We start from the raw sequence: 114,341 nt of genomic DNA, 5'->3' as shown, positions 1-114,341 counted from the left end.
GCGACCTACCTCGAGGTGGCCTGGCTCCTCATCTACGGCGAGCTGCCGACGGCCGACGAGCTCGCGGGCTTCGACGAGCGCATCCGCCGCCACACGCTCCTCCACGAGGACCTCAAGCGCTTCTTCGACGCGCTCCCGCACAGCGCGCACCCCATGTCGGTGCTCTCGGCCGGGGTCTCGGCCCTGTCGACGTACTACGAGGACAGCTCCAACCCGAAGGATCCGGAGGCGGTGGAGCTCACCACGATCCGCCTCCTGGCGAAGCTGCCCGTGATGGCGGCGTACGCCCACAAGAAGGCGATCGGCCAGGCGTTCCTCTACCCGGACAACTCGCTGAGCTTCGTCGACAACTTCCTCCGCCTCAACTTCGGCACGATGGCCGAGCAGTACCAGGTCGACCCGGTGCTCTCGAAGGCGCTCGACCGCCTCCTGATCCTCCACGAGGACCACGAGCAGAACGCGTCGACGTCGACCGTCCGCCTCGTCGGCTCGACCGAGGCGAACCTCTACGCCTCGGTGTCTGCCGGCATCAACGCCCTGTTCGGCCCTCTGCACGGCGGAGCGAACGAGGCGGTGCTCACCATGCTCGGCCGGATCCGCGAGTCGGGCGAGAGCGTGTCGACGTTCGTCGAGCGGGTGAAGAACAAGGAGGAGGGCGTGCGCCTGATGGGCTTCGGCCACCGGGTGTACAAGAACTACGACCCGCGCGCGAAGCTGGTCAAGGAGAGCGCCTCCGAGGTCCTGCAGGCCCTCGGCGTGAAGGACCCGCTGCTCGACATCGCGATGGAGCTCGAGGCCCTCGCGCTCGAGGACGACTACTTCAAGGAGCGGCGCCTCTACCCGAACGTCGACTTCTACACGGGCGTCATCTACAAGGCGATGGGCTTCCCGACCCGGATGTTCACCGTCCTCTTCGCGATCGGCCGCCTGCCCGGCTGGATCGCCCACTGGCGCGAGATGAACACCGACAAGCAGACCAAGATCGGCCGCCCGCAGCAGCTCTACATGGGCGCGCCCGAGCGCCACTGGCCGACCGACCGCTGACCGGTCCCCGAGAGCCCGTCCCCGCCGGGGGCGGGCTCTCGCCGTGCGGCGCACCCGCCTCTCGTCGGCCGTCCGAGGCTCGAACCGCTTCTTCGAGGCGGGACGCAGAGCGGCGTGGTCGCCGCGGACTCGATCAGCTCGGATCGTTCCGGGGCGCCGCATGCGGGACCAGCGGCGCCGGACGCCCGCCCTCAGGCGTGCAGGGCGGCGTTCAGCTCGATGCCGGCGCCGGTGCGGGGGAGGACCTCGACGGCCCCGGTGAGGGAGTTGCGGCGGAAGAGCAGGTTCGGCACGCCCGAGAGCTGCACGGCCTTCACCGTCTGCGGGGCGCCGTCGGCGCGCGGCGCTCCGCCGACCACGACGACCTTGGTGCCGGCGGTCACGTAGAGGCCGGCCTCGACGACGGTGTCGTCGCCGAGGGAGATGCCGATGCCCGAGTTCGCACCCAGCAGGGCCCGCGCGCCGATCGAGACGCGCTGCACTCCTCCGCCCGAGAGGGTGCCCATGATGGAGGCGCCGCCGCCGATGTCCGAGCCGTCGCCGACCACGACGCCCTGCGAGATGCGCCCCTCGACCATCGAGCTGCCGAGGGTCCCGGCGTTGAAGTTGACGAAGCCCTCGTGCATCACCGTCGTGCCGGGTGCCAGATGCGCCCCGAGGCGGACGCGCGAGGTGTCCGCGATGCGCACCTTCGCGGGGGTGACGTAGTCGGTCAGCCGCGGGAACTTGTCGATCCCGGTGGCCTGGATGCCGTGGCGCCGGAGCGAGGGGCGCAGGCGGGTGAACGACTCCGGCGAGACCGGACCGGCGTTCGTCCACACCACGTTCGGCAGGTGCGCGAAGACGCCGTCGAGGTTCACCTCGTTGGGGCGGACCAGGAGGTGAGAGAGCAGGTGCAGCCGCAGGTAGGCGTCGGACGTGGAGGCGGGCGGCGCCTGCACGTCGATCTGCAGCGTGACCACGTCGATGCGGACCTCGCGGCGCGGATCCTCGCCGGCCTGCTCCTCGAACTCCGCCGGCACGATCCAGGGGTCGCGGCCGGCCGGGATGGTGCCGAGGCGCGGCTCCGGGAACCAGGTGTCGAGGACGGTGCCGTCGGCGGCCACGGTGGCGAGCCCGTATCCCCAGGCGGAGACGGGCGCGGAGGAGTCTGCGGAGTGCTCGAGGGTCATGCCGATCAGGGTAGCGCGGAGCGTCCGGCCGCTACCCTGGGGCGCATGGCCGATCCGACCACCGCCCCTCCGCTCGATCTGCGCACCGATCCGGTCGCCCTGACGCGGATCCTCTGCGACATCCCGTCCGTCTCGGGCGACGAGCTCGAGATCGCGGACGCGGTGCAGTGGGCGCTCGAGCAGTACGACCACCTCGAGGTCATCCGCGACGGCCACACCGTCGTGGCGCGGACGAACCTCGGCCTCGCCCAGCGCGTCGTGATCGCCGGGCACCTCGACACGGTGCCGGTCAACGGCAACCTGCCCGTCGTCGCCGAGACGATCGACGGCGTCGAGCACCTGGTCGGCCGCGGGACCGTCGACATGAAGGCCGGAGTGGCGGTGCAGCTCGTTCTCGCCGCCGAGCTCTCCGATCCGGCCGTCGACATCACCTGGATGTGGTACGACAACGAGGAGATCGCAGCGGACCTCAACGGCCTCGGCCGTCTCTCCCGGCACCGCCCCGACCTCTTCTCCGCCGACTTCGCCGTGCTCGGCGAGCCGACCAGCGGAGCAGTGGAGGGCGGCTGCAACGGGACGCTCCGGGTCGACGTGGTCACCCGCGGCGTCCGCGCCCACTCCGCCCGCAGCTGGGTCGGCGAGAACGCGATCCACGCGGCGGCGCCGATCCTCGACCGCCTCGCCGCCTACGTACCGCGCGAGGTCGAGGTCGAGGGCCTCGTGTACCGCGAGGGCGTCAACGCCGTGCGCGTCACCGGCGGGGTCGCGGGCAACGTGATCCCGGACCTCTGCACGGTGCAGGTCAACTACCGCTTCGCCCCCGACCGGTCCGGGGAGGAGGCGCTCGCCCACCTCGAGGAGCTCTTCGAGGGGTTCGAGGTGACGGTGGACGATCTGGCCGAGGGCGCCCGCCCGGGGCTGGACGCACCTCTGGCCCAGGCCTTCCTCGCGGCCGTCGGAGCCGAGGCGAAGCCCAAGTACGGCTGGACCGACGTCGCGCGGTTCTCCGCCATGGGCATCCCGGCTGTCAACTACGGACCGGGCGACCCGCTCCGGGCCCACGCCGACGACGAGCGCGTGGCGGTGCGCGAGATCACCGAGTGCGCCGAGGGCCTCCGCCGCTGGCTGACCGCGTCCTCGTGAGCGCGAGCGCCACGGCCGTCCCCGTCCGACTCCGCCTCCGCCTGCGCCTGGTCCCGTGGTGGGCGCGGGTCCTCCTGGTGTACATCGCGACCCGCGTGGTCACGACGGTGATCCTGTTGCAGTTCGCCGCGCACCAGCTCGCGAACCCGTGGACCGGACCCTCCCCGTCCTACTCGGCCTTCGCGTCGATGTGGGACGGCCGCTGGTACGAGATCATCGCGGCCACCGGGTACCCCGGCTTCCTGCCGATCACGCAGGACGGCCACGTGGGGGAGAACGCCTGGGCCTTCATGCCGCTCTACCCGGGCGTCGTGAAGGCGCTGATGGCGCTCACCGGCCTCACCTGGGCTCCGGCCGCCGTGACCGTCTCCGTCCTGTGCGGAGCCGGAGCCTGCCTCGTCCTGTACCGCCTCTTCCGGCACTCACTCGGCGAGTCGCCGTCGCTGACGGCGGTGCTGCTGTTCTGCGTGGCGCCGACCTCGCCGCTGATGCAGCTCGCCTACGCGGAGTCGATGGCGATGCTGCTGACCGCGGTCACGCTCCTCCTCCTGGTGCGGCGGCGCTGGCTCGCGGTCGTGCCCGTCGTGCTGCTGCTGGGCCTGACGCGGCCGAGCGGGCTCGCCTTCGCCGCCGCGCTCGGCCTGTACGTCGTCTACCGGTTCGTCCGGCGCCGCACGGAGCCGTTCCCGCGGTCGGAGTGGCTGCCGGCCGTGGGCCTGACGGCGTGGGGGCTCGTGGTCGGCTTCCTCTGGCCCGCCGTGGCGTGGGCCGTCACCGGGTCGATGACCGCGTACACCGACACCGAGCTGGCGTGGCGTGCGGTCTACATCGGCTACCAGGAGCTGCTCCCGCTGACCCCGTGGTTCCAGGGCGGCGCCTGGTGGGGCTCGTGGTGGTTCGGTGCTCCGGCCGTCGGCGTCGTGCTGGTGGTGCTCCTGCTGGCGGCGTTCGTCGGGATCCTCGCCGCACCGTGGACACGGCGGCTCGATCTCTTCAGCCGGGCCTGGGTCGCCGGGTACGGCGTCTACCTGCTGGCGTTCTTCTTCCCGCAGTCGAGCACCTTCCGGCTGCTGGGCCCGATGTTCCCGCTCGTCGGAGCGCTGGCGGTGCCGCGCTCGCCGGTCTTCCGCGTCGCGCTGGTCCTGCTCGGGATCGGCGGCCAGATCGTCTGGATCTCGATCTGCTGGGCCGTCGCCGGATCGGACTGGACCCCGCCGTGATCGTGCCGCGCGCCCGCCCGGCGCGGTGCTCCTCCGGGGACTCCCGACTCCCGCACGGGTATGCTCGTCGGAATGTCTCCCCTCACGCCAGCCGGTGAGCCGCGACACGCGTCGCCCCTCCTCCGGCCGACCCGCCGGCGAGCCGCGGCGACACCCGCCCGCTCCCCGCTGACGACCGCCTCCGCCTCCTCGACGGACCGCGGGCCTCTCGCGTGAGCGCCACCGCGATCGCGCCGGAGACGGAGGACGCCTCTCCGTCCCGCTCCCGCTGGGGTCTGCTCCGGAGGATCCCGTGGTGGATCCAGGTGCTCCTGGTCTTCGCCGTGTCCCGCGTCGTCACGACCGTGATCATGCTCCGTGTCGGCGCCGTGCGTCAGGGCGTCGAGTGGACGGGACTCCGCGACACCTACGTCCGATTCGCGACGACGTGGGACGGCGGCTGGTACGAGCGGATCGGGATGACGGGGTACCCGTCGGTCCTGCCGCTCTCGCCGTCCGGAGCCGTGGAGCAGAACCCCTGGGCGTTCATGCCCGTCTACCCGTTCACCGTCCGCGGCCTGATGAACATCACCGGGCTCGACTGGGCGAACGCGGCGGTGCTCGTCGCCCTGGTCTGCAGTGCAGCGGCGTGCCTGGTGATCTACCGGCTGTTCCGCGTCTCGCTCAGCGAGGGCCAGGCGCTGATGGGGATCGTCTTCTTCTGCGTCGCTCCGACGTCCCCGATCCTGCAGATCGGCTACGCGGAGTCCGGCGGCATCCTCCTGACGGCCGTGCTGCTCCTCCTGCTGGTGCGCCGCAAGTGGATCTGGACGTTCCCCGTCGTGCTGGTCGTGGGGCTCCTGCGCCCGAGCGGTCTCGCGATCGCGGCGATGACGGGCCTCTACTTCCTCTACCGCGTCTGGCGGCACGTGCGCGGCACCGAGCCGTTCGCCCGCCGGGAGTTCGCCTTCACGGTCTCCCTCACGGTCTGGTCCCTCGCGGTGGGGTTCGCCTGGCTGCTCATCGCCTGGGCCGTGACCGGCTCCTTCACCGCCTACACCGACACCGAGCTCGCCTGGCGCAGCGTCTTCATCGGCGAGGGCGAGCTCATCCCCTTCACCTCCTGGTTCGCCGGTGGAGGCTGGTGGGGAGGCCTCTGGTTCGGCTCGCCGATCACGGGCATGGGCATCACCGTCGTGGTGGTGCTCGGATTCCTGGCGATCCTGTTCTCGCGGGCCACGCGCAGCCTCGACGTCTTCTCGCGGCTCTGGGTCGGCGGCTACGCGATCTACCTCTTCGCGTTCTTCTACCCGCAGTCGAGCACGTTCCGCATCCTGATGCCGATGTTCCCGCTGGCCGGGGCGCTCGCGGTGCCGCGGTCGACTCTCCTGAGGGTGTTCGTGGTGGCCGCATCGATCGTCGGGCAGATCGTCTGGGTGCTGCTGTGCTGGGTGTTCACCCCGGGCGACTGGTCCCCGCCGTGATCGGCTGACGCCCGACTTCCGGGCGCGGTTCGGAACACCCCCGCGGATGCACGATAATAGGGGGATACGTCACGAAAGGGGAACTCTATGGCGGCCATGAAGCCGAGGACCGGAGACGGACCGATGGAGGCTGTTAAGGAGGGCCGACTCATCGTCGTGCGCGTTCCGCTCGAAGGAGGCGGACGCCTCGTCGTCTCGGTCAACGATGCAGAGGCGAAAGAGCTGCACGACGCGCTCGCGTCGGTGGTGTCTCCCGCCTGATCCGCACCGTCGTGAACGCCCGTCGCACACCGTGCGGCGGGCGTTCCGTCTTTCCTCGGTCGGCCGCGCTCGTCAGGCGCGGCGCTTGTTGGCCTGCAGCAGGCCGTCGCCGATCGGCGAGAGCACGCTGACCACGGCGGGGGAGGCGCAGACCTCGGCCACCAGCGTGCGGAACGCCGTCGCGATCTCGTCGCGCTGCGCGGGGTTGGCCACGCGTCCGCGCCAGAGCGCGTGGGGGACGAGGACCGTCCCGCCCGGACGGACGAGCCGCAGCGCGTGCTCGACGTTCTCGATGACCTGCAGCGGATCGCCGTCGACGAAGACGATGTCGTAGGAGTTCTCGTTCATCCGGGGCAGCACCTCGAGGGCGCGGCCCGGGATGAGCCGCAGCCGGTTGGGCGAGATGCCCGCCTCGTGGAACTGGGCGCGCGCGTGCTGCTGGTGCACGGCCTCGGAGTCGATCGAGGTGAGCATCGCCTCGGGGGCGCCGTCGAGCAGCCACAGGCCGCTCACTCCGGTGCCGGTGCCGATCTCGATGATGGAGGTCGCGCGCGCCGCGGCGGCGACCAGCGCGGCCTGCGCTCCGATCGAGGGGGAGACGGCGTCGATGCCCAGCTCGACCGAGAGCCGGCGGGCCGAGGCGATGGCCTCCGACTCGACGACCGCGTCCTCGGCGTACTTCCAGTTGGCATCCTTGTCGGACACGGGGGCGCTCCTCTGATCGGTGCACCGAGCGGATCGCGCCCGGGCATCGTCAGGGTACGGTGGCGCGCGGGCTCCGCGAGGGAGGCGCGGCGGGTTAGTGTTGTCCTCGTGTTCGGTCTGACGTTCGACAAGCTCCTCATCATCGGGGTCATCGCTGTCTTCGTGCTGGGTCCCGACCGCCTCCCGCACTACGCCGCCCAGCTCGGGCAGCTCGTGCGCAAGGTGCGCGGATTCGCCACGCAGGCCCGGGAGCGCGTCAAGGACGAGATGGGCGACGAGTTCAACGACGTCGACTGGAAGAAGCTCGACCCGCGCCAGTACGATCCCCGCCGCATCATCCGCGACGCCCTGCTCGAGGACGATCCGGCCCCCACCGTGAAGCCGCCCACCGCTGTCGCCGCTCCGGTCGTGCCGGGCGGCACCGGCTCCGCGCAGGACAGCTACTACACGACGATGCAGCGCTCCGTCTCGTCCGGCACGCTCTCGAGCGTCGCGCCGCCGCCGATCGACTCCGAGGCCACCTGAGCCCTGCTCCGCGAGGAGCGTCGGGCGGGCGTCTCGACCGACGCCGCCCGCACGAAGCCGCGCGGAGGCGTCAGCCGACGGCGAGCGGAAGCCGACGGCCGGTCAGTCCCCGCGGCCGCGCGGCGAGCGTCGCCGCCAGGGCGTCGATCGCCCGGGCGGCAGGATCCTCCGGATCGCCGACGACGACGGGCACGCCCTCGTCGCCCCCTGCCCGCAGCGCCACGGAGATCGGCAGCGACGCGAGCAGCGGCACCTCGTCGCCCGTCGCAGTGAGCCGACGCGCGACCTCGGCCCCGCCTCCGCTGCCGAAGAGCTCCAGCACCGAGCCGTCGGGCTGCGGAAGCCCCGACATGTTCTCGACCACTCCGACGATGCGCTGACCCGATTGGCGGGCGAGCGCGCCGCTGCGCTCGGCCACGTCGGCGGCCGCCGGCTGCGGGGTGGTGACGATGAGGACCTCCGCATGCGGGAGCAGCTGCCCGATGGAGATCGCCACATCCCCCGTGCCGGGAGGCAGGTCGAGCAGGAGCACGTCGAGGTCGCCGAAGTACACGTCGGTGAGGAACTGGGAGATGGTGCGGTGCAGCATGGGTCCGCGCCAGGAGACGGCCGCCCCCCGGGTGTCGCCCTCGAGGAACATCCCGATCGAGATGACCTTCACGCCGTGCGCCACCGGCGGCAGCATCAGCTCGCCGACGCGGGTGGGCCCCGCGACGCGCCCGTCGTGCATCAGGCCGAGCAGGCCGGGGATGGAGAAGCCGTGCACGTCGGCGTCCACGAGGCCGACCGCGAGCCCCCGCTGAGCGAGGGCGACCGCGAGGTTGGCGGTGACGGTCGACTTGCCGACGCCGCCCTTGCCGCTGGTGACCGCGTACACGCGGGTGAGCGAGTCCGGGCCGAAGGGCATGCTCCGGCGGCCGCCCTGGAGGCGCTCGGTGAGGGCGGTGCGCTGCGCCGGAGTCATGACTCCGACCACGACATCGACCGCCGTGACTCCGGGAGCCGAGGCCGCGGCCTCGCGCACGTCGCGCTCGATCGCGGAGGCGGCCGGGCAGCCGACGATGGTCAGCCGGATCGCGACGCGGACGGCTCCGTCGGCCCCCGCCTCGACCGACTCGAGCATGTCGAGCTCGGTGATGGGCTTCCGGATCTCCGGATCGACGACGCGGGCCAGCGCCGTCCTGACGGCGGTCTCGATGGCGGCGACGTCAGGCATCGCGCCGCTCGGGCTCCTGCGCCCGATCCTTCTCGAGCTCCTCGAGCAGGCCGCGCAGCTCCGAGCGGATGAAGTCCTTGCTCGCCATGTCGCGGATCGCCAGGCGCAGGGCCACGACCTCGCGCGCGAGGTACTCGGTGTCCGCGAGGTTGCGCTCGGCCCGCTGACGGTCCTGCTCGATCTGCACGCGGTCGCGGTCGTCCTGTCGGTTCTGCGCGAGCAGCAGGAGCGGCGCGGCGTAGGAGGCCTGCAGCGAGAGGATCAGCGTCAGCACCGTGAAGCCGAGGGCCTGAGAGTCGAAGCGAGCGTCCGCGGGCCCGTAGGTGTTGAACATCAGCCAGAAGACGCAGAAGATCGTCATCCCGACCAGGAACCACGGCGTGCCCATGCCGCGGGCGAACGACTCGGTCAGGCGGCCGAAGCGGTCGCTGCTCGGGCGGTTCCGCCGCGAGAGGACGCGGGTGCGCAAGCCCTTGGGAGCGTCCAGGCGCCGGTCCTGCTTGGTGTCCCTAGCCACGCGCGCCCCTCCGTCCCCGTCGTGTCCTGCCTGTCGCCGCGGGTGCCGGCGGCACGAGCGGGACGCCCTGCGTCGCCGTCGTCACCGGCTTCCTCGGTTCGTCGTCGTCGCCGTGGCTGCGCCAGTCGTCGGGGAGGAGGTAGTCGAGGACGTCGTCGATGGTCACGACGCCGACGAGGCGGTGGGACGCGTCGACGACGGGCACCGAGACGAGGTTGTAGCTGGCCAGGATCCGGGCGACCTCGGCCGCCGAGGTCTCGGGCGTGATCGGGTCCATGCTCTGGTCGAGCAGGGTGCCGAGGCGCTCGTGCGGCGGGTAGCGGAGCATCCGCTGGAAGTGCACCATGCCGAGGAAGCGGCCGGTCGGCGGCTCGTAGGGCGGCAGTGTGACGCAGACGGCGGCGCCGAGGGCCGGGGCGAGCTCGTGGCGGCGGATGAGGGCGAGACCCTCGGCGACGGTCGCCTCGGAGGAGACGATGATCGGCTCCGTGGTCATCAGACCGCCGGCGGACTCCGGGGCGTAGGTGAGGAGCATGCGGACGTCGTCGGCCTCCTCCGGCTCCATCAGCTCCAGGAGCGCCTCGCCGCGCTCCTCCGAGAGCTGGGCGATCAGGTCGGCCGCGTCGTCCGGCTGCATCTGGTCGAGGACGTCGGCTGCGCGGTCGTCGTCGAGCCGGCCGAGGATCTCGACCTGCTCGCTCTCGGGCATCTCCTCGAGCACGTCCGCGAGGCGGTCGTCCGAGAGCTCGCCGGCGACCTCGAGCATCCGCTGCTGCGGCAGATCGAGGAGCGTGCTGGCGAGGTCGGCGGGCTTGAGCTCGGAGAGGCTGGCGACGTACTGCTCGGCGGACTGCGCCTCGGTCGAGACGCTCTCGCGGACCTCGCGCCAGCCGGCGAAGGCGGTCGCGCCCTTGGCGAAGGGGGAGGGGCTGGTCTTGGGCCGGCGGACGAAGAGCTGCGCGAGCTCCCACTCGCCGGGAGCGGCCTCCTCGATCGCGACGTCCTCGACGACCGCGTCACCGGAGCCGTCCACGAAGGTCACCCGGCGGCCGAGGAGCTCGGCGATGACGCGGACCTCGCCGCCCCGCTGCTCGAAGCGGCGCACGTTGATGAGCCCGGTGGTGATGATCTGGCCGCTGCCGATGCTGGTGACCCGGCCGATCGACACGAAGACGCGACGGCGCCCGGGGATCTCGACCACCAGGCCGACCACCCGCGGGGCGTCGTTCTGCCGGTAGACCAGGAGCACGTCGCGGACCTTGCCGACGCGATCGCCGGCCGGGTCGAAGACACTGCATCCGGCCAAGCGCGCGACGAAGACTCTGGCGGAACTCACGGCTACAAACCTAGTCCCGTGCAGCCGGGCGGACGCCGAGCGTTCCCGGCTCGCCCTCGGCCGGTTCTCCGAATCCGTTCAGAGACCTTCAAGTGGCCTGTGCGATTCTGTCCGGGTGACTCAGCAGACGCCGTTCAGCGGCCGAGGGCCGGCCTTCCCCACGATCCCGCGCGGGGAGATCCTCGCCACGTTCGACACCTACCAGGAGGCGCAGGCCGCCGTCGACGTGCTCGCCCGCGCCGACTTCCCGGTGCGCCAGCTCGCCATCATCGGCAACGAGCTCAAGAGCGTCGAGCGGGTGACCGGCAAGCTCACCTGGGGCCGCGTCGCCCTCGCCGGAGCGGCCTCCGGCGCCTGGCTCGGTGTGTTCCTGGGCCTCCTGCTCATCATCTTCTCGCCGACGACGGAGCTCTCCTTCCTCATCGCGGCGGTCCTCCTCGGCGCCGGCTTCGGGATGCTCTTCGGGCTCGCCTCCTACGCCGTGAACCGCCGCCGTCGCGACTTCACCTCGACCATGCAGGTGATCGCGACCAGCTACTCCGTGCTCGTGGACCCCGAGGTGGTCAACCGCGCGCGCAACCTGCTCGACGGCGGCACCTCCCCGGCGGAGGCGCCGCAGACGGCCTGGGCTCCGCCGCCCGCTGCGATCGGCGACCCGCAGCCGCAGCCCGTCCGCCCCGAGGACGACCCTCGCTGACGATCCTCCACGAAGGCCCCCGGTCCGCCGGGGGCCTTCGTCATTCCCGGGGCGGGGCGGCTCAGGCGGAGCCGACGGGCGGGAGGACGATGTCGACCGCGAGACCCCGGGGGGAGCGGTTGACCAGGGCGACCGTCCCGCCGGCCGAGAGCACGGTGGTGTGCACCAGTGCCAGTCCGAGACCGCTGCCGCCGGAGGCGAGGGTCCGGGAGTCGTCCGGGCGGGAGAAGCGGTCGAAGGCGACCGGGATGAAGGCGTCGGGCATCCCCGGTCCGTCGTCCGAGACGCTGAGCATCAGGCGCCCGTCCGACTGCGAGAGGGAGGCGACGATCATGCCGCCGCCGTTCATCGCCTGGATCGCGTTCCTCACGAGGTTGTCGATCACCCGGCCGAAGTCCTGGGACGCGACCGCGTAGAGCCGCGCAGGCTCGCGCTCGTCGATCTCGTAGTCGATCTCCACCCCCGACTCCGAGGCGAGCAGGCGGGTGCGGTCGACGGCGCCCACCAGCTCGTCGACGAGCTCGGCGAAGGGAGCGGTCGGGCGGACGGTGCGGCTCTCGATGCGCGAGATGTCGAGCAGGGCGGACGCGAGGCGCACGAGCCGGTCGACGCTCTTCTGCGCATCGAGGATGACCCGGTCGACCGCGACCGGATCGTCGACGCGGTGGTGGGCGATCTCGAGCTGCGCGGAGAGCGCGGCGAGGGGAGTGCGGAGCTCGTGGCTCGCATCCGACACCATCTGCTTCTCCCGGGCCAGCGACGCGGTCTGCTTGGTCAGGAACGCGTTCAGCGTCACCGCGAGCTCGTCGATCTCGTCGCGCGTGCCGACGACCGGGAGCTGGTCGCCCTGCCCGGGCTCGGCGGCGATCTGATCCGCGCGCGCCCGCATCCGGCGCACCGGGGCGAGGGCCGCGCCCGTCAGGATCCACGAGGCGAGCCCGAACGTGACGACGAGGAAGATCGCGGCGTAGACGAGCACGTGGGCGAAGTCGTCGAGGACGAGCTGCGACGCGGCCTGATCGCGGGCGGAGGCGACCTGCCAGACGCCGCGATCGCTCTCGATGGCCGTGAAGCGGACCAGGTAGCTGCCGTTCGCCGTCGTCACGTCGGCGTACCGGGGCGAGGTGTCGGCCGGCTCCTCCGCCAGAGCGCTGAGCACCTCGCCGCTCAGGCGCGAGGGCATGGTCGAGGTGCTGACGCTCCCGTCGGGAGCGAGGGCGAGGAACAGCTGGCCCGTCGACGAGCCCTGCGTGCGCGGGACGTTGCCCGCCGAGATGTCGCGGCGCACCTCGTCCTCGATCGACATCAGGATCGTCCGCTCGCTGCGGTCGACGATGCCGGTGACCACCTGGTAGAAGAGCAGCGCCGCGAGCGCGAAGAGGGCGGTCGCCACAGCGACCGTTCCCACGGTGATCCTCGCGCGGATCGAGAGCGCGCCGACCCGGCGGCGTGCCGTGCTCATCCGCGACACGGGCTACTCGACCGGGCGGAGGAAGTAGCCCTTGCCGCGGACGGTCACGATGCTGACGCCCGTGTCCTCGGTCGGGAGCTTCTTGCGCAGGTAGCTGACGTACTGGTCGACGATGTTGTTGTCGACGATCTCGCCGCCGCCCCAGATCTCGGAGAGGATCCGCTGGCGGGTCACGACGGAGCCGACGGGAGTGATGAGGAGCTTGAGGAGCTCGAGCTCCTTCGGGCTGACGTGGATGCGCGAGCCGTCGGCGGTGCGCCGGATGCTCGATCCGTCCACGGTGATGCGTCCGACGTCGATCGAGGTGGACATCAGCGACGGGCTGCGGCGCAGGAGGGCCCGGAGGCGCGCGTTGAGCTCGGTGAACGCGAACGGCTTGGTGAGGTAGTCGTCCGCTCCGGCGTCGAGCCCGAAGACGCGGTCCTCGATCGCGTCCCGCGCGGTCAGCAGCATGATCGGCGTGGGCCGGCCGAGCTCGCGGATCCGGCGGCAGATCTCGAAGCCCGACATCGCCGGGAGCATGACGTCCACGATGGCGGCCGAGAACTCGGCGTTGCTGAACGCGACGAGCGCGTCGATGCCGTTCGTGGTCAGCACGGCCTCGTAGCCGGCGTCTTCGAGGCCGCCGACGAGGGCCTCACCCATGGCTGGATCGTCTTCGACGACAAGGATCTTCACGCGCTCACCCTACGGCCCGGCTCCCAGGAGGACGCACTGGGCGGGCCGTGTGTCGATCGGATGCGGGATCGACCCATCCGATCGGCGCTGGGCGACGAATGAGGAGCAACAGACCGCTCGGGGGCGTGGCGGGAGAGGCGCGATCAGTGGCGCATTTCTACTCTTCTCTCCCCGTCGGCCCGATGATCCTGTTCGCGAAGTTCACCTCTACCGTCACCCGAAGGCGGCACAAAATGCTCAATATTCTTTCCATCTGGGCGCGTCTCGCGCTGTCGGTCCTCCTGTGGATCGTCCTTCTTCCCGTCATGCTCGTCCTGCTGCCGTTCCGCACGGGCAGGAGCGCCTCGCTCCCCGCCCTGCGACCGGTGCCGGTTCCCGCACCGACGGTGGCGATCGACACCCGGAGCACCAGCGGCGCGTACTAGGCCCACTTCCCGGTCGTTCCGGGCTCGACGCCCCGCTCCCATGAGCTCCGGCGTCGTCCGCCCACCGATCCCCGACGCCCGAACAGCCTGCCCCTCTCCGCCAGGAGGGGGCGCGGCTGTTCGTCGTTCCCCGGGTCGATCCCGACTGACCGACAGATGTCGATTTCGGCTCCTCTCGATCGCGAGCCGCGTCAAGCCCTTCGCAGAATCTCAGGGACTGGCAATACAGTGCTCGCACATGGTTCACCGATCGGAAGGAACGCGGATGCTCCGCGCCACGCTCGACACCGCTGGGATCCAGCTCGATTCGACCACGGGATCCCCCGTGCGCCCCGACACCCCGGTCTCGGTGGTCGCGTCGGCGCCTCAGAGCCTGATCTCGCGGATGCTCGGACGCCGCCGCTGCGAAGCCTGCGGAGCGGCCTCGGCCCGTCGCCGCGACGGCTTCTGCTCGGCCGACTGCGCCGGCACCTTCCACCTCTACGAGTGAGCCCGACCGGCCGAGTGCCGGTGGTGAACGTCCCGAAGGCCCGTGATCGACGATCGCGGGCCTTCGTGCTGTCTCGGGAGTGTCGGAGCGCCGGCTGAGGAGCGCCACGGTCGGACTCGGTCGCCCACCGGGTGACGCCGCTCGGTCCGTGATGGAGGGGTGCGCCTCGAGGGGCGTCGAGCACCGGAGCTGAGCGCCCATGTGCGAGGAAGGAGAGCGGAGGACCGCGGATGTGCCCCCAGTAGGATTCGAACCTACGCCCCTGCCTCCGGAGGGCAGTGCTCTATCCCCTGAGCTATGGGGGCCAGGAGTGCCTGACCACATTAGCACCCGGGCGGGGCGGGCCCGACGCCGGGAGCGGTCCTCCCGCATGCCACGATGGAGCCATGCTGCGCACCGTCTCCGCCTCGCTGGATCTGCGTCTCAACGGCCCGACCGACCTGATCTTCCTGGTGGCGGCGACGCCCACGGGCGACTCGTTCGAGGACTCCTTCACCGTCCGGCTCGACGGTCAGGACGTGCCGGTGCGGGAGTTCCCGGCGCGGCACGGCGCCCGCGTGCACCGCGTCGCGGGGAACGAGGGCGACCTGCGGGTCGAGTACCGGGCGCGGGTCGCCGGGCACGGCGCTCCGGACGAGCCGAGCGAGCTCGAGCTCGTCGAGTACCTGCGGCCGAGCCGGTACGCCGAGGCGGACGTGCTCGGCGGGATAGCCCGGCGCGAATTCGGGCGGGCCCGGGGCCTCGAGGCGCTGACGGCCGTCGAGGAATGGGTGCACGGCCACCTGTCGTACGTCTACGGGTCGACGGTCGGCACCGGGGGAGCGGCGCAGGTCATCGAGAGCGGCCAGGGCGTGTGCCGGGACTTCGCGCACACGGTCGCCGGGCTGCTCCGCGCCCTCGACATCCCCGCCCGGGTGACGGCGGTCTACGCGCCGGGCCTCGAGCCGCGGGACTTCCACGCGGTCACGGAGGCCTGGGTGGGCGGCGCCTGGCACGTCGTGGACGCGACCCGGCTGGCTCCGCGCGGGTCGATGCTGCGCATCTCGTCCGGCCGGGACACGGCCGACACCGCGTTCCTCAGCAGCTACCTGACGGACCTGCGCCTGACCGGGATGAGCGTGGAGGCCGACTGCGACGCGGCGCTCGTCGACGACCACGTCTCGCCGGTGCGCCTGGGCTGACGCCGGGGCTCAGTCGGCGAGGACGCCGATCGCCGACCGCACGAGCGGCTCGGGGTCGCCCGGCTCGACGAAGGAGGCGCTGGACGCCTCGATCCAGTACTCGCCGACGAAGGCGTCCGCGACGCCCCGCCCCTCGGCCACCTGGTAGTAGCCCTCGATCTCCGGCGGCTTGCCGTAGGTGGGGACGGCCTTGCTGGTGGTGAAGAACTCGTTCTTGAGCGCCTCGATCACCGCGGGGTCGAGGTGGGCCACGGCCAGCTGCAGCTCGGCGCCCGAATCGTCGGACCATCCGCAGACCAGGCCGTCGTACTGGGCGATCTCCTCGGAGACGGCGGTGGTCCCGATGCCGTCGTCCGGGGAGAATCCGCCCCACAGGCCCGCGAGCGCCGAGGCCGGGACCAGCTGCTCGCAGGCGAGGGGGATCGGCGTGCCGCTGACGGCGCCGCTCGCGCTCGGCTCCGGGTCGGCCGCGGCGGAGCAGCCGGAGAGGGCCGCCGCGGCGAGGGCGACGAGGAGGAGGGCGGCGGGACGGCGCATGCGTCGCACCCTAGCAACGCCGCCCTGCCGAGCGGCCTCACGGTGCAGGAGGGACGGGGGGCGCGGGCGCGGCGGCCGGTAGAATCGCTCCCCGTGACTCCCGAACAGCTCGCCGCCTCCCTGCACGCCCTCGTCCTCGACGCCGTGCAGCGACGGGGGAGCGATGCGGGCGTCGAGCTCTCGGACGTCGTGCTGGAGCGCCCGAAGAACCGCGACCACGGCGACTGGGCCTCGAACATCGCGATGAAGCTCGCGAAGCGGGTCGGCGCGAACCCGCGCGAGCTCGCCGCCGAGCTGGCCGAGGGGCTGGGCGCGGTCGAGGGCGTCGCCACGGTCGAGGTCGCCGGTCCCGGCTTCCTCAACGTCCGGCTCGAGGCCGCGGCCGCGGGTGCCCTTGCCGGCGCGATCGTCGAGGCGGGCGAGGCCTACGGCACCGGGTCCGCCTACGCCGGCGTCCGGATGAACCTCGAGTTCGTCTCCGCCAACCCCACCGGCCCCATCCACATCGGCGGGACGCGCTGGGCGGCGGTCGGCGACAGCCTGGCCCGGATGCTCCTCTCGCAGGGCGCCGAGGTGACCCGCGAGTACTACTTCAACGACCACGGCGCGCAGATCGACCGCTTCACGCGGAGCCTCCTCGCCGCCCACCGCGGCGAGCCGACCCCGGAGGACGGCTACGGCGGCGCCTACATCGGCGACATCGCCGAGCGCGTCGCGGCCGCCTACCCGGGCGACCTCGCCGTCCTGCCCGAGGAGGAGCTCGCCGAGACCTTCCGCTCGATCGGCGTCGAGCTGATGTTCGGCGAGATCAAGCAGAGCCTGCACGAGTTCGGCGTCGACTTCGACGTGTACTTCCACGAGAACTCCCTGCACGAGTCGCGTGCCGTCGACCGCGCGATCGAGCGCCTCCGCGAGCTCGGGCACATCTTCGAGGCGGACGGCGCCACCTGGCTGCGGACCACCTCGTTCGGCGACGACCGCGACCGCGTCATCATCAAGAGCGACGGGGAGGCGGCCTACATCGCGGGCGACCTCGCCTACTACCTCGACAAGCGCGAGCGCGGCTTCGATCGGGCGATCATCATGCTCGGCGCCGACCACCACGGCTACATCGGCCGGATGATGGCGATGTGCGCGGCGTTCGGCGACACCCCGGGCGTGAACCTCGAGATCCTGATCGGCCAGCTGGTCAACCTGCTCCGCGACGGCGAGGCGGTCCGGATGTCCAAGCGGGCGGGGACCGTCGTCACGATGGAGGACCTCACGGAGGCCGTCGGCGTGGACGCCGCGCGCTATTCGCTGGTGCGCTCCTCGGCCGACTCGACCCTCGACATCGACCTCGACCTGCTGACCAAGCGGAGCAACGACAACCCCGTCTACTACGTGCAGTACGCCCACGCGCGCACCCGCCAGGTCGCGGCGAAGGCCGCGGCGTCGGGCGTCCCCGTCGAGCCGTTCGCGCCCGAGACGCTGGTGCATCCGACCGAGTCGGCGCTGCTCGGCGGCCTGCAGGAGTTCCCGCGCATCGTGGCGCACGCCGCGGAGCTGCGCGAGCCGCACCGCGTCGCGCGGTACCTCGAGGAGGTCGCCGGCCTCTACCACCGCTGGTACGACAACTGCCGGGTCGTGCCGCAGGGCGAGGACCCGGTCGAGGCCGTGCACTCGACCCGGCTGCGCCTGAACGAGGCGACCGGGCAGGTGCTCCGCAACGGGCTCTCCCTGCTGGGCGTCACGGCCCCGGACCGGATGTGAGCGCGTCGGGGGCGGCGCCGCGGCGCCGGCGCGGGGGACGCGCGGCCGTGGTGGTCGTCGTGGTGCTGGTGCTGCTCGTGGTCGCGGCGGTGGTGGGCGACTCGCTCGCCCGCCGCGCCGTCGCGGACCGCGCCGCCGCGAGCCTCCGCGAGGCGCTCGCACTGCCCGCGGACCGGGCGGTGGACGTCGACGTCGCCGGCTGGGCCGTTCTCCCGCAGCTCGTCTCGGGGCGACTGGACCGGCTCGACCTGCGCAGCTCGGACGTGACGTTCGGCGAGCTCGACGGCGACGTCGCTGCGACCCTGATCGGGGTGCCGGTGAGCGGCGTCGGAGCGGTCGAGTCCGGCAGCACCACGGTCGCGATCGACGCGGCCTCGGTCTCGCGGCTCGTCACCGAGCGCAGCACCGTTCCCGTCGACGAGGTGACCCTGGACGCTCCGCTCGTGCGCGTGACCGCCTCCGTCGAGGTGCTGGGCCTCCGGCTCGGCGCGGGCGTGGGGATGGAGCTCGCGGCCGTGGACGGCGCCATCCGGCTGACCCCGGCCGAGGTCTCCGCCGCCGGTGCGACCTTCTCGGCGACCGACTTCCGCGACCGCTTCGGCGCCGTCTCCGGCGACCTGCTCGCTCCGTCCTCCGTGTGCATCGCGGACTCGGTGCCGCGCGGACTGACGCTGACCGGAGTCGAGGTCGCCGACGAGTCGCTGAACGCGAGCTTCGCGCTCTCTCCGACGTTCCTCAGCGACCCCGCGGAGCAGGAACCGGGCACGTGCGCCTGAGCCCGCGCGGCGCCGCCGCCCCGGACCGGTAGGATCGGAGCCCTGTGCCGGCGTCTTCCGCGGGCCGAACACTGACATCGCTGGCTTCAGGGGTCAATCCGGACCCGCTCGCCCCGCAGTGACGCTCCCACTCTCTCCTGTGAGGTCTCACCCGTGGACACCGTCGACGCCCGCGCCCCCCGGCATCCGCTCGCGCCTGAGTGGCTGCACACGCCCGCCGACCCGAACGCCCTGGCCGACGGCGTGTGGCCGGACAGCGCCGAGCGCGGCGAGGACGGCGGGATCCGGATCGCCGGAGTGCCCGTCGCCGAGCTGGTGCGCGAGCACGGCACTCCTCTCTACGTGGTGGACGAGGCCGACGCCCGCCGCAGGGCCGTCGAGATGCGCGAGGTCTTCGCCCGCGAGCTCGGCCGGATCGGCACCGGCGTCACGGTCTACTACGCGGGCAAGGCGTTCCTCTCGACCGAGGTCGCCCGCTGGATGCGCGACGAGGGCCTGAACCTCGACCTCTCCAGCGGCGGCGAGATGGCAGTGGCCCTCGCCGCCGGGATCGAGCCCGAGCGCTTCGGCCTCCACGGCAACAACAAGTCGCTCCGCGAGATCGACAGGGCCGTCGAGGTGGGCGCGGGCACGATCGTGCTCGACAGCCTCGTCGAGATCGAGCGCGTCGCAGCCGCGGCCGAGCGGCACGGCCGCGTGCAGGCGGTGCGCCTCCGGGTCAACAGCGGAGTGCACGCGCACACCCACGAGTTCCTCGCCACGGCGCACGAGGACCAGAAGTTCGGCCTCGCACTCGCCGACTGCCCGGCCGCGGTCGCCCGCATCCGCTCCTTCTCCTCCCTGCGGTTCCTCGGGCTGCACTGCCACATCGGATCCCAGATCTTCGGCTCCGCCGGGTTCGCGGAGTCGGCGTCGCGCCTGCTCGACGTCCACGCGGCACTGCTCGCGGACGGGCCCGTGCCGGAGCTCAACCTCGGCGGCGGCTTCGGCATCGCGTACACCAGTGCCGACGACCCGACCCCGATCGCCGAGATCGCGGCCGCCGTCGCCGACGCGGTCGCCGAGCAGTGCTCCGCCCGCGGCGTCCCGGTGCCGCACATCGCGATCGAGCCCGGCCGCTCGCTGATCGGGCCCGCCGGCGTCACCCTCTACGAGGTGGGCACCGTGAAGGATGTGACGGTCGGCTCCGAGGGCTCGACCGCGGTCCGCCGCTACGTCAGCGTCGACGGCGGCATGAGCGACAACGCCCGTCCGGCGCTCTACGGCGCCGACTACACGGCGCGGATCGCCGACCGCTCCTCCTCGGCCGAGCCCGCCCTCGTGCGGGTGGCCGGGAAGCACTGCGAGTCGGGCGACATCGTCGTCCACGACGACTTCCTGCCCGCGGACGTGCGGCCGGGCGACCTGCTCGCCGTCGCCGCGACCGGCGCCTACTGCTGGTCGCTCGCCAGCAACTACAACTACCTCGGGCGCCCCCCGGTGGTCGCCGTCCGCGACGGGCGCTCGCGCGTCCTCGTGCGCGGCGAGACCGAGGAGGACCTCCTCCGCCGCGACGCCGGCATCGAACGAAAGGCCACCTCCCGATGATCGAGTACCGCAGCCTCCGCGTCGCCCTGCTGGGCGCCGGGTCCGTCGGTGCCCAGGTGGCGCGCCTCCTGCTCGACCACGGCGACGAGCTCGCCCAGCGCGTGGGGGCGCCGCTGGAGCTCGTGGGCGTGGCCGTCAGGGACGTGGACGCGCCCCGCACCGCCGACATCCCGAAGCACCTGCTCACCACCGACGCCGAGTCGCTGATCCTGGGCGCCGACATCGTGGTCGAGCTGATCGGCGGGCTCGAGCCCGCCCGCAGCCACATCCTCACGGCGATCTCGTCGGGCGCGGACGTGATCACGGCCAACAAGGCGCTGCTCGCCGCCCACGGCAACGAGCTCTTCGAGGCCGCCGACCAGGTGGGCGCCCAGCTCAACTACGAGGCGGCCGTCGCCGGCGCGATCCCGATCATCCGGCCGCTGCGCGACAGCCTCGCCGGCGACCGGGTCCACCGCATCCTCGGCATCGTCAACGGCACGACCAACTACATCCTCGACCGGATGGACACCGAGCACGCGAGCCTCGAGGACGCGCTCGCCCGCGCGACCGAGCTCGGCTACGCCGAGTCCGACCCGACCGCCGACATCGAGGGCTACGACGCGGCGCAGAAGGCGGCGATCCTCGCCCGCCTCGCTTTCCACACCGACGTCCCGGTCACCCTGGTGCACCGCGAGGGCATCACCGGCATCACGAAGGCGCAGGTCGACCAGGCCCGCGACTCCGGCTACGTGATCAAGCTGCTCGCGATCTGCGAGCGGCTGACCGACGCCAAGACCGGCGTGGAGGGCGTGTCCGCGCGGGTCTACCCCGCGCTCGTGCACCGCTCCCACCCGCTCGCGGCCGTGCACGGGGCCAACAACGCGGTCTTCGTCGAGGCGGAGGCGGCCGGCGACCTGATGTTCTACGGCGCCGGCGCCGGCGGGATCGAGACGGCCTCCGCCGTCCTCGGCGACGTCGTGTCGGCCGCCCGCCGCCACGTCGTCGGCGGCCCCGGCCTGGTGACCAGCGCGAGCTCCGGGCTCGCGGTCCTCCCGATCGGCCACGTCACCACCCGGTACCAGGTCACCCTCGAGGTGCTCGACCGCCCCGGCGTGCTCGCGCAGATCGCGGGCGTCTTCGCCGACCACGGCGTCTCGGTCGAGACCCTGGTGCAGACCCCGCCCGGCGCCGACCCGCTGGAGGAGCAGGGCGGTGCGGAGCGGCGCGAGCCTACCGCTACCCTGGTCATCGGCACGCACGCCGCGGCGGAATCCGATCTGGCGGCCACCGTCACCGCCCTCCATTCCCATGGTTTCGTCGGCGCCGTGACGTCCGTTCTACGAGTTGAAGGAGCCTGAGATGGCCAAGCAGTGGCGCGGAGTCCTGCACGAGTACGCGGACCGCCTCGATGTCACCGAGGCGACCCCGGTCATCACTCTCGGCGAGGGCGGCACGCCGCTCATCCCCGCGGCGGCCCTCTCGGCGCGCACGGGCGCGAAGGTGTGGGTCAAGTACGAGGGCATGAACCCGACCGGCTCCTTCAAGGACCGCGGCATGACCATGGCGATCTCGAAGGCCGTCGAGCACGGCGCGAAGGCCGTCATCTGCGCTTCGACCGGCAACACCTCCGCGTCGGCCGCCGCCTACGCGACGCACGCCGGCATCACCGCGGCCGTCCTGGTGCCGGAGGGCAAGATCGCCCTGGGCAAGCTCAGCCAGGCGATCGCGCACAACGCGCAGCTGCTGCAGGTGCAGGGCAACTTCGACGACTGCCTCGACATCGCCCGCGACCTCGCGAAGAACTACCCGGTCCACCTGGTCAACTCGGTGAACCCGGACCGCATCGCCGGCCAGAAGACCGCGGCCTTCGAGGTCGTCGAGGTGCTGGGCGACGCGCCGGACTTCCACATCGTCCCGGTCGGCAACGCGGGCAACTACACCGCCTACTTCCGCGGCTACTCGGAGGAGCTGGAGCGCGGCGAGTCGACCCGCCTCCCGCGCATGTTCGGCTTCCAGGCCGAGGGCTCCGCTCCGATCGTGCACGGCGCCCCGGTCCGCCACCCCGAGACGATCGCCAGCGCGATCCGGATCGGCAACCCGGCCTCGTGGGAGCTCGCCCTCAACGCGCGCACCGTCAGCGACGGCTACTTCGGCGCGATCAGCGACGAGAAGATCCTCGAGGCGTACCGCATCCTCGCGGGCGAGGTCGGCGTCTTCGTCGAGCCGGCGTCGGCGATCAGCGTCGCGGGGCTCCTCGAGCGCGCCGAGGCCGGAGCGATCCCGAAGGACGCGACCGTCGTCCTGACGGTCACCGGCCACGGGCTCAAGGACCCGCAGTGGGCGCTCCGCACGGCCGACGGCGCGGACATCACGCCGACCGTCGTCCCGGTCGACACCGCCGCGATCGCGGACGTGCTGGGGCTGGCCGGCGCATGACCTCGGCGGTTCCCGTCGGCCGCACCGTCCACGTCAAGGTCCCCGCCACCTCGGCGAACCTGGGCCCCGGCTTCGACACGCTCGGCCTGGCGCTCTCGTTCTACGACGAGCTCGACGTGACGGCCGTCGCGGCCACGGGTGCGCGGGTCACCGTGCACGGGGTCGGCGAGGGAGAGGTGGCGACCGACGAGACGAACCTCGTCGTGCAGGCCATCGCGTACACGTTCGCCGACCAGCGGCAGGAGATGCCCGGCATCGAGGTGATCGCGCGCAACATCATCCCGCACGGCCGCGGGATGGGCTCGTCCGGCGCCGCGATCGTCTCCGGCATCATGGCCGCGAAGGGCCTGCTCGAGGGCGTCGTCGAGCTCGACTCGGACGACCTCCTCCGCATCGCCACCGAGATGGAGGGGCACCCCGACAACGTGGCGCCCGCACTGTTCGGCGGCCTCACCATCGCCTGGGTCGAGCCGCACGCCTCCGGCGCCGACGACTCGCCGCTGCGACCGCGCTCCAAGAAGCTCATGGTCCACCGCGGCGTGTCCCCGGTCGTCTTCGTGCCCGAGCACACCATGTCGACGCGGCTGGCACGCTCGCTGCAGCCGCAGAGCGTGCCGCACGAGGACGCGGTGTTCAACGTCTCGCGCTCCTCGCTCCTGATCGCCGCCCTCATCCAGAGCCCGGAGCTGCTGTTCGCGGCGACCGAGGACAAGCTGCACCAGAACTACCGCGCGGCCGCCATGCCCGAGACCTCAGCGCTGATCGCGCTGCTGCGCTCGCACGGCTACGCGGCCGTCGTCTCGGGTGCCGGACCGAGCGTCCTGGTGCTCTGCAGCGACCCCGCCCAGCGCCTCGCCGCCGCGGATCTGGTGGAGCGGGAGGCCCCCACGCCGTGGCGCGCGCACATGCTGGCCGTCGACTTCAAGGGTGCTACAGTGGGGACCGCATCCCGAGGAACCGCGTAACGAGCGGAATCTGTCCGACGGATCGTCCCGACAACCACGGCCATCACATCGTGTGAAGGGCGCCCCTGCTCCTCTTGCAGACCGGCGCCTGGTCTCCGGGCCCTCTCCTCGCTCTCTGCGGCAGTCGGTCCCGGCGGCCGAGAGCATCGCGTGGATCAGAACACGCGATGGCACCGCACGGTCGATGAGCTCTCCCGGTGAGCACTCGTTCCCGGGGGGAAGGAACCCTCTCCAGTGACAGACGTCAACACCCACGGCTCGGCCGTGGACCTCACCGCCGACCTCTCCGGTCTGCGCGTCGCCGAGCTCCAGGCTCTCGCGACGGGGCTCGGCCTCGGCGGCGCCTCCAAGCTCCGCAAGGGCGAGCTGGTCCAGGCCATCTCGGACCTGCGCGCCGCCTCCGCCGAGGACGCGCCCGCCGCGATCGCCGACGCGGTCGCTCCGGACGACGCAGCGGTCGCCCCGGACGTCGACGCCACCGGCGTCGAGGCCGAGCCGGCCGATGTGGCCGAGCAGTCCGCTCCGCAGCCCGAGGCGCCGGCGGAGCTGCCGACGCCCGTCGAGAGCACCGAGGCCGACACGGCCGACGTCCTCGAGCAGGCCGCGCCCATAGTCGACGAGCCCTCCGCGACGGCCGCCGAGTCGGCCCCCGTCGAGCTCGAGCTCCCCGCGGCGGCCGAGCCGGTCGCCGAGCCCGCCGAGCGCGCGCCCCGCCGACGCAGCTCGCGCCGCGCCTCCAGCGGCACCGTCGCCGCCGGCGAGCACCTCAACATCCCCGGCGGGACCGGCGTGGAGTCGCTGATCCCCGACCTCCCCGTCATCGAGCAGGACCGCGACGCCGACCAGGCCGCGAAGCCCGTCATCGACATCGAGCTGCCCAACGGGCCGGAGTCGGACGACTCCTCCCGCGAGGGCGGCCAGCGCGAGCGCCGCGGACGCCGCCGCAGCCGCGGGGGCGCCTCCGAGCAGGCCGAGCAGGCGCCCGCCGAGAACGACGCCGACTCCTCCGAATCCGGCGACCAGCAGGAGCAGCAGGGCGGAGACCAGCAGCAGAACGGCGACCAGCAGGGCACCGGCCGCGGCCGCAACCGACGCAACCGGAACCGCAACCGCGGGGACGACCGCCAGAACGACGCTCAGCAGAGCCCCGCCGCGCAGTCCCAGCCGCAGAACGGCCAAGGCGCGCGCGGCGCCGCGCAGTCCGAGGGCCAGCAGGCTCCTCAGCAGAACGGCTCCGGACAGCCCCAGAACGGCCAGCAGGCCGAGGGCGAGGACGGCCGCCGCAGCCGCTATCGCGACCGCAAGCGCCGCGGCGGAGTGATCGGCGACGACTTCGAGCCCGAGATCGGCGAGGACGACGTCCTCATCCCGGTCGCCGGCATCCTCGACGTCCTCGACAACTACGCCTTCGTGCGCACCACCGGGTACCTCCCCGGCGTCAGCGACGTCTACGTCTCCCTCGGCCAGGTCAAGAAGTACAACCTGCGCAAGGGCGACGCGGTCGTCGGCGCCATCCGCCAGCCCCGCGAGGGCGAGGGCGGCGGCCGCCAGAAGTACAACGCGATCGTCCGCGTCGACTCGATCAACGGCCAGACCGTCGAGGAGGCCGCTGCGCGCGTCGAGTTCCAGAAGCTCACGCCGCTCTACCCGACCGAGCGCCTGCGCCTCGAGACGGAGCCCGGCAAGCTGACCCAGCGGATCATCGACCTGGTCGCCCCGATCGGCAAGGGACAGCGCGGCCTGATCGTCGCGCCGCCCAAGGCCGGCAAGACCATCGTCCTGCAGCAGATCGCCAATGCGATCGTGCAGAACAACCCCGAGGTCCACCTGATGGTCGTCCTGGTCGACGAGCGTCCGGAGGAGGTCACCGACATGCAGCGCACCGTGCGCGGCGAGGTCGTCGCCTCCACCTTCGACCGCCCGGCCGAGGACCACACGACCGTCGCCGAGCTCGCGATCGAGCGCGCCAAGCGCCTGGTCGAGCTGGGCCACGACGTGGTCGTGCTGCTCGACTCCATCACCCGTCTCGGCCGCGCCTACAACGTGACCGCTCCTCCCTCGGGCCGCGTGCTCTCGGGCGGCGTGGACGCCTCGGCGCTGTACCCGCCGAAGAAGTTCTTCGGAGCGGCGCGCAACATCGAGAACGGCGGCTCGCTCACCATCCTCGCGACGGCGCTCATCGAGACCGGCTCGAAGATGGACGAGGTGATCTTCGAGGAGTTCAAGGGCACCGGCAACATGGAGCTCCGCCTCTCCCGTCACCTCGCCGACAAGAGGATCTTCCCCGCCGTCGACGTGAACGCCTCCGGCACGCGCCGCGAGGAGATGCTGCTCAGCGCCGACGAGGTCAAGATCACCTGGAAGCTGCGCCGCGCCCTCGCCGGGCTCGACCAGCAGCAGGCGCTGGAGATCATCCTGTCGCGCCTGAAGGAGACCTCGTCCAACGTCGAGTTCCTCATGCAGGTCTCGAAGTCGGCCGTCGGCCCGGCCACCGCCGGCCACGGCAACGGCCACCACTAGCGCCCCGACGTCCGCGGTCGCCCCTGTCACCGGGGGCGGCCGCGGACGTTTTCGCGTCCCCGGGCGATGAGCCCGACCCCGACCACCTCCGGAAGCCAGGACCCCATGTTCGAATCCGTCAGCGTCCTCCTCGCCGAGCACGAGGACCTGCAGACGCAGCTCTCCGACCCGGCCCTCCACGCCGATGCCGCCCGCGCCAAGAAGGTCAACCGGCGCTACGCGGAGCTGAGCCAGATCAAGGCGGCCCACTCCGCCTGGATCCAGGCCGGCGAGGACCTCGAGGCCGCGCGCGAGTTCGCCCGCGAGGACGAGGCCTTCGCGGAGGAGGTCCCCGAGCTGGAGGAGTCGCTGCGGGTGGCGCAGGAGAAGCTGCGGCGCCTGCTCATCCCGCGCGACCCCGACGACGGCCGGGACGTCATCATGGAGATCAAGGGCGGCGAGGGCGGAGCCGAGAGCGCGCTGTTCGCGGCCGACCTCCTCCGGATGTATCTCCACTACGCCGAGGCGAAGGGCTGGAAGACGGAGATCCTCGACCGCGACGAGTCCGACCTCGGCGGCTACAAGAACGTGCAGGTCGCGATCAAGAGCAACGCCACCGATCCCTCGCAGGGCGTGTGGGCGCACCTCAAGTACGAGGGCGGCGTGCACCGGGTGCAGCGCGTCCCCGTGACCGAGTCGCAGGGGCGGATCCACACCTCGACCACGGGCGTGCTCGTGTTCCCCGAGGTGGACGCGCCCGAGGAGGTCGCGATCAACCAGAACGACCTGAAGATCGACGTCTACCGCTCCTCCGGTCCCGGCGGGCAGTCCGTCAACACGACCGACTCCGCCGTGCGGATCACCCACCTCCCGACCGGCATCGTCGTGTCGATGCAGAACGAGAAGAGCCAGCTGCAGAACCGTGAAGCGGGCATGCGCGTGCTGCGCGCCCGCATCCTGGCCCGCCAGCAGGAGGAGATCGCCGCGGCGGCTTCGGACGCGCGCAAGACGCAGATCCGCACGATGGACCGCTCCGAGCGCATCCGGACCTACAACTTCCCCGAGAACCGCATCGCCGACCACCGCACCGGCTACAAGGCGTACAACCTCGACGGCGTGATGAACGGCGCGCTCGACCCGGTGGTGGAGAGCGCCATCCAGGCCGACGAGGAGGCCCGCCTGGCCGACATCGGCTCCGAGGAGGCGTGACCCTCGTGACCACCGGCGTCGACGCGCGCACCCTCCTCGCGGACGCGGTCGCCCGCCTCGCCGCCGCCCGCGTCCCCACGCCGGACGTCGATGCGGAGCTGCTTCTCGGGCACCTGCTCGGGCTCGGCCGCGGCCGGCTGCAGGCGCGCCTCATCACGGGGCTGACCGTCGACGACGAGCACGCCGCGGCGTTCGCGAGCGTGATCGAGCGCCGGTCGGCTCGCGAGCCGCTGCAGCACATCACCGGGATCGCGCCGTTCCGCTCGCTCGAGCTCGCGGTCGGACCCGGCGTGTTCGTCCCGCGACCCGAGACCGAGGGCGTCGCGCAGATCGCGATCGACGCGCTCCGCGCGGTCGTCGATCCGGAGCCGATCGCCGTCGACCTCGGCACGGGCAGCGGAGCCCTGGCGCTCGCGCTTGCGCACGAGGTGCCGCACGCGCGCGTGATCGGCGTGGAGAACGCTCCCGAGGCGTTCATCTGGGCCCGCGGCAACCGCGAGCGGCTCGGGCTCGAGAACGCCCGCATCGTCTTCGACGACCTCGCCCGGGCACTTCCCGAGCTGGACGGCACCGTCTCCGTCGTCGTCTCCAACCCGCCCTACATCCCGGCCGCCGCCGTCCCGCGCGACCCGGAGGTGCGCCTGTTCGACCCGCCCTCGGCGCTCTACGGCGGCGAGGACGGCCTGGACGTCGTCCGCTCGCTCTCGGCGACCGCCCTCCGCCTGCTCCGCTCCGGGGGAGTGCTGGTGATGGAGCACGGCGAGCTGCAGGGCGCCGATATCCGCGCCCTGCTCACTGCCGACGGCTGGCGCGGAGCGACCACGCAGCGCGACCTCACCGGCCGCGACCGCGCGACGGTGGCGGTGCGCTGAGGCGTCGCGGAGCTCTGCTAGCCTCAGCGGCGATCCGGTGGCCGCACCGGGCAGGCAGGCTCGGGAGGCTCGCATCGCCGCCGCACGCGATCGGCCGCGCCATGGGCTCCGCCGCCCGCTGCTGATCGTCCTGGCCGTCGTGGTGGTCGCGGCCCTCGTCGTGGTCGCCGTGCGGCTCCTCGAGCGGAGCGACGGAACTGCTCCCGTGGCCTGCGCGCCGTCGTCCGTTTCCGCGTCGCCCGCGCCTGCCATCGGCTCGGTCGACGACTACCTGGGCGGCCGGTCCTACCTCCGCGGCGTGAACGTGTTCGATCTGCAGTCGCGCGTCGACGTCGGAGTCGACTGCACCGCCGGGAATCCGGCCGAGAGCTACGAGTTCCTGGCGGACCGCGGGCTCACCCTGGTCCGGCTCGCGGTGCCCTGGTCGCTCCTGCAGCCGCAGGCCGACGGGGAGAGCACCGACGACGCTCTGGCGAAGGGGCTCGATCCGGCGGCGGTCGCGCTGCTCCGGACCGAGATCGCCGCCATCGGCGCCGCCGGCATGCGGGTCGTGCTCGACCTGCACAACAACGGCACTTATCCGGCGAGCCAGGGCGATCTGCCCGAGGGGACCGTCTGGTTCGGATCCGGGCTCTCGGTATCCCAGGCGCAGAGGGTCTGGACCCTGCTCGCGGCGGAGTTCCAGAACGACGGACGCATCGCCGCCTACGACCTCTTCAACGAGGTGAAGCGGTCGCTGGTCCCCGTCGAGACCTACAAGGCCTACACGCAGGCCGTGGTGTCGGCCGTCCGGGGAACCGGCGATCGGCCCACGATCTGGGTCGAGGGGATGCGGGAGGCGACGACGGGCACGGTCGCCGCGATCGCACCCGACGGGCCGTGGATCCAGGACCCGCTGGACCGGATCGTGTGCTCGCAGCACTTCTACCCCGGCGGCACGGGCACGACCCTGCGCTCGGACAAGCAGGGCGGCACCGACGAGCAGGTCTTCGTGGCGGCGGTGACGACCTTCGGGCAGTGGTGCCGGCGGTACGGGGTGCACTGCTCGGTCGGGGAGGTCGGCTGGCCCAGCGATCAGAGCCTCTCTCTCACCGCGGGCGGCGCGGGCTCCTGGACGGACGTCGGCGAAGCCTTCTACACGGCACCGACTGGCTGTTCCCGCTGATCGAGAACGACGAGCCTCTGGTGGTGGTCGCTGTGGGCGGTACGCCGGAGTCCTCGGCCGCAGCGGCGGAGGCGGTCGCCGCCCGCACGTCCCGGATGACCTGGCTCGCGTACGACGGATTCGACCAGCAGTGGCACGGCATCGGCGAGGAGCGGCCGCTCGCCGAGTCGCTCGCCCGTGCCGATCTCGTCCTGGTCGGGATGGGCATGCCCCGCCAGGAGCGCTGGATCCTGGAGAACCGGGACCTCGCCCCGCGGGCGGCGTTCGCGAACGTGGGGGGGCTGCCTCGACTACATCGCCGGCACGCAGGCGCTCGCCCCGCGGTGGATGGGCGCCCTGGGCGTGGAGTGGCTGTTCCGCCTGGCGCGCGACCCGCGCCGCCTCGCGGCCCGCTACCTCCTCGAGCCGCTGCAGCTGCTCCGCATCGTCCTGTCCGGTCGGTCCCGCGCGAAGCGGACGCCCGGCCCGTGCGACTCTCCGCGGCCTTCCGGCCGGGTGTCGACCGGAGTCGGTCCGCACTGATCCCCGCCGGCGGGCCGCCTCAGGCCTGAGCGGAGTACTTCTCCTCGGTGGCGGCCTTTGCGGGGCGCCACCAGTCCTCGTTGGCGCGGTACCAGTCGATGGTGGCGGCGAGTCCGGCGTCGAAGTCGGTGTAGCGGGGGCGCCAGTCGAGTTCGGTGCGCAGGCGGGTGGAGTCGATGGCGTAGCGGAGGTCGTGTCCGGCGCGGTCGGTGACGTGGTCGAAGGCGTCCTCGGGTTGTCCGAAGGCGGTGAGGATGCGGGTGACGACGTCGAGGTTGCTCTTCTCGCCGTCGGCGCCGATGAGGTAGGTCTCGCCGATCTCGCCGCGGTCGATGATGGCCCAGACGCCGGTGTTGTGGTCGTCGACGTGGATCCAGTCGCGGACGTTGGCGCCGGTGCCGTAGAGCTTGGGGCGGATGCCGTCGATGGCGTTGGTGATCTGGCGGGGGATGAACTTCTCGACGTGCTGGTAGGGGCCGTAGTTGTTGGAGCAGTTGGAGATCGTGGCGCGCACGCCGAAGGAGCGCACCCAGGCGCGCACGAGGAGGTCGCTGGCGGCTTTGGTCGAGGAGTAGGGGCTGGAGGGGTTGTAGGGGGTGTGCTCGGTGAAGCGCGCGGGGTCCTCGAGCTCGAGGTCGCCGTACACCTCGTCCGTCGAGATGTGGTGGTACCGCACGTCGTGCGCGCGCACCGCCTGCAGGAGCGCGAAGGTGCCGATGACGTTCGTCGCGAGGAAGGGCGTCGGGTCGTGCAGGGAGTTGTCGTTGTGCGACTCCGCGGCGAAATGGACCACCAGATCCGCGTCGGCGACCAGCCGGTCCACCAGCTCGGCGTCGGCGACGTCGCCCTCGACCAGCCGCACTCGGTCGGCGACGGGGGCGAGGGAGTCGCGGCTGCCCGCGTAGGTGAGCTTGTCGAGCACGGTGATCCGCGCGTCGGGACGCTCGCGCAGGGTGAGGTGGACGAAGTTGCTGCCGATGAAGCCGGCACCGCCGGTGACGAGGATCCGCACGGGTTCTCCTGGAGGTCGGGAAGGTCGGGGGAGGCCGGGCTCAGCGGCCCGCGTTCACGCCTTCGAGGCTGAGCAGGCGGTGGAGGTAGGCGCCGTATCCGCTCTTGACCAGCGGTGCGGCGAGCTCGGCGAGGCGGGCGTCGTCGATCCAGGAGTTGCGCCAGGCGATCTCCTCGATGCAGCCGATCTTGAACCCCTGCCTCTGCTCGATCACGCGCACGAACTCCGTCGCCTCGATCATGGAATCGAAGGTCCCGGTGTCGAGCCAGGCCGTTCCCCGGTCGAGCACCTGGACGTTCAGCCGCCCCGCCTCGAGGTAGCGCTCGTTGATCGTCGAGATCTCGAGCTCGCCGCGGGCCGAGGGCGTGATCGTCTTCGCGATCGCCACGACGTCGTTGTCGTAGAAGTAGAGGCCGGGCACGGCGTAGTTGCTGCGCGGCTGCTCGGGCTTCTCCTCGATGGAGACGGCTCGGAAGTGCTCGTCGAACTCGACGACCCCGTAGGCGCGCGGGTCGGCGACCTGGTAGGCGAAGATGACGGCGCCCTCGATCGTGGTGTTCGCCGCGAGGGCGGTGCCCAGGGCGGTGCCGTGGAAGATGTTGTCGCCCAGGACCAGGGCGACCGACTCGTCGCCGATGAACTCCTCGCCGATCAGGAACGCCTGCGCGAGCCCGTCGGGGGAGGGCTGCACGGCGTACTCGATCCGCATGCCCAGGCTCGACCCGTCGCCCAGCAGGGCGCGGAACTGGTCGTTGTACTCGGGGGTCGTGATCACGAGGACCTCGTCGATCCCGGCCATCATCAGCGTCGACAGCGGGTAGTAGATCATCGGCTTGTCGTAGATCGGCATCAGCTGCTTCGAGATGCCCTTGGTGATCGGCCACAACCGCGACCCCGAACCACCCGCGAGGACGATGCCCCTCATCGGAGCAGCCCCGGGTGAGGAGCTGCGGCGGGGGTCCGCTGCACCGCCGAGGGGAGCGTGAAGATCTGCGGGGAGAGGGTCACGGAGCCGACTCTATCGGCGGCGCCGCGGTGCCTCCGCATGCCGGTGCGGCGGGCGCGGAACCCGTGGCGGGGACTGACGGTCGAGCGACCGCTGCCGACGCGATCCGACTCCGTGAGCGGCGCGCACGCCGCCCCCGCCTCCGTATCGCGCCTCCCACTCGGAGGCCGCCGGGCACGGGGATAACTTCTCCGACGTCCGCGGCTCCGCCTGCCGCGACGGAGAGAGGTACCGCCCTGTGCACGAGGTCATCGACCAGCGGGACTCCGCGCTCCTCCCGTCTCCCGGTCCCTGCCGCCGATCCCCCCTGACGGGGGGAGTCCGCCCGTGCTGACCATCGGGATCGTCGCCCTCGACGCCTGGCACGCGGCTCCGCTCGAGCGCGCCTGGCGCCGCCAGGGGCACCGCGTGGTCGTGGTGACCGGTGACCCGGAGGGGTTCAGCGGGGCGGAGCTCCGCCCCAGCGTGCTCGCCCGCTTCCTCGAGCCCGCCGGCCGGAGGGGCGCCGGGTCCGTCGGGCTCGCCGTCGTCACGCGCCGGGCCCGCCGACTGCTCGCCCCGGAGCGGCCCGACCTCGTGGTGGCTCTCCCGGGGACGGCCGTGGAGCTCGCCGGGCTCGCTCCGACGACCGTCCTCCTGGCCGACGACCTCCCGGCACTCCCGCGCCTCCGGTTCGAGGAGGAGCGCCGCGGTGCTGTCGTCGTCACCCCGACGGAGCGGCTCGCGTCAGCCCTCGCGGGAACGGTCGTGCCCCTGGGCCTGCCGGACGCGTCGTTCCCGACGCCGTCCGCCCCCGACGGGCCCCTCCGCTTCGCCGCCGTGGGAGCCTCCGGTCTCGACGGGGGCACCGAGCGGCTCGATCTCCTCGCCCGGCTGGACGGCACCGAGTACGTCACCGTGATCGACGACGGCGGCGGGATCTCCGACGACCTCGCGTCGGGGCTGCGCTCCGTCGGCGAGCAGGACCGCGACGGCGTCGTCGAGGTGCTCCGCCACTCCCACGCGTACGCCCATCTGACGCCGTCGACGACCGGCGCGGCCGCCGGACTCGACGCGCTGGCGAGCGGGCTGCCGGTCCTCGCGCTCGAGTCGAGCGTCCTGGCCGATCTCTGCGCGGCGGGGGCGGGCGTGGTCCTCTCCGACGACGCGACGCGCGAGGAGTACGAGGACGCCCTCCGCCGGCTCCGACGCGAGTGGACGGCTCTCTCCCGGGGGGCCTCCGAGCTCGCGCGGGAGCGCTCGTGGTCCGTCGCGGCCGAGGAGATCCTCGCCCTCGCGGAGGGACGCGTCCGTGTCGCCTGAACCGGTCCCGACTGTCGGCGCCTCCGCCGACGCGATGCTGCCGAACGCCGTCGCCCTGCGCCTGGCCGCCGTGCTGGTGCAGTACACCCTGCGGACGCACGGCGTCCGCAGCCTCGTGGTGAAGGGCGAGGGTCTGCACCGCCAGGGGATCCGCGCCCCGATGAGGTCGGCCGACGTCGACCTCTGGGTCGACCCGGAGCGCTTCGACGAGGCTCTCGGGCTGCTCGCCTCGATGGGCTGGCGCCGCCGCGCCGAGGCTCTCAGCTGGACGCTCTTCGTCGACCACTCGATCACGCTCGTCCACCCCTCGTGGCCGTGCGACGTCGACGTCCACCGCTCCTTCCCGGGTGCCTTCGAGGAGGAGCGGATCGTCTTCGACCGCCTCTGGGCGGCCGCCGAGGATCTGCCGCTGAGCGACGAGACCCTGCGGATCCCCGGGCGCGCGCACCACCTCGTGCTGCACGCCCTGCACCAGCTGCGCAGCGCGCGCTCCGCCTCGGCGACCACGGCGCTGGCGGTTCTGAAGGCGCACGCCGCCGGCCTTCCGAGCGAGGAGCGCGAGGCGATCCGCGACGCGGCCGTCGAGCTCGGCGCGCAGACGCCGATGACGGAGCTCCTCACCTCCTGGGGAGTCCCCGCCGCGCCCGAGGAGCGCTACCGGCAGGCCCAGATTCTCTGGGACGTGCGCCGCAGCTCCGACCGGCACACCTTCAACTGGCTGCACGCCGTGGCGTCCGCTCCCTGGCGCGTGAAGGGAGGCCTGCTGCTGAGAGCCGCCTTCCCCACCCGCGCGGATCTCGAGGCGAGCCATCCCGAGGCGACGACGGTCCGACGTCGGCTCCGGCTCCGGGGGGAGCGGACCCTGCGGGCGCTCCGAGGCCTCCCCTCCGCCCTCACCGGTTTCGCCAGGGTGGCGCTGAGCGGCCGCAGCGAGGAGCAGGGCCCGGCGTCCTCGTTCGAGGCGATCGCGGCGACCACGGCGCCGGTGAGCGACCTCCCGGCCTCGTCCGATCCCGCGGCGAGCGCCGTGCATCCGGTGGAGGCCTCCGCCGGGGCGCAGGGTGGCAGCGCGCCGCCGGCCCAGCGCTTCGCCGTCGAGCGCACGGACCGTCAGGTCTACGTGCTCGACCTGTCCCGCCCGTCGGTGCCCCCGATCGTGCTCTCGCTGAGCGCCGCCTCGGTCTTCGAGGCCGTGATCCGGCAGCGCCGGCCCCGGGACGAGGTCGTCGACCTCCTCGCCGATCACTACGACGTCGACCCCGGGACGATGGGCCGCGACGTCGACGCCGTCCTGGCCGAACTCGACGTCCGCTTCCCGGGCGCGGTTCCCGACGGGGCGCTCTCATGAGGGCCGCCCGTTCCCGATCCCTGCGGATCCTGCACGTCCTCGACTCCTTCGAGGACGGCGGAGCGCAGCGTGTGGCCCTCTCCCTGGGCGCGTGGAGCCGCGAGCACGGCTGCGAGACCGCCTACTGGGGGCGTCCCGGGCCGCTCAGCGACCGCGCCGCGCAGGAGTCGCCCGTCTTCGTGGTGCCGAGACCGAGACAGGGCTTCGCGGCCGATTTCCGCGGCCTCGCTCTCGCCGTCCGCCGGTTCCGCCCGCACATCCTGCACGCCCACCAGCGCCGCGAGGCTCTGCTGGCCCTCCTCATCGGCGCCGCGCTCGGTGTCCCCGTGGTCGAGCACGCGCACACCGAGCTGCCCGGGATCGACAGGCGAGCGCTCTCCTTCCGCTCCCGGCGGGTGTTCGCCGTCTCCGCCTCAGTGGGGCGGATGGTCGTCGAGGGCTACGGCCGCCCGCAGGATCGCGTCGTGGTCACCGGCAACGCCCCGGCGAACGTCACCGCGGAGCCCGCGAGCGCGCCGGAACTCGCCGAGCCGGTCGTCCGCGTCCTCGGCATCGGGCGGCTCGCGGAGCAGAAGGACCCGGTCCGCTTCCTCGCGGCCGTCGAGGCCCTCGCCCGGGTCCGGCCCGTCACCGGCACCTGGCTCGGCGACGGTCCGATGCTGCCGGTGCTGCGCGAGCGCGCCCGGGGAGCCGGAGTGGTCGACTTCGCCGGTCCGTCGGCGGACGTGACCGGAACGCTGGACGCGGCGCATCTCCTCCTGTCGACCTCGCGGTGGGAGGGGACTCCGCTCGTGATGCTGGAGGCGATGGCCCGCCGTCGCCCGGTCGTGGCGACCGACGTCGGCGGTGTGGGTGAGCTGCTCGCCGACGGTCGGGGCCTCCTGCTCCCCGCCGACGCCGACGGGGAGCGGATCGCCGAGCTCCTCGCCGCCGCTCTGGAGCGACCCGAGGGGCTCCTGATGCGTGCCGACCGCGCGAAGGCGTGGGTGGACGAGGCCGCCTCGCCCGACGCCGTCTTCGGACCCGTCGTCGCCGCCTACCGCGAGCTCGGGGGCCGACGGTGAGCGGGGGCGTGCACTCGGTGACCGTCGTGGCTCCCTGCTACAACGCGATCGCCCGGCTCGACGGCTTCCTCGCGCGGCTCGCACTCACTCTCGGACCGGGGACGCGGGTCGTCCTCGTCGACGACGCGTCCTCGGACGGCTCGGCGGAGGTGCTCGAGAAGTGGGCCGAGGGACGCGAGGACGCCCGGGTCCTGCTCCTCGAGCAGAACGGCGGCGTCGCTGCCGCCCGGAACCGCGCCCTCGACGGCATCGACTCCGAGTTCGTCTGGTTCGTGGACGTCGACGACGAGTGGGACACGGAGATCCTCCGGACCCTCACCGCCGAGGCCGAGCGGACGGCGGCCGACGTCGTCGTCTGCCGGGCGCTCTACCGCACCCGGCAGTCGACCTCCGGACGTGTGATCGACGGCCTCGCCCGGCGCGAACTGGTCTCGTCCGAACTCGCTCTCGAGCGGATGGCGTCCGGACGCCTGCACGGCTTCCTCTGGAACAAGCTCTTCCGCCGCGCCGTCCTGCAGGAGGAGCTCTTCCCGCGCTTGAGCTCCCAGTCGGACTTCGTCGGCGTGCTGCGGGCGGTCCAGGCGTCGGAACGGGTGCTCTTCGTGCCGGAGGTCCTCTACTCCTACGTCCACACGGCGTCCTCGATCACCCGTCGGCGCGACCCGGACCTCCGGAACCTCCTGGTCTGCGCCGAGGAGATGCGCGCGGCGCTCGCCCGTACGTTCGAGGAGGTGCCGCGCCCGCTGTCGGACTGGTTCACGACCTGGTTCTACGCCGTCCCCGTCGCGCTCACCCCGATCCGCCAGAACTCCGACGCGGCGCTCGTCGAGACCGGCGTCCGGCTCGGGTCCGAGGCGCTGCGCGACGTCCGCGTGCTCCGCTCCGCGCGGTCGCCGCGGCTGCTCGTCCTGGGGCTGGTGCTCAAGCACGTCCCCGCCGCCTTCACGGCGCTCAGCCGGATCCTCTACGCCGTGCACGACACCCGCCGCCGGCTCTCCGATCGGAGGAGCACCCGGTGGACGACGTGACCGTCCCCGTGCAGGCGGCCGCGACCGGCCCCTTCCGCACACCAGCTCCGTTCCCTCCCTCCCGCACCGACCCCCGAGGAGCACCGGCATGACCTCCTACATCACCGGCCGCATCGAGCGGATGCCGGCCAGCATCACCACGCTCGACGAGGCGGCGGAGGCCGTGCTCGAGCTGTCCCGGAGCGGCCGCGACGAGCTGGTCGTCACGCCGAACACCGACCACTTCGTGCGCTGGAAGCACTCCGGCGAGTTCCGGCGGTACTACGGCCGGGCGTCCCTCGTGGTGCTCGACGGGGCGCCTCTGGTCTGGCTGGCCCGCTCGTACGGCCACCGCACGGCGAGCCGCGTGACGGGCATCGACCTCTTCACCGAGGTCTGCCGCCGCGCGGCGCTCGAGGGTGCGCCGGTCGCTCTCATCGGCGGACGCCCCGGAGTCGGCGATCGCGCAGCCGCCGAGCTGCAGCAGCGCTTCGCCGGGCTCCAGGTTCCGGTCGTCGTCTCGCCGGAGCCGGCCGAGCTCGCGGACGACGCCTACCTCGCCCGCCTCTCCTCGACTCTGCGCACGGCCGACGTCCGCATCGTCGCGCTCTGCCTCGGCTCCCCCAAGCAGGAGGAGGTTCGCGAGCGCCTGCTCGCCGTCGGCGGCACGGGAGCGGTGTGCCTCGGCGTCGGCGCCGCCGTGGACTTCCTCGCCGGCGAGATCCCGCGGGCGCCGCTCGTGGTGCAGCGCCTCGGCCTCGAGTGGGCGCACCGGCTCAGCCGGGAGCCCGGCAGGCTCTGGCGGCGCTATCTGGGCGACGCCGTGCGGGTGCTGCCGAGCGTGGTCGCGGCCCTCCGCTACCGGGTGCGCCGTGCCGTCCGCTGAGCACGCGGGCGGCGTCGCCGGCGAGAGGCCGCTGGTCCTGGTCTGGAAGCGCGCGTGGCTGCAGGACTCCGAGACGTTCGTCCGCAATCAGATGCACGGACTCGAGCGCTGGCGCGCCCTCGGAGTGGGCCTCGAGCGCACCGGCTCGGGCGTCCTCCACGACCGCACGGACATCGTCCTGCACGATCCGATCACCCCTCGCGGGCGGCGGTCCCTCCTCCTGCGATGGCTCGGAGTGTCACGACGGCTCGACGCGATCGTCGATGAGCACCGGCCCGCCCTCATCCACGCGCACTTCCTCATCGACGCCGTCTCCATCGCGCGGTACGCACGGAGGAGGCGCCTCCCGCTCGTCGTGACGGGGCACGGCTACGACGTGACCAGCTGGCCGCTCGCGACCGGAGCTCCGCGCCTGCTCCGCCCCCTCGCCCGAGCTCACCGCGCCCTCGAGGCCCGCGCCGTCTTCCGCACCGCGCACGCGGTGATCGGGGTCTCCCGCTTCATCACCGACGGGCTCCTGCGCCTGGGGGCGGACCCGCGGCGCACTGGAGTGGGCTACATCGGTGTCCCGACCTCCCGCCCCGAGGCCGCACCGGCTGCGGAGCGCGCGGGAATCGTCTTCGTCGGACGCCTCACCGACAAGAAGGGCGTCCCGGATCTGCTCGAGGCGGTCGCCGCCCTCCCCGGACCGATCCGCGACGTCCCCCTGACCGTCGTCGGCGACGGCCACCTGCGGGAGGCGCTCGTCGAGCAGGCGGCGCGGCTGGGCCTGCAGGTGACCTTCACCGGCTCCCTGCCCCCCGCCGAGGTCGCCCGCATCCTCGCCGGCGCCGCGGTCTTCTGCGCACCGTCTCGGACCGCGGCGACGGGCGACTCCGAGGGCTTCGGCATGGTCTTCCTCGAGGCCGCGCTCGCCGGCGTCCCCGTCGTCTCGTACCGCCACGGCGGCGTCCCGGAGGCGGTCCAGGACGGCGTCACCGGGCTGCTCGTCCCGGAGGGGGACGTGCCCGGCCTGACCGGGGCGCTCGCCGCCCTGCTCCGGGACCCGGACCGCGCGGAGCGGATGGGCGCGGAGGGGCGGGAGCGCGTGCTCGCCTCGTTCGACCTCGCCGAGCGGATCCGCGACCTCGAGGACCTCTACGACCGGGCGGCCGGCCGATCGATACCGACGACGACGGACGGAGATCGCGGATGAGCCGCGCCGAGCACCGCGCCGACGATCCGCGACCGGGCCTCCGTCCGGCCTCCGCCGGGCGGGAGAGGTGAGCCTGCGCCGGAGCACCGTCGACGCGACCGCCTGGACGGCGGTCTCGTTCGCCGTCGCGCTCGTCGTGCAGCTCGGGCAGTTCGCGCTCCTGGCAAGGCTGCTGGACCCCTCCGAGATGGGGATCATCGCGATCGTCGCCCTGCTCAACGCCTTCGTCGACATCTTCCTCGGCATGGGGGTCGCCCAGGCGATCATCCAGCGCCGGCGGGCGACCAGCTTCGAGCTCTCGTCGGTCTTCTGGCTCAACCTCTCCGTCGGGCTCCTGGTCACCGTCGCCGTCCTCCTGGGTGCCGCACCGATCGCCTCCCTGCTCGGGTCCGCCGCCGCGGCGCCGGTCCTCACCGTCGCCTCGCTCGTGTTCGTGGGCAGCGCAGCCGGGCAGGTGCCGAGAGCGGTGCTCGAGAAGGGGATCCGGTTCCGAGCGGTCGCCGTGTCCGAGACGATCGCTCTCGTCGGCGGATTCGCCGTGACGGTCTGCCTCGCGGTCTCGGGCGCGGGGGCGCTCTCCTACGCGTGGGGGCTCGTCGCGACCGCGGCTCTGCGCTCCGTGCTCGCCCTCGTGCAGGCCCGCCGCTGGTTCCGGCTGCGGTTCCGGTTCCGGATCCGCGAGACCGCCCGCTTCCTCTCCTTCGGCGTCTTCCAGACCCTCGACGGCATCGTCAACTACCTGGGGTCGAACGCCGGCTCGCTCGCGATCGGCCGCCTGCTCGGACCGGCCCAGCTGGGCGGGTACACCCTGGGATACAACCTCGCCGTGAACCTCCCCGCGAGGGTCAACCCGATCGTGACGCGGGTGATGTTCCCGGTGTTCTCCTCGATCCAGCACGACCGCGAGCGCGTCGCGCGGAACCACCTCCGCGTCACCGCGGTGCTCAGCATGGCGAGCATCCCGCCGCTGATGCTGGTGGCGCTGCGCTCCGAGGAGATCGTGCGGCTGTTCTACGGACCCGGCTGGGGCTGGATCGCGGGCATGACGAGCGCGCTGACGGTGGTGGGCGCGGTGCGGGCCATCGGCAACCCGGTCGGCTTCATCCTGATGGCGATGGACCGGGTGCGGTTCGGGCTGGTCGTGAACATCGCGAAGACCGCGATCACGATCCCGATGATCGTCGGCGGGGGAGTGCTGTTCGGACTCGACGGCTTGATCGGCGGGCTGCTGCTCTCGAGCGCTCTCGGCTTCGCCGTCACCTGCGCCGTGCTGCGGGTGGTGCTCGGAGTGCGCCTCGGCGCGTTCCTGCGCGCGTGCGCCGCGGGGCCGCTGCTCGCCGCACCGATGGCGATCGTGCTGCTCCTGCTCCGCCTGCTCCCCGAGGGCGCGCCCCTGCGGCTGCTCCCGGTGGAGCTGGCGCTCGCGGGCCTCGTGCTGGGAGCGACCGCCCTCCTGGCGCCGGGGCGCGACATCGCCGAGGCGCGATCGCTCGTCCTGTCGCGACTGCCCGCCCGGCTCCGGCTCGGCTCCGCCGCCCCGGTCGAGGTTGCCGTGGTGCTGGCCGCCGAGGAGCGCTTCGACGGCAGCGGGGGAGCCGTGGCGACCTGGGTCCGCGAGACGGTGTCCCGGTCCTCGCTCCGGATCGCCGTGCACGCGCCGTGGTCGTCGGCGTCACCGAGCGTGGACGTCCGGCCGCACCGCCTGTACCGGCGGATCTACGCGGTCCAGCGGCGCGCGGCACTCCTCCTGGCGCGTCGGCGCGACAGCGACCCGGGCGCCGAGCTGCGTCGGCTGTCCTTCGGTGGCCGCTTCTGGCTGCTGGTGCTCGCTCCGTCGCTGCGCCGTGTCCCGACGGTCTGGATCCACAACCGCCCCCGCTACGCCGTGCGCCTGCGCCGCCTGGGCTACCGGGGGCGGATCGTCGCACACCTGCACAACGACCTGCTCGATCACCTGCCGCCCGATCCCGCCGCGGCCCGGCGCTACCTCGACGCGGTCGACGAGTGGATCTTCTGCAGCGAGTTCCTGCGCGCCCGGGCGGTCGACCGGTACGGCCTGATCGCCACAGCCGTCCTGTACAACGGGGTCGTCCCTCCGCCCGAGGTCCCGCCGGCGCCGCTCGGCGGTACTGCGGAGGCGGTCTTCGCCGGGAGGCTGGTGGCCGAGAAGGGAGCCCGCGAGGCCGTCGAGATCGTGAGGCGGATGCGGACCGAGCACGGCGCCGATCTGCGGCTGGTCATCGCCGGCGCATCGGGCCTCGGGGACGACGCGACGCCCACCCCGTACGTCCGAGCGCTCGACGAGGCGGTCGCCGCCCTGCCCGGCGTCGTGCGCCGGCTCCCGTTCCTCCGGCACGAGGACCTGCTGGAGCTGTTCGGCTCCTCGGCGCTCCTGCTCTACCCCTGCCGCTGGGACGAGCCGTTCGGGATGGTGGTGGTGGAGGCGCTCTCGCGGGGGATCCCCGTCGTGACGGTCGAGCGCGGAGGCCTCCCCGAGATCCTGCGCACCTCCGACGGAGTGGTCGACGGATCCGTCCTCGTCCCGCCGGGCACGGAGGAGGAGGTCGCGGACGCCGTCCTCGCGGAGCTCCCCGCCCTCATCGCCTCGCTGCGCGATCCCCGGCGACGCGCGGAGGTCGCTGCGGCGTCGCGGCGCCGAGCGGCGGACTTCGGCTGGCCGGGCATCGCCCGCCGCGCGGACGAGCTGCTGGCAGACCCCCGTGGCTGAGGCGCGGGGCCGCCGCGCGCACGCGGATCGACGTTCCGCGCCAAGCCCGTCGAGGCTCGTGCCGCGCGATTAGTGTCGGCGCGACATGCCACCTGCATCCCCTCTCCCGCCCGCGTCCGCCGACGCCACCGCCTCTCCCGTGCTGCTCGATCCGCCTCCCGCCCCGGACCGGCGCCCGCGGACGACCCTCCCGCCGCGAGAGGTCGGCCCGTCGTCCCGGAATCGGCGCGCCGCTCCTCCGCTCCGCCAGACGGAGGCCGCCACCGGCACCTCCGCGGAACGGCTCTGACATGGGCCGCCACGCCGACGACGCCCTCCTCCGCCGCCCGACCGCCTCTCGTCCCTCCGTCATCGCCGCGACCCGCGTCACCGACGCTCCGGAGACCCGCGGGCGGCCGTCGCGCGCGCCGGCGGATCCCGCTCAGCGGCGGCACGAGCGGATCGTCCTCGTCTTCCTCGCGGTGCTCCTGGCGCTGAGCGTCGTGCAGCTCTACACCCTGGGCCCCGTCACCGCTCCGGTCGCCTGGAGCCTGCTCTTCCTCCCGTACTCCGTGGCGCGGCTGCGCGGCGGGCGGATCGACCGGTTCGTGGTCGTGGTCCTCCTCGTGATCGCCGGCACCCTCTTCGCGCTCACCTACTCCGGAGCACGCGCGGCCGCGCTGCGCGACGTGGTCTCCGTCGTCTCCTTCCTCACTCCGTACCTGGCCGTCCGCGGGCTCGGCGACGGCGCCTGGCGTGTCGTCGGCCGCGCCCTCAACTGGGCGGCGCCCGTGTTCCTCCTCCAGGTGACGCTCACGATCCTCTTCCAGCTCGATCCCGTGCAGGAGACCGCCTACCTCCGGTGGCCGGAAGCGGTGCTGTTCTCCGACATCTACGTGCGGGACATCTTCACGACGTCCTTCAACAACGTCCTGCAGGAGAAGTCGGGAGGGTTCTTCCTCAACGGCAACATCGCCTCGATGTACATGGCCACGACCGGCGCGCTGGCCTTCGCCGTCTGGAGACGGCAGCGGGGGAGTCTCCTCCTGCTCGTCGCCGTCGCCGGGCTGGTCGGCGCCCTCTTCACGCTGTCCAAGACCGCGATCGTCCTCGCGATCGTCCTGCCCCTGCTGGTCGCCGCGATCCGCGGACTCAAGGGACGCAGCCTCGGTCCGGTCGCCTGGATGATCACCATCCCCTCCGGGATCACGGCCGTGTACGCCGTCGCCGTGTCCTTCCCGCAGCTGGCGGAGGCGGGCGTGCTCACGCTCGGGGCCCGCGGCGACTTCCTGCGCCTGGCTGCGAGCGCGTTCCCCGACAACTGGCTGCTGGGGCTGGGGTACGGCGGATGGCAGGAGCTGTGGCTGGCGCGCGGGTCGCAGTTCACCCAGCACAGCGAGCCGCGCCCGCCCCACAACCTCCTCGTCACCGCGTGGACCAACGGCGGGCTCCTGATCGCGCTCCCCGTCCTCGCGTTCCTCCTCCTCGCCACCGTCGCCGTCGTGCGCCTGCTCCTCCGGGTCGCCCGGAACGAGGCCGTCGCCGTCGGGGCGCTCGCCGTCGCCGTCCTCTGGACGTTCCTGCACGGAATGGCCGACAACACCACCTGGTTCGGCGATCAGCACTCGCTCGCGACGCTCGCCGTCTCCGTGGCGCTCGTGGGCGTCCTGTCGGCGGAGGCGCCCGCGCCGGGCCGAGTGCCTCACGGAAGCGCTCCGGCGGCCTCGGCCGGCACGGGTCGGGCGCCGCTGCGACGGCCGCCGAGCCCCGGCCTCGGGCGGCGCTGACGCGACCGCCGCGCCGCAGCCGGTCCGGACACGGACCGCGCCGGTATCATCGACCCGTTATGGCACGCATCTACGACTGCTCCGTCGACACGGACCTCCTGACCGGCACCCGTCTCGCGCGGACGGCCATCGGCCGCGGCGAGCTCGTGGTGATCCCCACCGACACCGTCTACGGCGTCGCGGCCAACGCGTTCGACGCCGCCGCGGTCCAGCGCCTGCTCGACGCGAAGGGACGGACGAGGCAGTCGCCGCCGCCCGTCCTGATCGGGGACGTGGCCGCCCTCGACGCCCTCGCCGAGAACGTGCCGGAGGCGGTGCGCGACCTCGCGCGCGAGTTCTGGCCCGGCGGGCTCACCATCGTCCTGCACGCCCAGCCCTCCCTGGTCTGGGACCTGGGCGAGACGCGCGGGACCGTGGCGCTGCGCATGCCGGACAACCCGGTGACGATCGAGCTCCTCGCCGAGACCGGTCCGCTGGCGGTCTCCTCCGCCAACCGCACGGGGCAGCCCTCGGCCACGACCGCACAGGAGGCGTTCGACCAGCTCGGCGACTCCGTCGACGTCTATCTCGACGCCGGCGCCGCAGGATCGCGCTACAGCGACCGCCCCGCGGGCGCCAGCGAGTCCTCGACGATCGTCGACGCGACAGCGCTGAGCTTCGAGGGCGGCACCCTGCGTATCCTGCGCCAGGGCGTCGTGTCGGCCGAGCAGATCCGCGAGGTCGTCGGAGACCTGCTGCCGGATCCGGACGCGCCCCGCGCCGAGACGTCGGAGCCAGACGCCTCCACGGTCGGCGCGGCGCAGGCCGGGGACCAGCAGGAGCCCGCCGAGACCGCGACCGGCAGCGACCCGTACGCCTTCGAGCGGACCCCGACAGCGCGCCCCGACTGGGCCTCCGGCGCCCGCCTGCAGGACGACTCCGATTCCGCCGATGCGCCGGACACAGGCTCGTCGAGTACGAACGCGCCGACGCCCAACACCGGCGCCGCCCGCACCGACTCCGCTCCGGGTGAGTAACCGATGGTCACCTTCGCCCTCGTCTCGCTCGCGGTCGCGCTCGTGACCGGAGCGCTGTCGTGGGTCATCTGGAAGCTGAGCCTGAAGTACCGGCTCTACCCGAAGATCCGCGTCAGGGACATGCACACGCGGCCGACCCCCCGCCTGGGCGGCATCGCGATGTTCCTCGGGATCCTCGTCGGCTTCGGCATCGCCTCCCAGCTGCCCTACTTCCGGCTGGTGTTCGCCAATCCCGAGCCGATTCTCGCGATCCTCGGCGCGAGCCTGCTCATCGTCCTCATCGGCGTCGCCGACGACATCTGGGACCTGGACTGGACCACGAAGCTGGCCGGTCAGCTGATCGCCGCCGGCCTGATCGCCTGGAAGGGCGTGCAGATCGTCTCCCTGCCGATCGGCGGCCTGACCGTCGGCTCGCCGTGGATGTCGCTGATCATCACCGTGCTCGCGATCGTCCTGGTCACCAACGCTCTCAACTTCATCGACGGCCTCGACGGCCTCGTGGCGGGCGTCGCCCTGATCGCCAACGGGGTCTTCTTCCTCTACAGCTACCTGCTGGTGCAGCAGACCTCGCCCACCGACTACTTCAACCTGGCCTCGCTCATCGCGGTCCTGCTCGTCGGCGCCTGCGCCGGATTCCTCCCCATCAACTGGCGTCCGGCGCGGATGTTCATGGGCGACAGCGGCGCACTGCTGATCGGGATGCTGATGGCCACCTCCGCGATCGCGGTCACCGGCCAGATCGACCCGGCCCAGCTCGCGGCGAAGGAGCTCCTGCCCGCGTTCATCCCGATCATCCTGCCGTTCGCGATCCTCGTGGTGCCGCTGATGGACTTCGGCCTCGCCGTGATCAGGCGCCTGCGCGCGGGCAAATCGCCGTTCAGCGCCGACCGGAAGCACCTGCACCACCGCCTGCTCGACATGGGGCACTCCCACCTGCACGCCGTGCTGATCTTCTACGCGTGGACCGCCGTCGTCGCCGTCAGCTGCCTGCTGATGTTCGTGGTCGACGTGCTGTGGGTCCCGCTCGTCTTCCTCGGAGTCGGTCTGCTGGTCTGCACCGTCGTCACGCTCGCCCCGCTCAGCCGCCGCAAGCGGCTCGAGGCGGCGGCGCAGTCCGCGGAGGCCTCACCCGTCCTCGACCCCCTCGACCGCGCGTCCTCGACGGAGCTGCTCCGTCCGCCGGCCGGACTCCCGATCGACCGGGACACGACAGCGCCGACCACGGCGCGGAAGGAAGCATCATGACCGGAGCCTCCCCGGCCACCCCCCGTCCGCAGCCCGCGTCCGTCCCCGTCCTGCGCCGCGCGCTGGTCGTGGGCGGCCTCTTCGTGCTCGCCCTGGCCGTTCTCGGCACCGTCGTCGGCGGGATCGCCGCCGGGGGAGAGGGCGCGATCGGAGCCCTCCTCGGCGCGATCGTCGGCGGCGTGATGGTGCTCCTCACCGCCGCGAGCATCCTCGTCGCCAACCGCCTCGACATCGGCGGATTCTTCGCCGTCGTCCTCGGCACGTGGCTCGCCAAGTTCGTGCTGTTCGTGATCGCCGCCCTGGTCCTGCGCGATCAGCCGTGGCTGAACAGCACCGCGATGTTCGTCACGATCATCGTCGCCGTCCTGGGGTCCCTGGTGATCGACGTCCTCGTCGTCTCGCGCTCGCGCATGCCGAACGTCAGCGACATCGCTCGATGAGGACGAGCCGAACGGTTCCTGAGAGGACCACGATTCGGCTCTCAGGCCGTTCTGTTGCTACAGTAGGGACGAATCCCGCAGGCGAACGTGTCCTCAGATCGTCTCATCGTTGATGGCGGTCGTCGAGCACGATCGCCGTCCGAGCGGAAAACCCCACCTTTCGTCGTCGCGAGAGCGTTGCGTCCGAATGATTCGATTCGGTCGGCTGCAACGTGCCACGCCCCGAATTCCAGGAGCTAGCGCTGTTTGCTAACGCTGTGACCCTGTTGGTCTCGTCCTCGACCGGTGAGAGTGACTTCCACACCCCGTCGATCTCCGAGTTCTTCCCGCCCGGTTTCCTCTTCGAGGGAACCCCTTTCGAGATCAACCGCGTCATGCTGGTCCGCTTCATCGCGGTCATCGCACTGATGCTGTTCTTCTGGCTCGGGACGCGCAAGCTGCGCCTCGTCCCCGGCCGCTTCCAGAACGTCGTCGAGCTCGCGTTCGACTTCGTCCGCGTCACCATCGCCAAGGACATCCTCGGCGAGAAGGACGCGCGCCGGTTCCTCCCGATCCTCGTGACGATCTTCTTCGCGATCATCTCGATGAACCTGACCGGCATCGTCCCGTTCCTGAACATCGCGGGGACCTCCGTGGTGGGCATGCCGCTCTTCCTCGGCCTGGTCGCCTACGTGACGTTCATCTACGCGGGCATCAAGGACCGGGGGATGGGCTTCTTCAAGAACGCCCTGTTCCCGCCCGGAGCGCCGTTCCTGATCTACTTCATCCTCACGCCGATCGAGCTGCTGCAGACGTTCATCATCCGTCCGCTCTCGCTCGCACTGCGGCTCGTGATGAACATGATCGTCGGCCACCTCCTGCTGGTGCTGTGCTTCTCGGCCACGCAGTTCTTCCTCTTCAGCTCCCAGATCGACCCGGGCTTCAAGCTCTTCGGCGTCGTGACCTTCGCCTTCGGCGGTGCGTTCACGCTCTTCGAGCTCCTCGTCGCCGTGCTGCAGGCCTACATCTTCACCCTCCTCGCTGCGGTCTACATCCAGTTGGCCGTCGCCGAGGAGCACTGACCCCACTACTCACGGGCTCCCGCCCGTTCTCACGATCACCCCACTGAAAGGACCCACTCGTGGACTCAGTCACCGTTCTCGCCGAACTCACCGGCAACATCGCGACGGTCGGTTACGGCCTCGCAGCGATCGGCCCCGGCATCGGTGTCGGCATCGTCGCGGGCAAGACCGTCGAGGCCATGGCGCGCCAGCCCGAGATGGCCGGCCGCCTCCAGACCACGATGTTCCTCGGCATCGCGTTCACCGAGGTGCTCGCGCTCATCGGCCTCGCCACCTACTTCATCTTCGCGGCGTAGTCGTGTTCAGCACCGCTGTGAACATCGCTGCGGAAGAAGGTGACGTCCCCGCGGTCATTCTGATCCCGGAGTTCTATGACTTCTTCTGGTCGGGGGTGATCTTCCTCATCCTGCTGTTCTTCTTCTGGAGGCTGGTCCTGCCGCGCCTGCAGAAGATGCTCGACGCGCGCTCCGCCGCGATCGAGGGGAACATCGCGAAGGCCGACGAGGCCCAGCGACAGGCCGAGGCCGCCCTCGAGAAGTACACCGCCCAGCTGGCCGAGGCCCGCGCCGAGGCCGGAGTGATCCGTGAGAAGGCGAACGCCGACGGCAACGCGATCGTGGCGGCGAAGAAGGAGCAGGCGCAGGTCGAGGCCGAGCGCATCCTCCACAACGCGCACGCTCAGATCGAGGCGGACCGTCAGGCCGCCGTGGTCTCGCTCCGCTCCGAAGTCGGAACCCTCGCCATCGACCTCGCCTCCGGCGTGATCGGCGAGAGCCTCAACGACGACGCGAAGGCGTCCGCGATCGTGGACCGCTTCCTCGCCGACCTCGAGGCCTCGGAGAAGGCGAACAACTGATGGGCAGCGCGTCCAGGCAGGCACTCGCATCGGCGAAGGCGGAGCTCTCCGCCCTCGCCGGTCAGGCGTCCCTCGACACGGCCCAGCAGCTCTTCGAGGCCGCACGGGTCATCGACGGCCAGGCGCAGCTGCGCGCGGCCCTCGCCGACCCGAGCGCCGACTCGAGCAGCAAGCAGGCTCTCGTCGCCCGCGTGTTCGGTCCCTTCGGCGAGCCGGCCAAGCGCCTGCTCACCGTGATCGTCGGCCACCGCTGGTCGAGCCCGAGCGACATGGTCGCCGGGGTCGAGGAGGTCGGGGTCCGCGCGATCGCGTCCTCCGCTCCGGAGGGCGTCAACCTCGAGAAGGAGCTCCACTCCTTCGGCGAGGTCGTCGCCTCCGACGCCCAGCTCGAGCTCGCGCTCGGCAGCAAGCTCGCCGCCGCCGACTCGAAGGTCGCGCTCGTGCAGCGCCTCCTCGAGGGCAAGGCCGCGGCCGAGACGCTGGCGATCCTCCGGCAGCTGATCGCGCACCCGCGCGGTCGCCGCATCCCGGAGCTCGTCCGCTTCGCAGCAGGCGTGGTCGCCGACCAGGGCGGGTTCATCCTCGCCACGGTCTCGGTCGCCGCACCGATCGCCCCCGAGCAGCTCGACCGGCTCCGCTCGGCGCTCACGCGCCAGTACAGCCGACCGGTCGCCGTCAACGTCGTGGTCGATCCCTCCCTCCTGGGCGGGATGCGCCTGCACGTCGGCGACGAGGTCATCGACGGAACCGTCTCCGCACGGCTGTCCGACCTGAAGCTCCAGCTCGCGTCCTGACGGGCGCACGTATCCTCAGAGGGCACTGCCCTCGACCCCCGCACCATCCAGGTCAGGCCCCGACGACCTCTTCGGCTCGCACGGACCCAACGAATAGGAATTCCCATGGCAGATATCACCATCAGCCCGGATGAGATCCGCGACGCGCTGAAGGACTTCGTCTCGTCGTACGAGCCGGGCAAGGCCTCCACCACCGAGGTCGGCTACGTCATCGACGCCGCCGACGGCATCGCCCACGTCGAGGGCCTCCCCGGCGTCATGGCCAACGAGCTCATCCGCTTCTCCAACGGCGTCCTGGGCCTGGCCCAGAACCTCGACGAGAACGAGATCGGCGTCGTCGTCCTCGGCGAGTTCTCCGGCATCGAGGAGGGCATGGAGGTCACCCGCACCGGCGAGGTCCTCTCGGTCCCCGTCGGCGACGGCTACCTCGGGCGCGTCGTCGACCCGCTCGGCAACCCGATCGACGGACTCGGCGAGATCGCCTCCGAGGGCCGCCGCGCCCTCGAGCTCCAGGCTCCCGGCGTCATGTCGCGCAAGTCGGTCCACGAGCCGCTGCAGACCGGCATCAAGGCCATCGACGCGATGATCCCGGTCGGCCGCGGCCAGCGCCAGCTCATCATCGGGGACCGCCAGACCGGCAAGACGGCCATCGCGATCGACACGATCATCAACCAGAAGGCCAACTGGGAGTCGGGCGACACGAACAAGCAGGTCCGCTGCATCTACGTCGCGATCGGCCAGAAGGGCTCGACCATCGCCTCGGTGAAGGGCGCGCTCGAGGACGCCGGAGCGATGGAGTACACGACCATCGTCGCGTCCCCGGCCTCCGACCCCGCCGGCTTCAAGTACCTCGCCCCCTACACCGGCTCGGCCATCGGCCAGCACTGGATGTACGGCGGCAAGCACGTCCTGATCATCTTCGACGACCTGTCGAAGCAGGCCGAGGCCTACCGCGCCGTGTCGCTCCTCCTGCGCCGCCCGCCGGGACGCGAGGCGTACCCGGGTGACGTCTTCTACCTGCACTCCCGTCTGCTGGAGCGCTGCGCGAAGCTGTCCGACGAGCTCGGCGCCGGCTCGATGACCGGTCTCCCGATCATCGAGACCAAGGCCAACGACGTCTCGGCCTACATCCCGACCAACGTGATCTCGATCACCGACGGCCAGATCTTCCTCCAGTCCGACCTCTTCAACGCCAACCAGCGTCCCGCGGTCGACGTGGGCATCTCGGTCTCGCGGGTCGGCGGCGACGCGCAGGTCAAGTCGATCAAGAAGGTCTCCGGCACGCTGAAGCTCGAGCTGGCGCAGTACCGCTCGCTCGAGGCCTTCGCGATGTTCGCCTCCGACCTCGACGCCGCCTCGCGCCGTCAGCTCGCCCGCGGCGCCCGCCTGACCGAGCTGCTCAAGCAGCCGCAGTACTCGCCGTACCCCGTCGAGGAGCAGGTCGTCTCGATCTGGGCCGGAACGAACGGCAAGCTCGACGAGGTCCCGGTCCCCGACGTGCTGCGCTTCGAGCGCGAGCTCCTGGACTACCTGGGCCGCAACACCCAGGTGCTGAACACCCTCCGCGACACCAACGTGCTCTCCGACGACACCGTCGCCGAGCTCAACCGTGCCGTCGACGGCTTCAAGCTGGAGTTCCAGACCGGTGAGGGCAAGCCGCTCGCCTCGGTCGGGCGCGAGGAGCACCAGGCCATCGCGGCCGACGAGGTCGGCCAGGAGAAGATCGTCAAGGGCCGTCGCTGACCAGCGGCACCCCGACGATTCGCCACTTTTAGGACAACAGGAGACACATGGGAGCGCAACTCCGGGTCTACCGGTCGAAGATCCGCTCGGCCCAGACGACCAAGAAGATCACTCGGGCCATGGAGCTGATCTCGGCCTCGCGCATCCAGAAGGCGCAGAACCGCGTCGCTGCCGCGGCGCCTTACTCGAACGCGATCACGCGCGCCGTGTCCGCTGTCGCGACCTACTCGAACGTGGAGCACCCGCTCACGACCGAGCGCGAGAAGCTGGACACGGCCGCGATCGTGATCTTCACCTCCGACCGCGGCCTCGCCGGCGCGTTCTCCTCGAGCGTGCTCAAGGAGGCCGAGGAGCTGGCCGCGCTGCTGCGCAGCGAGGGCAAGGAGGTCGTCTTCTACCTGGTCGGCCGCAAGGCGAACGCGTACTTCTCGTTCCGGAAGCGGGCCAGCGTCCGCGTCTGGACAGGCGGCACCGACCAGCCCGTGTTCGAGACGGCGAAGGAGATCGCGGACGCGGTCGTCGAGTCGTACAACCTCGATGACGAGGAGGGCGGCGTGGACGAGATCCACCTCGTCTACAACCGCTTCGTCAGCATGGTCACCCAGCAGCCGACCGTCGTCCGGCTGCTGCCGCTCGAGGTCGTCGAGGGCGCCGAGGAGCAGAACAGCGAGCTGTACCCGCTCTACGAGTTCGAGCCCGACCCCGAGACGGTCCTCGACCGCCTCCTGCCCGTGTACGTCGAGAGCCGCATCTTCAACGCGATGCTGCAGTCGGCGGCCTCGGAGCACGCGGCACGCCAGAAGGCCATGAAGTCGGCGAGCGACAACGCGGACACGCTGATCAAGACCTACACGCGTCTCGCCAACAACGCCCGCCAGACCGAGATCACGCAGCAGATCGCCGAGATCGTCGGCGGCGCCGACGCCCTGTCCTCCTCCAAGTAAGAGGGCTCCGCTCCACACAGTTTCGACTCCGCCCTCCGGGAGCGGTGAGACCACAGAAGGAAGTAGCAATGACACTGACCGCACCTGAGGCGGCGACCGGGACGTCGGGCGGGGCCATCGGCCGCATCGCCCGCGTCACCGGCCCCGTCGTTGACATCGAGTTCCCCCACGACGCGATCCCCGAGGTCTACAACGCGCTCTACACGCACGTCGAGGTCGAGGGCGTCTCGAGCAAGCTGACCTTCGAGGTCGCGCAGCACCTGGGCGACGACCTCGTCCGGGCCATCTCCCTGAACCCCACCGACGGACTCGTCCGCGGCCAGGAGGTCCACGACACCGGCCTGCCGATCTCGGTCCCGGTCGGCGACGTGACCAAGGGCAAGGTCTTCAACGTGATCGGCGAGGTGCTCAACGCCGACGCCGACGGGAAGATCAACGGAGAGTCGTTCGAGATCACCGAGCGCTGGCCGATCCACCGCAAGCCCCCGCAGTTCGATCAGCTCGAGTCCAAGACCGAGCTGTTCGAGACCGGCATCAAGGTCATCGACCTGCTCACTCCGTACGTGCAGGGCGGCAAGATCGGCCTGTTCGGCGGCGCGGGCGTCGGCAAGACCGTCCTCATCCAGGAGATGATCCAGCGCGTCGCGCAGGACCACGGTGGAGTGTCCGTGTTCGCCGGCGTCGGCGAGCGCACCCGTGAGGGCAACGACCTCATCGCCGAGATGGAGGAGGCGGGCGTCTTCGACAAGACCGCTCTCGTCTTCGGCCAGATGGACGAGCCGCCGGGAACGCGTCTGCGCGTCGCCCTGTCGGCCCTGACCATGGCGGAGTACTTCCGCGATGTGCAGAAGCAGGACGTGCTGCTCTTCATCGACAACATCTTCCGCTTCACGCAGGCCGGCTCGGAGGTGTCGACCCTGCTGGGCCGCATGCCCTCCGCGGTGGGCTACCAGCCGAACCTCGCCGACGAGATGGGTGTGCTCCAGGAGCGCATCACCTCGACGCGCGGACACTCGATCACCTCGCTGCAGGCGATCTACGTCCCCGCCGACGACTACACCGACCCGGCGCCGGCGACCACCTTCGCCCACCTCGACGCGACCACCGAGCTCTCCCGTGAGATCGCGTCGAAGGGCCTCTACCCGGCCGTCGACCCGCTCACGTCCACCTCGCGAATCCTCGACCCCCGCTACCTGGGCGCCGACCACTACCGCGTGGCGACGAACGTGAAGCAGATCCTGCAGAAGAACAAGGAGCTGCAGGAGATCATCGCGATCCTCGGTGTCGACGAGCTGTCGGAGGAGGACAAGATCACGGTGTCGCGTGCGCGCCGGATCCAGCAGTTCCTCTCGCAGAACACCTACATGGCGAAGAAGTTCACCGGTGTCGAGGGATCGACCGTCCCGCTGAAGGACACGATCGAGTCGTTCGACGCGATCACCAAGGGCGAGTTCGACCACGTGGCCGAGCAGGCGTTCTTCAACGTCGGCTCGATCTCGGACGTCGAGGAGAAGTGGACCCAGATCCAGAAGGAGAACGGCTGATCATGGCCGGGACCCTGAAGGTCAGCGTCGTGTCCGCGAACGCCGAGGTGTGGTCCGGAGAGGCGAAGCAGCTCACGGCTCGCACGGTCGAGGGCGAGATCGGCATCCTCGCCGGCCACGAGCCGATGCTCGCGATCCTCGCCACCGGCGAGGTGCGCGTCACGGCCCTGGACGGCACGCGTCTCACCGCGCAGGCCGACGACGGCTTCCTGTCCGTCGAGAACGACGTGGTGACCGTGGTCGCCCGTCAGGCATCGCTGGTCTAGTACACCGCCGCTCACCGCGGCTCGGAGGGGCCGGACGATCATCGCGATCGTCCGGCCCCTTCGTCGTGCCGCCCGTCCCTCTTCTCCGAAGGAGTCCTGTGCACGTCCTGCTGCCACCGTCCGAGACGAAGCGCGACGGCGGCGACGAGCCGTTCGTGCTCGAGTCGCTCGCCTTCCCCGAGCTCCACGCGAAGCGGCGCGAGCTGGCGGAGGCGCTGATCGCGCTGGCCGGGGACCCCGAGCTCTCTGCCCGGGCGCTGAAGCTCGGTCCGCGTCAGTTCGGCGAGATCGATCGCAACGCGGGGCTCGCGACCGCGGCAGGTCTCCCCGCGGTCGACCGCTTCGACGGGGTGCTGTTCGATGCGCTCGACGCGCGAAGCCTCGATTCCGGTGCACGGGAGGTGCTCGGTCGGACGGCGATCGTGCAGTCCGCGCTCTGGGGGCCGATCCGCGCCCTCGACCTGATCCCTGCCTACCGTCTGTCCCACGACTCCCGTGTGCCGGGCAGACCGCTCAAGCGGTGGTGGGCGGCGGAGGCCGGGCGGGTGCTGAGCGCGCTCGACGGGCTCGTCCTCGATCTGCGGAGCGAGGCGTACGCGGCGCTCGGACCGGTCCCTGCGGGCGAGGGGCGGTTCTTCGTCCGCGTCCGCTCGCGCGGGGCCGACGGCGTCCTCCGGTCGCTGAACCACTTCAACAAGCAGGGCAAGGGACGCTTCGTCAGGGCGCTGGCGGAGGACCGGGTGGCGACGGAGTCGCTCGGCGAGCTCTCGGCGTGGGCGGCCGGGCGCGGGTTCCTGCTCGCCGAGAACCGGCACACGGGAGAGCTCGACCTCGTCGTGCCGGAGTCGTAGGCGTCAGCGTCGGCGCCAGCAGCCGGTGAGGTGGTCGTCGACGACTCCGGCCGACTGCATCAGCGCGTACGCGGTGGTCGGTCCGACGAAGCGGAGCCCAGCGGCCTTCAGCGCTCGCGCGAGCGCCGTCGACCCGGGCGTCGTCGCAGGGACGTCGGCGGCTCGGACCACCCGGTCCTCGACGTCCGGATCGTGGAAGGACCACACGAGCTCGTCGAGCGCGCCCTCGCCTCTCTGCTCCAGGAGCGCGAGCACGGCCCGGGCGTTGTCCCGGGTGGCGATGATCTTCGCGCGGTTCCGGATGATGCCGCTGTCCTCCATCAGCCGCTCGACATCGGTGTCGTCGTACCGGGCGACGCGGGCCGGATCGAAGCCGTCGAAGGCCTCGCGGAACCTCGGCCGCTTGCGGAGGATCGTGATCCAGGAGAGGCCGGACTGGAACGCCTCGAGGGAGATCTTCTCGAACAGCCGGCGATCTCCGTGCAGCGGGGTGCCCCATTCCTCGTCGTGGTAGCGGCGGTACTCCGGATCCGCGCCGCTCCAGGCGCAGCGGACCAGGCCGTCCTCTCCCTCGACGAGTCCGTCGGCCGTGCTCATCGGTGGGGGATCCCCTCGTGATCGAGAAGCCAGGCTTTCGTGGCGACGCCCTCGCCCGCGCTGAAGCCGGTGATCCGTCCGTCGCTCGCGAGGACGCGGTGGCAGCCCACGATGATCGGCACCGGGTTCGCACCTACCGCTCCGCCGATCGGCCGGCCCGCCCGGGGGCGACCGGCGGCCGTGCCCAGTGCGCCGTAGGAGGTGATCTCCCCGAAGCCCAGAGCCTGGAGCCGCTGCCAGATCTCGAGCTGGAAGGGCGTGCCGCGCAGAGCGACCGGCAGATCGAAAGAGCGGCGGGTCCCGTCGAAGTACTCGTCCAGCTGCTCGACGGCCCGCAGGAGCACCGGGAGGTCCGACTCCGGGAGGTGCTCGTGCGGGAGCAGACCGGCCTGCTCGATGGCGAGCGAGACGATCGCATCGCCGTCGCTGCCCACCTCGATGCGGCCGAGGGGGCTCGTCGTCCGTCGGACGTGAAGGGGAGTCGTTCTCATGCGTCGAGAGTATCCGCGGGACTCCCCACCGACCGGCGGGAATCGGACACCGGTGCAGAACTCGGCCGATCGGTCCCTGTGGAGGGATTCCTGGCCGGAGGCCGCCATCCGAGCGCCGGCGATTCGGTGTCGATGGGACCTCTCCCTCCACAGGCGGCGATCTCGAGATCCTTCCGATGATCCCGAGGGCCGTCGCTCCCGGCGGGTGCGAGGGTCGGCAGGATCGCAGCATGACCTCCTCAGCGATCTTCCTCCACCCCGCTCCCGCCTCGCGTGTCCCGGCCTCACCCGACGACGCCGCCCTGTTCCATGCCGCTCACGGATCCCGGCGGGGTGCGGCGGAGGCGAGCCTCGTGCTCGTCCCGTTCCGGGCCGGCGCGCCGAGCGGTTCGCTCCGCTTCGAGCTGTCGGGTGCGGATCCGTCCCTGATCGCGCGGGCCTGCCTCGGTGCGCTCGGCCGGTTCGGGCGGGTGCGGCGAGCACTCGCGCTGGTGCATCCCGGCGAGGCGGGTCCGGAGTCGTGCGAGGGACTCGTCGCCGCCCTCGAGGAGCGTGCGCGCCGGCTCCCCGGCCTCGCCCTCCGCGTCGCCGTGCTCCCGTCGTCCGGCCGCGACGACGGGCTCGAGGCCGGCGACCGGGACGACCCGCGAGCGGTGGCCGCCGCGGTCGACCGTCTCCTCGACCGCCACCCGCGGGCTGAACTGCCCGACGTGCTGTTGCGCGGTGTCGACGACCTCGTCCGGCGAGCTCTCGCCGGTCCCGATCCCGAGGTCCGGCCGGCGGGCCTGGCTGCGCTCGTCGTGGCCGTGCAGCGCAGCCGCGGTGCGGACCGCGTGCTGCGGTCGGCGCGGAGCGGTGACCCCGGCGCGGCGGGAGCGCTCGCCCCGCTGCTCCGCCGTGCCGCCGTCGTCGCACCCCCGAGTGAGCGAGCCGGAGTGCTCGTCCTCCTCGCCCGGATCCTGGCCGGTGAGGGCCGTGCCGACGAGGCCGGACGGCTCGCCGACGAGGCCGTCGCTCTCGATCCGCACCACGCAGGTGCGCGCCGAGTCGCGGCCGCACTCGCCGCCGATCGGCGGGAGCGCGCCGCGTGAGGGCGCTAGAGCCGCGACCAGGCCTCGGTGAGCACGCTCCGGAGGATCTGCTCGATCTCGTCGAACTCGCGCGGGCCGATGGTGAGCGGCGGCGCGAGCTGGACGACGGGATCGCCGCGGTCGTCCGCCCGGCAGTACAGCCCCGCGTCGAAGAGCCCCTTCGAGAGGAATCCGCGCAGCAGCCGCTCCGACTCGTCCTCGTCGAACGTCTCCTTCGTCGCCTTGTCCTTCACCAGCTCGATGCCGAAGAAGTAGCCGTCGCCCCGGACGTCGCCGACGATCGGCAGGTCGAGCAGCTTCTCGAGCGTGGACCGGAAGACGGGCGAGTTCTCGCGCACGCGCTCGTTCAGGCCCTCCTCCTCGAAGATGTCGAGGTTCTCGAGCGCGACCGCGGCCGAGACGGGGTGGCCGCCGAAGGTGTAGCCGTGCGGGAAGACGACCTGACCGTGGCGGAAGGGCTCGTAGATCCGATCGCTGACGATCGTCGCGCCGATGGGGGAGTAGCCGCTGGTCATCCCCTTCGCGCAGGTGATCATGTCCGGCACGTAGCCGTACTCGTCGCAGGCGAACATGTGCCCGATGCGGCCGAACGCGCAGATCACCTCATCGGACACCAGCAGCACGTCGTGCTTGTCGCAGATCTCGCGGACCCTCTGGAAGTACCCGGGAGGGGGCGGGAAGCAGCCGCCCGAGTTCTGCACGGGCTCCAGGAACACGGCGGCCACCGTGTCCGGCCCCTCGAACTCGATCATCTCCTCGATGCGGTTCGCCGCCCACAGGCCGAACGCCTCCAGGTCGTCGCCGTGCTCGGGAGCCCGGTAGAAGTTGGTGTTGGGGACGCGGAAGCCGCCCGGCACCAGCGGCTCGAACATCGACTTCATCCCGGGTATGCCCGTGATCGCGAGCGCTCCCTGGGGAGTGCCGTGATACGCGACCGAGCGCGAGACGACCTTGTGCTTGCCCGGCTTGCCCTGCAGCTTCCAGTAGTGCTTGGCGAGCTTGAACGCCGTCTCCACCGCCTCGCCGCCGCCGGTCGAGAAGAAGACCCGGTTCAGGTCGCCCGGCGCGTGGTCGGCGAGCCGGTCGGCCAGCTCGATCGCCGAGGGGGTCGCGTAGGACCACAGCGGGAAGAAGGAGAGCTCGGACGCCTGCTTCGCCGCGGCCTCCGCCAGTCGGCGCCGCCCGTGTCCCGCATTGACGACGAAGAGGCCGGACAGGCCGTCGAAGTACTTGCGCCCGGTGCTGTCCCAGATGTGGTGTCCCTCGCCGCGCGTGATGATCGGCACGCCCGCGCCGGAGTCCATCGTCGACTGACGGGTGAAGTGCATCCAGAGGTGGTCCTTCGCCTTCTTCTGCAGGGAGGCGTCGTCGATCCCCCCAGGCGCGTCGGTCCCGCGGACGGGATCGCCCGACTCGAGGCCGGAGGTCGAGAAGGCTGTCTCGGTGGTCATCTTTTACCGCGTTCCCCAGTTGTAGAACTGCTTGTGGAGCTTCAGATAGACGAAGGTCTCGGTCGAGAGCACGCCGGGAAGCGACCGGATCTCCTGGTTGAGCAGGGCGATCAGATCGTCGTCGTTCTCGCACACGACCTCGGCGAGGATGTCGAAGGAGCCGGCCGTCAGCACGACGTAGTCGACGGCGGGGATGGAGGCGAGCCGGTCCGCGACGTCGCGGGTGTCGCCGGTGACGCGCACACCGATCATCGCCTGGCGGTAGAAGCCGAGCTGCATCGGATCCGTCACCGCGACGATCTGCATGACGCCCGACTCGGTGAGCTTCTGCACCCGCTGCCGGACGGCCGCCTCGCTCAGGCCCACGGCCTTGCCGATCTCGGCGTACGAGCGCCGACCGTCGGCCTGCAGCTGCTCGATGATCGCCTTCGACACCTCGTCGAGCTGGACAGGACGCTGAGAGGGCGGGCGAGACGGGGCCATGCGGCGATTCTGGCAGTCCACGAGTGCCCGGGCAAGTGGATCCGCACGTCGGAGCTCGATCCGGCATCGGATCCGGTGGTCGGAGCGTCGACCCGTCTGCGCGACGGACATCGGGCGACAGCGATGGCGGCCGGCCCGGCGGAGGGCCGTCAGCGACTACCATCGGGAGGCGGCCGGGCACCCCTGGAGCAGGCGGTCACGGGCCGTCGGACCGGACGGCCGCAGGCCACGGGGATGCGAGGAGCAGCGATGACGCAGATCGGCCGCAGCCGCGCGTCCGTCACCGTCCCCGTCTCCGCCTGGAGCTCCGACGCACCCTCGGCCGAAGTCACCCTCGGCTGGGCCGCGCGCACCGAGACCGGCCACGTGCGCAGCGCGAACGAGGACAGCTACCTCGCCAAGAGCCCGCTCTTCGCTGTCGCCGACGGGATGGGCGGGCACGCGGCAGGAGAGGTCGCCAGCGACGCGGTCGTGTCGCGCTTGTCCACCGCGGCGCTCGGCGCGACCGTCGGAGCGGAGGAGATCGACCGGGCGCTTCGGGAGGCGGTCGGGGACATCGCCCGGCAGTCGCACACGGCCGACGTCGGCACCGGGACCACGGTCACCGGGATCGCGCTCACGGTGGTCGGGGGAGAGCCCTACTGGTCCGTCTTCAACATCGGCGACTCGCGCGTGTACCTGAGCGTCGCCGGGACCCTCGTGCAGCTCACCGTGGACCACTCCATCGTCCAGGAGCTGGTCGACGCGGGCCTGATCTCCCGCGACGAGGCCGACGTGCATCCGCACAGCAACGTGATCACCCGCGCGGTCGGCTTCCACGAGGCGCCCGTCCCCGACTACCGGCTCGTGCCCGTCCTCGCCGGATCGCGTCTGCTGATCTGCTCGGACGGACTCACGAAGGAGCTGACCGATGCCGGCGTCGGCCACCTGCTCAGCGGCACCGGCTCCGCTCAGGAGGCGGCCGACGCCCTGGTCGACGCCGCGCTGGACAACGGCGGGCGCGACAACGTCACCGTGATCGTCGTCGACGTCCTCGCGGTCACCGGCGACGAGGATGCCGGCGCGCCGGTCTGACGAGCAGCGCCCCGGCACGGGACGGCCGCGGTGGCGGTGCCGCCGGACCGCCCGCACGCGCCGAACGGCCGTACGACGGTCCTGCGCCTGCCGGTTCGCGTCGGGTTCGGCCGGCTCGGGGCTCCCCGCGCCGGCGCTGGGTACGATGGTGAGTGGAAGGGCGTTCTCGGTGATCTGCAGCACGTGTGGCTCCAACCTCGCTCCCGGGGCGATCCTCTGCGGCGAGTGCGGTTCGTCGGTGGCGGCGCATGCCACGACGGGTGCGTCCCGCCCCTCGTCCTCCGGAGACACGACGGTCCTCGACCCGTCCCGCCGTGCCTGGCTGCCGGGCCTGGCCCCCGGCCGGCACCGGCGTCCCGCCCCCGGCGCTCCGATGGCGCCGCCCTCGCAGGGGCTCGTACGCCTCAGCTTCGCGACCGGACAGCATGCGATCGTGACCGGCAACGGCCTGATCGGACGCCAGCCGCTCCCGGACCCCAACGAGACGTTCCGGCACATCCTCGCGATCCCGGATCCGTCGCGATCCCTCTCCAAGACCCACCTCGAGTTCGGCTTCGACGAGGGCGGGCTCTGGGTCAGGGACCGCTGGTCGGCCAACGGGTCCGTGCTGGTCGCGCCGACCCAGGCGCCGCTCCCGCTCGAGGCCGGCCGCCGCTACCGCGCGAAGCTCGGCAGCCGGATCCTGCTCTCCTCCGTCGAGATGGCGGTCGAGCGCGTCGACGGGTCCGCCGGCGGCTCGGGACGCCCGCCCCTCACCCGCTGACGGCACGGCCTCCGGGGACCGAATCGGCGGTCGACACGGCCTCCGGGTGCGGAATTCGTGACGATCATGTTTCCGGATGAGCGTTCTCCTCCGTTCGCCGTGACAGGCGGATGAGCGCTGTGCCAGTATTTCCCCACGTTCGGCCCCCGAGGCACGAGCCCCGACGCAGTCAGGAGCCCCCGCCATGACCCGTCCCCTCCCGAGGGATCCCGTCCTCCGCCGGGCCGTCGCCGCGGCACGCTCGCACGAGCGCGAGCGCCGGGCGGTCCTCTCGCGTCGGGCGGTCCTCGGCGGGATCGGCCTCGGAGCGGGTGCCCTCGCCCTGGCCGCCTGCGCCCCGCAGACCCGTGCCGCTCCGACCGCCGCCGCCGACGGATCGGCCGGCGACCCGCGCCTGGTGTGGGACAACTGGCCCGCCTACATGGACGAGGACGACGACGGGAACCACCCCACGCTCCAGGGCTTCGAGGAGCAGACGGGCATCGCGGTGACCTACAACGTCGCCGTCGACGACAACAACTCGTACTACGGCAAGGTGAAGGATCAGCTCGCGCTCGGGCAGTACATCGGCGCCGACACGGTCTGCCTGACGGAGTGGATGGTCTCGCGCCTGGTCCGCCGCGGCTACGTGCAGGAGCTCGACCACGCGAACATCCCGAACATCGCCAACCTCACGCCCTCGCTGGCGAACCCCGACTTCGATCCGGGCCGCCGGCTCTCCCTCCCGTACCAGGCGGGGTTCTCGGGCATCTGCTGGAACAGGGAGAAGCTGCCGAAGGGCCTCTCGAGCATCGAGGATCTGTGGGATCCGTCGCTCCGCGGCCGCGTCGGCGTGCTGAGCGAGATGCGCGACACGATCGGGCTCATCATGCTCGCTCAGGGGACGGACATCGCCGGCTCCTGGGGCGACGACGAGTACATGAACGCGATCGACGTCTTCCGCGAGCAGGTCGACGCCGGACAGATCCGCAACATCAAGGGGAACGCGTACCTCAACGACCTGCAGAACGAGGACACCCTCGCGGCGATCTGCTGGTCCGGCGACATCACCCTGATCAACGCCGAGGCCGGCGACAAGTGGGAGTTCGCCTTCCCCGACTCGGGCGGCGCACTCTGGAACGACACCTTCGTCGTTCCGATGGGCTCCGAGCGCAAGGCCAACGCCGAGGCCCTGATGAACTACTACTACGAGCCCGAGGTCGCCGCCGAGGTGGCCGCCTGGGTCAACTACATCACCCCCGTGGATGGAGCGAAGGACGTCATGGAGAGCATCGATCCGGAGCTGGCCGAGAACCAGCTGATCTTCCCCGACGAGGACACGCTCGCGCAGGCGCACGTGTTCCGGACCCTGACCGCCGCGGAGGAGAAGGAGTACCAGGCCGAGTTCCAGAAGGTGCTCCTGGGCATCTGATGGCGATCGGGACCTTCGCCGAGAGCGGCGCCGACCTCCAGCTGGTCGGGATCAGCAAGCAGTACCCGGGCTTCACGGCCATCGACTCCCTGGACCTCACCATCCCGGCGGGCTCCTTCTTCGCCCTGCTGGGCCCCTCGGGCTGCGGCAAGACGACGACGCTGCGCCTGGTCGCCGGGCTCGAGGAGCCCTCCGCCGGCCGGATCCTCATCGGCGGGCGGGACGTCACCGAGACGAAGACGTACCAGCGGCCCGTCAACACCGTGTTCCAGTCGTACGCGCTGTTCCCGCACATGTCGATCCTCGAGAACGTCGCCTTCGGCCTGAAGCGGCGGAGGATCGCCGACCCCGTCGGCAAGGCGCACGAGGCGCTCCGCCTGGTCGAGCTCGACCACCTCGCCCAGCGCCGCCCCGCGCAGCTCTCCGGTGGTCAGCAGCAGCGGGTCGCCCTCGCGCGCGCCCTCGTCAACCGGCCCGCCCTGCTCCTGCTCGACGAGCCGCTCGGCGCCCTCGACCTCAAGCTCCGCCGGCAGATGCAGCTGGAGCTCAAGTCGATCCAGGAGGAGGTGGGCCTCACCTTCCTCCACGTCACGCACGACCAGGAGGAGGCCATGACGATGGCCGACACCGTCGCGGTGATGAACAAGGGCAGGATCGAGCAGATGGGCGCGCCGGAGGAGCTCTACGAGCTCCCGCGCACCGCGTTCGTCGCGAACTTCCTCGGCCAGTCCAACCTCTTCACGGGTGAGGTGGTCGGCAGCACCGACCGCGCACTCACCGTCGACGCGGGCGGGCACCGGATCGTCGTGCCCGTCGCCCGCTGCGCCCGCTCGAGCGGGGAGATCACGGTCGGCGTCCGCCCCGAGAAGCTCCTGCTGCTGACGCAGGAGCCGCCGGCGGACTCCGGCCGGAACGTGCTCGGGCCCGGTCGCGTGGTCGACGTCTCCTTCAGCGGGGTCAGCACCCAGTACACGATCCGGATGCCGGGCCTGGGCCCGGTGGTCGTCTTCGCGCAGAACATGGTCTTCGGGCCGGTCGTCGGCGAGGGAGCGGAGGTGTGGGTCGGCTTCAGCACCGAGCACGGCTTCGGACTCGCGGACGAACCGGGCTCGGTCCCGCGCTTCGAGGCGGACGACTCCACCAGCGCCATCGCCGTGCAGCGCCGGGGGCTCCTGGCCGGTCGCAGCGGGGGAGCGTAGGCATGGCCTTCGCCGCCTTCGCCACGGGGCAGGCGGATCCTCAGGACGCTCCGGTCCGCCGGCGGTCGACGATCGCGCTCGTCCTGCTGCTGCCGGGCATCGCCTACATGCTGCTGTTCTTCCTGGCGCCGCTGATCTCGCTCGTGCTCACGTCCTTCCAGGCCGAGGTGCCGGACGGGGACATCGGCGAGTACGCCCCCGGGTTCGCCTGGCAGAACTACCTCGTGGTGATGGGCGACTACTGGCCGCACGTGCTCCGCTCCTTCGGCTACGCGCTGATCGCGACGGTGCTCGCGCTGGTGATCAGCTACCCGCTGGCCTACTTCATCGGAGTGAAAGCGCGGCCCTGGCCGCTGCTGCAGAACCTGCTCCTCACGCTGGTGATCGCGCCCTTCTTCATCAGCTTCCTGCTCCGGACGCTGGCGTGGAAGCAGATCCTCGCGGACGAGAGCCCGCTCGTGCAGGCGCTCAAGGCCGTGGCGGTCCTGCCGAGCGACGGCCACCTCACGGGGACGCCGATCGCCGTGATCTTCGGCATCACCTACAACTTCATCCCGTTCATGACGCTGCCGCTGTACACGACGCTCGAGCGCCTCGACGTGCGCTTCCTGGAGGCCGGGTCGGATCTCTACGCGCACCCCGCCTCCGTGTTCTGGAGCGTGACCGTCCCCCTGTCGATGCCGGGCATCGTCTCGGGCACGCTGCTGACGTTCATCCCCGCGGCGGGCGACTACATCAACGCGAGCCGGGACTTCCTCGGCTCGTCGCAGACCTCGATGGTGGGCAACGCGATCGAGGCGAACTTCCTCACGCTCGAGAACTACCCGGCGGCCGCCGCGCTCTCGATCGTGCTGATGGCCGTGATCCTGGTCATCGTCGGCTTCTACGTGAAGCGCAGTGGAACGGAGGACCTCCTGTGACCGCGACGGCCGACCGTCCGCTCGCGAGCGCCCAGGAGGCGCTCGGCGCGCCGCCCCCCGCCCCGATCCGGGGCCGCCGCCGCTTCCGGGGCCTCGGGCTCGGCGTCTACACGGCGCTGGCGCTGCTCTTCCTGCTCATCCCTATCGGGTACACCTTCGTCTTCTCCTTCAACGACTCGGGGAAGAGCAACCTCGCCTGGCGCGGGTTCACCCTCGACAAGTGGGTGTCGGCCTGGACCAGCGAGGAGGTGATGACCGCCTTCGGGAACAGCCTGCTGGTCGGTGTGATCGCCACCGTGCTGGCCACTGCGCTCGGCACCATGATCGCCATCGCGCTCGTGCGGTTCCGCTTCCGGTTCCGGTCGGCGATCAGCCTGCTGCTGTTCCTCCCCATGGCGACTCCGGAGGTGGTGCTCGGAGCCGGCCTCGCCGCGCAGTTCCTCAGCGTGGGCGCCGAGAAGGGGCTGGTCACGATCGTGCTGGCGCACACGATGTTCTGCATCAGCTTCGTCGTGGTCACCGTGAAGGCGCGGGTGGCGAGCCTGGACCCGAAGCTGGAGGAGGCGGGACGCGACCTCTACGCATCGCCGAACCAGGTCTTCTGGCGGATCACCTTCCCGCTGCTGCTGCCCGGCATCCTCGCCGCGGCGCTGCTCTCGTTCGCGCTGAGCTTCGACGACTTCATCATCACGAACTTCAACTCCGGATCGGTCACTACGTTCCCGAAGTACATCTACATCGCGGCGGCGCGCGGCATCCCGGCGGAGGCGAACGTCATCGCATCGGCGGTGTTCGTCCTCGCGATCCTCGTGGTGGTGATCACGCAGGTCTCCGTGGCGGCCCGGGCGAAGCGCCTCGCGCGCGAGCAGTAGCTCAGGGCGTGCCGGGACGTGCGGTCAGACGTAGGAGGCGCGGATCGCGCCGACCGGGCGCCCGCCGCCCGACACGACCGGGTTCAGCCGCACCAGCACGTCGTTCGCCGCGGTCCGGTCCACCGCGTCCGCCTCGACCAGGAGCTTCAGCGCGACCACGGTCGCGGCGCGCAGGCTCCCGTCGAGGATCTTCAGGGCGACGGTGGTGCCGTCGGGCGAGGCCATCACGAGCACGCCCTCGGCGCCGAGCTTGGCGACCAGGCCCAGGCGCTCGATCACGACGGTGTTGTCCCGGCCCGGGCCGTCGATCGCCCACGCGTTCTCGAGGATCGCGGCCGTGAGGACGCCGGCCTGGCGGTAGAGGCCGAACGGTGAGGCGGGGGAGGAGGACACGATCCGTGAGACGCCCTTCGCCAGCGCGGTCAGAGGAAGGGCGTGCACGGGAGCTCCGCAGCCGTCGATCCCCGAGGCCACGACGCGCTCGCCGGTGAGGCGCTCGATCGTGTCGACGATGTGCTGCTGCAGCGGGTGCGTCCGCTCGAGGTAGTCCTCGGTGCTCCAGCCGTTCTGCACGCAGGCCAGCAGCATCGCCGCGTGCTTGCCCGAGCAGTTCATGTAGAGCGGGTCCGGAGTCGCGCCCGCCCGCAGCAGCTGAGCGCGGGTCCCGGAGTCGCCGGGCCAGTCGGCCGGGCACTGCAGGGCGGTGTGGTCCAGGCCGGCGCGGAAGAGCAGGTTCTGCACCAGCGCCACGTGCTGGGGGATGCCGGCGTGGCTCGCGGTGGCGATGACCGCCTCCGCGCCGTTCAGCTCGACTCCGGCGGTCATCACCGCGAGGGCCTGGAACGGCTTGAGGCAGGAGCGGGGGAAGACGGGAGCCGTCGGGGTGCCGAGGCTGCGGGCGACGCGGCCCTCGGAGTCGAGGAGGACGGCGGAGCCGGCGTGGCGCGACTCGACGAACCCGGATCGCTCGACGACGGCCAGCTCGACGGACTCGGCAACGGTGAAGGTTCCTGCTGGCATCCCCCCATCCTGCCCGATGCGCCGCCCGGTCCCGCGCTCCCGGAGACGCCGAAGGCCACCGGGGAGCGCCTCGGCGCCCGCGGTGGCCTTCGGAGGATCGCGCCTAGAGGGTGGCGAACGCGTCGGCGATGACCGACACGGCGTCGTCGAGCAGCTCGTCGGTGAGGGCGAGGCTCGGCAGGAAGCGGACCACATTGCCGTAGGTGCCGGCGCTCAGCACGAGGACCCCGTGCTGGGCGGCGTAGTCGATGATCGCCTGGACCGCGACGGCGTTCGGCTCCTTCGTGGTGCCGGCGGTGCCGGGCTGCACGAGCTCCATCGCCATCATCGCGCCGATGCCGCGGACGTCGCCGATGATGTCGTAGCGCTCCTGCAGGCCTCGCAGCGCCGCGCCCAGGCGGGCGCCGATCCGGTCGGCCTCGGCGAGGAGGCCCTCGCGCTCGATGCGCTCGAAGACCGCGACGGCGGCGGCGGCGGCGACGGGGTTCCCGCCGAAGGTGCCGCCCAGTCCGCCGGCCTGCGCCGAGTCCATGATCTCGGCGCGGCCCGTCACACCCGCGAGCGGCAGGCCGCCGGCGATGCCCTTGGCCGAGAGGACGAGGTCGGGGACGAGGCCGAGGTGCTCGCTGGCGAACCAGGCGCCGGTGCGGGCCATGCCCGACTGGATCTCGTCGGCGACGAAGACGATGCCGTTGGCCGTGCACCACTCCTGCAGTGCCGGGAGGAAGCCGTCGGCGGGGACCATGAAGCCGCCCTCGCCCTGGATGGGCTCGGCGACGAGGCAGGCCAGGGCGGACGCGCCGACGGTCTTCTCGAGGTACGAGATCGCGCGCTGGGCGGCCTCGGCTCCCGACAGGCCGTCGTGGTACGGGTACGAGCTCGGCGCACGGTGGACGTCGCTGGCGAAGGGTCCGAAGCCCAGGCCGTAGGGCAGCGCCTTGAAGTTCATGGCCATCGTGAGGTTCGTGCGTCCGTGGTACGCGTGGTCGAGCACCGCGACGCCGGGGCGGCCGGTGTGCTTGCGCGCGATCTTGACGGCGTTCTCGACCGCCTCGGCACCGGAGTTGACCAGGACGGTCTTCTTGGCGAAGTCGCCGGGGGTGTGCTGGGCCAGCAGCTCCGCGACGCGGATGTAGGGCTCGTACGGAGTGACGGTGAAGAGGGTGTGCGTGAGGCGCGCGAGCTGCTCCGCGGCGGCCGCGACGACGGAGTCGTCGGTGTGCCCGATCGTCGTGACGCCGATGCCGGCGCCGAGGTCGATGAAGCTGTTGCCGTCGACGTCGACCAGGATCGCGCCGTGCGCGCGGTCGATGTAGACGGGGAGCGCGGTGCCGACGCCGGTGGGCACGACGGCGAGGCGGCGCTCGTGCAGGGCCCGGGATCGCGGCCCGGGGATCTCGGTCGCGACGCGCCGCTCCTGGGGGACTGCGGACGTGGGAACCTGGGGGGCGAGCGTGTCTGTCATGGTCCTCGGAGTCTACCCGCGGGGGTTCCGCGTCCAGAGGTCCAGACCGGCGCGACCGGCCTGATCCACCGCCGTCGAGGAGGAGCCCGATGAAGTCCGAGCACGAGTACGCGGTGTCCGTCGTCTGGGAGGGCGACCGGGGCACCGGCACGAGCGGCTATCGCGAGTACGGGCGCCAGCTGACCGTCACGGCGGAGGGCCCGGCGCCCATCCTCGCCTCGGCCGACACGCCCTTCCGGGGCGACGCCGACCGCTGGAACCCGGAGCAGCTGCTCCTCGCGGCGCTCGCGCAGTGCCACCTCCTCTCCTACCTGCACGTGGCGGTCAAGAACGGAGTCGTCGTCACCGGCTACACGGACGACGCGGTGGGCTCGATGCTGCAGGAGGGGGAGAGCGGCCGCTTCACCTCGGTGACCCTCCGGCCCCGCGTCACTGTCGCCGAGGAGTCGATGGTGGCGATCGCCCAGACGCTGCACGCCGAGGCCTCCCGGCTCTGCTTCATCGCCAACTCGGTGAACTTCCCCGTCGCCCACGAGCCGGAGGCGTCCGCGCGCTGAGGCTCAGCGGCGCTCGTGCGGGAGCGCCCGGCGGATGCGCTCGACCGTGGTCGTCGGCGGCGACTCGTTGTACGCACCGGCGAGCTCCTGCCCGGAGAGCGCGTGGACGGCCGCCATCACCTCGTCGGTGGCGTGGCGTCGGGCGCGGCCGGAGTCGGCGGAGCCGTGCCGCGAGAGGTCCAGCGGAGCCCCGAAGCGGACCGTGATCCGGTGCAGGCGCGGCACCCTCGTGCCCACCGGCTGGAGCTCCTGCGTGCCGATCATGCCGACGGGGACCACCGGCGCGCCCGTGGTGAGGGCGAGCCATGCCACTCCGGTGCGGCCCTTGTAGAGGCGCCCGTCGCGGGAGCGGGTGCCCTCGGGGTAGACGGCGAACGCCTCGTCCCGCTCGAGGATCGCCCGGCCGAGGTCCAGCGCCTCCTGAGCGGCCTGGCCGGCGCCGCGCTCGACCGCGACGGCTCCGACGCTCGTGAAGAAGGCGCGAGAGAGGGCGCCCCGCACGCCGGTCCCCGTGAAGTAGTCCGACTTGGCCAGGAACTGCACCGGCCGCGGGGCGAGCAGCGTCAGCACCGGGGAGTCGATGAACGAGAGGTGGTTGGCTGCCAGGATCACGCGTCCCTCGGCCGGGACGTTGTCGCGCCCCTCCACGATCGGCCGGTAGACCAGCCGGCCGACGCCGCCGATGGACAGGCGCGCCAGACGCGCGGAGAGGCCGATCCCCGGGGGAGTCGGCCTCTCGTGGTCGTCGTCGATCCGCATTCCGACGAAGCTACCGGGGCGTCCATGCCGCTCCGGTCATGCGGCGGATCAGCCGAACTGGGCGAGCGCCTCCTCGATGACCGTCGCGGCGTCGTCGATGAGCTCCTCGCTGATGACCACGCTCGGCATGATCCGCAGCACGCTGTCCCAGCTGCCCGCGTCGAGGACGATCACGCCGTTCGTGGTGGCGTGCTTCAGGATCGCGGTGAGCGCCTCCGGGTACTGCTTCTTCGTGCCCGGGTGGACGAGCTCGACGCCCCACATGGCGCCCTTGCCGCGGACCTCGCCCACGACCGCGAAGCGCTCGGCCCAGTCGCCGATCCGCGCCTGCAGCAGGCGCTCGACCCGCTGCGCCTCCTCCAGCAGGCCCTCGGACTCGATCGCCTCGAACGTCGCGAGCGCCGCGGCGGTGGAGACGGGGTTGCCGCCGAACGTGCCGCCGATGCCGCCGGGCTGCACGGCGTCCATGATCTCGGCGCGGCCGGTGACGGCGGCGAGCGGGAAGCCGCCGGCGATGCCCTTGGCCGTCGTGATGAGGTCCGGGACCACGCCGTGGTGCTCGATGGAGTACCAGGTGCCGGTGCGGGCGATGCCGGCCTGGATCTCGTCCGCGACGAAGACGATGCCGTTCTCGGTGCAGAACTCGGACAGGCGGCGGAAGTAGCCCGGCGCCGGGATGATGATGCCGCCGTCGCCCTGGATCGGCTCGACGAAGAGCGCGGCCAGCTCCTGCGCGCCGATGTGGGTGGTGATGTAGTCGATGGTGCGCTCGGCCGCCTCCTCGCCCGTCATGCCCTCGGGGTCGCGGAACGGGTAGCTGATCGGGAGGCTGTAGATCTCGCCCGGGAAGGGGCCCATGCCCGCGCGCTCCGGCCAGGGGCGGTAGGTCATCGCCATCGTGAGGTTGGTGCGGCCGTGGAAGGCGTGGTCGAGCGTCGCGATGGCGCGGCGGCCGGTGAACTTCCGCGCGATCTTGACGGCGTTCTCGACCGCCTCCGCTCCGGAGTTCACCAGGATCGAGTGCTTCTCGAAGTCCCCGGGGGTGATCTCGGCGAGCTTCTCGGCGACCCGGACGTAGTTCTCGTACGGAGTGACGGTGAAGAGGGTGTGCGTCAGCTTCTCGGCCTGCGCGGCGGCCGCCGCGGCGACCGCGGGGTGCGCGTGGCCGATGGTGGTCACTCCGATGCCGCAGCCGAGGTCGATCAGGCGGTTGCCGTCGACGTCGACCAGGACCGCGCCCGACGCGTGGTCCATGTAGATGTTCGCGAGCGTCCCGGCGCCGCGGGAGACGCTGGCGACGCGGCGCTCCTGGAGGGCGACGGAGCGCGGGCCGGGGAGCTCGGTGACGAGCTCTCGGGACTGGGGGACCGAGAATTCACGCATGCCCCGATGGTAGGCCTGGGACCGTTCGAGGACCCGCACCCAGCGCGTTGCGAGGCGCGCCGTGCAGGATGGAGGCGATCCCCGAACGTCCACCGGCCGCCGCCGGTCACGAAAGGTGCCCCTGTGCGCAGAACCCTCGCGATCCTCGCCGTCCTCGGCGCCTCCCTGAGCCTGGCGGCCTGCACCCCCGGGGAGCCGGATGCAGCGCCGTCCGCCTCCGCCACCCCGCTCGGCTGCGCGACCGAGGGCGAGGCGACCGCCGCGGTGCAGACCAGCGGCGATTTCGCCACCAAGCCAGTCACCGTGTTCCCCAGCCCGGTCAGCGTGGACGTCACCGAGCGCTCGGTCGCGATCGAGGGCACCGGCGAGGAGGTCGCCGAGGGCGACACCGTGCTGGTCGACTACACGCTCTACAACGGGACGAGCGGTGCCGAGTTCTCGGCGAGCAGCTACGCGTCCGGTGGCCGCGCGGCCTTCGAGGTCGACACCGACCAGTACCTCGCCGGCCTCGTGAAGGCCGTCAACTGCGCGACCGTCGGCTCGCGCGTCGTCGCCGTCGTTCCCCCGGCCGACGCGTTCGGCGACGCCGGGCAGAGCCAGTTCGGCATCGCCGCGACCGACTCGATCGTCATGGTGATCGACGTCGAGCAGATCGTGCCGACCGCCGCCGACGGCGAGCCGCAGCCCCCGGTCGACGGCCTGCCGACGGTGGCGCTCGCCGAGGACGGGGCGCCCACCGTCACCATCCCCTCGACCGACCCGCCCGCCGACCTGCAGCTCGCCGTCCTCAAGAAGGGGAGCGGCACGACCGTGGCCGACGGCGACCAGCTGATCGTGCAGTACCAGGGCGTGGTCTGGGGCACCGGCGAGGTGTTCGACCAGAGCTGGGGGAAGCCCGCTCCCGCCGCCTTCGGCACCGGCGACGTGATCGAGGGCTTCAAGGAGGCCGTGGTCGGCCAGACCGTCGGCTCGCAGGTGCTCGTCACCATCCCGCCGTCGAAGGGCTACGGCGACCAGGGCAACCAGAACGCGGGGATCAGCGGGACCGACACCCTCGTCTTCGTGGTCGACATCCTCGCCATCAGCTGACCGGGAGGCGCTGGGTGCTCCGTGCCAGGATGGGCGGATGCGCAGGGTCATCATCCTCGGCTCGACCGGGTCCATCGGCACGCAGGCTCTCGACGTCATCGGCGCGAACCGCGAGCGGTTCGAGGTCGTCGGCCTCGCCGCCGGCTCGAACCGGGCGGCGGTCGCCGAGCAGGCGTCCGCGTTCGGCGTCGAGCACACGGCGTTCGGCGCGGAGGAGGCCGAGCAGCTGATCCGCTCGGTCGACGCGGACGTCGTGCTGAACGGGATCACCGGCTCGGTGGGGCTCGGCCCGACGCTCGCGGCGCTCGAGGAGGGCAGGACGCTCGCCCTCGCCAACAAGGAGTCGCTGATCGTCGGCGGCGAGCTCGTCACCTCGCTCGCCGGTCCCGGCCAGATCGTGCCGGTCGACTCCGAGCACTCCGCGATCGCCCAGGCCCTCCTCGCGGGCGAGCACCGCGAGGTCCGCCGCCTCGTGCTGACCGCGTCCGGCGGGCCGTTCCGGGGACGCGACCGCGCCTCCCTCCGCGACGTCACCCCGGCGCAGGCGCTCGCGCACCCGACCTGGGACATGGGCCTGGTCGTCACGACCAACTCCTCCACCCTGGTCAACAAGGGGCTCGAGGTGATCGAGGCGCACCTGCTCTTCGACGTCCCCTACGACCGGATCGACGTCACCGTGCACCCGCAGTCGGTGATCCACTCGATGGTCGAGTACGTCGACGGCTCGACGATCGCCCAGGCCTCGCCGCCGGACATGCGGCTCCCGATCTCGCTCGGCCTCGACTGGCCGCACCGCGTCGCCGGGGTCGGCGTCCCGCTCGACTGGACCCGCTCCCACTCCTGGACGTTCGAGCCGCTGGACGAGGAGGCGTTCCCCTCGGTCCGGCTAGCGAAGCGCGTCGGGGAGGCGGGCGCCTCCTACCCGGCCGTGTTCAACGCGGCGAACGAGCAGGCCGTGCAGGCGTTCCACGCGGGGCGGATCGGCTACCTCGACATCCTCGAGACGGTGGAGGCGGTGGTCGACGCGCACAGCGTCGACGGCACGCTGACCCGCGAGTCGCTGGCCGCGGCGGAGGAGTGGGCGCGCCGCACGGCGGACGAGCGGATCGCCGGAGTCTGACCAGGGGTCATCCGAACGGGCTCCTTCTCCGCGGATCCGTGTCGGCGGACGTCGCGCCGCTGATCCGCTCGGCCGCGGAGTTCATCGGATCCGTGCAGGCGCACCCCAGCGTGGACGGGCGGGCCCGGCCTACAGTGTGTCGGTGGAATCCGTGCTGCTCTTCGTCCTCGGCGTCGTCATCATCGCCGTCGGCGTCGCCCTCTCCATCGCCCTGCACGAGGTCGGGCACCTGCTCCCCGCCAAGCTGTTCGGGGTCAAGGTCACGCAGTACATGATCGGGTTCGGGCCGACCCTCTTCTCCCGGCGCCGAGGCGAGACGGAGTACGGCGTCAAGGCGATCCCGCTCGGCGGCTACATCGCCATGATCGGCATGTACCCGCCGAAGCACCCGGGGGACCGGCCCACGGAGTCGAGCACAGGCTTCTTCAACGGCCTGGCGTCCTCCGAGGCCCAGCTCGAGGAGCCCCGGCGCGGCGCCTACGCCACGATGATCGACGAGGCCCGTGCCGCCAGCGCCGAGACGATCGGCGACGGCGAGGACCACCGCGCGTTCTACCGGCTCCCCGTGTGGAAGCGCGTGATCGTCATGGCCGGCGGCCCCTTCATGAACCTCGTGATCGCCACGGTCCTCTTCACCGTCCTCCTCTGCGGCATCGGGATCCCGCAGAGCACCAGCACCCTCGCCGCGGTCTCGCAGTGCGTGGTCCCGGAGTCGCAGCGCGCGACCGCGACCTGCACCGCCGACGACCCGCTGGCACCCGGAGCCGCGGCCGGCCTGCTGCCGGGCGACACGATCACGGCGATCGACGGCACTCCGGTGAGCACCTGGAACGACCTGACCCCGATCATCCAGCGCTCCGCGGGCGTCCCGCTCAGCGTGTCCGTCCAGCGCGACGGCGCGCCGCTGACCCTCACGATCACCCCCGCCGAGAACGAGGTCGCGGTGACCGACGCGAACGGCGCCCCCGTCACCGACGCCTCCGGTGCGATCGAGACGCAGACGGTCGGCTTCATCGGCATCTCGCCCACATCGGCCCTCGCGCAGCAGCCGGTCACCGCGGTGCCCGAGACGGTCTGGTCGAACATCACCAGCGTCGCCCACGTCATCCTCAACCTGCCGCAGCGCCTCATCGACGTCGCCCAGGCGGCGTTCGGCTCGGAGGCGCGCGACGCCAACGGCCCGATCAGCGTCGTCGGAGTGGGCCGGATCGCGGGCGAGATCGCCGCCTCCGACCAGCTCCCCGTCGTGTCGAAGGTGCAGACGATGGTCGGCGTCCTCGCCTCGCTCAACGTCGCCCTCCTCGTCTTCAACCTGGTGCCGCTGCTCCCCATGGACGGCGGCCACATCGCCGGCGCCCTCTGGGAGGGCCTGCGCCGCCGGATCGCCAAGCTCTTCGGACGCCGCGACCCCGGCCCCGTCGACATCGCCCGCCTGCTCCCGCTCACCTACGTCGTCGTCCTCGTCCTCGGCGGCATGAGCGCCCTCCTCATCTACGCCGACATCGTCAAGCCGATCACGCTGTTCTGAGTTGGATTCCACGCCGGGCCTCGCCCGGCGTGGCGCGGTCGGCTTCTCGGGGTGGGGGCGTGAGTGGAGCGGGCCGCAGGCGGCTAGGGCGAATCGCTGGCACGCGATTCACCCGTTCGCCTCGCGGGTGGAGGACGGGCCTCGCCCGGCGTGGTGCGGTCGGCTCTGCGAGGTGGGGTGTGGGTGGAGCGGGGTGCGGGCGGCTGGGGCCGGTCGCTCGGACGGGATCGGCGGTTCGGCTCGGGAGCGAGGCGACCGCGGATCGTCGTGCGGTCTCGGGCTGAGAGCAGGTGCGGTGGACGGGTTCCGAGGCGCGCGGGAGGGGCGGCGGCTGGGAAGGTGCGGCGAGCGGACGAGGGGTACCGCGGCGCGCGTACGATGGGGCGCGTGCCAGCAGTGAATCTGGGTCTTCCCAAGGTCCCCATGACCCTCGCCCCCCGCCGCAAGTCCCGCCAGATCAAGGTGGGCAAGGTGCTCGTGGGCGGTGACGCGCAGGTCAGCGTCCAGTCGATGTGCACCACACCGACGACGAACATCAACGCGACCCTCCAGCAGATCGCCGAGCTCACCGCGTCCGGCTGCGACATCGTCCGCGTCGCGGTGCCGAGCCGCGACGACGCGGAGGCGCTGCCGATCATCGCCAAGAAGAGCCAGATCCCGGTCATCGCCGACATCCACTTCCAGCCCAACTACGTCTACGCCGCGATCGACGCCGGCTGCGCCGCGGTCCGCGTGAACCCCGGCAACATCCGCAAGTTCGACGACCAGGTCGGCAAGATCGCCGCCGCCGCGAAGGCCGCCGGCGTCTCGATCCGCATCGGCGTCAACGCCGGCTCGCTCGAGCCGAGCATCCTGCAGAAGTACGGCAAGCCCACCCCCGAGGCCCTCGTCGAGAGCGCCGTCTGGGAGGCCAGCCTCTTCGAGGAGCACGACTTCCACGACTTCAAGATCTCGGTCAAGCACAACGACCCCGTCGTCATGGTGAAGGCCTACCGCCAGCTCGCCGAGCGCGGTGACTGGCCCCTCCACCTCGGCGTCACCGAGGCCGGCCCCGAGTTCCAGGGGACCATCAAGTCCGCCACCGCCTTCGGCATCCTCCTCGGCGAGGGCATCGGCGACACCATCCGCGTGTCGCTCTCGGCCCCGCCCGCGCAGGAGGTCAAGGTCGGCCTGCAGATCCTCCAGTCGCTGAACCTCCGCGAGCGCAAGCTCGAGATCGTCTCCTGCCCCAGCTGCGGCCGCGCGCAGGTCGACGTCTACACGCTCGCCAACGACGTCACCGCCGGCCTCGAGGGCATGAGCGTCCCGCTGCGCGTCGCCGTCATGGGCTGCGTCGTCAACGGACCCGGCGAGGCCCGCGAGGCCGACCTGGGCGTCGCCTCCGGCAACGGCAAGGGCCAGATCTTCGTCAAGGGCGAGGTCATCAAGACCGTCCCCGAGGCCGAGATCGTCCAGACCCTCATCGAGGAGGCCAACCGCCTGGCCGCCGAGATGCCGGCCGACGACACCTCGACCGGAGCCCCGGTCGTCACCGTCGGCGCGAACTGACGGCGCGGGGCGGATCGGCGTGGTCCGCCCCGCACTGCGCCTCGCGCTCGTGGTCGTCGCCGCCGCGCTCCTCGCCTCCGGTGTCGCCGCGCTCCGCAGCGGCCCGTCCTCCGAGGCCGGCGAGTGCATCGACAGCCGCAGCCCGCAGGACCCCTTCGGCTGCGACCGCTGGGTGCTGACCGCGGCCGAAGGGGAGACCCCGTACACGGCCTGGGTCGAGGACGCCCGCGTCCGCCTCCGCTCCGAGAGCGTCGGGGGTGCGCCGACCCTGGTCGTCGGCACCGGCTGCCTCGTGGTCAGCGCCGCCTACCGGATCGACGACGGCGTGCTGATCCCGGGCGACGAGGTGACCGGCTCCGACACCTGCTCCGACACGCCGAGCCCCGAGGCCATCCGGCTCCGGGCGCTCCTCTCCGGCCCGATGACGATCGGCGGCACCCCCGACGACGTGCTGCTGGACGGCACGGGCGGAGCGGTCGTCTTCTCGCGGATCCCCGACTGAGGCTCCCGGCGCCCTCGCGAGCCGGGGGAGCGCAGCGGATAGGATCGTCCCTCGTGGTCACCCGTCTCTCGCATCTGTTCGTCCGCACGCTCCGGGAGGATCCCGCCGACGCCGAGGTCGCGGGCCACCGCCTCCTCGTCCGCGCGGGCTACATCCGCCGTCAGGCGCCCGGCGTCTTCGCCTGGCTGCCGCTGGGACTGCGCGTCAAGCGCCGCATCGAGCGGATCATCCACGAGGAGATGGAGGCCGCCGGCGCCCAGGAGGTGCACTTCCCCGCGCTCCTGCCCCGCGAGCCCTACGAGCTCTCGGGCCGCTGGACCGAGTACGGCGACGGCGTGTTCCGCCTGAAGGACCGCAAGGACGCCGACTACATGCTGGCTCCCACGCACGAGGAGTTCTTCACGCTGCTCGTGAAGGACCTCTACTCCTCCTACAAGGACCTGCCCCTGTCGATCTACCAGATCCAGGACAAGTACCGGGACGAGGCGCGGCCCCGCGCGGGCCTCCTGCGCGGCCGCGAGTTCACGATGAAGGACGCGTACTCCTTCGACTACACCGACGCCGGCCTCGACGCGAGCTACCAGCGCCAGCGCGACGCCTACGAGCGGATCTTCGCCCGTCTGGGCCTGGAGTACGTGATCGTGCAGGCCGACGCCGGAGCGATGGGCGGCTCCCGGAGCGAGGAGTTCCTGCACCCCACCCCCGTCGGCGAGGACACCTTCGTCCGGTCGGCGGGAGGGTACGCGGCGAACGTCGAGGCGTACCGCACTCCCGTCCCCGCGGCGCTGCCCGTCGAGGGCCTGCCCGAGGCGCGCGTCTTCGACTCGCCCGACACCCCGACCATCCAGACCCTGGTCGACCTGGCGAACGCGACGCAGCCCCGCCCCGACGGCCGCGCCTGGACCGCCGCCGACACCCTGAAGAACGTCGTCCTCGCGCTCACCGCGCTCGACGGCACCCGCGAGCTCGTGATCGTCGGCCTGCCCGGCGACCGCGACGTCGACCTCAAGCGCGCCGAGGTGGCGTTCGCCCCGGCCGAGGTCGAGGCCGCCACGGCGGAGGACTTCGCGAAGCACCCCGGACTGGTCAAGGGCTACATCGGACCCTGGTCGGCCGAGGGAGCCGTCCTGGGCGAGGAGTCGGCGACCGGCGTCCGCTACCTGCTCGACCCGCGCGTGGTCGACGGCACCGCCTGGATCACCGGGGCCAACGTCTCCGGGCAGCACGTCCTCGACCTGGTCGCCGGCCGCGACTTCCACGGCGACGCCACCGTCGAGGTCGCGGACGTCCGCACCGGCGACGAGGCGCCCGACGGCTCGGGCCCGATCGAGACCGCCCGCGGCATGGAGATCGGCCACGTCTTCCAGCTCGGCCGCAAGTACGCCGACGTCCTCGGGCTGAAGGTGCTCGACGAGAACGGGAAGCTGGTCACCGTCACGATGGGCTCCTACGGCATCGGCGTGACCCGCATCCTCGCCATCATCGCCGAGGCCACCCACGACGACCGAGGGCTGCTCTGGCCCGCGAACGTCGCGCCGTTCGACGTGCACGTCATCGCGACCGGCAAGGACGCGGCGGCTCTCGAGCTCGCCGAGTCGGTCGGCGCCTCCCTCGAGGCCGCCGGCCGCGACGTGCTGATCGACGACCGCCCGAAGGTCTCGCCCGGCGTCAAGTTCGGCGACGCCGAGCTGATCGGGGTGCCCGTGATCGTCATCGCGGGCCGAGGAGCGGCCGACGGGATCGTCGAGCTGTGGGACCGCCGGTCCGGCGAGCGCGAGCAGCTCCCGGTCGCCGAGGCGCTCGCCCGGCTGGGCGCCTAGACCCGACACGCCGAGGGCCCCGCCACCGCTTCCCGTGGCAGGCGGGGCCCTCCGTGCGTCGGCAGGATCCGCGGGTGGAACCCCGGGCCGCGTCGGGTACCCTTGAGGGCTGATCCGGGTGAGAGCCCGGCAGGCGAACGACCGCGGTCACCACCGCGGCATCCAAGTGAATAGAGAGAAAGGCCCGCCCGTGGACATCGACCTGAGCGTTCTGCGACTCATGGAGCGCGAGCGCGAGATCCCCTTCGAGGAACTCGTGCAGATCATCGAGCAGGCGATCCTGACCGCCTACCTCAAGCACATCGGCCAGGCCGACGACGCCGACAAGGCCACCGCCGTCGACGCGCGAGTGCACCTCGACCGCAAGACCGGTCACGTCTCGGTCTTCGTGCCCGAGCTCGACGAGGAGGGCGCCGTCGTGGGCGAGGCCGAGGACTCCCCGCGCGACTTCGGCCGCATCGCCGCCTTCGCCGCGAAGCAGGTCATCAACCAGCGCCTGCGCGACATCGCCGACGAGCACGTGCTCGGCGAGTTCAAGGGCCGCGAGGGCGACATCGTCGCCGGCGTCATCCAGCAGGGCCCCAACCCGCGGATGATCCACGTCGACCTCGGCTCCATCGAGGCGATCCTCTCGCCCGAGGAGCAGGTGCCCGGCGAGGACTACAGCCACGGACGCCGCATCCGCGTCTACGTCACGAGCGTCGGCCGCGGACCCAAGGGCCCGTCGGTCCAGGTGTCCCGCACCCACCCGTCGCTGGTGCGCAAGCTGTTCGCTCTCGAGGTCCCCGAGATCGCGTCCGGCGTGGTGGAGATCGTCTCCCTCGCCCGCGAGGCGGGCCACCGCACCAAGATCGCGGTGCGCGCGACCGAGCCCGGCGTGAACGCCAAGGGCGCCTGCATCGGCGAGCTCGGCCAGCGCGTGCGCGCGGTGACCGCCGAGCTCAACAACGAGAAGATCGACATCGTCGACTACTCCTCCGACCTGCCGACCTTCGTCGCCAGCGCGCTCTCGCCTGCCAAGGTGACCAGCGCGTTCGTGATCGACCAGAGCCTCAAGGCCGTCCGGGCGCTCGTCCCCGACTACCAGCTCTCGCTCGCCATCGGCAAGGAGGGCCAGAACGCCCGCCTCGCCGCCAAGCTGACCGGCGCGAAGATCGACATCCAGCCCGATTCGGTGATGGACGGGGAGTGATCCCCGAGCATCGGCCGTGCGGGGGAGCGGTCCCGGAGGGGAGGGAGTAGAGTGGAAGCCGTCAGAACGTGCGTCGGCTGCCGTCTGCGCGCCCCCCGGGCCTCTCTTCTGAGGCTGGTCCTCCACTCGAACGTCCTCGCGGTAGACCCGCGTGCCGTCCGTCCTGGTCGGGGAGCGTGGCTCCACGACACAGCCGACTGCTACGAGTTCGCGGTCAAGCGCCGCGCGTTCGGAAGAGCGTTCCGGACACGCGAGAGCGTGGACGCGAGCGAGCTGGAGCAGTACATCGCACGATCCGACCGGCTCGGCCCCTCGACCGGAGGGGCCGGAGCAGCGCACGATCACACCATAGAGAACAGGCAGAACGGCCCGTGAACTGATCATGAGCGAAGACTGATGAGCGGCTCGAAATGAGACCCGTCCGTTCGTGACGCCTGCCCCCGTCTTGGGTGCAGGCCCAAGACAGGAGAGAAGTGGCAAAACCACGCGTACACGAGATCGCATCCGAACTGGGTGTCGATAGCAAGGTCGCACTTGCGAAGTTGAAGGAGCTCGGCGAGTTCGTCAAGGGCCCGTCCTCGAGCATCGAACCCCCGGTGGCGCGCAAGCTCCGCCAGGCCCTCCAGGGCCAGGGCGGTTCCTCCGCGGGAGCGTCGGCGACCCCGACCGCCCCCGCCGCCGGCGCCCGTCCCGGGGCCCCGCGCCCCTCCGGCGCCCGTCCGTCCGCGCCCACGCCCGGCCCGGCCAAGCCGCCCGCTCCGGCGCCCGCACCGCCGATGTCTGTCGCCGAGCGCCAGGCCCAGGCTCAGGCAGCCCAGGAGGCCGCGGCCGCTCAGCGCGCCCAGGCAGCCAAGGACGCGCCCGCCGAGGCCGCCGCTCCGGCTCCGACCGAGGCCCCCGCAGCTCCGGCCGCCGCCGAGAAGCCGGCGTCCGGCGCGACCCCCGGCGGACCCAAGCCCGTGACCCCGCGTCCGGCTCCCGCCGCGAACACCCCGCGCCCCGGCGGCGCCTCGGGCGGCTCCAACCGCCCCGGCGGCACCCCGCGCCCGGGCAACAACCCGTTCGCCAGCAACCAGGGCATGGGACAGCGTCCCGCCGCCCCGCGCCCCGGCAACAACCCCTTCGCCAGCTCGCAGGGCATGGGATCGCGTCCGACCCCGGGCAACATCCCCCGCCCCGCTGCTCCGCGCCCCGGCGCGCCCCGACCCGGCGGACCCGGCATGGGCCAGCGCCCCGCCGGCTTCGGCCAGCGTCCCGGCGGACCCGGCGGCGGAGCAGGACGTCCCGGCGGTGCCGGTCGTCCGGCCGGCGGCGGCTTCCAGCGCCCCGGCGGCGCTCCCGGTGCCGGTGGCGGCTTCGCCCCGCGTCCCGGTGGCGGCGGCGGTCGCGGTCGCGGCCCCGGCGGTGGAACCGCAGGAGCGTTCGGTCGCGGTGGCGGCAAGAGCAAGGCCCGGAAGTCCAAGCGCACGAAGCGTCAGGAGTTCGAGCTCAGGGAGGCCCCGTCGCTCGGCGGCGTCAGCGTCCCCCGCGGCGACGGCAGGACGGTCATCCGTCTGCGCCGCGGCGCGTCGATCTCGGACTTCGCCGACAAGATCGAGGCCATGACCGGCGTGCCGGTGCCCCCCGGCAACCTGGTCACGGTCCTCTTCGCCCTCGGCGAGATGGCGACGGCGACCGAGTCGCTCGACGAGGCCACCTTCGAGGTGCTCGGCTCCGAGCTCGGCTTCAAGATCCAGGTCGTCTCGCCCGAGGACGAGGACAAGGAGCTCCTCGAGGGCTTCGGTCTCGACCTCGAGCAGGAGCTCGACGACGAGACGGACGAGGACCTCGAGATCCGTCCGCCGGTCGTCACCGTCATGGGTCACGTCGACCACGGAAAGACGCGCCTGCTCGACGCGATCCGCAACGCCAACGTCGTCGCCGGCGAGGCGGGCGGCATCACGCAGCACATCGGTGCGTACCAGGTCGTCGCGGAGCACGAGGGCATCGAGCGCCCGATCACCTTCATCGACACCCCGGGTCACGAGGCGTTCACCGCCATGCGAGCCCGCGGTGCCCAGGTCACGGACATCGCGATCCTCGTGGTCGCGGCGGACGACGGCATCATGCCGCAGACCATCGAGGCGCTGAACCACGCCCAGGCGGCCAACGTGCCGATCGTGGTCGCGGTGAACAAGGTGGACAAGCCCGACGCCAACCCGGCCAAGGTGCGCCAGCAGCTCACCGAGTTCGGGCTCGTCGCCGAGGAGTACGGCGGAGACGTCATGTTCGTCGACGTGTCGGCTCGCGCGGGTACCGGCATCCAGGACCTCCTGGACGCCGTGCTGCTCACCGCGGACGCCGGTCTCGACCTGCGCGCCAACCCCAACAAGGAGGCGCGCGGAGTCGCGATCGAGGCGAAGCTCGACAAGGGACGCGGTGCGGTCGCGACCGTGCTCATCCAGTCGGGAACGCTGCGCGTCGGAGACGCGATCGTCGCCGGAACGGCCTACGGCCGCGTCCGTGCGATGGCGGACGAGAACGGCAACGCCGTCCTCGAAGCCGTGCCGTCGCGTCCGGTGCAGGTGCAGGGACTCTCGTCCGTGCCCCGCGCCGGCGACACCTTCCTCGTCACCGAGGAGGACCGCACGGCCCGTCAGATCGCCGAGAAGCGCGAAGCCGCTCAGCGCAACGCCCTGCTGGCCAAGGCCCGCAAGCGCATCTCGCTCGAGGACTTCACCCGTGCTCTCGAGGAGGGCAAGGTCGAGTCGCTCAACCTCATCATCAAGGGCGACGTGTCCGGTGCCGTCGAGGCGCTGGAGGAGTCGCTCGTCAAGATCGAGGTCGACGACTCGGTGCAGCTGCGCATCATCCACCGCGGTGTCGGTGCGATCACGGAGTCGGACGTCAACCTCGCGACGATCGACAACGCGATCATCGTGGGCTTCAACGTCCGCCCCGACCCGAAGGCCCGCGAGCGCGCTGCTCGAGAAGGAGTGGACATCCGCTTCTACTCGGTCATCTACAACGCGATCGAAGAGGTCGAGAACTCGCTCACGGGCATGCTCAAGCCCGAGTTCGAGGAGGTCCAGTCCGGTGTCGCCGAGATCCGCGAGGTGTTCCGCTCCTCCAAGTTCGGCAACATCGCGGGCGTCATCGTCCGCTCCGGCACGATCACCCGCAACTCGAAGGCGCGCGTCATCCGTGACGGCGTCGTGGTCGGGGACAACCTGGCCATTGAGTCGCTGCGTCGCTTCAAGGACGACGTCACGGAGGTCCGTACGGACTACGAGGCCGGTATCGGACTCGGAAAGTACAACGACATCCAGATCGGCGACGAGATCGAGACGATCGAGATGAAGGAGAAGCCGCGAGGCTGATCCGCTCCACTGGAAGGCCCGGGTCCGCCCGGGCCTTCCGGCGTCTCACGGCGCTGTTCGTGCGGGATCGGGAGGGGACTCTCGTCCTCTCGCGCCCTGCGGGAGGAATCGGGGGCCGCCGGTGTCCCGGAGGTGCGGACCCTCCAGTGGGCGCTTCCGCACCCCCGGGTGCGGGAGACCGACCCCGATCAGGCGCTCCTGTCTCGGTGGGTGCGCCCGCTGAGCGAGCAGCTCGCGAGCAGCGAGCCTGCGGGCGATGTCCGGCTCCCGATCCAGCACCTGAGCCTTCCCACCCCCCGGTCCCCGAGGATCAGGGGGGGGGGCGGACCCGCACCCCCTCCGATCGCGGGCACGGGTGGGGTGCCTCCTCGCGGCTCCTGGCCGGGCCTGGCGGGCGGGCCGCAGGCCCGCGGGAGGGAGCCGCGAGAAGGCACCCCACCCGCGCCGTCGCAGACGCGCGGTCGAGGGGCATCACGCCCCAGAAGCAAGGCCCCCTCGGACGCGACCGGTCGTCCGGGCGGAGAGTGGTTGAATGGCGAGCTGAACGGTTCGCCGAGAGAGATGTGAGGACCAGCCATGGCAGATCCGGCCCGGGCGAGGAAGCTCGCCGAACGTATCCAGGTGATCGTCGCGAAGCGGCTCGAGCGCGGTCTCCGCGACCCGCGCCTCGGCTTCGTCACCATCACCGATGTCCAGGTGACCGGCGACCTGCAGCACGCCTCGGTGTTCTACACGGTCTACGGCACCGATGAGGAGCGCGCCGATTCGGCCGCGGCCCTCAAGGCCGCCACCGGAATGCTCCGCACCGAGGTGGGCAGGAACATCACGTCGCGGCTCACGCCGTCGCTCGAGTTCATCCTCGACGCGGTGCCCGAGAACGCGAAGCACATCGAGGACCTGCTCGCCGCCGCGCGCAGCCAGGACTCGCAGGTGCAGTCGCTCGCCGCTCAGGCGGACTACGCCGGCGAGGCCGACCCCTATGTGAAGCCCCGCGAGGACGACGAGGACTAGGCGCCGAGCCCGAACACCGCGGAGCCCGTGGCGACGTCGACCGATTCCAGGACGACGACGACACGGGCTCCCGGCGTGAGCGGGGCCGGGACGTCGACGGTGATCTCCGGGTCGAGCAGCTGGACCGAGGAGCGGGTGCGCGCCGAGGAGACGACGATCCCGCTGAAGGAGGCTCCTTCGCGGCCGCGGAGGACGGCGGCCTCGACGATCGCGGTCGCCGCACGGGAGGCGGCTCCGGCCCGGCGGTCGCTCGCGGCGAGGAGCGGCGGGAGCAGGGGCAGCGCCTCGCGCAGCTGCGACGGGATCGTTCCGCCCCGGGACACCGCGAGGCAGACGGCGAGGCCGAACCGGTCGACCAGGCGCCGCAGCGGCGCGGTGACGTGCGCGTACGGCGCGGCGAGAGCCGCCTGCTCGGGATGCTCCGGCGGGGCGCCGTCGAAGGCGGTGTAGCCGGCGCCGCGGAACAGGCTCGCCGCGGCGTACATGATGGCGAGCTGGGCGGGGTCGGCGGTGTCGAGGCGGCGCAGGTAGGCGCCGTAGGCCTCCTCCTCGGGCCACGGGACGCCGAGCGCCGCGGCTCGGGAGCGGAAGGCCGCGACGGTGGCGGGGTCGGCCTCGGGCATGGTCCGGAGGATGCCCACCCCCGCGTCGAGCATCATCGTCGCCGCCGCCATACCGGTCAGCAGCGAGACCTGGGCGTTCCAGCCCTCGACGGCCAGGGGAGCGCGGCGCTCGACCCGGTAGCCGCCGTCGGCGGCGACGATCTCCTCCTCGGGCAGTGTCAGGCTCGCTCCTCCGCGCTCGGCCTCGCGCGCCAGGCGCTCGGGTCCGAACCAGGGGAGGAGGGCGAGGGAGGGGTGCGGATCGCCCGCGTCGACGCTGCGCTGCACGCCCTCGTAGTCGAGCCGGGCCACGCTGCGCACGAGCGCCCGCTCGAGGTGCACCGAGCGCGGCTCCGCCCGCTCGTCGAGGGTCAGCGTCCAGACCAGCGCTCGGCGCGTCTCGTCCGGCAGGAGCGACGCGGTCCCCTCGGAGAGGACCGCGGGGTGCAGCGGGACGCGGCCGTCCGGGAGGTAGTAGGTCTGGCCGCGGCGGCGCGTCTCGGCGTCGAGCGCTCCGCCGGTGCGGACGACCGCGGGCACGTCCGCGATGGCGTAGCGGAGGACGACGCCCTCTGACGTGCGCTCCAGGTGGAGGGCCTGGTCCAGGTCGAGCGAGCCGGGCGGGTCGATCGTCACGAAGGGGAGGTCCGTCCGGTCGACGCGGTCCTCGTCGTCCGCTCCGGCGTCCGCGTGCTCGGCCTCGGCCAGCGCGGCCGGCGGGAACGGGCCGGGCAGGTCGTTCTCGACGCGGACCGCGGCGAGGGCGCGCTGGACGTCCTGGGCGAGGTCGACGTCGAGGGCGCGCTCGACGGCGGCGTCGGGGCGGGGGAGGCGGAGGCGGCGACCGGTCACGGCGCCGACCCTACCCGCCTCCTCCGACGCGGACGGCGGTCGACGGGCCCTCAGGAGCCGGGGAGGAGGTAGCCGTCCTCCGGGCCGCCCGTCGCCAGGCCGTCGGCGAGGAGCCCGGCCAGGGCGCGACCGCGCTGGTCGGCGTCCGGCCAGAGAGACTCCACCTCGGCCGCGGTGACCGGGCCGTGCGCGGCGCGCAGCTCGGCGAGGATGAGGCCGCGGACCTGGCGGTCCGAGCCCTCGAACCGCTTCTGCTTCGCCTTCACGGGCCCGGTGTGCTCGGGGTACCCCTCCGCCCGCCAGCGGCAGAGGTCGCGGATCGGGCACTCGTCGCAGCGCGGAGCGCGGGCGGTGCAGACGATCGCCCCCAGCTCCATCGCGCCCGCGTTGAAGGCCGCCGCCTCGGAGAGCGACTCGGGCAGCAGCGCCGACATCGCGGCGAGGTCGGCCCTCGCGCGGGGCGGGCCGGGCTCCGCCGCTCCGTCGACCGCGCGCGCGAGGACCCGGCGGACGTTGGTGTCGACCACGGGGTGCCGCCTCCCGTAGGCGAACACGGCGATGGCGCGGGCGGTGTAGTCGCCGATGCCGGGCAGCGCGAGGAGGGTCTCGACGTCGTCGGGGACCACGTCGCCGTGCTCCTCGGCGATCGCCACGGCACAGGCGTGCAGGCGCAGGGCCCGCCGCGGATAGCCCAGGGACTGCCAGGCGCGCACCGCCTCGCCGGGAGGGACGGCGGCGAGCGCGGAGGGTGTCGGCCAGCGCTCCAGCCACTCCGCCAGACGCGGGACGACGCGGACCACCGGGGTCTGCTGCAGCATGAACTCGCTGACGAGCGTGCCCCAGGCGGGGAAGTTCTCGCGGCGCCACGGCAGGTCGCGGGCGCTCGTGCGGAACCAGGCGGTGATCGCGTCGGCGAGAGGGTCGGAGGGCATCAGCCCACACTAGGCGGCGGCGCGTATCGTGGGCGGATGACCAGGTGGGCTCCGCAGAAGGCCGATGTGCTCGACGCTCTCGCGGCGGAGGTGCTGCACAACTACGGGCGCGGACGGGTCAAGGTCGGGATCGACGGCGACGACCCCGCGGTGAGCGCGGCGTTCGCGCTCGACCTCGCGGAGGCGCTCCGCCGGGCCGGCAAGGACGCGATCGTCGCGCACCTCGCCGACTTCCGACGTCCCCGCGCCGATCGGGACGACCCCGCCGTGCCCGAGGAGCAGCGCTCCTACGCGGCCGGGTACGACTACGAGCTCCTGCGCCGCGTCCTGCTCGATCCGTTCACCCTCGGCGGCAGCACCGGGTTCGTGCTCGCGGGCTTCGACGCGGTGCGCGACGAGGCGCGGCAGGCGCGCTGGCGGACCGCCGGCCGCGACGCGGTGCTGCTCGTCGACGGCGAGTTCGCCCTCCGGCCGGAGCTGCGCGGCGCGTGGAGCACCAGCATCCGCCTCGACACGCAGGAGCCGCCGGTGGACGCGGCGTACCGCGCCACGACGGATCCGCGCCGGCTGGCGGGGATCCTCGTCGACATCCGCGATCCGGAGCAGCCCCGGCGCCTCTTCGCCGACTCCTGCTGAGCCTCGGGACGGAGGCCGCCGCCGCGGGCGGCGTCGGTCCGACAGGGCCGCGGGCTCAGACCAGGGCGGCGCGGCGCACGACCTCAGCCGGCGGCACGAAGGCGCCCGCCCGCTCGACCTCGTGCACCAGGTCGACCAGCAGCTGGTTGACCGGTGCCTCGCGCCCGCCGCGGTGAGCGGTGCGGACCACGGCCCCGGCCAGGTGGTCGATCTCGCTCGGCACTCCGCGGCGGACGCTCTGCAGCGTCGACCCGGGGTTCGGCACCTCGCCCATCCGCGCGGCCATCCGGCGGGGGAGCAGCTCGACCAGGGGCAGGGGAGCGGCCGCCAGGGCGCGGACGGACGTGTTCGAGAGTCCCTGCAGCGAGCCGAAGCGGACGCCCGACGCGAGGCCCGTCCGGGCGGCCTCGCGCATCGACCGGGCGAGGACGCGCCGCAGCCCCGGATCGTCGATCGTCTCCTGGACCGAGAGCCCGGTGATCGCGGGCAGGGCGTTGACCTCGTTGATCAGCAGCTTCGTCCACTGCGCTCCGGTGAAGTCGTCGGTGACGGCGGTGGGGACCGCCTCGCCGAGCACGGCGGCGGCCCGTCGGACGTCGTCGTCGGCCGGGCGGCCGGGGACGCCGAGCGTGGTCGTGGCAGGAGCCGTGACGGTGACCCGGCCGGGTTGGAGGTGGCTCGCGGCGAAGAGGGCGAGAGCACCCACGAGCCGGGCGTCGCGCACCTGCCGGGCCGCCGCGGTGAGTCCGTCCAGTCCGTTCTGGACGACGACGACGAGAGTGCCGTCGACCGTGCGGCGGTTGGTGCGCAGCGCGTCCTCGGCGTCCTGCGCTTTCGTGCAGACGAAGGCGAGATCGGGCACGAGGTCGAGGGACTCGCCGCAGCGGACCCAGGCGGTGTGCTCGCCCCACGCCCCGTCGAGCCGGATCCCCGACCGGCGGATCGCGGTGAGGTGGTCGCCTCGGGCGGTGACCTCGACGTCGTGCCCGGCGCGGTCGAGAAGGGCGGCGATGGTGCCGCCGACGGCGCCTGCTCCGAGTACTGCGATCCTCATCCGGACAGCCTAGGACGGGCGGGCGAGGGCTCCGGCTCCACCCCGGGGGTACTCCCGATCCGTCCGTGTATCCTCGCACCCGTGCTCGAGACCCCCGCCCCGGCTCCGAACGGGATCCTCCTGCTGGACAAGCCCGGCGGCATCACCAGCCACGACCTCGTCTCGCGGACCCGCCGCCGCGCGGGGACCCGCAAGGTCGGCCACGCGGGGACGCTCGATCCGATGGCGACCGGGCTGATGATCCTCGGTCTCGGCCCCTCGACGCGCCTGCTCACCTACCTCGTCGGCCTCGACAAGCAGTACGAGGCGACGATCCGGCTGGGCTCCTCCACCACCACCGACGACCAGGAGGGCGAGGTGCTCGCCTCGGCGGAGCCCGCCCTCGTCGCGGCCCTCGCCCCGGAGTCGGTGTCCGACGCGATCGCGGCCCTCACCGGAGCGATCGAGCAGGTCCCGAGCACGGTCAGCGCGATCAAGGTGGACGGCCGCCGCGCCTACGCCCGCGCCCGCGACGGCGAGGAGGTCGTGCTCGCCTCCCGCCCCGTGACCGTCTCGGAGTTCGCCGTCCTGGCGAGCCGCCCGGTCGAGGGGTTCCTCGACCTGGACGTGCGCGTCACCTGCTCCTCCGGCACCTACATCCGCGCGCTCGCCCGCGACCTGGGCGCGTCCCTCGGAGTCGGCGGCCACCTGACCGCGCTGCGGCGCACCGCGGTCGGCCCCTTCTCCGTGGCCCAGGCCGGCGAGATCGACGAGCTCGACGTACCCGCCGCGCTCCTGCCGCCGACGCTGGTGGCGGGCGAGCTGTTCCCCCTGCTGCGCCTCGACGCCCAGGAGGCGGGCGATCTCGCGAACGGCAAGCGCATCCCGGCCCCGGAGGCGGTGGCGGGAGCGAAGGGCCTCCTCGCCGCGGTCGGCCCGGGGGAGCGGCTGATCGGCCTCGCCGAGCGGCGCGGCACCCAGCTCAAGAGCGTCGTCAACTTCCCGACCGAGGACCTGCGGACGGCCGCCTCGTGATCGAGTGGTTCACGATCCTCCAGGTGGGGATCGCCGTCGCGGCCGGCCTGCTCTGCCTCGTGCTCGGGCTGCTCGCCCGCCGTCCCTCGGACGTCTCGGTCGGCGCGACGGCGATCGTCGAGCTGCTGCTGATCGTCCAGCTGGCGGTCGCGATCGTGTCGCCGCTGGTCGGCAACCGCCCGTCGGGGAGCCTGCCGGAGTACTACATCTACCTGATCTCGGCGCTGCTCCTGCCGCTCGCGGCCGGGTTCTGGGCGCTCATCGAGCGGAGCCGCTGGAGCACCGTGATCCTGGGCGTCGCCTGCCTCTCGATCGCGGTCATGGTCTACCGGATGCACCAGATCTGGTTCTTCCAGAGCGCCTGATCGGGCCCGCCACCGGGCCCGGCCCGGCGAGCGCCTAGCATGGACGTGCGATGTCGAAACCAGCCAGCGATGCGTCCGGACGGGCCGCTCACGACCCCTCAGTCCCCTCGGCCCCCGGGAGCGGCGAGCCGACCCGTTCCGCCCGCTCGCGCGGGATCGGCAGCCTCCTGGTCGTGGTCTACGGGATCCTCGCGCTCGCCGCGACGGGGCGCTCCGTCTTCCAGATCATCGACCGGTTCGACGAGGCGCCGCTGGCGTTCTCGCTCTCGGCGCTCTCGGCCGTCGTGTACATCGTCGCGACGGTCGCCCTGATCGTCCCGGGCCGCGCCTGGCAGCGCGTCGCGTGGGTGACGATCACCTTCGAGCTGGTGGGCGTGCTCGTGGTCGGCGCGCTCAGCCTCCTCGCTCCGCAGCTCCTCGGGCTCGCGAGCGCCGACCCGTTCGGGCGCCAGTCGACGGTGTGGGCGGCCTTCGGCGCCGGCTACCTGCTCATCCCGCTCGTCCTGCCCGTGCTCGGCCTCTGGTGGCTCCGCGTGCAGGGGCGGCGCACGGCCCCGGCGGCCGCCTGATGCGCGTCGAGACCCGCCCCGGCGACCTGGCCGGGATCGGACCCTCCGCCGTCACGATCGGCAAGTTCGACGGCGTCCACTCCGGGCATCGGGCCGTCATCGGCCGGCTGCACGAGCGGGCCCGCGAGCAGGGGCTCGCCGCCGTCGTCGTCACCTTCGACCGCAATCCGCTCAGCGTGATCGCGCCGGAGAAGTGCCCGCCCGTCCTGGTCGGCAACGAGCAGAAGCTCGAGCTCCTCGCCGGGACCGGCGTGGACGCGACCCTGCTGCTCACCTTCGACGAGGCGTTCCGGGCGCTCTCGCCCGAGCAGTTCGTCGAGCAGGTGCTGGTGGAGGCGCTCGAGGCCCGCCTGGTCCTCGTCGGCTCCGACTTCCGCTTCGGCGCCCGGGGAGCGGGCGACGTCGACCTGCTGCGCGTGCTCGGCGGGCAGCACGGATTCGAGGTGGAGCTGATCGACGACGTGCGGCCCGAGGACGGCCGCCGCGTCTCCTCCACCTGGATCCGCGAGCTGCTGGCCGAGGGCGACGTGGAGCACGCGACGCGCCTGCTCGGGCACGAGCCCGTCGTCCGCGGCGTGGTCGTGCACGGAGCGAAGCGCGGCCGCGAGCTGGGCTTCCCGACCGCGAACCTCTCGCCGCAGTCGCAGGGCCTGATCCCGGCCGACGGTGTCTACGCGGGCCGGCTCACCACCGACGGCGTCACGCATCCCGCCGCGATCTCGGTCGGCAGCAACCCGACCTTCGTCGGAGTGCCGCCCAAGCAGGTCGAGGCGTACGTGCTCGACCAGACGCTCGACACCCTCGACCTCTACGACCGCGTGGTCGACGTGGCGTTCGTCGGCCGGATCCGCGGCCAGGTCGCCTACGAGGGCGTCGAGCCCCTCATCCGCCAGATGAACCACGACGTGGTGCAGGTCCGCGAGGTCCTCGGCATCGACTGAGCGGGACGCCGGCCGCCGCCTAGCAGGGGCCGCGGGCCCGCACCAGCGGGAGAGGTCCCGGGGCCATCGGCGTACCGTGGCCGCATGAGCGAAACCCCCTCCGACTCGGCGCGCCCCCTCGCGCTCGTCACCGGCGCGACCGGCTACATCGGCGGCCGGCTGACGCCGCGCCTCCTCGAGGCGGGCTTCCGGGTGCGCGTCCTGGTGCGCGACCCGCGCAAGCTGGTCGACGTGCCGTGGGCGGAGGAGGTCGAGGTCGCCCAGGGCGATCTCGGCGATCCGGAGTCGCTGGAGGCCGCGGTCGAGGGCGTCGACGTCCTCTACTACCTCGTCCACTCGATGGGCTCGGGCAATGACCACGCCCACTTCGAGGAGGTCGAGAGCCGCGCCGCGCACAACGTCGCCACGGCCGCGGAGTCGGCCGGCGTCGGCCGCATCGTCTACCTCGGCGGCCTGCACCCCGAGGGCCAGGAGCTCTCGAAGCACCTCCGCTCGCGCGCGGAGGTGGGCCGGATCCTGATGGAGTCGGGAGTGCCGACGATCGCCCTGCAGGCGGGCGTGATCATCGGCTCCGGGTCGACCTCGTTCGAGATGGTGCGCCACCTCACCGACGTGCTGCCGTACATGCCCGCGCCGCAGTGGGTGCGCAACTTCATCCAGCCGATCGCCGTGCGCGACGTGCTGCACTACCTGATCGGCTCCGCGTCGCTCGAGGACGCCGCGCTCAACCGCACCTTCGACATCGGCGGGCCCGACGTGCTCCGCTACGGCCAGATGATGAACGGCTACGCGGTCGAGGCCGGGCTCCCGCAGCGGCCGATCGCGTCCCTGCCGGTGTTCACCCCGTGGCTGGCCTCGCAGTGGGTCAACCTGGTCACGCCGATCCCGCGCTCGCTCGCGGTGCCCATCATCGCCTCGCTGCAGTACGACTGCGTCGTGCACGAGCAGGACATCCGCGCGCTCATCCCTGACCCCGAGGGCGGGCTGACCTCCTACCGCCGCGCCGTCCGGCTCGCGCTGGGAAAGATGCAGGCGGGCGAGATCGAGACGAGCTGGCAGAACGCGGAGGTCGTCGGCGCTCCCAGCGATCCGCTGCCGAGCGACCCGGAGTGGGCCGGCCACACGGTCTACGTGGACCTCAAGGAGCGCCGCACCCAGGCCGACCCGGCCAAGCTCTGGCGCGTCATCGAGGGCATCGGCGGCACCAACGGCTGGTACTCCTTCCCGCTCGCGTGGGTGATCCGCGGCTGGATGGACCGCCTCGTCGGGGGAGTAGGCCTGCAGCGCGGGCGCCGCGACTCCGCGCGCCTGCACGCCGGCGACGCCCTCGACTTCTGGCGCGTCGAGGAGATCGAGCGGCCGAAGCTCCTGCGCCTGCGCGCCGAGATGAAGGTGCCCGGCGGGGCCTGGCTCGAGATGCGCGCCGAGCCCTCCGGAGACGGCGGCTCGGTCTACACGCAGCGCGCGGTGTTCTTCCCGCAGGGCCTCGCGGGCAGGCTCTACTGGTTCGCGATCCTGCCCTTCCACGGCATCATCTTCAACGGCATGGCCAACCGCATCACGGCCACCGCGGCCGACCTGCCGGACTCCGGCGACGAGCGCTCCCCTGGCGGGCGCCGGGTGCAGCGGTGACAATGGAGGGGTCCGGCGGCGGCGAGGCCGCCCGGGACGCCGACGAGAGGAGCACGATGAGCGAACGGTCGAGTACGGACGCGGGGCGCGGACTCCAGCTGGGGAAGGTCCTCTTCATCGGGGACAGCATCATCCAGTCGGGAGCCTGGGGCGAGTGGCTGACGGAGTCGACGGTCGTCGACGAGGGAGTCGGAGGGGCCACCACGGCGGACGTCGTCGCGCGGCTCGCCGAGCTGGTCGCGCAGGAGCCGGACACGGTGGTGCTGCTGATCGGCACCAACGACCTCGCCTGGCACCGCACGACGGAGCACGTCGTGCGCAACATCGAGACGATCGTCGCGACGTTCCGGCGCGACCTCCCGGACGTGCGCATCCTGGTGACCTCGGTCCTGCCGCGCGGACACGAGTTCGCGCCGCAGATCCGCGAGATCAACCGCCACCTGTGGCAGTTCGCGCCCACGGCGCACGCGGGCTACCTCGACCTGTGGCCGGTGCTCGCGGGCGAGGACGGCGGGCTGCTCGAGCAGTACTCGCCGGACGGCCTGCACCTCAACGAGGACGGCTACCGCGCGTGGCGCGAGGCACTGGGCCCGGCGCTCGAGGCGGTCGTGCGGATGCCTCCGCGGACCCGCCCGATCACGCTGCCCTACGACGAGTTCGCGCGGCCGAAGACGGCCTAGCGCAGCACCGTGGAGGGGGAGTCGATCGCAGGGTCGGCTCCCCTTCCGTCATTCCGTGGCCAGGGCGGCCTCGAAGGCCGCGAGGGCGTCCGCGGAGAAGAGGACGAACCGGACCTCGTCGAGTGCGCCGTCCGCGGTCGCCTCGCGGACCGTCTCCACCGCGATGCGCGCCGCGTCGTCCATCGGCCAGCCGTAGACGCCCGCCGAGACGGCCGGGAAGGCGAGCGTCCGCGCACCGAGACCGACGGCGGTGCGCACCGACTCGCGGTAGGCCGAGGCGAGGACGGCGGTGCGGTCCTCCGACCGCGAGTGGACGGGACCGACGGTGTGCACGACCCAGCGGGCGGGGAGGCGGCCGGCGGTCGTGGCGACCGCGGAGCCGGCGGGCAGGCCGTCCGGCAGCTCGGTCCCGCGGAGCCGGCGGCACTCGGCGAGGATCTCCGGTCCGCCCGCGCGGTGGATCGCGCCGTCGACGCCGCCGCCGCCGAGGAGCGACGAGTTCGCCGCGTTCACGATCGCGTCGACGTGCTCGCGGGTGAGGTCGCCGCGCACGGCTCTCAGGGTGGTCACGACTCGTCCTCCAGGCTTCGTCCGAGGGCAGCGATCGCCGCAGGTCCCACGCGGCAGCAGCCGCCGATCAGATCCGCTCCCGCCGCGCGCCAGGAGGCGACCAGCGCGGGGTCGAAGGCCGCGTCGCCTGCCCAGCGACGCTCGACGGCGTCCCACTCCTCGCCGCTGTTCGGGTACACGACGACCAGCTTGACGGTGACGGAGCGGGCGATGCGGACCGCCTCGGCGACGTCGCCGGGCGGGCAGCAGTTCACTCCCACGCCGACCACCTCCTCGGAGGCGGCGGCGACGGCGAACGCCTCGGCCAGGGGCTCGCCGGCCGCGGTGCGGCCCGAACGGCCGCTCACGCAGATCCAGGCGGGGACCGAGGAGCCCGCGAGGGCCTCCACGACGGCGCGCACCTCCCGCACCGACGGGATGGTCTCGACGGCGAGCAGGTCGGGCCCGGCCGCGGCCAGGGTCTCCAGTCGCGGGCGGTGCCAGGCGGCGAGCTCGCCGACGGTGAGGCCGTCGTCGCCGCGGTACTCGGAGCCGTCGCCGAGGCTAGCGCCGTAAGGGCCGACGGCGGCGGCGACCCAGCCGCTCTGCGCGCGCCGGGCCAGGTCGACGCTCTCCCGGAGGGCGCGCTCGGCGAGGCCCGGGGCCAGGCCCGCGGCCGCGAATCCGCTCGCGGACACCTGGTAGCTCGCGGTCACCGCGACCCGGGCGCCCGCCTCGGCGAAGGCGCGGTGCGCGTCGACGACCCGGCCGGGCTCCTCCAGCAGGACCCGGGCGCTCCAGAGCGAGGAGTCCACCGCGGCGCCCTGCGCCTCCAGCTCCGTGCCCAGGCCCCCGTCGAGCAGCAGCGGGCGCACCCGCGCCGCGGCGACGAGGCCGGCGGTCACGAGCGGTTGTTGGAGAGCTCGAAGATCTTCACGAGCTCGGCGATCGCCGCCTCGCGGGCGTCTCCGCCCTCCTCGAACATCGCGGTGATGTGCGTGCGGAGGTGGTTCTCGACGATGAGCTTGTTGAGCGAGCCGAGCGACTTCTGGATCGCGAGGGACTGCGTGACGATGTCGACGCAGTAGTCCTCGTTCTCGATCATCCGCTCGAGGCCGCGCATCTGGCCGCCCAGGATCCGGGCACGGTGCAGCGAGCGCTTCTTGAGGTCCTCGATCACTCCTCCAGCCTACGCGCCGCGGGCGGTACCCGGGCGGGGTATGCGCGCGCCTACGATCGAGGGGTGAGCACCCGCAAGCCGTCCCGCGCGACCGCCGCCCGCTACCCCTCGCGCGACCGCGCCCGCATGGCGCTCGCGCCCGGGATCCTCGGCGCGATCGTGCTGCTGGCCGGGCTCGCCCTCGTCGGCTCCGACGCCTACGACTTCATCCGCTACCCGGTCGCGATCCTCGCGGCGGTCATCGGCTGGTTCGCGATCCAGGCGCGCGCACTCCTCTGGCTGATCGGGCTCGTACCGGTGCTCGTGCTGTGGAACCCGGTGCTGCCGTTCGCGTTCCCGGACGCGATCTGGTCCTCGCTGAGCCTCGCCGCGGTCGGCGTCTTCGTGGCGGCGGGTCTCGTGATCCGCGTCCCGACCCCGGAATGACGACGAGCGCGACCGCCCGCGCGGCGGAGCGCCGACCGGACCGCCCCGAGGAGTAGACTGGCGCCGCACCCGCACGCCGGGGATGCTGCGACCGGGTCCCAGACCCGTTGCTCGGAGCTCCCGACGGCCACCGGATGCACCGACGCCCGACGCCTCCCCGGAGGCGATCCGGCGGATGCACGGCGACGGCAGCGCGCGGGAACCCCTCCTCCGCCCCCCGTCACACATCGAGGAGGAGCATGGCTCGCAGCGGCCAGCGTCAGTCCGGTCAGACGCGACGAGCGTCGAACGCCGCCGGGAGCCGACCCCGATCGCGCTCGCGCGGCGTGGACAACGCGGGGATCATCCCGATCCTCGCCCGCCGCGTCCGCGAGGTGGAGGCGAAGGCCCAGACCGGCAAGGTCGGGCCGACCAACCGGACGAAGTTCCTGGTGATCGCCCTCCTGATGCGCGAGGAGCGCAAGCGGGTCAAGGTCGATCCCTCGCTCAGCGACGCGCAGCGCGCCGAGGAGATGAAGCGCCTCGACGGCATCGCCACGATCCTGGCCAAGACGGCCGCCCGCGACACCAGCCTGATCGCGCTGCTCGAATCGGAGGCCGGCGTCACGGCGGCCGCGCAGAAGCTCCGCCGCGACTGGCTGCTCGAGGCGGGCGCGGAGCTCAGCCCCGACGAGCTGCTCATCGTGACCGAGCCGGAGCCCAAGCCCGAGGTGCCGGTCAACCAGGTCGTGCCGCAGTCGGTGCGCGCCCGCCAGCTGGCGAACCCCTTCCTCCCGCCGGACTTCTCGATCGCCGAGGCCTCGGCTCCGGCGCCGCGCCGCAGGCTCGACGACTGGGAGCTGCTCGGGCCGCTCTTCAAGGCGTTCGAGTACGGAGCGGGCGGACGGGCCGCGAGCATGGAGCTCCCGGAGCCGCCGAAGCTCGACCGGGTCTCGCCGCGCGGCCGCGAGCTGATGCCGCACCAGGCGCGCTTCATCGAGAGCGCCCGCGAGGGGCACCGCAGCTTCCTGCTCGCCGACGAGCCGGGTCTGGGCAAGACCGCGCAGAGCCTCCTCGCCGCCTCGGTGGTCGGGGCGTACCCGCTGCTCGCGGTGGTGCCGAACGTGGTCAAGATGAACTGGGCGCGCGAGGTCGAGCACTGGACCCCGCAGCGGCGCGCCACGGTCATCCACGGAGACGGCGGCACGCTCGACGCGTTCGCCGACGTGGTCATCGTCAACTACGACATCCTCGACCGGCACATCGGCTGGCTCGGGAGCCTGGGCTTCCGCGGCATGGTCGTCGACGAGGCGCACTTCATCAAGAACCTCCGCTCGCAGCGCTCGCAGAGCGTGCTCGCGCTGGCGTCGAGGATCCGCGAGACCACTCCGGGGCACGATCCGCTGATGATCGCGCTGACCGGCACCCCGCTGATCAACGACGTCGACGACTTCCGCGCCATCTGGCGCTTCCTCGGCTGGATCGACGAGACCAAGCCGGGGCCGGAGCTGATGGGCCGCCTCGAGGAGACGGGCCTCACCCCCGCCGACACGGGCTTCTACCCGGAGGCGCGCGAGGCCGTGATCGACCTCGGCATCGTCAGGCGCAAGAAGATCGATGTCGCCGCCGACCTGCCGTCGAAGCGGATCGTCGACCTGCCCGTCGAGCTGGACGACGACCTCGGCCGCTCCATCCAGAAGGCCGAGCGCGAGCTCGGCGCCCGCATGCTGCAGCGCTTCAGGGCGGTCACCTCCTCGATCACGCACGAGCTCGACGACGACGAGCGCGAGCGGTTCATCCGCATCGTGGCGCAGAGCGAGCTCGAGGAGTCGAAGTCGGCCAAGACCGGCGAGAACGTCTTCACCATGGTGCGCCGGATCGGCCAGGCCAAGGCGGCGCTGGCCGCCGACTACGCCTCGCAGCTGGCCCGCTCGGTGGGCAAGGTCGTCTTCTTCGCGAAGCACATCGACGTGATGGACCAGGCGGAGGACACCTTCGAGAAGCGCGAGCTGACGTCCGTCTCCATCCGCGGCGACCAGACCGCGGCGTTCCGCCAGACGCAGATCGACGCCTTCAACGAGGACCCGGACGTCTCTGTCGCCGTCTGCTCGCTCACCGCGGCGGGAGTCGGCGTGAACCTGCAGGCGTCCTCCAACGTGGTGCTCGCCGAGCTCTCGTGGACCTCGGCCGAGCAGACGCAGGCGATCGACCGCGTGCACCGCATCGGCCAGGAGGAGCCGGTGACGGCGTGGAGGATCATCGCGGCGCACACGATCGACGCGAAGATCGCCGAGCTCATCGACGCCAAGGCCGGTCTCGCCGCCCGCGCGCTCGACGGCGCGGACGCCGAGACGGCCTCGGCCGACACGGTGCAGCTGGACGCCCTCATGCACGTCCTGCGCGAGGCGATCGGCTGAGCGCACCCGGCCGGGCCGGCTGAGAGCTCAGCCGGTCCGGGCGAGCGGTGCGGCGAAGAAGTCCTTCTCGAACGAACTCGACCGCAGGAACGCGTCCCTCATCGCGGCGCGCTGCCTCGGTGAGGCGTCGCGGGCGGCCTGCTCCGTGAACTCGATCGCCCGCTCGGTGGCCGTCGCGAAGACCGGGTCGCCGTACGTGAGCAGCCAGTCCGCGTAGGGGTGCTCGGGGTGCCCGGAGGCGGCGAGGCGCGACCCGACGTCGGCGTAGAGCCAGAAGCAGGGGAGCAGGGCGGCGACGATCTCGCCGTAGCCGCCCCGCGCGGCGACCGCGAGCAGGTGGTCGGTGTAGCCGCGGGTCACGGGCGCGGGAGCCGCGTCCCTGGTCCCGAGCCGGTCGCGGTGCAGCTGCGCCTCCGCCGCGAGGGCGGACGCCGAGCCCTCGGCCCAGAAGACCTGCTCGGCGGTGGTCGGCGCGCGCTGCGCCGCCACGGCCAGGACGCGGGCGTACTCGGTGAGGTAGAGAGCGTCCTGCTCGAGGTACCACTCGAAGTCCTCCCGCCCGAGGGAGCCGTCGCCGAGGGCCCGCACGAACGGGAGCGCGTCGATCTCGTCGCGGAGGGTCCGGGTCCGCTCCCAGACGTCCGCGCAGAACGCCGGAGGACGTTGCCGGTGGAAGTGGTCGATCGGGCCGTTGCCGGTGCCGACCTCCAGGGCGTCGGCGGCGCGCAGGGCGCCGGTCAGCCACTCCTTGGCCTCCGTCAGCGCCTCGACCAGGGCGTCGGAGGAGGCATCGCGCCCGGCCAGGAGCGTCGCCATCGCGGACGAGAGCGAGCACCCGGTGCCGTGCGTGTTCGAGGTGGCGACGCGCTCGCCGGGGACCTCGCGCACGAGGCCGTCGGGGGTGACGATCGCGTCCGGGGTGGCGGGGCCGTCGAGGTGGCCGCCCTTCACCAGCACGGCGGCGTCGAGGGCGCGGGCGAGTGCCGCTCCCTGCGCGAGCGCGGCCGGCCAGTCGGAGGCGGTCGGCTCTCCGGCCAGCACGCCCAGCTCGGGGAGGTTCGGCGTCACCAGGTCGGCGCGGCGGAGCAGGTCGCGCACGGCGTCCTCCGCCTCGGGAGCGAGCAGCCGGTGACCGCTGGTCGCGACCATCACCGGATCCACGACCACGACGGGCGGGCGGACCTCGTCGAGCCACTCGGCGACGACTCCGGCGTACTCGGCCGTGGCGAGCATCCCGATCTTCACCGCGTCGATCGTGACGTCGTCGCTCACCGCGTCGAGCTGCTCGCGGAGGAACGCGGCGGGCGGCAGGTGCACGGAGCGGACCCCGTGCGTGTTCTGCGCGACGAGCGCGGTGACGACCGCCATGCCGTAGCCGCCGAGCGCGCCGATCGACTTGAGGTCGGCCTGGACGCCGGCACCGCCGGTCGGATCGGTGCCGGCGATGCTGAGGACACGGGGGACGCGGGCGCCGGCGGTCATCGGTCCCACTCCGCTCGGATCAGGCGGGCGGCCGCCGCGGGGTCGGCGGCCGTGCAGAGCGCCGACACGACCGCGAGCCCGGCCGCACCGGCGAGGCGGAGTGGCCCCGCGTCCGCGGCTCCGACTCCGCCGATGGCGACGCAGGGCAGCGCCGCGGCCGCGGCGAGGGCGGCGAACCCGTCGACACCGAGGGGAGCGGGGTGGTCGGGCTTGGTCGCGGTGGGCCGGATGACGCCGACGCCGAGGTAGTCGACCGTCCCCGCGGGCAGGGCGCGGACGGCGGCGAGGTGCTCGGGGGTGTTCGCGGTGAGCCCGATCACCGCGTCGGGACCGAGCAGCGAGCGGGCGGCGGTGACGGGGAGGTCGGACTGCCCGAGGTGGACGCCGTGGACGCGGGCGCCCGCGAGGCGGGCGGCGAGGGCGACGTCGACGCGGTCGTCGACCAGCAGGGTCGTGCGCTCGTCGAGGACGGCGGCGACGGCCCGGGTCAGGGCGACGAGCTCGGCGGCGGGGGCGTCGTGATCGCGGATCTGCACGGTCGTGACTCCGCCCCGGACGGCGGCGGCGACCACCGCGGGCACGCCGCGCTGGCCGCACTGGGCGGTGTCCGTGACGAGGTAGAGCGAGAGGTCGAGGCTCATGCGATCCGCGCCCCGGCCTCGGCGTCGGCCGGCTGGAGGGCAGCGAGGGCGTCGATGAGGCCGACGGCGAAGGATCCGGGACCGCTGCTCGCGGCGGCGGCCCGCTCGGCGGCGAGGCCCCAGACCGCGGAAGCGCTGACGGCCGCGTCGAGCGGGCGGGCGCCCGCGCCGAGGAACGCCGCCATCACGGCGCCGAGCGCGCAGCCGCCGCCGGTCACGCGGGTCAGCAGCGGGTGGCCCCCCGTGACCCGGACGATCCGCTCGCCGTCGGTGACGAGGTCGACCGCTCCCGAGACGGCGACCACGCCTCCGGTGCGGCGGGCGAGGACGCGGGCGGAGTCGAGCGCCTGCTCGGCGGTGTCGACGGCGTCCACGCCGCGGCCGCCCGCACCGGCTCCCGCGAGGGCGAGGATCTCGGAGGCGTTGCCGCGGATGATCGCGGGCCGCGCCTCGAGCAGCTCCACCGCCAGAGCGGTGCGGACGGGCAGCGGGCCCACGGCGACCGGATCGAGCACCCACGGGGTGCCGGCGCGTCCGGCCGCGGCGACCGCCTCGCGAGCACCCTCGCGCTGCTCCGCTCCGGGCGTGCCGAGGTTGACGAGCACCGCGGAGGCGAGGCCCGCGAAGACGCCCGCCTCGCCGGGCAGGTCGCACATCGCCGGGCTGGCGCCGAGGGCCAGAAGGCTGTTGGCGGTGAAGCCGATGACGACCGCGTTCGTGATGCACTGCACCAGGGGCCCGGCGGCGCGGAGCTCGGCGAGATCGCGACCCACGGACGCCGGATCGGGCGCCGTGTCGGCGGGGAGGGTCGGGTGGACAGGCGTGCGAATGCTCATTCGCGACATCCCTTCGCTAGTACGAACTAGATCAGGTTCAACGGGTCTTCTCTCAGCCCTGGCGGGCACCCCGTGTCACTGCGCACGACCCTAGCAGCGGGCGCGGGCGCGCTCGCTGCTGCAGTGCGAGAGGAGGGAGCGGGCCGTCGCCGCCCCTTCGCCCGGGAGCGGCCGCTCAGCCGGTGAGGATCGTCGAGTCGCCGCGCGGCCCCACTGCGACGCGGAGGCCGATCGGCAGCCGCTCGCGCATCGCGTCGACGTGGCTGATCAGGCCGATCGTCCGACCGCCCGACCGCAGCTCGTCGAGCGTGCTGAGCGCCGTCTCGAGCGTCTCTGCGTCGAGCGAGCCGAAGCCCTCGTCGATGAACATGGTCTCGAGCGAGATGCCGCCGGACTGCGCCGTCACCACGTCGGCGAGGCCGAGGGCGAGGGCGAGCGAGGCGAGGAACGTCTCGCCGCCGGAGAGCGAGGCGGGCTGCCGGCGGACGCCGGTGAAGGCGTCGAGCACGTCGATCCCAAGGCCGGAGGCGGCGCCGCGGTAGGCGAGCGAGTCGTCGTGGGCGAGGGCGTAGCGGCCGCTGGTCATCGCGTCGAGGCGGAGGTTCGCCGCGGTCACGATCTCCTCCAGGCGTCCGGCGAGGGCGAAGGCCTCGAGGTCCATCCGGCGCGTGTTCTGCCCCCGGCCGGAGACGGTCTCGGCCAGCGCGCGCAGCTCCTCGTGGCGGTGGAGACGCTCACCCAGCACGGCGAGGCGGCCCGCGGCCGTCGCGGCGAGCTCGGCCAGGCGCTCCGAGCGGTGCTCGAGCACGGAGAGGCCGGCTCGCGCCTCGTCGCGACGGGCGGAGGCCTCGCGCGAGCGCTCCTCGGCGGCGGCGAGGTCGACGGCCGTGCCCGGCAGTCCGCGGAGCTCCGGGTCGGACAGCACCGCCTCCGTCGCGCTCCGCCGTCGCTCGTGCTCGGCGACGACGGCCTCGGCCCGTGCCCGGTCCCCGCTGGCCAGCGCGGCCGACTCGGCCTCCTCGGCGGTCGTGAAGCCGCGCTCGGCGAGGACCTCGGCGAGCTCCTCCCGGGCGGCGGCGGCGGCCTCGGACCGCGAGACGGCCGCCTCCTCGGCCTCGACCAGGGCGACGGCACGGCGGCGCTGGGCACTCAGCTGCTCGACCCGCGAGGCGACGCTCGTCGCGCCGTCGCGGAAGGCCTCGACGCGCTCCCGCAGCAGCCGCAGCGCTTCAGCGGCGAGGGCGGACTCGTCGGCGCGGGCGCGGTGCTCCTCGCGAGCGGCGTCCCGCCCGGTCGTGAGAGCGTCGATCCGGGTGCGCAGCCGGGTGCGCTCGCGCCGCAGCTCCTCCATGCGGGCGGCGGCGCGGCGCGCCGAGGCGAGCCGCTCCTCGTGCGCCGGGCGGAGCGACTCCGGATCCGCGTCCTCGCCCACACGCTCCTCGAGCGCCGCGAGAGCCCGAGCCGCGGCTCCCTCGCGCTCGCGGGCGCCGTCGAGGGCGGCGGCGGCGCGCTCCACCGCGACGCGGGCCCGGTCGAGGTCGTCGGTGCCGACCGTCGTCGGGCCGTCGTGCTCGGCCGGGCGGGGGTGCTCGCACGAGCCGCAGACGGGGCAGGGCTCGCCCGGCTCCAGCCGCTCGGCGAGCTCCCCGGCGAACCCGGCGAACCGGCGCGCGATCAGGGCGGCCTGCTCCGCGGCGCGCTCGCCGTGGACGCGCGCCGCGTCGGCGTAGGCCGTGCGGAGCCGCTGCAGGCCCGCCGCAGTGAGATCGCGCTCGAGGGCCGCGGCGATCCTCCGCTCGAGCGCGGCGAGCTCGTCGACGCGCGCGGGGACAGCGGCGGCCTCCCCGGCCAGGGACTCCTCCTCGCCGGCGAGCGCGTCGACGCGAGCGGGCAGCTCGCGCAGCTCCGCCTCGATCCCCGCGAGCGCGGTCGCCGCCGCCTGCTCGGCGCGCGCGGACCGCTCGGCGACGCGCTCCGCGTCGGGGAGCCGGCGCTCCTCGGCCAGCGCCTCGGTGAGGGCGCCGAGGACAGCGGCGAGCCGTTCGGCCGTCTCGGCGGCCGGGCCCCCGGACGCGTCCCCGTAGGCGTCGGCCGCGAGGTCGCGCTGCTGCCGGGCGGCCCGCTCCTTCTCGGCGGCTGCCCGGGCGGAGCGGAGCAGCGGCAGCACGCCGTCGGCCCGGCGCGCGCGCTCGATCGCGGCCCGCTGCTGCTCGACGTGCGCCTCGGCGACCACGAGCTCCTCCGCCTCGATGAGGGCGCGCCGGCGCCGCTCCTGGCCCCGGGCGATGCGCCGTGCCTCGTCGAGAGCGGTGCCCGCGGCCTCGTGCGCCGCGTCGGCCGCGGCGGAGCCGGCCCGGGCCGCCTCGAGCGGAGCGGCGAGCCGCGCCGGCAGCCCGGCGAACCAGGCGGCGTCCGGCAGAGGCGGCTCGGCTCCGTCATCGAGGAGCCGGACGGCCTCGTCCGCGAGCGCCGTCACGGCCGCGCGCTCCTCCTCGAGCCCGACGGCGCTCGCGTCGCGCTGCTCGAGCAGGCGGCGGCGGAGCAGATCGAAGCGCTCGGTCGCGAAGAGCGTGCGCAGGAGCCGCTGCCGGTCGTCGTTCTTCGCGAGCAGGAACTCGTGGAAGCGGTTCTGCGCCAGCAGGATCACCTGGAGGAACTGGTCCTTCGTCAGGCCGACGATCCGGCCGATGTCGGCGCCCACCTCCTTCGCGCTCGACGAGAGCCCGACCCAGGCGCCGTCGACCTGCTCCAGCAGCTCGACCTTCGCCGGCTGGGTCGTGGTGCCGGTGCCGCGCCGTTTCGGCCGCTCGTACTCGGGCGAGCGCCGGACGCGGTAGACGCGCCCCGCCGCCTCGAAGTCGAGCTCGGCGAAGGTCTCGTCCTCGGGGCCGCTGTGGTCGCTCCGGAGGCGCAAGGCGGTGCCGTCGAAGCGGGGGACCGAGCCGTAGAGCGCGAACGCGATCGCGTCGAGGATCGTCGACTTGCCCGCTCCGGTGCGCCCGGCGATGAGGTACACGCCCACGTCCTCGAGCCGGTCGAAGTCGACGCACTGCTCGGCGCGGAACGGTCCGAGTCCGGCGAAGGCGAGTCGGCGGATCCTCACCGCAGAGCCTCGGCCTCGACGGCCGCGAGCGCGTCGAGGGTGAGGGCGCGCTCGGTCTCCGTGGCGCCGTGACCGCCGCGGACGTGGGCGAGGAAGTCGTCGACGACCTCCACGTCGCTCCGCCCGCGGATCCGCTCGGCGTACGCGCGCGGCTCGGCCGCGGCGTGCGGGGGCCGGTGCTCGAGCGTGGCGCAGCCGGGGAAGCGCGACTGCAGGCGCGCCATCGCGTCGAGCGGGCGCACGAGATCGGTGAGCACCGCCGAGACCCAGTCGCCCTCCACCTCGGCCAGGGAGGGATCGCGCAGCAGCTGCTGGAGCTCGCCCTCGATCACGCTGAGCCTCCTCGGCACGGGGAGCGGCGACCACTCGACGCCCTCGAGCCCCTCGGGCCCGATCGTCACCAGCCAGGCACCGCGCGGCTTCGACGCCTCGCCGAACGAGTAGTGCAGCGGCGCTCCGGAGTAGCGCACTCCCGGCAGCAGCTCGGCGCGTCCATGGATGTGCCCGAGCGCCGCGTAGTCGGCCGCGGCGAAGTGCTCGACCGAGACGTAGTCGAGCCCGCCCGCCGTGATGTCGCGCTCGAGGACCGCGGCCGGGGCTCCGACCGCGAAGCAGTGCGCGAGCACGACCCAGGGACGGCCCGCCGCCTCGGCGGCGGCGCGCACCCGCGCCATCGCGAAGGCGAGCACGTCCTCGTGGCGGCGCAGCTGCTCCTCCGGGTGCCGGTGGCGGTAGAGGGCGGGCTCGAGGAAGGGGATGCCGTGGACGCCGACCTCGAGGCCGGACGCGTCGCGCAGCAGGACCGGCTCGGCGTACGCCTCGGGGTCGGTGAGGACGTGGACGCCCGCTCCGCGCAGGAGCCCCGCCTGGAAGCCGAGCCGGGCGGGGGAGTCGTGGTTGCCGCTGGTGAGGACGACCTCGGCGCCGGCCGCGCGGATCGCCTCGAGCGTGCGGGTGAGGAGGGTGTAGTGCTCTGCGGCGGGTACGGCGGAGTCGAAGACGTCGCCGGCGATCAGCACCGCGTCCACGCGCTCGGCCCGCACCGTCTCGACCAGGGCCTCGAGCACGGTCGCGAGCGCCGCCGTCGTGGAGTGCCCGTGGAAGGTGCGGCCGATGTGCCAGTCCGAGGTGTGCAGCAGCTTCACGGTCGTCCATCCTCTGCGTCGTCCGGGGGAGCGCCTCCAGGCTAGTGAGGCCCTCCGACACCGGCGGCGCAGCGGACACCTCCCGTTCACCGGGAGGTGCACAATAGGGCGTCGGTCGAGCAGAGGAGATGGTCGTGAAGCTGCCCCGCGTCCCCGCGACGATCCTGGGTCTGGGCTCGCGCACCCGCGCCGCCGCCGAGGACACCGCTCCCATCCAGCGTCTGCGCCCGGACGACGAGCCGGCCCGCACCAGCACGGTCGACAACGCGATCTACCAGGACGGCCGCCGGGTCGTCTCTCCCGGCAGCATCCCGGAGGCGCTCGCCGCCCTGCAGAAGCTGCCCGACGCGATGGCGTGGATCGGGCTGTACCGGCCGAACGCGGCCGAGCTCGCCGCGCTCGAGGACGAGTTCTCGATGCACCCGCTCGCCCTCGAGGACGCGATCAGCGCGCACCAGAGGCCCAAGCTCGAGCGGTACGGCAGCGACATGTTCGTGGTGCTGCGCGCCGCCAGCTACTCCGACCAGCGCGAGGAGGTCGACTTCGGCGAGCTCCACCTGTTCGTGGGGTCGAACTTCGTCGTCACGGTCCGCCACTCCGAGAAGCCCGACCTCTCGCTGGTGCGGCGGCGGATGGAGGCCGATCCGGAGCTGCTGCGCGTCGGCCCGGTCGCCGTGCTGTACGCGATTCTCGACGCCGTCGTGGATCAGTACTCGCCCGTCGTCGCCGGTCTCGAGAACGACATCGACGAGATCGAGGCGCAGGTCTTCGAGGGCGACCCGGCGGTGTCCCGCCGCATCTACGAGCTCAGCCAGGAGGTGCTGGACTTCCAGCGTGCGGTCGCTCCGCTGACCGGCATGCTCGGGCGGCTCGTCACCGACTTCGAGGTGTTCCAGTCGGATGTGGAGCTGCGCCGCTACATCCGCGACGTCGCCGACCACGTCGCGCTCGTCACCGAGCGGGTCGACGGCTTCCGCACCACGCTGCGGGAGATCCTGGCGGTGAACGCGACCCTCGTCGCCCAGCGCCAGAACGAGGACATGAAGAAGCTCGCGGAGGTGGGCAACCAGCAGAACGACGAGGTCAAGCGGATCTCCGCCTGGGCGGCCATCTTCTTCGCGCCGACCATGATCTCGAGCATCTACGGCATGAACTTCGACGTGATGCCCGAGCTGCACGTGGCGTGGGGGTACCCGGCGGCGCTCGCGGCGATGCTCGCCTCGAGCGTGGTGCTGCACCGGCTCTTCAAGCGGTGGGGCTGGCTCTGAGCCCGCGTCCCGCGACGTGTCAACACCGTGACGGTCCCGGAGGCTCCGCGTAGCGTCGCTCGCGGGCCGTCCGGCCCCTGAACGGAGGGACTCCCGATGACTCCGGAGGACACGACCACGACGGCCCCGCGGCCCCGCTCCCTCTGGCGGGCGGGCGCGGCTCCGATCCCCTCCGACGAGTTCGTCCCGGGCGCGCACTACGACGACGTCGTGGTCGGCGCCGGGCTCACCGGGCTGGTCACCGCGCTCCTCCTGCAGCGGACCGGCCGGCGCGTGCTGGTGCTGGAGGCGCGGGAGGTCGGCGCCGTCACGACCGGGAACACGACGGCGAAGCTCAGCCTCCTGCAGGGAGCGCACCTCTCCCGGATCTCGGAGCGCAACATCCCCGCGGTGACCGAGGCCTACGTCGCGGCGAACCTCGCGGGCTTCCGCTGGCTGCTCGACTACTGCGAGGGCGCGGGCGTGCCGGTGCAGAGGCGCACCGCCTACAGCTACGCGCAGACGCCCGAGGGCGTGGACGCCGTCCTGAAGGAGCACGCGACCGCGCGCCGCTTCGGCCTCGCGACCCGCCTCGTCGGCGAGCTCGACGTGCCGTTCCCCAGCACGGCGGCCGTCACCCTCGACGACCAGGCCCAGTTCGACCCGATGGACGTCCTCACGGCGCTCGCCGCCGACTTCCGCGCCGCCGGGGGCACCCTGGTGCAGGGCGTCCGGGCCCTCGGGATGCGAGCGACCGCTCCCGTCCGGGTCCGCACCAGCGCGGGCCCGGTGACCGGGGACCGGGCCTACCTGCTCACGGGGACGCCGATCCTCGACCGCGGCCTGTACTTCGCCAAGATCGCCGCGCTGCGCTCGTACGCGGTCGCGTTCCGCACCGACGTGCCGATCCCCGACGGCATGTACCTCTCGGTCGACGAGCCGTCCCGCTCGGTGCGCGACGCCGAGCGCGACGGCGAGCGGCTCCTCCTGATCGGCGGCAACGGTCACCCGGTGGGGCGCAGGCCCGTCACCTCGGAGGCGGTGGACGACCTGGTCGCCTGGACGCGGCGGTCCTTCCCGGGGGCGGAGCCGGTCGCGCAGTGGAGCGCCCAGGACTACGAGCCGTTCCACCGTGTGCCGTTCGTGGGCTGGCTGCCGCGGGGCCGCGGACGGATCTTCCTGGCGACCGGCTACGACAAGTGGGGGATGACCAACGCGGTGCAGGCCGCGATGACGCTCGTCGCCGACCTCGAGGGCGGGACGCCGGCCTGGGCGAGGACGCTGCACCGCCGGCCCACGCTGCCGCGGGTGATGGCGGAGGGGCTCGGCGCCGGGCTGGCGGTGGGCGCCTGGTACGCCCGCGGCTGGTCGGCAGCGCTCCGCGCGCCCCGCTCGGCCGGGGTGGTGCCAGCGGAGGGCCAGGGCTCGCTCGCCCGCGACGGCCTGCAGCCCGTCGCGGTCTCCACCGTGGAGGGGAGGCGCTGCGCGGTGTCGGCGGTGTGCCCGCACCTGGGCGGGATCGTCACCTGGAACGACTCGGAGCGCAGCTGGGACTGCCCGCTGCACGGCTCCCGCTTCGCAGCCGACGGGACGGTGCTGGAGGGGCCGGCGGTCGAGCCGCTCGCCACGCTGGGCTAGGCCGGCCGCCGGCTCCGCGGAGCCGAGCCGGCGGCCGGCCTAGCAGAGCAGGCGGCTCAGTCCTCGTCCGCTCCGGGCTCCGCGACCTCGTCGCCGTCCGCGCCCGAGGCATCGCCGGTCGTGTGCAGATCGGTGTCGCCCGGGATGCTGAAGTCGCTCAGCGGGTCCAGGGGCTTCTTGTCGTCGGTGTCGTCGCTCATGCCTGCCACCCTACGAGCGTCCGGCGAGGCGCTGCACCGCGGCGACCGGGATCGACAGCCACTCCGGCCGGTTGCGCGCCTCGTAGATCGCCTCGTAGACGGCCTTGTCGAGCTCGAACGCGTCGAGCACCGCCCGGTGCGCGGTGACCGCGTCGCCCGCCTGCTCGGCGTAGCCCTCGAGGAACGCGGCACGGCTCGCCGCCGCCCACGCCGCCCTCGAGGCGCCCGGCTCGGCCTGCTCGTGCGCGCCCGCCGCGTAGTCGAAGGAGCGAAGCATCCCCGCCACGTCGCGGAGCGCCACGTCGGGAAGACGGCGCTCGTGCATGGGCCGCAGCGGCTCGCCCTCGAAGTCGAGGAGCACCCAGCCGCGATCGGGCACGGACAGGACCTGCCCGAGGTGGTAGTCGCCGTGGATGCGCTGGAGCCTCGGCCACGGCGCGGTCTCGGCGGCGCGGAACACGGCCTCGATCGCCTCCGAGTCCTCGGCGATCACGGGGACCTCGGCCGAGGCGATGCGCAGGCGACGGCGCATGGCCGCGACCATCCGCTCGACGACCTCGGACGTGGTGTCCTCGGTCGGCATGACCTCCGCCAGCGTCGCGTGCACCTCGGCGGTGGCGCGGCCCAGCTCGCGGGCGGGTCCGGTGAAGTCGGAGTCGGCGGCGACCGCCTCGAGGGCGACGCGCCACGCGTCCTGGACCCCGGGGAGGAACTCCTGCGCGAAGGCGAGGTGCCCGAAGGCGCGGCCCGTCTCCTCGCCCTCGTCGTCCCACTCGCCGGTCACGTTGCCGAGCACGGGCGGGACGAGGGTGCTCCCGGCGGCGTTGAGCGCCGACTGCACCGTCACGTCCGGGTTGTCGCCGTGGTGGAGGGCGCGGAAGACCTTGACGATCACCGGGGTCGCGGCGGATCCGTCGTCGGCGGTGGTGCGGACGATCACCGAGGTGTTCGACTGCTCGCCGCTGAGCACCTTCGAGGACGCGAACGCCCCGATCGCGGCACCCGGCTGCCGGTGGCCCTCGGCGCGGGCGCCGCCCTGGGCGCCGTCCTCGTCGGAGCGGCCGCCGTCGGCGATCATGCCGAGCAGGGCGCGGGCGAACACCGGGTCCCGTGGAGCGTCGTACACGAAGTGCACGTCGTCGGAGTAGACGAGGGCGTCCTCGAGCCCGGGCACCGGAGCCGCGTGGACGGTCACCGGCACCTGGTACAGCACCGGGCTCGTGCCTGCCCGGTCGATGAAGAGGTGGTCCACCACCTCCGCCTCGCCGGGGTGCAGCGACCAGGCGCCGCGGACCTCCAGCTCGGGGCGCCGCCCCTTGCTCGCGTACCACCTCTGGTCCGCCACCCATGCGGCGATGCGGTCGATCGACAGGCCTGCGCTCATGCTCTTCCCTCCGTCGGCACCCCGAACCCTACTGGCCGCGGGCGACGGGCGGAGGGGCTTGCGGCGGGGCGCTCAGGCCAGCTCGAGCACGTCCAGCGTCCAGGCGTACTCGAACGCGATCTCGCGCCAGCGCTCGTAGCGTCCGCTCACTCCGCCGTGTCCCGCGGTCATCTCGGTGCGCAGCAGCGCGGGAGCGCCGACCTCGCGGAGCCTGGCCACCCACTTCGCAGGCTCCACGTAGAGCACCCGGGTGTCGTTGAGGCTCGTCGTCGCGAGGATCCGGGGGTACTGCACTCCCTCGCGGACGTTCTCGTAGGGCGAGTACGACTTCATGTAGGCGTAGACCTCGGCGTCGTGCAGCGGGTCGCCCCACTCGTCCCACTCGATCACCGTGAGCGGGAGCGACGGGTCGAGGATCGAGGTGAGCGCGTCGACGAACGGGACCTGCGCGAGGACGCCGGCGAACGCCTCCGGGGCGAGGTTCGCGACCGCGCCCATCAGCAGGCCGCCGGCCGACCCTCCCTGCGCGACCAGGCGGTCCGGAGTGGTGAAGCCCGCGTCGACCAGGTGCCGCGCCGCGGAGACGAAGTCGGTGAAGGTCGTCCGCTTCGCCAGCGTCTTCCCGTTCTCGTACCAGGAGCGGCCCATCTCCCCGCCGCCGCGGACGTGCGCGACGGCGAAGACGACGCCGCGGTCGAGCAGCGAGAGCCGCGCGATCGAGAAGCCCGGGTCGATGCTCGCCTCGTACGAGCCGTAGCCGTAGAGGAGGAGCGGCGCGGGGGCCGAGTCCGGATCGGCGGCGTCGCGGCGCCAGACGAGCGAGAGGGGCACCCGCGTGCCGTCCTCCGCTACGGCCCACTCCCTCCTCTGCACGTACAGCGCGGGGTCGTAGTCGCCGAGCACCGGCTGCTGCTTGAGCACCGTGCGCTCGCCCGTCGCGACGTCGAGCGCGAGCACGGTCGAGGGGGTGACGAACGAGGTGTAGGCGAGGCGGAGGGAGGGCTGCTCCCACTCCGGGTTCCCCGCCAGGCCCGCGTCGTAGAGCGGCTCGTCGAAGACGATCTCCTCGAGCCGCGCTCCGGCGCCGTCCTCGCGGAGGAGCCCGAGCCGGGTGGCTCCGTCGGCGCGGTACGAGACGACGACGTGCCCGGCGAAGGCGTCGACGCCCTCGATCCGGCGGCCCTCGCGGTGCGGCACCACCACGCGGCGCTCGCGGGCCCGGGCGTCGGCGTCGAGCGACAGGTCGGCCGGCTCCTCGACGATCTCGAAGTCGAGGGCGCCGTCGTTGTGCACGATCAGCAGGCGGTCGCGTCCGTCGACGACGGCGTGCTCGACCTCGTACTCCACGCCCTCGCGTCGCGGCCACACCGAGCGGAAGGAGCCGGTCGGGTCGGACGCGTCCAGCAGCAGGCACTCGCTCGTGATCTTGCTGCCGATCTCGATGACGAGGAAGTGGCGGCTGCGGGTGAGGCCGACGCCGATCCAGTAGCGCTCGTCGGGCTCGGCGAAGACGACCTCGTCCGGGGTCCCGGCGCCGACCTCGTGCCGCCAGATCGTGTCGGGGCGCCAGGACTCGTCGACGGTCGGGTAGAAGACGAAGCGCGCGTCGGCGCCGAAGGTCGCTCCGCCGCCGGTGCCCTCGATGACGTCCGGCAGGTCCTCGCCGGTCTCGAGGTCGCGGATGCGGAGGGTGTAGCGCTCGTCGCCCTCGACGTCGGTGCCGAAGAGCAGCCGTCGGCCGTCGGCCGAGACGTCGAAGCTGCCGAGCGAGAAGAAGTCGTGCCCCTCCGCCTCCGCGTTGCCGTCCAGGACGACCTGCTCGCCCTCGAGCGGACCGCCCTCGGCGATCGACGGCGGCGTCCAGTCGTCCGGCCCGCTGATCGGCGCCCGGCAGTGCACGGCGTACTGGCGGCCCTCGTAGGAGCGCGAGAAGTACCACCAGGAGCCCTCCCGGACGGGGACCGAGAGGTCGGTCTCCTTCGTCCGCGAGCGGATCTCCTCGAACAGGCGCTCGCGCAGCGGGGCGAGAGGAGCCAGCACCGCCTCGGTGTACGCGTTCTCGGCCTCGAGGTGCGCGATCACCTCGGGGCTCTCCTTCTCGCGCAGCCACTCGTAGTGGTCGACCACCACGTCGCCGTGGTGGCGGCGCTCGAGGGGGACGCGGCGGGCGACGGGCGGAACGGGCGCGGTCATCGCTCCAGCCTAGGGCGAGGGCGCCCCTGGCCGCCCGGGGTGCCGCAGCGGCGCCGGGCGTGATCACAATGGAGCATGGCCAGCGGTGCGGAGAACGAGTCGGCGACGTCCCGGGCGGGCGGTGCGCGGAGAGTGCAGACCGAGGTCGAGCGCAAGTACGACGTCGACGCGGGCACCCGGCTGCCCGACCTGTCCGGCACCGCGAGCGTCGCGAGCGTCCGCACGGAGGAGCCGGTGACCCTCCGCGCCGAATACTTCGACACCGCCGAGCGCGCTCTGTCCCGGGCGCGGATCACGCTGCGCCGCCGCGAGGGCGGATCCGACCAGGGCTGGCACGTCAAGCTGCCCGGCTCCTCCGGCCGCACCGAGATCCACGCAGAGCTCACGGCCTCGCGCACGGTCCCGTCCGCCGTCCGCGAGCCGGTGCTCGGGCAGGTGGGGCGCGCGCCGCTCGAGCCGCTGGCGCTGCTCGAGACGGTCCGCTCGATCACCCGCGCCCTCGACTCCCACGGGCGGGAGCTCGCCGAGATCGCCGACGACCTGGTGACCGCGCGCGACCAGCGCACCGGCCGCGAGCGGCGCTGGAGGGAGTGGGAGGTCGAGCTCGTCGACGTCCCGGGGGACGAGGGCGAGCGGGTCCTCGACGCGATCGAGCAGCGCCTCCTCGCCGCGGGCGCCCGCCCGGCCGCCAGCGCCTCCAAGCTCGCCCGGGCCACCGGCGGCCCGATCGAGGAGACGGTCCCGGATCCGCGGAACGGCGGGGAGGCGGCGCTCGCCGCGGTCCGCTCGCTCCTGCGCGAGCTGCGCGCCGTCGACCCGCGGGTGCGCCTCGAGGCCGACGACGCCCTGCACCGGATGCGCGTGCTCGCGCGCCGGCTCCGGTCCGTCCTCGCCGCCTCCCGCTCCGTGCTCGACCGTGCGGCGACCGACCCCGTGCGGGACGAGCTGCGCTGGCTGGGAGGGGTCCTCGGCGCGGCCCGCGACCAGGAGGTGCTCGCCGAGCGGTTCCGCACCTCCCTGGCGGCCGTCGAGGGCGCCCCGAGCACCCCCACCGCCCTGCTGGAGGAGATCGAGCACCGGCACGCCTCGGCGCTGCGCCGCGTCGACCGCACTCTGCGCGGCGGCCGCTACCTCGCGCTCCTCGCCTCGCTCGACGCCCTGCTCGCGGATCCGCCCCGCACCGCGCGGGCCGGCTCGAGCGCGACGGCGCTGGTGCGCCGCTCCGTCGCGAAGGATCTCGCGCGCATCTCCGCGGCGGGGTCCGCGGCGGCCGGCGGCTCGCTCGAGGCTCGTCACGACCTGCGGAAGGCGGCGAAGCGGCTCCGCTACACCGTGGAGGCGTGGCGTGCGGTCGTCCCCGAGGCCGTCGGCGCCCGGCGCCGCTCGCTCGCCGAGGCGGGAGAGGACCTCGCCGACGCCCTGGGGGAGGAGCGCGACGCGCTCGCCGCACGTGCGCTGATCCTGGAGGAGGCCGACCGCCGCGGGGAGGGAGCCTTCGCGCTGGGGGTCGTCGCCGCCGAGGAGCGGCACCGCGCCAGGCGGGCCGCGAAGGCCGCGGAGAAGGCGGGGGACCGTCTGGGGTCGCTCTCGCGCTGACCGTGCGGCCCCGCTGTCGCTGTCAAGCCGACGGCCCGGTCACACGGACGAAATCCACGGCGGATAATGTGAATCATGCCTTCCGTCCGTGCTCTTCCGTCACCGCTCCTGCGCCCGCGCCACTTCGACCGCGACGACGTCGTGGTCCATGCCGGCCTGTTCTCGCTGGTGAACTCGAGTACGACGCCCCGCGCGGCCTGGACCGAGGACCTGATCGCCATCGGCGAGGTCCTCGACGCCGCCGAATTCCCCTACCGCCTCATCCGCGGCACCGACGGCTCGCCCTTCCTCGCGGTGGACCGCGTGCTCGGCGCCGAGCTGGCGACGCTGCTGGCGCGCGCCTTCGCGACCGAGCCCTTCTACGCCAAGACGGTCGACAAGCGGGGCACCCCGCCCCAGCTCCTGGCCGAGGGCGTGCTCGCGCCGTATCCGCGCGCCTCCGTCTTCAAGCTCTTCCGCCCGCGCGTCTCCTCCACGGGATCGCTGCGCTACGGCGCCCGCAGCGGCGTCCGCCTCGAGCTGTGGAAGGTGGGCGAGGAGGAGATCATCACTCCCGCCGAGAACGCGCTCATGCGCAACAGCCTCCCCGTCGCCGAAGCCATCGACGCCCACGTCGAGGCCTACGGCCGCACCTGGCCGACGTTCGAGGGCATGTTCGAGCCGCTCGTCAGCGACATCCGCTTCGAGGTCGACATCGTCTTCTCGTGGGTCGACGGCACCGACCTGGAGTTCCAGCGCGCCCGGGCGGCCCGCATGGCGAGCTACGTGGTGGGCGAGGGCGACGACGCTCCGGCGCGCTTCCGCCAGATCGACGAGCTCAAGTACGCCCTGCGCAGCGTCTACATGTACGCGCCGTGGATCCGGCACATCTACATCGTCACCGACTCCCCGCGCCCGCGCTGGCTGGACGAGCACCCGGACGTCACCCTCGTGCGCAGCGAGGACCACTTCCGCGACCTCTCGGTGCTGCCGACGCACAACTCCCACGCGGTCGAGAGCCAGCTGCACCGCATCCCGGGGCTGGCGGAGCACTTCCTCTACTCCAACGACGACATGTTCTTCGGGCGCCCGGTCGACCCGTCGATCTTCTTCTCGCCCGGGGGCATCACGAAGTTCATCGAGGCGACGACGCGCATCGGCATGGGCGACTCCAACGCCTCCCGCAGCGGCTTCGAGAACGCGGCCCGCGTCAACCGGCGCCTGCTCCGCGAGCGCTTCGGCGCGATGACGACCCGTCACCTCGAGCACGCCGCCACGCCGCTCCGCAAGACCGTGATGGCCGAGCTCGAGGCCGAGTTCGAGCCGGAGTTCACCGCGACCGCCGCGAGCCGCTTCCGCTCCGCGAGCGACGTCTCCGTCACCAACTCGCTCTACCACTACTACGCGCTGATGACCGGGCGCGCGGTCGTGCAGGAGAACGCCTCGGTGAAGTACGTCGACACGACGATGCACCAGGGGCTGAAGGACATGCGCAAGCTCCTCAAGAACCGCGGAGTCGACTTCTTCTGCCTCAACGACGGCAGCTTCCCCGAGATCTCGGCGGAGGCGCGCACCAAGGCCGTCATCGGGTTCCTCGAGGAGTACTACCCGATCCCGGCTCCGTGGGAGCGCGAGGACTGACCGTGGGCTGGGCCGTCGGGGGAGCGGTGGCCGGGCTGCTGCTCGGCCTGGCGAGCTCGCTCGTGTTCCCGGGCATCGGAGTGGGAGCGGGCGTCGGCGTGGGCGTCGCGCTGGCCGCGGCGCTGGCGTTCGCCGGATGGCTGTTCGCGCGGGACCGTGCCGGCGGGCGCTGACACCGCCGGCCGTGTCCGAGGACGCGGTCGACGCGGCGCCCGGAGGCGTCGGGGCGACCCCGAAGCCCCGTCGCGTCGCTACGCGCTGACGCCCACCCGCTCCACGAGCGGCGGGTAGAGCTCCTCGTCCCGGGCGACCGGGGCCGCCGTCGCCGCGGCGATCTCGACGCCGTGGTCCGCGAGGATCCGCTGCGTCTCGTTCGCCGAGACGTAGGACACCTCGGTCGAGGCGCCGATCGGCACCACCGAGTGCAGCACCGTGCCGTCGTAGACGTGGATCAGGTTGAACGCCTGGGCGCCGTTGCGGGCGCGGGTCGCTCCCACCGGCACGTTGAGGTCCTGGGTGTAGCAGGTGGCCGACGCGACCGAGACCGGGATGCCGGCGAACATCGCCGTCGACGAGTAGTGCAGGTGGCCCGCGATGATGCTGCGGACGTCGGAGCCCTCGAGCACCTCCGCGAGGGCGGGCTGGTCGCGCAGCTCCACGAGGACCGACAGGTCGAGCACGCTCGGCACCGGCGGGTGGTGCAGCGCGAGGATCGTGCCGTGCGGGGCCGGGCTGGAGAGCTCCTCCGCCAGCCAGTCGAGCTGCGCGTCCGAGATCTCCCCGTAGTGGGCGCCGGGCACGGT

General features: G+C 72.6%; 106 protein-coding genes, 1 tRNA gene, 1 pseudogene and 1 riboswitch (2 of these 109 running past the window's edge). Of the genes and pseudogenes, 74 read left to right on the top strand and 34 right to left on the bottom strand.

What is annotated here, in order from left to right:
- Nucleotides 1–1,044 carry the 3' portion of a citrate synthase gene (locus C5C29_RS00790; RefSeq protein ID WP_244229452.1) on the top strand. It extends 342 nt beyond the left edge of the window, so only the last 1,044 of its 1,386 coding nucleotides appear in the window; its start codon lies off the left edge, out of view; the stop codon is at nt 1,042–1,044.
- 191 nt (nt 1,045–1,235) lie between these two features.
- Here C5C29_RS00790 and dapD read toward each other — a convergent pair whose 3' ends face one another.
- The gene (gene dapD, locus C5C29_RS00785; RefSeq protein WP_104222986.1) at nt 1,236–2,216 is read right to left on the bottom strand and encodes a 2,3,4,5-tetrahydropyridine-2,6-dicarboxylate N-succinyltransferase; all 981 of its coding nucleotides are present in this window, start codon (nt 2,214–2,216) and stop codon (nt 1,236–1,238) included.
- 45 nt (nt 2,217–2,261) lie between these two features.
- On the opposite strand from dapD, the gene dapE reads away from it, so the two are divergent.
- From dapE to C5C29_RS00765, 4 genes are all read left to right on the top strand, one after another.
- Entirely contained in the window at nt 2,262–3,359 is a 1,098-nt protein-coding gene (dapE, locus tag C5C29_RS00780) for a succinyl-diaminopimelate desuccinylase (RefSeq protein ID WP_104222987.1), read from the top strand.
- The gene (locus C5C29_RS00775; RefSeq protein ID WP_258062214.1) at nt 3,356–4,579 is read left to right on the top strand and encodes a hypothetical protein; all 1,224 of its coding nucleotides are present in this window, start codon (nt 3,356–3,358) and stop codon (nt 4,577–4,579) included. Before dapE ends, C5C29_RS00775 begins: the two co-directional genes overlap by 4 nt.
- A 212-nt stretch (nt 4,580–4,791) precedes the next feature.
- Nucleotides 4,792–6,042: a hypothetical protein gene (locus tag C5C29_RS00770; RefSeq protein WP_104222988.1), complete on the top strand. Its 1,251-nt coding sequence runs from the start codon at nt 4,792–4,794 to the stop codon at nt 6,040–6,042.
- 87 nt (nt 6,043–6,129) lie between these two features.
- Nucleotides 6,130–6,303 (top strand): DUF3117 domain-containing protein, encoded by a 174-nt coding sequence (locus C5C29_RS00765; protein ID WP_068208299.1) that lies wholly within the window; start codon nt 6,130–6,132, stop codon nt 6,301–6,303.
- Nucleotides 6,304–6,375: 72 nt separating this feature from the next.
- On the opposite strand, the gene C5C29_RS00760 is transcribed toward C5C29_RS00765, so the two are convergent.
- A complete protein-coding gene (locus C5C29_RS00760) occupies nt 6,376–7,008 on the bottom strand; it encodes an O-methyltransferase (protein ID WP_104222989.1) in 633 nt (210 codons plus the stop codon).
- Between the two features lie 108 nt (nt 7,009–7,116).
- On the opposite strand from C5C29_RS00760, the gene C5C29_RS00755 reads away from it, so the two are divergent.
- Entirely contained in the window at nt 7,117–7,533 is a 417-nt protein-coding gene (locus tag C5C29_RS00755) for a twin-arginine translocase TatA/TatE family subunit (RefSeq protein ID WP_146076468.1), read from the top strand.
- Nucleotides 7,534–7,603: 70 nt separating this feature from the next.
- Here the strand turns inward: C5C29_RS00755 and C5C29_RS00750 are convergent, their stop codons facing one another.
- The 3 genes from C5C29_RS00750 to C5C29_RS00740 are packed head-to-tail and all read right to left on the bottom strand — an operon-like array spanning nt 7,604 to nt 10,602.
- The gene (locus C5C29_RS00750) at nt 7,604–8,749 is read right to left on the bottom strand and encodes an Mrp/NBP35 family ATP-binding protein (RefSeq protein WP_104222990.1); all 1,146 of its coding nucleotides are present in this window, start codon (nt 8,747–8,749) and stop codon (nt 7,604–7,606) included.
- Nucleotides 8,742–9,266: a DUF1003 domain-containing protein gene (locus C5C29_RS00745; protein WP_104222991.1), complete on the bottom strand. Its 525-nt coding sequence runs from the start codon at nt 9,264–9,266 to the stop codon at nt 8,742–8,744. The genes C5C29_RS00750 and C5C29_RS00745 overlap by 8 nt, the downstream gene beginning before the upstream one ends.
- Entirely contained in the window at nt 9,259–10,602 is a 1,344-nt protein-coding gene (locus C5C29_RS00740) for a magnesium transporter MgtE N-terminal domain-containing protein (protein ID WP_104222992.1), read from the bottom strand. Before C5C29_RS00740 ends, C5C29_RS00745 begins: the two co-directional genes overlap by 8 nt.
- A 115-nt stretch (nt 10,603–10,717) precedes the next feature.
- Here C5C29_RS00740 and C5C29_RS00735 point away from each other — a divergent pair, with 115 nt between their 5' ends.
- Nucleotides 10,718–11,299 (top strand): general stress protein, encoded by a 582-nt coding sequence (locus C5C29_RS00735; RefSeq protein ID WP_258062215.1) that lies wholly within the window; start codon nt 10,718–10,720, stop codon nt 11,297–11,299.
- A 61-nt stretch (nt 11,300–11,360) separates the two neighbouring features.
- Here the strand turns inward: C5C29_RS00735 and C5C29_RS00730 are convergent, their stop codons facing one another.
- On the bottom strand, nt 11,361–12,761 hold the full coding sequence (locus tag C5C29_RS00730) for a cell wall metabolism sensor histidine kinase WalK (RefSeq protein ID WP_146076469.1): 1,401 nt from the start codon (nt 12,759–12,761) through the stop codon (nt 11,361–11,363).
- 12 nt (nt 12,762–12,773) lie between these two features.
- Nucleotides 12,774–13,448, bottom strand: coding sequence for a response regulator transcription factor (locus tag C5C29_RS00725; protein ID WP_258059273.1), 675 nt, complete (start codon nt 13,446–13,448; stop codon nt 12,774–12,776).
- A gap of 146 nt (nt 13,449–13,594) precedes the next feature.
- On the opposite strand from C5C29_RS00725, the gene C5C29_RS00720 reads away from it, so the two are divergent.
- Nucleotides 13,595–13,873: a hypothetical protein gene (locus tag C5C29_RS00720; RefSeq protein WP_104222995.1), complete on the top strand. Its 279-nt coding sequence runs from the start codon at nt 13,595–13,597 to the stop codon at nt 13,871–13,873.
- Between the two features lie 265 nt (nt 13,874–14,138).
- Nucleotides 14,139–14,363, top strand: coding sequence for a hypothetical protein (locus tag C5C29_RS00715; protein ID WP_104222996.1), 225 nt, complete (start codon nt 14,139–14,141; stop codon nt 14,361–14,363).
- A gap of 233 nt (nt 14,364–14,596) precedes the next feature.
- On the opposite strand, the gene C5C29_RS00710 is transcribed toward C5C29_RS00715, so the two are convergent.
- A tRNA-Arg gene (locus tag C5C29_RS00710) sits at nt 14,597–14,668 on the bottom strand.
- Nucleotides 14,669–14,749: 81 nt separating this feature from the next.
- Here C5C29_RS00710 and C5C29_RS00705 point away from each other — a divergent pair.
- Nucleotides 14,750–15,544 carry a transglutaminase family protein gene (locus C5C29_RS00705; RefSeq protein ID WP_104222997.1) on the top strand — a complete coding sequence of 265 codons (795 nt, stop codon included), beginning with the start codon at nt 14,750–14,752 and terminating at the stop codon, nt 15,542–15,544.
- A gap of 9 nt (nt 15,545–15,553) precedes the next feature.
- Here the strand turns inward: C5C29_RS00705 and C5C29_RS00700 are convergent, their stop codons facing one another.
- Nucleotides 15,554–16,081, bottom strand: a complete 528-nt coding sequence (locus tag C5C29_RS00700; RefSeq protein ID WP_104222998.1) for a hypothetical protein — start codon at nt 16,079–16,081, stop codon at nt 15,554–15,556.
- A gap of 93 nt (nt 16,082–16,174) precedes the next feature.
- On the opposite strand from C5C29_RS00700, the gene argS reads away from it, so the two are divergent.
- The 12 genes and pseudogenes from argS to C5C29_RS17620 all read left to right on the top strand — a co-directional run bounded on the left by argS (nt 16,175) and on the right by C5C29_RS17620 (nt 29,846).
- Nucleotides 16,175–17,833 (top strand): arginine--tRNA ligase, encoded by a 1,659-nt coding sequence (gene argS, locus C5C29_RS00695; protein WP_104222999.1) that lies wholly within the window; start codon nt 16,175–16,177, stop codon nt 17,831–17,833.
- Nucleotides 17,834–17,880: 47 nt separating this feature from the next.
- A complete protein-coding gene (locus C5C29_RS00690; protein WP_104262485.1) occupies nt 17,881–18,609 on the top strand; it encodes an LmeA family phospholipid-binding protein in 729 nt (242 codons plus the stop codon).
- 153 nt (nt 18,610–18,762) lie between these two features.
- Nucleotides 18,763–20,196 (top strand): diaminopimelate decarboxylase, encoded by a 1,434-nt coding sequence (gene lysA, locus C5C29_RS00685; protein WP_104223001.1) that lies wholly within the window; start codon nt 18,763–18,765, stop codon nt 20,194–20,196.
- Nucleotides 20,193–21,536 carry a homoserine dehydrogenase gene (locus C5C29_RS00680; RefSeq protein WP_104223002.1) on the top strand — a complete coding sequence of 448 codons (1,344 nt, stop codon included), beginning with the start codon at nt 20,193–20,195 and terminating at the stop codon, nt 21,534–21,536. Before lysA ends, C5C29_RS00680 begins: the two co-directional genes overlap by 4 nt.
- A 1-nt stretch (nt 21,537) precedes the next feature.
- Nucleotides 21,538–22,614, top strand: a complete 1,077-nt coding sequence (gene thrC / locus C5C29_RS00675) for a threonine synthase (RefSeq protein ID WP_104223003.1) — start codon at nt 21,538–21,540, stop codon at nt 22,612–22,614.
- Nucleotides 22,611–23,579 (top strand): homoserine kinase, encoded by a 969-nt coding sequence (gene thrB, locus C5C29_RS00670; protein ID WP_104223004.1) that lies wholly within the window; start codon nt 22,611–22,613, stop codon nt 23,577–23,579. Before thrC ends, thrB begins: the two co-directional genes overlap by 4 nt.
- Nucleotides 23,580–23,813: 234 nt before the next feature.
- Complete coding sequence (gene rho / locus C5C29_RS00665) at nt 23,814–26,099, top strand: transcription termination factor Rho (RefSeq protein WP_104223005.1); 2,286 nt, start codon at nt 23,814–23,816, stop codon at nt 26,097–26,099.
- Between the two features lie 105 nt (nt 26,100–26,204).
- Nucleotides 26,205–27,287, top strand: coding sequence for a peptide chain release factor 1 (gene prfA / locus C5C29_RS00660; protein WP_104307903.1), 1,083 nt, complete (start codon nt 26,205–26,207; stop codon nt 27,285–27,287).
- Nucleotides 27,284–28,159 (top strand): peptide chain release factor N(5)-glutamine methyltransferase, encoded by an 876-nt coding sequence (gene prmC / locus C5C29_RS00655; protein ID WP_104223007.1) that lies wholly within the window; start codon nt 27,284–27,286, stop codon nt 28,157–28,159. The genes prfA and prmC overlap by 4 nt, the downstream gene beginning before the upstream one ends.
- 37 nt (nt 28,160–28,196) lie before the next feature.
- Complete coding sequence (locus tag C5C29_RS00650; RefSeq protein WP_104223008.1) at nt 28,197–29,324, top strand: glycoside hydrolase family 5 protein; 1,128 nt, start codon at nt 28,197–28,199, stop codon at nt 29,322–29,324.
- A gap of 20 nt (nt 29,325–29,344) precedes the next feature.
- A pseudogene (locus C5C29_RS17625) lies at nt 29,345–29,548 on the top strand (WecB/TagA/CpsF family glycosyltransferase); the annotation flags it as partial.
- Nucleotides 29,502–29,846 carry a WecB/TagA/CpsF family glycosyltransferase gene (locus C5C29_RS17620; RefSeq protein WP_219813756.1) on the top strand — a complete coding sequence of 115 codons (345 nt, stop codon included), beginning with the start codon at nt 29,502–29,504 and terminating at the stop codon, nt 29,844–29,846. The pseudogene C5C29_RS17625 and the gene C5C29_RS17620, both read left to right, overlap by 47 nt.
- A 19-nt stretch (nt 29,847–29,865) precedes the next feature.
- On the opposite strand, the gene rfbB is transcribed toward C5C29_RS17620, so the two are convergent.
- Complete coding sequence (gene rfbB, locus C5C29_RS00640; protein ID WP_104223009.1) at nt 29,866–30,858, bottom strand: dTDP-glucose 4,6-dehydratase; 993 nt, start codon at nt 30,856–30,858, stop codon at nt 29,866–29,868.
- A gap of 40 nt (nt 30,859–30,898) precedes the next feature.
- Nucleotides 30,899–31,783, bottom strand: a complete 885-nt coding sequence (gene rfbA, locus C5C29_RS00635) for a glucose-1-phosphate thymidylyltransferase RfbA (RefSeq protein ID WP_104223010.1) — start codon at nt 31,781–31,783, stop codon at nt 30,899–30,901.
- 408 nt (nt 31,784–32,191) lie between these two features.
- On the opposite strand from rfbA, the gene C5C29_RS00630 reads away from it, so the two are divergent.
- The 20 genes from C5C29_RS00630 (at nt 32,192) to C5C29_RS00535 (ending at nt 53,920) form a co-directional block, all read left to right on the top strand.
- The gene (locus C5C29_RS00630; RefSeq protein WP_104223011.1) at nt 32,192–33,166 is read left to right on the top strand and encodes a hypothetical protein; all 975 of its coding nucleotides are present in this window, start codon (nt 32,192–32,194) and stop codon (nt 33,164–33,166) included.
- A complete protein-coding gene (locus C5C29_RS00625) occupies nt 33,156–34,514 on the top strand; it encodes a PqqD family peptide modification chaperone (protein ID WP_104223012.1) in 1,359 nt (452 codons plus the stop codon). The genes C5C29_RS00630 and C5C29_RS00625 overlap by 11 nt, the downstream gene beginning before the upstream one ends.
- Nucleotides 34,511–35,578, top strand: coding sequence for a glycosyltransferase family 4 protein (locus C5C29_RS00620; RefSeq protein ID WP_104223013.1), 1,068 nt, complete (start codon nt 34,511–34,513; stop codon nt 35,576–35,578). Before C5C29_RS00625 ends, C5C29_RS00620 begins: the two co-directional genes overlap by 4 nt.
- Before the next feature lie 8 nt (nt 35,579–35,586).
- Nucleotides 35,587–36,606 (top strand): glycosyltransferase family 2 protein, encoded by a 1,020-nt coding sequence (locus C5C29_RS00615; RefSeq protein WP_181074915.1) that lies wholly within the window; start codon nt 35,587–35,589, stop codon nt 36,604–36,606.
- An 88-nt stretch (nt 36,607–36,694) separates the two neighbouring features.
- Nucleotides 36,695–37,471 carry a WecB/TagA/CpsF family glycosyltransferase gene (locus C5C29_RS00610; protein WP_104223015.1) on the top strand — a complete coding sequence of 259 codons (777 nt, stop codon included), beginning with the start codon at nt 36,695–36,697 and terminating at the stop codon, nt 37,469–37,471.
- Nucleotides 37,458–38,666 (top strand): glycosyltransferase, encoded by a 1,209-nt coding sequence (locus tag C5C29_RS00605; RefSeq protein WP_104223016.1) that lies wholly within the window; start codon nt 37,458–37,460, stop codon nt 38,664–38,666. The genes C5C29_RS00610 and C5C29_RS00605 overlap by 14 nt, the downstream gene beginning before the upstream one ends.
- A gap of 67 nt (nt 38,667–38,733) precedes the next feature.
- Nucleotides 38,734–41,394, top strand: coding sequence for an MOP flippase family protein (locus C5C29_RS00600; protein WP_104223017.1), 2,661 nt, complete (start codon nt 38,734–38,736; stop codon nt 41,392–41,394).
- A gap of 290 nt (nt 41,395–41,684) precedes the next feature.
- Nucleotides 41,685–43,160 carry an O-antigen ligase gene (locus tag C5C29_RS00595; RefSeq protein WP_104223018.1) on the top strand — a complete coding sequence of 492 codons (1,476 nt, stop codon included), beginning with the start codon at nt 41,685–41,687 and terminating at the stop codon, nt 43,158–43,160.
- 59 nt (nt 43,161–43,219) lie between these two features.
- Nucleotides 43,220–44,176, top strand: coding sequence for an L-threonylcarbamoyladenylate synthase (locus tag C5C29_RS00590; RefSeq protein WP_104223019.1), 957 nt, complete (start codon nt 43,220–43,222; stop codon nt 44,174–44,176).
- Between the two features lie 3 nt (nt 44,177–44,179).
- Nucleotides 44,180–45,421 carry an MraY family glycosyltransferase gene (locus C5C29_RS00585; RefSeq protein WP_104223020.1) on the top strand — a complete coding sequence of 414 codons (1,242 nt, stop codon included), beginning with the start codon at nt 44,180–44,182 and terminating at the stop codon, nt 45,419–45,421.
- A complete protein-coding gene (locus tag C5C29_RS00580; protein WP_104223021.1) occupies nt 45,418–45,861 on the top strand; it encodes a hypothetical protein in 444 nt (147 codons plus the stop codon). Before C5C29_RS00585 ends, C5C29_RS00580 begins: the two co-directional genes overlap by 4 nt.
- Nucleotides 45,862–46,118: 257 nt before the next feature.
- Nucleotides 46,119–46,922 (top strand): F0F1 ATP synthase subunit A, encoded by an 804-nt coding sequence (gene atpB / locus C5C29_RS00575; protein WP_068254016.1) that lies wholly within the window; start codon nt 46,119–46,121, stop codon nt 46,920–46,922.
- A gap of 59 nt (nt 46,923–46,981) precedes the next feature.
- The gene (locus tag C5C29_RS00570) at nt 46,982–47,218 is read left to right on the top strand and encodes an ATP synthase F0 subunit C (RefSeq protein ID WP_055794702.1); all 237 of its coding nucleotides are present in this window, start codon (nt 46,982–46,984) and stop codon (nt 47,216–47,218) included.
- Between the two features lie 2 nt (nt 47,219–47,220).
- On the top strand, nt 47,221–47,778 hold the full coding sequence (locus C5C29_RS00565; RefSeq protein WP_244229449.1) for a F0F1 ATP synthase subunit B: 558 nt from the start codon (nt 47,221–47,223) through the stop codon (nt 47,776–47,778).
- Complete coding sequence (locus C5C29_RS00560; RefSeq protein WP_104223022.1) at nt 47,778–48,572, top strand: F0F1 ATP synthase subunit delta; 795 nt, start codon at nt 47,778–47,780, stop codon at nt 48,570–48,572. The genes C5C29_RS00565 and C5C29_RS00560 overlap by 1 nt, the downstream gene beginning before the upstream one ends.
- 105 nt (nt 48,573–48,677) lie before the next feature.
- Nucleotides 48,678–50,315 carry a F0F1 ATP synthase subunit alpha gene (atpA, locus tag C5C29_RS00555; RefSeq protein ID WP_104223023.1) on the top strand — a complete coding sequence of 546 codons (1,638 nt, stop codon included), beginning with the start codon at nt 48,678–48,680 and terminating at the stop codon, nt 50,313–50,315.
- Between the two features lie 47 nt (nt 50,316–50,362).
- A complete protein-coding gene (locus C5C29_RS00550; protein WP_104223024.1) occupies nt 50,363–51,259 on the top strand; it encodes a F0F1 ATP synthase subunit gamma in 897 nt (298 codons plus the stop codon).
- Between the two features lie 68 nt (nt 51,260–51,327).
- On the top strand, nt 51,328–52,803 hold the full coding sequence (gene atpD, locus C5C29_RS00545; RefSeq protein ID WP_104223025.1) for a F0F1 ATP synthase subunit beta: 1,476 nt from the start codon (nt 51,328–51,330) through the stop codon (nt 52,801–52,803).
- Nucleotides 52,804–52,805: 2 nt separating this feature from the next.
- Nucleotides 52,806–53,069, top strand: coding sequence for a F0F1 ATP synthase subunit epsilon (locus C5C29_RS00540; RefSeq protein ID WP_104223026.1), 264 nt, complete (start codon nt 52,806–52,808; stop codon nt 53,067–53,069).
- 98 nt (nt 53,070–53,167) lie between these two features.
- Entirely contained in the window at nt 53,168–53,920 is a 753-nt protein-coding gene (locus C5C29_RS00535) for a YaaA family protein (protein ID WP_104223027.1), read from the top strand.
- A 3-nt stretch (nt 53,921–53,923) separates the two neighbouring features.
- On the opposite strand, the gene C5C29_RS00530 is transcribed toward C5C29_RS00535, so the two are convergent.
- Together C5C29_RS00530 and C5C29_RS00525 are read right to left on the bottom strand one after the other, a co-directional pair.
- The gene (locus C5C29_RS00530) at nt 53,924–54,517 is read right to left on the bottom strand and encodes a DNA-3-methyladenine glycosylase I (protein WP_104223028.1); all 594 of its coding nucleotides are present in this window, start codon (nt 54,515–54,517) and stop codon (nt 53,924–53,926) included.
- Nucleotides 54,514–55,008: a methylated-DNA--[protein]-cysteine S-methyltransferase gene (locus C5C29_RS00525; RefSeq protein ID WP_104223029.1), complete on the bottom strand. Its 495-nt coding sequence runs from the start codon at nt 55,006–55,008 to the stop codon at nt 54,514–54,516. Before C5C29_RS00525 ends, C5C29_RS00530 begins: the two co-directional genes overlap by 4 nt.
- A gap of 230 nt (nt 55,009–55,238) precedes the next feature.
- Between C5C29_RS00525 and C5C29_RS00520 the strand changes: the two genes are divergently transcribed.
- Nucleotides 55,239–56,099 carry a hypothetical protein gene (locus C5C29_RS00520; RefSeq protein WP_104223030.1) on the top strand — a complete coding sequence of 287 codons (861 nt, stop codon included), beginning with the start codon at nt 55,239–55,241 and terminating at the stop codon, nt 56,097–56,099.
- 5 nt (nt 56,100–56,104) lie between these two features.
- Here the strand turns inward: C5C29_RS00520 and C5C29_RS00515 are convergent, their stop codons facing one another.
- The gene (locus tag C5C29_RS00515) at nt 56,105–57,550 is read right to left on the bottom strand and encodes an aspartate aminotransferase family protein (protein WP_104223031.1); all 1,446 of its coding nucleotides are present in this window, start codon (nt 57,548–57,550) and stop codon (nt 56,105–56,107) included.
- Nucleotides 57,551–57,553: 3 nt separating this feature from the next.
- Nucleotides 57,554–58,033, bottom strand: a complete 480-nt coding sequence (locus C5C29_RS00510; RefSeq protein WP_104223032.1) for an Lrp/AsnC family transcriptional regulator — start codon at nt 58,031–58,033, stop codon at nt 57,554–57,556.
- Nucleotides 58,034–58,282: 249 nt separating this feature from the next.
- On the opposite strand from C5C29_RS00510, the gene C5C29_RS00505 reads away from it, so the two are divergent.
- The 6 genes from C5C29_RS00505 to C5C29_RS00480 all read left to right on the top strand — a co-directional run bounded on the left by C5C29_RS00505 (nt 58,283) and on the right by C5C29_RS00480 (nt 64,272).
- Nucleotides 58,283–59,107, top strand: coding sequence for a PP2C family serine/threonine-protein phosphatase (locus tag C5C29_RS00505; RefSeq protein ID WP_104223033.1), 825 nt, complete (start codon nt 58,283–58,285; stop codon nt 59,105–59,107).
- Between the two features lie 433 nt (nt 59,108–59,540).
- On the top strand, nt 59,541–59,870 hold the full coding sequence (locus C5C29_RS16760) for a hypothetical protein (RefSeq protein WP_146082226.1): 330 nt from the start codon (nt 59,541–59,543) through the stop codon (nt 59,868–59,870).
- A 184-nt stretch (nt 59,871–60,054) separates the two neighbouring features.
- Nucleotides 60,055–61,281: a PotD/PotF family extracellular solute-binding protein gene (locus C5C29_RS00495; RefSeq protein WP_104223035.1), complete on the top strand. Its 1,227-nt coding sequence runs from the start codon at nt 60,055–60,057 to the stop codon at nt 61,279–61,281.
- A complete protein-coding gene (locus C5C29_RS00490; RefSeq protein WP_104307902.1) occupies nt 61,281–62,480 on the top strand; it encodes an ABC transporter ATP-binding protein in 1,200 nt (399 codons plus the stop codon). The genes C5C29_RS00495 and C5C29_RS00490 overlap by 1 nt, the downstream gene beginning before the upstream one ends.
- A 2-nt stretch (nt 62,481–62,482) precedes the next feature.
- Nucleotides 62,483–63,400: an ABC transporter permease gene (locus C5C29_RS00485; protein WP_104223037.1), complete on the top strand. Its 918-nt coding sequence runs from the start codon at nt 62,483–62,485 to the stop codon at nt 63,398–63,400.
- 65 nt (nt 63,401–63,465) lie between these two features.
- A complete protein-coding gene (locus tag C5C29_RS00480) occupies nt 63,466–64,272 on the top strand; it encodes an ABC transporter permease (protein ID WP_181074917.1) in 807 nt (268 codons plus the stop codon).
- A gap of 24 nt (nt 64,273–64,296) precedes the next feature.
- Here the strand turns inward: C5C29_RS00480 and C5C29_RS00475 are convergent, their stop codons facing one another.
- Both C5C29_RS00475 and gabT read right to left on the bottom strand, forming a co-directional pair.
- Nucleotides 64,297–65,292, bottom strand: coding sequence for an asparaginase (locus tag C5C29_RS00475; RefSeq protein WP_104223039.1), 996 nt, complete (start codon nt 65,290–65,292; stop codon nt 64,297–64,299).
- A 103-nt stretch (nt 65,293–65,395) separates the two neighbouring features.
- Nucleotides 65,396–66,757: a 4-aminobutyrate--2-oxoglutarate transaminase gene (gene gabT, locus C5C29_RS00470; RefSeq protein ID WP_104223040.1), complete on the bottom strand. Its 1,362-nt coding sequence runs from the start codon at nt 66,755–66,757 to the stop codon at nt 65,396–65,398.
- 89 nt (nt 66,758–66,846) lie between these two features.
- On the opposite strand from gabT, the gene C5C29_RS00465 reads away from it, so the two are divergent.
- A complete protein-coding gene (locus C5C29_RS00465; protein WP_104223041.1) occupies nt 66,847–67,314 on the top strand; it encodes an OsmC family protein in 468 nt (155 codons plus the stop codon).
- 3 nt (nt 67,315–67,317) lie between these two features.
- Here the strand turns inward: C5C29_RS00465 and C5C29_RS00460 are convergent, their stop codons facing one another.
- Nucleotides 67,318–68,073, bottom strand: a complete 756-nt coding sequence (locus C5C29_RS00460) for a 1-acyl-sn-glycerol-3-phosphate acyltransferase (RefSeq protein ID WP_104223042.1) — start codon at nt 68,071–68,073, stop codon at nt 67,318–67,320.
- A gap of 48 nt (nt 68,074–68,121) precedes the next feature.
- Nucleotides 68,122–69,456 carry an aminotransferase class III-fold pyridoxal phosphate-dependent enzyme gene (locus C5C29_RS00455; protein ID WP_104223043.1) on the bottom strand — a complete coding sequence of 445 codons (1,335 nt, stop codon included), beginning with the start codon at nt 69,454–69,456 and terminating at the stop codon, nt 68,122–68,124.
- Between the two features lie 123 nt (nt 69,457–69,579).
- Between C5C29_RS00455 and C5C29_RS00450 the strand changes: the two genes are divergently transcribed.
- The 10 genes from C5C29_RS00450 to rbfA all read left to right on the top strand — a co-directional run bounded on the left by C5C29_RS00450 (nt 69,580) and on the right by rbfA (nt 82,625).
- Nucleotides 69,580–70,545 (top strand): FKBP-type peptidyl-prolyl cis-trans isomerase, encoded by a 966-nt coding sequence (locus C5C29_RS00450; protein ID WP_181074916.1) that lies wholly within the window; start codon nt 69,580–69,582, stop codon nt 70,543–70,545.
- 37 nt (nt 70,546–70,582) lie between these two features.
- Nucleotides 70,583–71,665 (top strand): 1-deoxy-D-xylulose-5-phosphate reductoisomerase, encoded by a 1,083-nt coding sequence (gene dxr / locus C5C29_RS00445; RefSeq protein ID WP_104223045.1) that lies wholly within the window; start codon nt 70,583–70,585, stop codon nt 71,663–71,665.
- Between the two features lie 142 nt (nt 71,666–71,807).
- Nucleotides 71,808–73,193 (top strand): RIP metalloprotease, encoded by a 1,386-nt coding sequence (locus tag C5C29_RS00440; protein ID WP_258062217.1) that lies wholly within the window; start codon nt 71,808–71,810, stop codon nt 73,191–73,193.
- Nucleotides 73,194–73,580: 387 nt separating this feature from the next.
- Entirely contained in the window at nt 73,581–74,741 is a 1,161-nt protein-coding gene (gene ispG, locus C5C29_RS00435) for a flavodoxin-dependent (E)-4-hydroxy-3-methylbut-2-enyl-diphosphate synthase (protein WP_173244694.1), read from the top strand.
- 19 nt (nt 74,742–74,760) lie between these two features.
- Nucleotides 74,761–75,243 (top strand): hypothetical protein, encoded by a 483-nt coding sequence (locus tag C5C29_RS00430; protein ID WP_104225178.1) that lies wholly within the window; start codon nt 74,761–74,763, stop codon nt 75,241–75,243.
- Nucleotides 75,244–75,296: 53 nt separating this feature from the next.
- The gene (locus tag C5C29_RS00425) at nt 75,297–77,063 is read left to right on the top strand and encodes a proline--tRNA ligase (RefSeq protein ID WP_104225179.1); all 1,767 of its coding nucleotides are present in this window, start codon (nt 75,297–75,299) and stop codon (nt 77,061–77,063) included.
- Nucleotides 77,064–77,253: 190 nt separating this feature from the next.
- Nucleotides 77,254–78,255: a transcription termination factor NusA gene (nusA, locus tag C5C29_RS00420; protein ID WP_104225180.1), complete on the top strand. Its 1,002-nt coding sequence runs from the start codon at nt 77,254–77,256 to the stop codon at nt 78,253–78,255.
- Between the two features lie 51 nt (nt 78,256–78,306).
- Nucleotides 78,307–78,630, top strand: a complete 324-nt coding sequence (locus tag C5C29_RS00415) for a YlxR family protein (protein ID WP_104225181.1) — start codon at nt 78,307–78,309, stop codon at nt 78,628–78,630.
- Nucleotides 78,631–78,728: 98 nt separating this feature from the next.
- Complete coding sequence (gene infB, locus C5C29_RS00410; RefSeq protein ID WP_104260219.1) at nt 78,729–81,614, top strand: translation initiation factor IF-2; 2,886 nt, start codon at nt 78,729–78,731, stop codon at nt 81,612–81,614.
- A 576-nt stretch (nt 81,615–82,190) separates the two neighbouring features.
- Nucleotides 82,191–82,625, top strand: coding sequence for a 30S ribosome-binding factor RbfA (rbfA, locus tag C5C29_RS00405; protein ID WP_104223052.1), 435 nt, complete (start codon nt 82,191–82,193; stop codon nt 82,623–82,625).
- On the opposite strand, the gene C5C29_RS00400 is transcribed toward rbfA, so the two are convergent.
- A complete protein-coding gene (locus C5C29_RS00400) occupies nt 82,622–84,079 on the bottom strand; it encodes a ribonuclease catalytic domain-containing protein (protein ID WP_104223053.1) in 1,458 nt (485 codons plus the stop codon). The two genes, rbfA and C5C29_RS00400, sit on opposite strands and share 4 nt — an antisense overlap.
- A gap of 50 nt (nt 84,080–84,129) precedes the next feature.
- Entirely contained in the window at nt 84,130–85,011 is an 882-nt protein-coding gene (locus tag C5C29_RS00395; protein WP_104223054.1) for an A/G-specific adenine glycosylase, read from the bottom strand.
- A gap of 36 nt (nt 85,012–85,047) precedes the next feature.
- Here C5C29_RS00395 and C5C29_RS00390 point away from each other — a divergent pair, with 36 nt between their 5' ends.
- On the top strand, nt 85,048–85,647 hold the full coding sequence (locus tag C5C29_RS00390; RefSeq protein WP_146082085.1) for a hypothetical protein: 600 nt from the start codon (nt 85,048–85,050) through the stop codon (nt 85,645–85,647).
- A 55-nt stretch (nt 85,648–85,702) separates the two neighbouring features.
- Here C5C29_RS00390 and C5C29_RS00385 read toward each other — a convergent pair whose 3' ends face one another.
- Nucleotides 85,703–86,701: a ketopantoate reductase family protein gene (locus C5C29_RS00385; RefSeq protein ID WP_104223056.1), complete on the bottom strand. Its 999-nt coding sequence runs from the start codon at nt 86,699–86,701 to the stop codon at nt 85,703–85,705.
- A gap of 81 nt (nt 86,702–86,782) precedes the next feature.
- Here C5C29_RS00385 and truB point away from each other — a divergent pair, with 81 nt between their 5' ends.
- The 6 genes from truB to C5C29_RS00355 all read left to right on the top strand — a co-directional run bounded on the left by truB (nt 86,783) and on the right by C5C29_RS00355 (nt 91,902).
- A complete protein-coding gene (gene truB / locus C5C29_RS00380) occupies nt 86,783–87,715 on the top strand; it encodes a tRNA pseudouridine(55) synthase TruB (RefSeq protein ID WP_104223057.1) in 933 nt (310 codons plus the stop codon).
- Nucleotides 87,712–88,080 carry a hypothetical protein gene (locus C5C29_RS00375; protein WP_104223058.1) on the top strand — a complete coding sequence of 123 codons (369 nt, stop codon included), beginning with the start codon at nt 87,712–87,714 and terminating at the stop codon, nt 88,078–88,080. The genes truB and C5C29_RS00375 overlap by 4 nt, the downstream gene beginning before the upstream one ends.
- Before the next feature lie 50 nt (nt 88,081–88,130).
- A complete protein-coding gene (locus C5C29_RS00370) occupies nt 88,131–88,649 on the top strand; it encodes a hypothetical protein (RefSeq protein WP_258062220.1) in 519 nt (172 codons plus the stop codon).
- Nucleotides 88,649–89,590 carry a bifunctional riboflavin kinase/FAD synthetase gene (locus tag C5C29_RS00365; RefSeq protein ID WP_104223133.1) on the top strand — a complete coding sequence of 314 codons (942 nt, stop codon included), beginning with the start codon at nt 88,649–88,651 and terminating at the stop codon, nt 89,588–89,590. Before C5C29_RS00370 ends, C5C29_RS00365 begins: the two co-directional genes overlap by 1 nt.
- Nucleotides 89,591–89,674: 84 nt before the next feature.
- Nucleotides 89,675–91,222 (top strand): SDR family oxidoreductase, encoded by a 1,548-nt coding sequence (locus tag C5C29_RS00360; RefSeq protein ID WP_104246567.1) that lies wholly within the window; start codon nt 89,675–89,677, stop codon nt 91,220–91,222.
- Nucleotides 91,223–91,278: 56 nt separating this feature from the next.
- A complete protein-coding gene (locus C5C29_RS00355) occupies nt 91,279–91,902 on the top strand; it encodes a GDSL-type esterase/lipase family protein (protein ID WP_104268531.1) in 624 nt (207 codons plus the stop codon).
- 48 nt (nt 91,903–91,950) lie between these two features.
- Here the strand turns inward: C5C29_RS00355 and C5C29_RS00350 are convergent, their stop codons facing one another.
- The 3 genes from C5C29_RS00350 to C5C29_RS00340 are packed head-to-tail and all read right to left on the bottom strand — an operon-like array spanning nt 91,951 to nt 93,631.
- Nucleotides 91,951–92,472 carry an O-acetyl-ADP-ribose deacetylase gene (locus C5C29_RS00350; RefSeq protein WP_104307901.1) on the bottom strand — a complete coding sequence of 174 codons (522 nt, stop codon included), beginning with the start codon at nt 92,470–92,472 and terminating at the stop codon, nt 91,951–91,953.
- A complete protein-coding gene (gene mmuM / locus C5C29_RS00345; protein WP_104307900.1) occupies nt 92,469–93,356 on the bottom strand; it encodes a homocysteine S-methyltransferase in 888 nt (295 codons plus the stop codon). The genes C5C29_RS00350 and mmuM overlap by 4 nt, the downstream gene beginning before the upstream one ends.
- Entirely contained in the window at nt 93,353–93,631 is a 279-nt protein-coding gene (locus tag C5C29_RS00340) for a metal-sensitive transcriptional regulator (protein ID WP_104223062.1), read from the bottom strand. Before C5C29_RS00340 ends, mmuM begins: the two co-directional genes overlap by 4 nt.
- A 63-nt stretch (nt 93,632–93,694) precedes the next feature.
- On the opposite strand from C5C29_RS00340, the gene C5C29_RS00335 reads away from it, so the two are divergent.
- Both C5C29_RS00335 and C5C29_RS00330 read left to right on the top strand, forming a co-directional pair.
- Complete coding sequence (locus C5C29_RS00335) at nt 93,695–94,057, top strand: DUF6804 family protein (protein ID WP_244229446.1); 363 nt, start codon at nt 93,695–93,697, stop codon at nt 94,055–94,057.
- Between the two features lie 239 nt (nt 94,058–94,296).
- Nucleotides 94,297–96,453 carry a DEAD/DEAH box helicase gene (locus tag C5C29_RS00330; RefSeq protein WP_104225603.1) on the top strand — a complete coding sequence of 719 codons (2,157 nt, stop codon included), beginning with the start codon at nt 94,297–94,299 and terminating at the stop codon, nt 96,451–96,453.
- Between the two features lie 27 nt (nt 96,454–96,480).
- On the opposite strand, the gene thiD is transcribed toward C5C29_RS00330, so the two are convergent.
- The 5 genes from thiD to C5C29_RS00305 form a co-directional block, all read right to left on the bottom strand.
- Complete coding sequence (thiD, locus tag C5C29_RS00325) at nt 96,481–97,935, bottom strand: bifunctional hydroxymethylpyrimidine kinase/phosphomethylpyrimidine kinase (protein WP_104307899.1); 1,455 nt, start codon at nt 97,933–97,935, stop codon at nt 96,481–96,483.
- Nucleotides 97,932–98,576, bottom strand: a complete 645-nt coding sequence (gene thiE, locus C5C29_RS00320; protein ID WP_104268497.1) for a thiamine phosphate synthase — start codon at nt 98,574–98,576, stop codon at nt 97,932–97,934. Before thiE ends, thiD begins: the two co-directional genes overlap by 4 nt.
- Nucleotides 98,573–99,412: a hydroxyethylthiazole kinase gene (gene thiM / locus C5C29_RS00315; RefSeq protein ID WP_104249605.1), complete on the bottom strand. Its 840-nt coding sequence runs from the start codon at nt 99,410–99,412 to the stop codon at nt 98,573–98,575. The genes thiE and thiM overlap by 4 nt, the downstream gene beginning before the upstream one ends.
- A riboswitch (TPP riboswitch) is annotated at nt 99,404–99,495 on the bottom strand. It overlaps the preceding gene by 9 nt.
- A gap of 92 nt (nt 99,496–99,587) precedes the next feature.
- Complete coding sequence (locus C5C29_RS00310) at nt 99,588–102,515, bottom strand: AAA family ATPase (RefSeq protein ID WP_104307898.1); 2,928 nt, start codon at nt 102,513–102,515, stop codon at nt 99,588–99,590.
- Nucleotides 102,512–103,660 (bottom strand): exonuclease SbcCD subunit D, encoded by a 1,149-nt coding sequence (locus C5C29_RS00305; RefSeq protein WP_104307897.1) that lies wholly within the window; start codon nt 103,658–103,660, stop codon nt 102,512–102,514. The genes C5C29_RS00310 and C5C29_RS00305 overlap by 4 nt, the downstream gene beginning before the upstream one ends.
- A gap of 128 nt (nt 103,661–103,788) precedes the next feature.
- Here C5C29_RS00305 and C5C29_RS00300 point away from each other — a divergent pair, with 128 nt between their 5' ends.
- Entirely contained in the window at nt 103,789–104,928 is a 1,140-nt protein-coding gene (locus C5C29_RS00300) for a magnesium and cobalt transport protein CorA (RefSeq protein WP_104223070.1), read from the top strand.
- Between the two features lie 96 nt (nt 104,929–105,024).
- Entirely contained in the window at nt 105,025–106,545 is a 1,521-nt protein-coding gene (locus C5C29_RS00295; protein ID WP_104307896.1) for an FAD-dependent oxidoreductase, read from the top strand.
- Between the two features lie 56 nt (nt 106,546–106,601).
- On the opposite strand, the gene C5C29_RS16945 is transcribed toward C5C29_RS00295, so the two are convergent.
- The 3 genes from C5C29_RS16945 to C5C29_RS00285 form a co-directional block, all read right to left on the bottom strand.
- Nucleotides 106,602–106,745, bottom strand: coding sequence for a hypothetical protein (locus C5C29_RS16945; protein WP_159914626.1), 144 nt, complete (start codon nt 106,743–106,745; stop codon nt 106,602–106,604).
- Between the two features lie 10 nt (nt 106,746–106,755).
- Nucleotides 106,756–108,129: a phosphotransferase gene (locus C5C29_RS00290; RefSeq protein WP_104307895.1), complete on the bottom strand. Its 1,374-nt coding sequence runs from the start codon at nt 108,127–108,129 to the stop codon at nt 106,756–106,758.
- A gap of 72 nt (nt 108,130–108,201) precedes the next feature.
- The gene (locus tag C5C29_RS00285; protein ID WP_104307894.1) at nt 108,202–110,322 is read right to left on the bottom strand and encodes a S9 family peptidase; all 2,121 of its coding nucleotides are present in this window, start codon (nt 110,320–110,322) and stop codon (nt 108,202–108,204) included.
- Nucleotides 110,323–110,397: 75 nt separating this feature from the next.
- Between C5C29_RS00285 and C5C29_RS00280 the strand changes: the two genes are divergently transcribed.
- The 3 genes from C5C29_RS00280 to C5C29_RS16940 all read left to right on the top strand — a co-directional run bounded on the left by C5C29_RS00280 (nt 110,398) and on the right by C5C29_RS16940 (nt 113,711).
- A complete protein-coding gene (locus C5C29_RS00280; RefSeq protein ID WP_104307893.1) occupies nt 110,398–111,918 on the top strand; it encodes a CYTH and CHAD domain-containing protein in 1,521 nt (506 codons plus the stop codon).
- Nucleotides 111,919–111,993: 75 nt separating this feature from the next.
- Nucleotides 111,994–113,538: a stealth family protein gene (locus C5C29_RS00275; protein ID WP_104233778.1), complete on the top strand. Its 1,545-nt coding sequence runs from the start codon at nt 111,994–111,996 to the stop codon at nt 113,536–113,538.
- A gap of 2 nt (nt 113,539–113,540) precedes the next feature.
- A complete protein-coding gene (locus C5C29_RS16940) occupies nt 113,541–113,711 on the top strand; it encodes a hypothetical protein (protein WP_159939285.1) in 171 nt (56 codons plus the stop codon).
- A gap of 78 nt (nt 113,712–113,789) precedes the next feature.
- Here the strand turns inward: C5C29_RS16940 and C5C29_RS00270 are convergent, their stop codons facing one another.
- A protein-coding gene (locus C5C29_RS00270; protein ID WP_104249612.1) for a phosphodiesterase crosses the window boundary here: on the bottom strand, nt 113,790–114,341 show its 3' portion. The gene runs 402 nt beyond the window's last position; only the last 552 of its 954 coding nucleotides appear in the window; its start codon lies off the right edge, out of view; the stop codon is at nt 113,790–113,792.

This window comes from Rathayibacter sp. AY1H2, assembly GCF_002931985.1.
In the GTDB taxonomy this organism is placed as follows: Bacteria; Actinomycetota; Actinomycetes; order Actinomycetales; family Microbacteriaceae; genus Rathayibacter.
The sequence above is the reverse complement of the archived record's forward strand: the minus strand, read 5'-3'. Positions and strand labels throughout refer to the sequence as shown.

Coding starts and splice junctions, on each gene's coding strand:
- dapD (WP_104222986.1), bottom strand. CDS start 2,216: ATGACCCTCGAGCACTCCGCAGACTCCTCCGCGCCCGTCTCCGCCTGG.
- dapE (WP_104222987.1), top strand. CDS start 2,262: ATGGCCGATCCGACCACCGCCCCTCCGCTCGATCTGCGCACCGATCCG.
- C5C29_RS00765 (WP_068208299.1), top strand. CDS start 6,130: ATGGCGGCCATGAAGCCGAGGACCGGAGACGGACCGATGGAGGCTGTT.
- C5C29_RS00750 (WP_104222990.1), bottom strand. CDS start 8,749: ATGCCTGACGTCGCCGCCATCGAGACCGCCGTCAGGACGGCGCTGGCC.
- C5C29_RS00730 (WP_146076469.1), bottom strand. CDS start 12,761: ATGAGCACGGCACGCCGCCGGGTCGGCGCGCTCTCGATCCGCGCGAGG.
- C5C29_RS00715 (WP_104222996.1), top strand. CDS start 14,139: ATGCTCCGCGCCACGCTCGACACCGCTGGGATCCAGCTCGATTCGACC.
- C5C29_RS00705 (WP_104222997.1), top strand. CDS start 14,750: ATGCTGCGCACCGTCTCCGCCTCGCTGGATCTGCGTCTCAACGGCCCG.
- C5C29_RS00700 (WP_104222998.1), bottom strand. CDS start 16,081: ATGCGCCGTCCCGCCGCCCTCCTCCTCGTCGCCCTCGCCGCGGCGGCC.
- C5C29_RS00680 (WP_104223002.1), top strand. CDS start 20,193: ATGATCGAGTACCGCAGCCTCCGCGTCGCCCTGCTGGGCGCCGGGTCC.
- thrC (WP_104223003.1), top strand. CDS start 21,538: ATGGCCAAGCAGTGGCGCGGAGTCCTGCACGAGTACGCGGACCGCCTC.
- thrB (WP_104223004.1), top strand. CDS start 22,611: ATGACCTCGGCGGTTCCCGTCGGCCGCACCGTCCACGTCAAGGTCCCC.
- prfA (WP_104307903.1), top strand. CDS start 26,205: ATGTTCGAATCCGTCAGCGTCCTCCTCGCCGAGCACGAGGACCTGCAG.
- rfbA (WP_104223010.1), bottom strand. CDS start 31,783: ATGAGGGGCATCGTCCTCGCGGGTGGTTCGGGGTCGCGGTTGTGGCCG.
- C5C29_RS00620 (WP_104223013.1), top strand. CDS start 34,511: ATGAGGGCCGCCCGTTCCCGATCCCTGCGGATCCTGCACGTCCTCGAC.
- C5C29_RS00610 (WP_104223015.1), top strand. CDS start 36,695: ATGACCTCCTACATCACCGGCCGCATCGAGCGGATGCCGGCCAGCATC.
- C5C29_RS00595 (WP_104223018.1), top strand. CDS start 41,685: ATGGGCCGCCACGCCGACGACGCCCTCCTCCGCCGCCCGACCGCCTCT.
- C5C29_RS00590 (WP_104223019.1), top strand. CDS start 43,220: ATGGCACGCATCTACGACTGCTCCGTCGACACGGACCTCCTGACCGGC.
- C5C29_RS00585 (WP_104223020.1), top strand. CDS start 44,180: ATGGTCACCTTCGCCCTCGTCTCGCTCGCGGTCGCGCTCGTGACCGGA.
- C5C29_RS00580 (WP_104223021.1), top strand. CDS start 45,418: ATGACCGGAGCCTCCCCGGCCACCCCCCGTCCGCAGCCCGCGTCCGTC.
- C5C29_RS00560 (WP_104223022.1), top strand. CDS start 47,778: ATGGGCAGCGCGTCCAGGCAGGCACTCGCATCGGCGAAGGCGGAGCTC.
- atpA (WP_104223023.1), top strand. CDS start 48,678: ATGGCAGATATCACCATCAGCCCGGATGAGATCCGCGACGCGCTGAAG.
- C5C29_RS00550 (WP_104223024.1), top strand. CDS start 50,363: ATGGGAGCGCAACTCCGGGTCTACCGGTCGAAGATCCGCTCGGCCCAG.
- atpD (WP_104223025.1), top strand. CDS start 51,328: ATGACACTGACCGCACCTGAGGCGGCGACCGGGACGTCGGGCGGGGCC.
- C5C29_RS00540 (WP_104223026.1), top strand. CDS start 52,806: ATGGCCGGGACCCTGAAGGTCAGCGTCGTGTCCGCGAACGCCGAGGTG.
- C5C29_RS00530 (WP_104223028.1), bottom strand. CDS start 54,517: ATGAGCACGGCCGACGGACTCGTCGAGGGAGAGGACGGCCTGGTCCGC.
- C5C29_RS00525 (WP_104223029.1), bottom strand. CDS start 55,008: ATGAGAACGACTCCCCTTCACGTCCGACGGACGACGAGCCCCCTCGGC.
- C5C29_RS00520 (WP_104223030.1), top strand. CDS start 55,239: ATGACCTCCTCAGCGATCTTCCTCCACCCCGCTCCCGCCTCGCGTGTC.
- C5C29_RS00515 (WP_104223031.1), bottom strand. CDS start 57,550: ATGACCACCGAGACAGCCTTCTCGACCTCCGGCCTCGAGTCGGGCGAT.
- C5C29_RS00510 (WP_104223032.1), bottom strand. CDS start 58,033: ATGGCCCCGTCTCGCCCGCCCTCTCAGCGTCCTGTCCAGCTCGACGAG.
- C5C29_RS00505 (WP_104223033.1), top strand. CDS start 58,283: ATGACGCAGATCGGCCGCAGCCGCGCGTCCGTCACCGTCCCCGTCTCC.
- C5C29_RS00495 (WP_104223035.1), top strand. CDS start 60,055: ATGACCCGTCCCCTCCCGAGGGATCCCGTCCTCCGCCGGGCCGTCGCC.
- C5C29_RS00490 (WP_104307902.1), top strand. CDS start 61,281: ATGGCGATCGGGACCTTCGCCGAGAGCGGCGCCGACCTCCAGCTGGTC.
- C5C29_RS00485 (WP_104223037.1), top strand. CDS start 62,483: ATGGCCTTCGCCGCCTTCGCCACGGGGCAGGCGGATCCTCAGGACGCT.
- C5C29_RS00475 (WP_104223039.1), bottom strand. CDS start 65,292: ATGCCAGCAGGAACCTTCACCGTTGCCGAGTCCGTCGAGCTGGCCGTC.
- gabT (WP_104223040.1), bottom strand. CDS start 66,757: ATGACAGACACGCTCGCCCCCCAGGTTCCCACGTCCGCAGTCCCCCAG.
- C5C29_RS00465 (WP_104223041.1), top strand. CDS start 66,847: ATGAAGTCCGAGCACGAGTACGCGGTGTCCGTCGTCTGGGAGGGCGAC.
- C5C29_RS00460 (WP_104223042.1), bottom strand. CDS start 68,073: ATGCGGATCGACGACGACCACGAGAGGCCGACTCCCCCGGGGATCGGC.
- C5C29_RS00455 (WP_104223043.1), bottom strand. CDS start 69,456: ATGCGTGAATTCTCGGTCCCCCAGTCCCGAGAGCTCGTCACCGAGCTC.
- dxr (WP_104223045.1), top strand. CDS start 70,583: ATGCGCAGGGTCATCATCCTCGGCTCGACCGGGTCCATCGGCACGCAG.
- rbfA (WP_104223052.1), top strand. CDS start 82,191: ATGGCAGATCCGGCCCGGGCGAGGAAGCTCGCCGAACGTATCCAGGTG.
- C5C29_RS00395 (WP_104223054.1), bottom strand. CDS start 85,011: ATGCCCTCCGACCCTCTCGCCGACGCGATCACCGCCTGGTTCCGCACG.
- C5C29_RS00390 (WP_146082085.1), top strand. CDS start 85,048: ATGACCAGGTGGGCTCCGCAGAAGGCCGATGTGCTCGACGCTCTCGCG.
- C5C29_RS00385 (WP_104223056.1), bottom strand. CDS start 86,701: ATGAGGATCGCAGTACTCGGAGCAGGCGCCGTCGGCGGCACCATCGCC.
- C5C29_RS00370 (WP_258062220.1), top strand. CDS start 88,131: ATGTCGAAACCAGCCAGCGATGCGTCCGGACGGGCCGCTCACGACCCC.
- C5C29_RS00365 (WP_104223133.1), top strand. CDS start 88,649: ATGCGCGTCGAGACCCGCCCCGGCGACCTGGCCGGGATCGGACCCTCC.
- C5C29_RS00360 (WP_104246567.1), top strand. CDS start 89,675: ATGAGCGAAACCCCCTCCGACTCGGCGCGCCCCCTCGCGCTCGTCACC.
- C5C29_RS00355 (WP_104268531.1), top strand. CDS start 91,279: ATGAGCGAACGGTCGAGTACGGACGCGGGGCGCGGACTCCAGCTGGGG.
- C5C29_RS00330 (WP_104225603.1), top strand. CDS start 94,297: ATGGCTCGCAGCGGCCAGCGTCAGTCCGGTCAGACGCGACGAGCGTCG.
- thiD (WP_104307899.1), bottom strand. CDS start 97,935: ATGACCGCCGGCGCCCGCGTCCCCCGTGTCCTCAGCATCGCCGGCACC.
- thiE (WP_104268497.1), bottom strand. CDS start 98,576: ATGAGCCTCGACCTCTCGCTCTACCTCGTCACGGACACCGCCCAGTGC.
- thiM (WP_104249605.1), bottom strand. CDS start 99,412: ATGAGCATTCGCACGCCTGTCCACCCGACCCTCCCCGCCGACACGGCG.
- C5C29_RS00300 (WP_104223070.1), top strand. CDS start 103,789: ATGGTCGTGAAGCTGCCCCGCGTCCCCGCGACGATCCTGGGTCTGGGC.
- C5C29_RS00295 (WP_104307896.1), top strand. CDS start 105,025: ATGACTCCGGAGGACACGACCACGACGGCCCCGCGGCCCCGCTCCCTC.
- C5C29_RS16945 (WP_159914626.1), bottom strand. CDS start 106,745: ATGAGCGACGACACCGACGACAAGAAGCCCCTGGACCCGCTGAGCGAC.
- C5C29_RS00290 (WP_104307895.1), bottom strand. CDS start 108,129: ATGAGCGCAGGCCTGTCGATCGACCGCATCGCCGCATGGGTGGCGGAC.
- C5C29_RS00285 (WP_104307894.1), bottom strand. CDS start 110,322: ATGACCGCGCCCGTTCCGCCCGTCGCCCGCCGCGTCCCCCTCGAGCGC.
- C5C29_RS00280 (WP_104307893.1), top strand. CDS start 110,398: ATGGCCAGCGGTGCGGAGAACGAGTCGGCGACGTCCCGGGCGGGCGGT.
- C5C29_RS00275 (WP_104233778.1), top strand. CDS start 111,994: ATGCCTTCCGTCCGTGCTCTTCCGTCACCGCTCCTGCGCCCGCGCCAC.